Source organism: Halomonas sp. XH26 (assembly GCF_024138895.1).
Taxonomy (GTDB): domain Bacteria; phylum Pseudomonadota; class Gammaproteobacteria; order Pseudomonadales; family Halomonadaceae; genus Vreelandella; species Vreelandella alkaliphila.
Genome location: NZ_CP071889.1, coordinates 1,498,000 through 1,610,677 on the forward strand (window position 1 = coordinate 1,498,000; position 112,678 = coordinate 1,610,677).

113 protein-coding genes, 3 pseudogenes and 2 riboswitches (1 of these 118 cut by a window edge) are annotated in these 112,678 nt (G+C 52.2%); of the genes and pseudogenes, 80 read left to right on the top strand and 36 right to left on the bottom strand.

The window, feature by feature from the left end:
* Positions 1 to 51 precede the first annotated feature (51 nt).
* Genes J4377_RS06855 through edd form a run of 4 tightly spaced genes read right to left on the bottom strand, consistent with a single transcriptional unit; the run spans position 52 to position 4,792 of the window.
* Positions 52 to 1,011 carry a carbohydrate kinase gene (locus J4377_RS06855; RefSeq protein WP_253487583.1) on the bottom strand — a complete coding sequence of 320 codons (960 nt, stop codon included), beginning with the start codon at positions 1,009 to 1,011 and terminating at the stop codon, positions 52 to 54.
* A 40-nt stretch (positions 1,012 to 1,051) separates the two neighbouring features.
* Positions 1,052 to 1,921, bottom strand: coding sequence for an aldo/keto reductase family oxidoreductase (locus tag J4377_RS06860; protein WP_253487585.1), 870 nt, complete (start codon positions 1,919 to 1,921; stop codon positions 1,052 to 1,054).
* Between the two features lie 16 nt (positions 1,922 to 1,937).
* Positions 1,938 to 2,903, bottom strand: a complete 966-nt coding sequence (gene glk, locus J4377_RS06865) for a glucokinase (protein WP_253487587.1) — start codon at positions 2,901 to 2,903, stop codon at positions 1,938 to 1,940.
* Complete coding sequence (edd, locus tag J4377_RS06870; protein ID WP_253487589.1) at positions 2,903 to 4,792, bottom strand: phosphogluconate dehydratase; 1,890 nt, start codon at positions 4,790 to 4,792, stop codon at positions 2,903 to 2,905. The genes glk and edd overlap by 1 nt, the downstream gene beginning before the upstream one ends.
* A 293-nt stretch (positions 4,793 to 5,085) precedes the next feature.
* Between edd and cobT the strand changes: the two genes are divergently transcribed.
* The 11 genes from cobT (at position 5,086) to J4377_RS06925 (ending at position 15,454) form a co-directional block, all read left to right on the top strand.
* Positions 5,086 to 6,135: a nicotinate-nucleotide--dimethylbenzimidazole phosphoribosyltransferase gene (cobT, locus tag J4377_RS06875; RefSeq protein ID WP_253487591.1), complete on the top strand. Its 1,050-nt coding sequence runs from the start codon at positions 5,086 to 5,088 to the stop codon at positions 6,133 to 6,135.
* Positions 6,132 to 7,154, top strand: coding sequence for an adenosylcobinamide-phosphate synthase CbiB (cbiB, locus tag J4377_RS06880; protein WP_253487593.1), 1,023 nt, complete (start codon positions 6,132 to 6,134; stop codon positions 7,152 to 7,154). The genes cobT and cbiB overlap by 4 nt, the downstream gene beginning before the upstream one ends.
* Complete coding sequence (gene cobD / locus J4377_RS06885; RefSeq protein ID WP_231658443.1) at positions 7,151 to 8,266, top strand: threonine-phosphate decarboxylase CobD; 1,116 nt, start codon at positions 7,151 to 7,153, stop codon at positions 8,264 to 8,266. The genes cbiB and cobD overlap by 4 nt, the downstream gene beginning before the upstream one ends.
* Positions 8,250 to 8,783 carry a bifunctional adenosylcobinamide kinase/adenosylcobinamide-phosphate guanylyltransferase gene (locus J4377_RS06890; RefSeq protein ID WP_038483339.1) on the top strand — a complete coding sequence of 178 codons (534 nt, stop codon included), beginning with the start codon at positions 8,250 to 8,252 and terminating at the stop codon, positions 8,781 to 8,783. Before cobD ends, J4377_RS06890 begins: the two co-directional genes overlap by 17 nt.
* The gene (cobS, locus tag J4377_RS06895) at positions 8,780 to 9,556 is read left to right on the top strand and encodes an adenosylcobinamide-GDP ribazoletransferase (protein ID WP_038483342.1); all 777 of its coding nucleotides are present in this window, start codon (positions 8,780 to 8,782) and stop codon (positions 9,554 to 9,556) included. The genes J4377_RS06890 and cobS overlap by 4 nt, the downstream gene beginning before the upstream one ends.
* Positions 9,493 to 10,146, top strand: coding sequence for a histidine phosphatase family protein (locus J4377_RS06900; RefSeq protein ID WP_038483346.1), 654 nt, complete (start codon positions 9,493 to 9,495; stop codon positions 10,144 to 10,146). The genes cobS and J4377_RS06900 overlap by 64 nt, the downstream gene beginning before the upstream one ends.
* Positions 10,098 to 10,529, top strand: a complete 432-nt coding sequence (locus J4377_RS06905) for a bifunctional adenosylcobinamide kinase/adenosylcobinamide-phosphate guanylyltransferase (protein WP_253487599.1) — start codon at positions 10,098 to 10,100, stop codon at positions 10,527 to 10,529. The genes J4377_RS06900 and J4377_RS06905 overlap by 49 nt, the downstream gene beginning before the upstream one ends.
* 33 nt (positions 10,530 to 10,562) lie before the next feature.
* Positions 10,563 to 10,792, top strand: a riboswitch (cobalamin riboswitch).
* Between the two features lie 138 nt (positions 10,793 to 10,930).
* A complete protein-coding gene (locus J4377_RS06910) occupies positions 10,931 to 12,733 on the top strand; it encodes a TonB-dependent receptor domain-containing protein (protein WP_253487601.1) in 1,803 nt (600 codons plus the stop codon).
* Positions 12,734 to 12,815: 82 nt separating this feature from the next.
* Positions 12,816 to 13,688 carry a cobalamin-binding protein gene (locus tag J4377_RS06915; protein WP_253488117.1) on the top strand — a complete coding sequence of 291 codons (873 nt, stop codon included), beginning with the start codon at positions 12,816 to 12,818 and terminating at the stop codon, positions 13,686 to 13,688.
* Positions 13,689 to 14,684 carry an iron ABC transporter permease gene (locus J4377_RS06920; RefSeq protein WP_253487603.1) on the top strand — a complete coding sequence of 332 codons (996 nt, stop codon included), beginning with the start codon at positions 13,689 to 13,691 and terminating at the stop codon, positions 14,682 to 14,684.
* Positions 14,684 to 15,454 (top strand): ABC transporter ATP-binding protein, encoded by a 771-nt coding sequence (locus tag J4377_RS06925; RefSeq protein WP_253487605.1) that lies wholly within the window; start codon positions 14,684 to 14,686, stop codon positions 15,452 to 15,454. Before J4377_RS06920 ends, J4377_RS06925 begins: the two co-directional genes overlap by 1 nt.
* Positions 15,455 to 15,496: 42 nt before the next feature.
* Here J4377_RS06925 and J4377_RS06930 read toward each other — a convergent pair whose 3' ends face one another.
* The 6 genes from J4377_RS06930 to J4377_RS06955 all read right to left on the bottom strand — a co-directional run bounded on the left by J4377_RS06930 (position 15,497) and on the right by J4377_RS06955 (position 20,545).
* Positions 15,497 to 16,435, bottom strand: coding sequence for a DMT family transporter (locus tag J4377_RS06930; protein WP_253487607.1), 939 nt, complete (start codon positions 16,433 to 16,435; stop codon positions 15,497 to 15,499).
* Positions 16,436 to 16,491: 56 nt separating this feature from the next.
* Positions 16,492 to 17,316 (bottom strand): helix-turn-helix domain-containing protein, encoded by an 825-nt coding sequence (locus J4377_RS06935; RefSeq protein WP_253487609.1) that lies wholly within the window; start codon positions 17,314 to 17,316, stop codon positions 16,492 to 16,494.
* Positions 17,317 to 17,420: 104 nt separating this feature from the next.
* Complete coding sequence (locus J4377_RS06940) at positions 17,421 to 18,185, bottom strand: ABC transporter ATP-binding protein (protein WP_198349934.1); 765 nt, start codon at positions 18,183 to 18,185, stop codon at positions 17,421 to 17,423.
* On the bottom strand, positions 18,185 to 19,249 hold the full coding sequence (locus tag J4377_RS06945) for an iron ABC transporter permease (protein WP_253487611.1): 1,065 nt from the start codon (positions 19,247 to 19,249) through the stop codon (positions 18,185 to 18,187). Before J4377_RS06945 ends, J4377_RS06940 begins: the two co-directional genes overlap by 1 nt.
* A gap of 15 nt (positions 19,250 to 19,264) precedes the next feature.
* Positions 19,265 to 20,278 (bottom strand): ABC transporter substrate-binding protein, encoded by a 1,014-nt coding sequence (locus tag J4377_RS06950; RefSeq protein ID WP_253487613.1) that lies wholly within the window; start codon positions 20,276 to 20,278, stop codon positions 19,265 to 19,267.
* Between the two features lie 84 nt (positions 20,279 to 20,362).
* Positions 20,363 to 20,545, bottom strand: coding sequence for a hypothetical protein (locus J4377_RS06955; protein WP_095604257.1), 183 nt, complete (start codon positions 20,543 to 20,545; stop codon positions 20,363 to 20,365).
* A 66-nt stretch (positions 20,546 to 20,611) separates the two neighbouring features.
* Positions 20,612 to 20,804, bottom strand: a riboswitch (cobalamin riboswitch).
* Positions 20,805 to 21,145: 341 nt separating this feature from the next.
* On the opposite strand from J4377_RS06955, the gene J4377_RS06960 reads away from it, so the two are divergent.
* From J4377_RS06960 to cobJ, 9 genes are all read left to right on the top strand, one after another.
* On the top strand, positions 21,146 to 22,918 hold the full coding sequence (locus tag J4377_RS06960) for an AAA family ATPase (protein WP_253487615.1): 1,773 nt from the start codon (positions 21,146 to 21,148) through the stop codon (positions 22,916 to 22,918).
* Positions 22,915 to 23,508 carry a cob(I)yrinic acid a,c-diamide adenosyltransferase gene (cobO, locus tag J4377_RS06965; protein ID WP_038483381.1) on the top strand — a complete coding sequence of 198 codons (594 nt, stop codon included), beginning with the start codon at positions 22,915 to 22,917 and terminating at the stop codon, positions 23,506 to 23,508. Before J4377_RS06960 ends, cobO begins: the two co-directional genes overlap by 4 nt.
* A complete protein-coding gene (locus J4377_RS06970) occupies positions 23,508 to 24,878 on the top strand; it encodes a cobyrinate a,c-diamide synthase (RefSeq protein WP_253487617.1) in 1,371 nt (456 codons plus the stop codon). The genes cobO and J4377_RS06970 overlap by 1 nt, the downstream gene beginning before the upstream one ends.
* A gap of 1 nt (position 24,879) precedes the next feature.
* Positions 24,880 to 25,986: a cobalamin biosynthesis protein CobW gene (gene cobW, locus J4377_RS06975; protein WP_253488119.1), complete on the top strand. Its 1,107-nt coding sequence runs from the start codon at positions 24,880 to 24,882 to the stop codon at positions 25,984 to 25,986.
* The gene (gene cobN / locus J4377_RS06980) at positions 25,986 to 29,825 is read left to right on the top strand and encodes a cobaltochelatase subunit CobN (RefSeq protein WP_253487618.1); all 3,840 of its coding nucleotides are present in this window, start codon (positions 25,986 to 25,988) and stop codon (positions 29,823 to 29,825) included. The genes cobW and cobN overlap by 1 nt, the downstream gene beginning before the upstream one ends.
* Positions 29,803 to 30,969, top strand: a complete 1,167-nt coding sequence (locus tag J4377_RS06985; RefSeq protein ID WP_253487627.1) for a cobalamin biosynthesis protein CobG — start codon at positions 29,803 to 29,805, stop codon at positions 30,967 to 30,969. The genes cobN and J4377_RS06985 overlap by 23 nt, the downstream gene beginning before the upstream one ends.
* A gap of 195 nt (positions 30,970 to 31,164) precedes the next feature.
* Positions 31,165 to 31,794, top strand: a complete 630-nt coding sequence (locus J4377_RS06990; protein ID WP_095604251.1) for a precorrin-8X methylmutase — start codon at positions 31,165 to 31,167, stop codon at positions 31,792 to 31,794.
* A complete protein-coding gene (cobI, locus tag J4377_RS06995; RefSeq protein ID WP_095604250.1) occupies positions 31,791 to 32,516 on the top strand; it encodes a precorrin-2 C(20)-methyltransferase in 726 nt (241 codons plus the stop codon). The genes J4377_RS06990 and cobI overlap by 4 nt, the downstream gene beginning before the upstream one ends.
* Positions 32,513 to 33,259 carry a precorrin-3B C(17)-methyltransferase gene (gene cobJ, locus J4377_RS07000; protein WP_231658385.1) on the top strand — a complete coding sequence of 249 codons (747 nt, stop codon included), beginning with the start codon at positions 32,513 to 32,515 and terminating at the stop codon, positions 33,257 to 33,259. Before cobI ends, cobJ begins: the two co-directional genes overlap by 4 nt.
* A gap of 3 nt (positions 33,260 to 33,262) precedes the next feature.
* Here cobJ and J4377_RS07005 read toward each other — a convergent pair whose 3' ends face one another.
* A complete protein-coding gene (locus J4377_RS07005) occupies positions 33,263 to 34,000 on the bottom strand; it encodes a cobalt-precorrin-6A reductase (RefSeq protein ID WP_253487629.1) in 738 nt (245 codons plus the stop codon).
* Between J4377_RS07005 and cbiE the strand changes: the two genes are divergently transcribed.
* From cbiE to J4377_RS07050, 9 genes are all read left to right on the top strand, one after another.
* A complete protein-coding gene (cbiE, locus tag J4377_RS07010) occupies positions 33,999 to 35,207 on the top strand; it encodes a precorrin-6y C5,15-methyltransferase (decarboxylating) subunit CbiE (protein ID WP_253487631.1) in 1,209 nt (402 codons plus the stop codon). The two genes, J4377_RS07005 and cbiE, sit on opposite strands and share 2 nt — an antisense overlap.
* Positions 35,204 to 35,617 carry a cobalamin biosynthesis protein gene (locus tag J4377_RS07015; protein WP_253487633.1) on the top strand — a complete coding sequence of 138 codons (414 nt, stop codon included), beginning with the start codon at positions 35,204 to 35,206 and terminating at the stop codon, positions 35,615 to 35,617. Before cbiE ends, J4377_RS07015 begins: the two co-directional genes overlap by 4 nt.
* A complete protein-coding gene (gene cobM / locus J4377_RS07020; protein WP_253487642.1) occupies positions 35,614 to 36,417 on the top strand; it encodes a precorrin-4 C(11)-methyltransferase in 804 nt (267 codons plus the stop codon). The genes J4377_RS07015 and cobM overlap by 4 nt, the downstream gene beginning before the upstream one ends.
* Positions 36,414 to 37,193, top strand: coding sequence for a precorrin-6A synthase (deacetylating) (gene cobF, locus J4377_RS07025; RefSeq protein WP_253487644.1), 780 nt, complete (start codon positions 36,414 to 36,416; stop codon positions 37,191 to 37,193). The genes cobM and cobF overlap by 4 nt, the downstream gene beginning before the upstream one ends.
* 75 nt (positions 37,194 to 37,268) lie before the next feature.
* Entirely contained in the window at positions 37,269 to 37,709 is a 441-nt protein-coding gene (locus tag J4377_RS07030) for a YtoQ family protein (protein ID WP_009723617.1), read from the top strand.
* Positions 37,710 to 38,217: 508 nt separating this feature from the next.
* Positions 38,218 to 39,435: a hypothetical protein gene (locus tag J4377_RS07035; protein WP_253487646.1), complete on the top strand. Its 1,218-nt coding sequence runs from the start codon at positions 38,218 to 38,220 to the stop codon at positions 39,433 to 39,435.
* 88 nt (positions 39,436 to 39,523) lie between these two features.
* Positions 39,524 to 40,246 carry an HNH endonuclease signature motif containing protein gene (locus J4377_RS07040; RefSeq protein ID WP_253487648.1) on the top strand — a complete coding sequence of 241 codons (723 nt, stop codon included), beginning with the start codon at positions 39,524 to 39,526 and terminating at the stop codon, positions 40,244 to 40,246.
* A gap of 109 nt (positions 40,247 to 40,355) precedes the next feature.
* Entirely contained in the window at positions 40,356 to 41,054 is a 699-nt protein-coding gene (locus J4377_RS07045; RefSeq protein WP_253487656.1) for an SLATT domain-containing protein, read from the top strand.
* 96 nt (positions 41,055 to 41,150) lie between these two features.
* Positions 41,151 to 41,735, top strand: a complete 585-nt coding sequence (locus tag J4377_RS07050; RefSeq protein WP_253487658.1) for a hypothetical protein — start codon at positions 41,151 to 41,153, stop codon at positions 41,733 to 41,735.
* Between the two features lie 35 nt (positions 41,736 to 41,770).
* Here J4377_RS07050 and J4377_RS07055 read toward each other — a convergent pair.
* The 3 genes and pseudogenes from J4377_RS07055 to J4377_RS07065 all read right to left on the bottom strand — a co-directional run.
* Positions 41,771 to 41,917: pseudogene (locus J4377_RS07055) on the bottom strand (FAD-dependent oxidoreductase); the annotation flags it as partial.
* 15 nt (positions 41,918 to 41,932) lie between these two features.
* Complete coding sequence (locus J4377_RS07060) at positions 41,933 to 43,012, bottom strand: hypothetical protein (RefSeq protein ID WP_253487660.1); 1,080 nt, start codon at positions 43,010 to 43,012, stop codon at positions 41,933 to 41,935.
* 50 nt (positions 43,013 to 43,062) lie between these two features.
* Positions 43,063 to 43,440 (bottom strand): RidA family protein, encoded by a 378-nt coding sequence (locus J4377_RS07065; RefSeq protein ID WP_253487675.1) that lies wholly within the window; start codon positions 43,438 to 43,440, stop codon positions 43,063 to 43,065.
* Positions 43,441 to 43,625: 185 nt separating this feature from the next.
* Here J4377_RS07065 and J4377_RS07070 point away from each other — a divergent pair, with 185 nt between their 5' ends.
* Positions 43,626 to 44,252 carry a helix-turn-helix domain-containing protein gene (locus tag J4377_RS07070; RefSeq protein WP_253487677.1) on the top strand — a complete coding sequence of 209 codons (627 nt, stop codon included), beginning with the start codon at positions 43,626 to 43,628 and terminating at the stop codon, positions 44,250 to 44,252.
* Between the two features lie 858 nt (positions 44,253 to 45,110).
* Here the strand turns inward: J4377_RS07070 and J4377_RS07075 are convergent.
* Positions 45,111 to 46,127 carry an IS30 family transposase gene (locus J4377_RS07075; protein ID WP_253487679.1) on the bottom strand — a complete coding sequence of 339 codons (1,017 nt, stop codon included), beginning with the start codon at positions 46,125 to 46,127 and terminating at the stop codon, positions 45,111 to 45,113.
* Positions 46,128 to 46,262: 135 nt separating this feature from the next.
* Here J4377_RS07075 and J4377_RS07080 point away from each other — a divergent pair, with 135 nt between their 5' ends.
* Entirely contained in the window at positions 46,263 to 46,613 is a 351-nt protein-coding gene (locus J4377_RS07080) for a cupin domain-containing protein (RefSeq protein WP_038483440.1), read from the top strand.
* 359 nt (positions 46,614 to 46,972) lie between these two features.
* Here the strand turns inward: J4377_RS07080 and J4377_RS07085 are convergent, their stop codons facing one another.
* Entirely contained in the window at positions 46,973 to 47,950 is a 978-nt protein-coding gene (locus J4377_RS07085) for a LysR family transcriptional regulator (RefSeq protein WP_253487681.1), read from the bottom strand.
* 94 nt (positions 47,951 to 48,044) lie between these two features.
* Between J4377_RS07085 and J4377_RS07090 the strand changes: the two genes are divergently transcribed.
* From J4377_RS07090 to rho, 8 genes are all read left to right on the top strand, one after another.
* Positions 48,045 to 48,581 (top strand): DMT family transporter, encoded by a 537-nt coding sequence (locus J4377_RS07090; RefSeq protein ID WP_253487683.1) that lies wholly within the window; start codon positions 48,045 to 48,047, stop codon positions 48,579 to 48,581.
* Positions 48,582 to 49,635: 1,054 nt separating this feature from the next.
* Positions 49,636 to 50,697 (top strand): hypothetical protein, encoded by a 1,062-nt coding sequence (locus J4377_RS07095; protein ID WP_253487685.1) that lies wholly within the window; start codon positions 49,636 to 49,638, stop codon positions 50,695 to 50,697.
* Between the two features lie 78 nt (positions 50,698 to 50,775).
* On the top strand, positions 50,776 to 51,429 hold the full coding sequence (locus J4377_RS07100; protein WP_253487687.1) for a DUF6624 domain-containing protein: 654 nt from the start codon (positions 50,776 to 50,778) through the stop codon (positions 51,427 to 51,429).
* Between the two features lie 137 nt (positions 51,430 to 51,566).
* Positions 51,567 to 52,793, top strand: coding sequence for a hypothetical protein (locus tag J4377_RS07105; RefSeq protein WP_253487688.1), 1,227 nt, complete (start codon positions 51,567 to 51,569; stop codon positions 52,791 to 52,793).
* Between the two features lie 208 nt (positions 52,794 to 53,001).
* Positions 53,002 to 53,856, top strand: coding sequence for a glyoxalase III HchA (gene hchA / locus J4377_RS07110; protein WP_253487690.1), 855 nt, complete (start codon positions 53,002 to 53,004; stop codon positions 53,854 to 53,856).
* A gap of 6 nt (positions 53,857 to 53,862) precedes the next feature.
* Positions 53,863 to 54,573: a PA1136 family autoinducer-binding transcriptional regulator gene (locus J4377_RS07115; protein WP_253487692.1), complete on the top strand. Its 711-nt coding sequence runs from the start codon at positions 53,863 to 53,865 to the stop codon at positions 54,571 to 54,573.
* 723 nt (positions 54,574 to 55,296) lie between these two features.
* Entirely contained in the window at positions 55,297 to 55,443 is a 147-nt protein-coding gene (locus tag J4377_RS07120; protein ID WP_253487694.1) for a hypothetical protein, read from the top strand.
* Positions 55,444 to 55,545: 102 nt separating this feature from the next.
* Positions 55,546 to 56,502, top strand: coding sequence for a transcription termination factor Rho (rho, locus tag J4377_RS07125; protein WP_253487696.1), 957 nt, complete (start codon positions 55,546 to 55,548; stop codon positions 56,500 to 56,502).
* Between the two features lie 54 nt (positions 56,503 to 56,556).
* Here rho and J4377_RS07130 read toward each other — a convergent pair whose 3' ends face one another.
* Positions 56,557 to 57,753, bottom strand: a complete 1,197-nt coding sequence (locus J4377_RS07130) for a DEAD/DEAH box helicase (protein ID WP_253487698.1) — start codon at positions 57,751 to 57,753, stop codon at positions 56,557 to 56,559.
* A gap of 505 nt (positions 57,754 to 58,258) precedes the next feature.
* Here J4377_RS07130 and J4377_RS07135 point away from each other — a divergent pair.
* The 8 genes and pseudogenes from J4377_RS07135 to J4377_RS18895 all read left to right on the top strand — a co-directional run bounded on the left by J4377_RS07135 (position 58,259) and on the right by J4377_RS18895 (position 64,603).
* A complete protein-coding gene (locus J4377_RS07135) occupies positions 58,259 to 58,753 on the top strand; it encodes a nucleotidyltransferase (protein ID WP_253487700.1) in 495 nt (164 codons plus the stop codon).
* Positions 58,754 to 58,838: 85 nt separating this feature from the next.
* Complete coding sequence (locus J4377_RS07140) at positions 58,839 to 59,270, top strand: GNAT family N-acetyltransferase (RefSeq protein ID WP_253487702.1); 432 nt, start codon at positions 58,839 to 58,841, stop codon at positions 59,268 to 59,270.
* Positions 59,271 to 59,483: 213 nt separating this feature from the next.
* On the top strand, positions 59,484 to 59,993 hold the full coding sequence (locus J4377_RS07145) for a GNAT family N-acetyltransferase (RefSeq protein ID WP_253487704.1): 510 nt from the start codon (positions 59,484 to 59,486) through the stop codon (positions 59,991 to 59,993).
* Positions 59,994 to 60,198: 205 nt separating this feature from the next.
* On the top strand, positions 60,199 to 60,525 hold the full coding sequence (locus J4377_RS07150) for a hypothetical protein (RefSeq protein WP_253487706.1): 327 nt from the start codon (positions 60,199 to 60,201) through the stop codon (positions 60,523 to 60,525).
* Positions 60,526 to 60,622: 97 nt separating this feature from the next.
* Positions 60,623 to 61,198, top strand: a complete 576-nt coding sequence (locus J4377_RS07155) for a GNAT family N-acetyltransferase (RefSeq protein WP_253487708.1) — start codon at positions 60,623 to 60,625, stop codon at positions 61,196 to 61,198.
* Positions 61,199 to 61,403: 205 nt separating this feature from the next.
* The gene (locus J4377_RS07160) at positions 61,404 to 61,730 is read left to right on the top strand and encodes a hypothetical protein (protein WP_253487706.1); all 327 of its coding nucleotides are present in this window, start codon (positions 61,404 to 61,406) and stop codon (positions 61,728 to 61,730) included.
* Between the two features lie 97 nt (positions 61,731 to 61,827).
* Positions 61,828 to 62,070 (top strand): annotated as a pseudogene (locus tag J4377_RS07165) (transposase); the annotation flags it as partial.
* A gap of 247 nt (positions 62,071 to 62,317) precedes the next feature.
* Positions 62,318 to 64,603 (top strand): annotated as a pseudogene (locus J4377_RS18895) (IS3 family transposase).
* Here J4377_RS18895 and J4377_RS07180 read toward each other — a convergent pair.
* A complete protein-coding gene (locus J4377_RS07180) occupies positions 64,581 to 64,766 on the bottom strand; it encodes a hypothetical protein (protein WP_253487710.1) in 186 nt (61 codons plus the stop codon). The pseudogene J4377_RS18895 and the gene J4377_RS07180 overlap by 23 nt on opposite strands.
* Before the next feature lie 560 nt (positions 64,767 to 65,326).
* Here J4377_RS07180 and J4377_RS07185 point away from each other — a divergent pair.
* The 3 genes from J4377_RS07185 to J4377_RS07195 all read left to right on the top strand — a co-directional run bounded on the left by J4377_RS07185 (position 65,327) and on the right by J4377_RS07195 (position 67,314).
* A complete protein-coding gene (locus J4377_RS07185) occupies positions 65,327 to 65,764 on the top strand; it encodes a hypothetical protein (RefSeq protein WP_253487712.1) in 438 nt (145 codons plus the stop codon).
* On the top strand, positions 65,704 to 66,762 hold the full coding sequence (locus J4377_RS07190; protein ID WP_253487713.1) for an acyl-CoA thioester hydrolase/BAAT C-terminal domain-containing protein: 1,059 nt from the start codon (positions 65,704 to 65,706) through the stop codon (positions 66,760 to 66,762). Before J4377_RS07185 ends, J4377_RS07190 begins: the two co-directional genes overlap by 61 nt.
* A gap of 222 nt (positions 66,763 to 66,984) precedes the next feature.
* Complete coding sequence (locus tag J4377_RS07195; RefSeq protein ID WP_125747185.1) at positions 66,985 to 67,314, top strand: DHCW motif cupin fold protein; 330 nt, start codon at positions 66,985 to 66,987, stop codon at positions 67,312 to 67,314.
* A 224-nt stretch (positions 67,315 to 67,538) separates the two neighbouring features.
* Here J4377_RS07195 and rlmF read toward each other — a convergent pair whose 3' ends face one another.
* Together rlmF and soxR are read right to left on the bottom strand one after the other, a co-directional pair.
* Positions 67,539 to 68,483: a 23S rRNA (adenine(1618)-N(6))-methyltransferase RlmF gene (rlmF, locus tag J4377_RS07200; RefSeq protein WP_253487721.1), complete on the bottom strand. Its 945-nt coding sequence runs from the start codon at positions 68,481 to 68,483 to the stop codon at positions 67,539 to 67,541.
* A 123-nt stretch (positions 68,484 to 68,606) separates the two neighbouring features.
* Positions 68,607 to 69,083, bottom strand: a complete 477-nt coding sequence (gene soxR, locus J4377_RS07205) for a redox-sensitive transcriptional activator SoxR (protein ID WP_095604223.1) — start codon at positions 69,081 to 69,083, stop codon at positions 68,607 to 68,609.
* Positions 69,084 to 69,186: 103 nt separating this feature from the next.
* Here soxR and J4377_RS07210 point away from each other — a divergent pair, with 103 nt between their 5' ends.
* The 7 genes from J4377_RS07210 (at position 69,187) to J4377_RS07240 (ending at position 73,609) form a co-directional block, all read left to right on the top strand.
* Positions 69,187 to 69,630, top strand: coding sequence for a VOC family protein (locus J4377_RS07210; protein WP_253487722.1), 444 nt, complete (start codon positions 69,187 to 69,189; stop codon positions 69,628 to 69,630).
* Between the two features lie 159 nt (positions 69,631 to 69,789).
* The gene (locus J4377_RS07215) at positions 69,790 to 70,215 is read left to right on the top strand and encodes an N-acetyltransferase (protein ID WP_198349784.1); all 426 of its coding nucleotides are present in this window, start codon (positions 69,790 to 69,792) and stop codon (positions 70,213 to 70,215) included.
* Between the two features lie 46 nt (positions 70,216 to 70,261).
* Entirely contained in the window at positions 70,262 to 70,807 is a 546-nt protein-coding gene (locus J4377_RS07220) for a nucleotidyltransferase family protein (protein ID WP_253487724.1), read from the top strand.
* 115 nt (positions 70,808 to 70,922) lie between these two features.
* Positions 70,923 to 71,501, top strand: a complete 579-nt coding sequence (locus J4377_RS07225; RefSeq protein ID WP_253487726.1) for a DJ-1/PfpI family protein — start codon at positions 70,923 to 70,925, stop codon at positions 71,499 to 71,501.
* A 136-nt stretch (positions 71,502 to 71,637) separates the two neighbouring features.
* Positions 71,638 to 72,417, top strand: a complete 780-nt coding sequence (locus J4377_RS07230) for an alpha/beta fold hydrolase (protein WP_231658407.1) — start codon at positions 71,638 to 71,640, stop codon at positions 72,415 to 72,417.
* 15 nt (positions 72,418 to 72,432) lie between these two features.
* On the top strand, positions 72,433 to 72,990 hold the full coding sequence (locus J4377_RS07235; protein WP_253487728.1) for a dihydrofolate reductase family protein: 558 nt from the start codon (positions 72,433 to 72,435) through the stop codon (positions 72,988 to 72,990).
* A 64-nt stretch (positions 72,991 to 73,054) separates the two neighbouring features.
* On the top strand, positions 73,055 to 73,609 hold the full coding sequence (locus tag J4377_RS07240; protein WP_253487730.1) for a GNAT family N-acetyltransferase: 555 nt from the start codon (positions 73,055 to 73,057) through the stop codon (positions 73,607 to 73,609).
* Between the two features lie 125 nt (positions 73,610 to 73,734).
* Here the strand turns inward: J4377_RS07240 and J4377_RS07245 are convergent, their stop codons facing one another.
* From J4377_RS07245 to J4377_RS07265, 5 genes are read right to left on the bottom strand one after another with little or no spacing between them, the layout of a single operon-like run.
* Entirely contained in the window at positions 73,735 to 73,944 is a 210-nt protein-coding gene (locus tag J4377_RS07245) for a YrhK family protein (RefSeq protein ID WP_253487732.1), read from the bottom strand.
* Positions 73,945 to 73,989: 45 nt separating this feature from the next.
* Complete coding sequence (locus J4377_RS07250) at positions 73,990 to 74,448, bottom strand: carboxymuconolactone decarboxylase family protein (RefSeq protein WP_253487734.1); 459 nt, start codon at positions 74,446 to 74,448, stop codon at positions 73,990 to 73,992.
* Between the two features lie 52 nt (positions 74,449 to 74,500).
* Positions 74,501 to 75,304 carry a helix-turn-helix domain-containing protein gene (locus J4377_RS07255; protein ID WP_253487736.1) on the bottom strand — a complete coding sequence of 268 codons (804 nt, stop codon included), beginning with the start codon at positions 75,302 to 75,304 and terminating at the stop codon, positions 74,501 to 74,503.
* A 24-nt stretch (positions 75,305 to 75,328) separates the two neighbouring features.
* Positions 75,329 to 76,375 (bottom strand): GlxA family transcriptional regulator, encoded by a 1,047-nt coding sequence (locus J4377_RS07260; protein ID WP_253487738.1) that lies wholly within the window; start codon positions 76,373 to 76,375, stop codon positions 75,329 to 75,331.
* Complete coding sequence (locus tag J4377_RS07265) at positions 76,350 to 76,916, bottom strand: isochorismatase family protein (protein ID WP_253487740.1); 567 nt, start codon at positions 76,914 to 76,916, stop codon at positions 76,350 to 76,352. The genes J4377_RS07260 and J4377_RS07265 overlap by 26 nt, the downstream gene beginning before the upstream one ends.
* Positions 76,917 to 77,149: 233 nt before the next feature.
* Here J4377_RS07265 and J4377_RS07270 point away from each other — a divergent pair, with 233 nt between their 5' ends.
* From J4377_RS07270 to J4377_RS07295, 6 genes are all read left to right on the top strand, one after another.
* The gene (locus J4377_RS07270) at positions 77,150 to 77,821 is read left to right on the top strand and encodes a response regulator transcription factor (RefSeq protein WP_089038052.1); all 672 of its coding nucleotides are present in this window, start codon (positions 77,150 to 77,152) and stop codon (positions 77,819 to 77,821) included.
* Positions 77,821 to 79,104, top strand: a complete 1,284-nt coding sequence (locus tag J4377_RS07275; RefSeq protein ID WP_253487742.1) for a HAMP domain-containing sensor histidine kinase — start codon at positions 77,821 to 77,823, stop codon at positions 79,102 to 79,104. Before J4377_RS07270 ends, J4377_RS07275 begins: the two co-directional genes overlap by 1 nt.
* Before the next feature lie 122 nt (positions 79,105 to 79,226).
* Complete coding sequence (locus tag J4377_RS07280) at positions 79,227 to 79,985, top strand: MipA/OmpV family protein (RefSeq protein WP_253487744.1); 759 nt, start codon at positions 79,227 to 79,229, stop codon at positions 79,983 to 79,985.
* The gene (locus J4377_RS07285; protein WP_253487746.1) at positions 79,975 to 81,114 is read left to right on the top strand and encodes an efflux RND transporter periplasmic adaptor subunit; all 1,140 of its coding nucleotides are present in this window, start codon (positions 79,975 to 79,977) and stop codon (positions 81,112 to 81,114) included. The genes J4377_RS07280 and J4377_RS07285 overlap by 11 nt, the downstream gene beginning before the upstream one ends.
* A complete protein-coding gene (locus tag J4377_RS07290; protein ID WP_253487748.1) occupies positions 81,114 to 84,254 on the top strand; it encodes an efflux RND transporter permease subunit in 3,141 nt (1,046 codons plus the stop codon). The genes J4377_RS07285 and J4377_RS07290 overlap by 1 nt, the downstream gene beginning before the upstream one ends.
* On the top strand, positions 84,236 to 85,366 hold the full coding sequence (locus tag J4377_RS07295) for a S9 family peptidase (protein WP_253487749.1): 1,131 nt from the start codon (positions 84,236 to 84,238) through the stop codon (positions 85,364 to 85,366). Before J4377_RS07290 ends, J4377_RS07295 begins: the two co-directional genes overlap by 19 nt.
* Before the next feature lie 40 nt (positions 85,367 to 85,406).
* Here J4377_RS07295 and J4377_RS07300 read toward each other — a convergent pair whose 3' ends face one another.
* Positions 85,407 to 85,997, bottom strand: coding sequence for a GNAT family N-acetyltransferase (locus J4377_RS07300; protein ID WP_253487758.1), 591 nt, complete (start codon positions 85,995 to 85,997; stop codon positions 85,407 to 85,409).
* A gap of 306 nt (positions 85,998 to 86,303) precedes the next feature.
* On the opposite strand from J4377_RS07300, the gene J4377_RS07305 reads away from it, so the two are divergent.
* Together J4377_RS07305 and J4377_RS07310 are read left to right on the top strand one after the other, a co-directional pair.
* Positions 86,304 to 86,726, top strand: coding sequence for a tetratricopeptide repeat protein (locus tag J4377_RS07305; protein WP_253487759.1), 423 nt, complete (start codon positions 86,304 to 86,306; stop codon positions 86,724 to 86,726).
* A 10-nt stretch (positions 86,727 to 86,736) separates the two neighbouring features.
* A complete protein-coding gene (locus J4377_RS07310; RefSeq protein WP_253487761.1) occupies positions 86,737 to 87,222 on the top strand; it encodes a DUF1456 family protein in 486 nt (161 codons plus the stop codon).
* A gap of 79 nt (positions 87,223 to 87,301) precedes the next feature.
* On the opposite strand, the gene J4377_RS07315 is transcribed toward J4377_RS07310, so the two are convergent.
* Positions 87,302 to 88,045 (bottom strand): class I SAM-dependent methyltransferase, encoded by a 744-nt coding sequence (locus tag J4377_RS07315; RefSeq protein ID WP_253488121.1) that lies wholly within the window; start codon positions 88,043 to 88,045, stop codon positions 87,302 to 87,304.
* Between the two features lie 170 nt (positions 88,046 to 88,215).
* Between J4377_RS07315 and J4377_RS07320 the strand changes: the two genes are divergently transcribed.
* Both J4377_RS07320 and J4377_RS07325 read left to right on the top strand, forming a co-directional pair.
* Positions 88,216 to 88,623 (top strand): DUF4019 domain-containing protein, encoded by a 408-nt coding sequence (locus J4377_RS07320; protein WP_253487763.1) that lies wholly within the window; start codon positions 88,216 to 88,218, stop codon positions 88,621 to 88,623.
* Positions 88,624 to 88,727: 104 nt separating this feature from the next.
* Positions 88,728 to 89,045: an antibiotic biosynthesis monooxygenase gene (locus tag J4377_RS07325; RefSeq protein WP_038486692.1), complete on the top strand. Its 318-nt coding sequence runs from the start codon at positions 88,728 to 88,730 to the stop codon at positions 89,043 to 89,045.
* A 40-nt stretch (positions 89,046 to 89,085) separates the two neighbouring features.
* Here the strand turns inward: J4377_RS07325 and J4377_RS07330 are convergent, their stop codons facing one another.
* Complete coding sequence (locus J4377_RS07330; protein WP_009723577.1) at positions 89,086 to 89,697, bottom strand: LysE family translocator; 612 nt, start codon at positions 89,695 to 89,697, stop codon at positions 89,086 to 89,088.
* Between the two features lie 142 nt (positions 89,698 to 89,839).
* Between J4377_RS07330 and J4377_RS07335 the strand changes: the two genes are divergently transcribed.
* On the top strand, positions 89,840 to 90,325 hold the full coding sequence (locus J4377_RS07335; RefSeq protein WP_253487765.1) for an Lrp/AsnC family transcriptional regulator: 486 nt from the start codon (positions 89,840 to 89,842) through the stop codon (positions 90,323 to 90,325).
* A 40-nt stretch (positions 90,326 to 90,365) separates the two neighbouring features.
* Here the strand turns inward: J4377_RS07335 and J4377_RS07340 are convergent, their stop codons facing one another.
* Entirely contained in the window at positions 90,366 to 90,971 is a 606-nt protein-coding gene (locus J4377_RS07340; RefSeq protein WP_120387088.1) for a YqaA family protein, read from the bottom strand.
* 9 nt (positions 90,972 to 90,980) lie between these two features.
* Positions 90,981 to 91,799: a DUF1206 domain-containing protein gene (locus J4377_RS07345; RefSeq protein WP_051626452.1), complete on the bottom strand. Its 819-nt coding sequence runs from the start codon at positions 91,797 to 91,799 to the stop codon at positions 90,981 to 90,983.
* A 154-nt stretch (positions 91,800 to 91,953) separates the two neighbouring features.
* Between J4377_RS07345 and J4377_RS07350 the strand changes: the two genes are divergently transcribed.
* Positions 91,954 to 92,898, top strand: a complete 945-nt coding sequence (locus J4377_RS07350) for an AraC family transcriptional regulator (RefSeq protein ID WP_253487767.1) — start codon at positions 91,954 to 91,956, stop codon at positions 92,896 to 92,898.
* Here J4377_RS07350 and J4377_RS07355 read toward each other — a convergent pair.
* Positions 92,863 to 93,456, bottom strand: coding sequence for a LysE family translocator (locus tag J4377_RS07355; protein WP_253487769.1), 594 nt, complete (start codon positions 93,454 to 93,456; stop codon positions 92,863 to 92,865). The genes J4377_RS07350 and J4377_RS07355 overlap by 36 nt on opposite strands.
* Before the next feature lie 182 nt (positions 93,457 to 93,638).
* Here J4377_RS07355 and J4377_RS07360 point away from each other — a divergent pair, with 182 nt between their 5' ends.
* Positions 93,639 to 94,499 carry a bifunctional transcriptional activator/DNA repair enzyme AdaA gene (locus tag J4377_RS07360; RefSeq protein WP_253487771.1) on the top strand — a complete coding sequence of 287 codons (861 nt, stop codon included), beginning with the start codon at positions 93,639 to 93,641 and terminating at the stop codon, positions 94,497 to 94,499.
* A 7-nt stretch (positions 94,500 to 94,506) separates the two neighbouring features.
* Here J4377_RS07360 and J4377_RS07365 read toward each other — a convergent pair whose 3' ends face one another.
* Positions 94,507 to 95,427: a glutaminase gene (locus J4377_RS07365; protein ID WP_253487773.1), complete on the bottom strand. Its 921-nt coding sequence runs from the start codon at positions 95,425 to 95,427 to the stop codon at positions 94,507 to 94,509.
* A 182-nt stretch (positions 95,428 to 95,609) separates the two neighbouring features.
* Here J4377_RS07365 and J4377_RS07370 point away from each other — a divergent pair, with 182 nt between their 5' ends.
* Together J4377_RS07370 and J4377_RS07375 are read left to right on the top strand one after the other, a co-directional pair.
* Positions 95,610 to 97,781, top strand: a complete 2,172-nt coding sequence (locus J4377_RS07370) for a S8 family serine peptidase (RefSeq protein WP_253487775.1) — start codon at positions 95,610 to 95,612, stop codon at positions 97,779 to 97,781.
* 10 nt (positions 97,782 to 97,791) lie between these two features.
* Entirely contained in the window at positions 97,792 to 99,243 is a 1,452-nt protein-coding gene (locus J4377_RS07375) for a cobyric acid synthase (RefSeq protein WP_253487782.1), read from the top strand.
* A gap of 20 nt (positions 99,244 to 99,263) precedes the next feature.
* Here J4377_RS07375 and J4377_RS07380 read toward each other — a convergent pair whose 3' ends face one another.
* A complete protein-coding gene (locus J4377_RS07380) occupies positions 99,264 to 99,656 on the bottom strand; it encodes a RidA family protein (RefSeq protein WP_038483550.1) in 393 nt (130 codons plus the stop codon).
* A gap of 170 nt (positions 99,657 to 99,826) precedes the next feature.
* Between J4377_RS07380 and J4377_RS07385 the strand changes: the two genes are divergently transcribed.
* The 3 genes from J4377_RS07385 (at position 99,827) to J4377_RS07395 (ending at position 102,920) form a co-directional block, all read left to right on the top strand.
* Positions 99,827 to 100,387 (top strand): hypothetical protein, encoded by a 561-nt coding sequence (locus tag J4377_RS07385; protein ID WP_253487784.1) that lies wholly within the window; start codon positions 99,827 to 99,829, stop codon positions 100,385 to 100,387.
* Between the two features lie 386 nt (positions 100,388 to 100,773).
* Positions 100,774 to 102,192, top strand: coding sequence for a xanthine/uracil/vitamin C permease (locus tag J4377_RS07390; protein WP_120387084.1), 1,419 nt, complete (start codon positions 100,774 to 100,776; stop codon positions 102,190 to 102,192).
* A gap of 197 nt (positions 102,193 to 102,389) precedes the next feature.
* The gene (locus tag J4377_RS07395) at positions 102,390 to 102,920 is read left to right on the top strand and encodes a cytochrome b (RefSeq protein ID WP_095604203.1); all 531 of its coding nucleotides are present in this window, start codon (positions 102,390 to 102,392) and stop codon (positions 102,918 to 102,920) included.
* 112 nt (positions 102,921 to 103,032) lie between these two features.
* Here the strand turns inward: J4377_RS07395 and J4377_RS07400 are convergent, their stop codons facing one another.
* From J4377_RS07400 to J4377_RS07410, 3 genes are all read right to left on the bottom strand, one after another.
* Positions 103,033 to 104,211, bottom strand: coding sequence for a VWA domain-containing protein (locus J4377_RS07400; RefSeq protein WP_009723564.1), 1,179 nt, complete (start codon positions 104,209 to 104,211; stop codon positions 103,033 to 103,035).
* Between the two features lie 3 nt (positions 104,212 to 104,214).
* Entirely contained in the window at positions 104,215 to 105,069 is an 855-nt protein-coding gene (locus J4377_RS07405) for a MoxR family ATPase (protein WP_095604201.1), read from the bottom strand.
* A gap of 104 nt (positions 105,070 to 105,173) precedes the next feature.
* Positions 105,174 to 107,159: a sigma-54-dependent Fis family transcriptional regulator gene (locus J4377_RS07410; RefSeq protein ID WP_253487786.1), complete on the bottom strand. Its 1,986-nt coding sequence runs from the start codon at positions 107,157 to 107,159 to the stop codon at positions 105,174 to 105,176.
* A 395-nt stretch (positions 107,160 to 107,554) separates the two neighbouring features.
* On the opposite strand from J4377_RS07410, the gene J4377_RS07415 reads away from it, so the two are divergent.
* From J4377_RS07415 to J4377_RS07435, 5 genes are all read left to right on the top strand, one after another.
* Positions 107,555 to 109,369, top strand: coding sequence for an NAD(P)/FAD-dependent oxidoreductase (locus tag J4377_RS07415; RefSeq protein WP_253487787.1), 1,815 nt, complete (start codon positions 107,555 to 107,557; stop codon positions 109,367 to 109,369).
* A gap of 58 nt (positions 109,370 to 109,427) precedes the next feature.
* A complete protein-coding gene (locus J4377_RS07420; RefSeq protein WP_095604198.1) occupies positions 109,428 to 110,204 on the top strand; it encodes an SDR family NAD(P)-dependent oxidoreductase in 777 nt (258 codons plus the stop codon).
* 26 nt (positions 110,205 to 110,230) lie between these two features.
* Positions 110,231 to 111,280 carry a 2,3-butanediol dehydrogenase gene (locus J4377_RS07425; protein WP_038486701.1) on the top strand — a complete coding sequence of 350 codons (1,050 nt, stop codon included), beginning with the start codon at positions 110,231 to 110,233 and terminating at the stop codon, positions 111,278 to 111,280.
* A gap of 250 nt (positions 111,281 to 111,530) precedes the next feature.
* Positions 111,531 to 112,004, top strand: coding sequence for a GAF domain-containing protein (locus J4377_RS07430; protein WP_051626454.1), 474 nt, complete (start codon positions 111,531 to 111,533; stop codon positions 112,002 to 112,004).
* A 520-nt stretch (positions 112,005 to 112,524) separates the two neighbouring features.
* Positions 112,525 to 112,678, top strand: partial view of an OmpW family protein gene (locus J4377_RS07435; RefSeq protein WP_174412718.1) — the beginning only. The gene runs 455 nt beyond the window's last position; only the first 154 of its 609 coding nucleotides appear in the window; the start codon lies at positions 112,525 to 112,527; the stop codon falls past the right edge of the window.

Consider the following 112,678-nt stretch of genomic DNA (forward strand, 5'->3'; position numbering starts at 1 on the left):
AATTACATAGTTAAGGGGCGTGCTGTTGCACGCCCTTTTTTGCTACAGACGTTACGTATTTCTTAGCGCTTCAATATCACTATGGGTCGGCAGTGCGGCGTAGGCGCCTGGGCGTGTCACTGCGTGAGCACCACAGCGGCAGGCAATATCCACCGCGCGGGTTAGAAAGGCACCGTCCTGGTACCAGTTCTCATCAATGCCGTGCCGTGAAAGCTCAGCCAGCAGGCCGCCAATAAATGCATCACCGCCAGCCGTGGTGTCAACCGCGGTTACCTGGGGCGGTGTGATGGTGTGGTCAAGGCCAACACCTTTCAGCACCACCTTGTTAGGGCCGTCGGTGATTAAAATTACTTTTACCCCGGCGGCTAGTCGCTGAGATAGCCACGCTTCCTGAGAATGCCCGCCACGAAGATAATCAAGCTCCTCCAGTGAGACTTTAACGAGATCGGCGCTATCCAATAGCTCGGTTACCAGCCAGAGGTCGGCTGACCCTTCGGTCCACAGATTGTGGCGGAGGTTGGCATCCACGCTGACTAAACAGCCCGCGCGCTTTGCCATAGCGGCAATCGCTAAAGTGGTATCGGCAATCTCAGGGTCAGTCAAACTGTTGCTGCATAAGTGAACAATCGCTGGTTGTTCAAACACGCCGTGGGGCAGGTGCTCTAGGCGATAAAGCAGGTCGGCCGCCGGTGGGCGATAAAAATCAAACGTGCGCTCGCCGCTGCTGTCCCGGGAAACAAACGCCAGCGCAGTGCGTGCCTCTTTGGTCAATACTACACCCTGAGTATCCACGCCATGGCTTTTCAGCTCACGAATCAGGAAGTGGCCAAACGTATCGTCACCCACCATGCCTAAAAACTGGCTGGGTACGTTAAGTCGGGCACAGGCAACCGCGACGTTAGCAGGCGCGCCGCCCGCGTATGGCGTGAAGGTTTCTTGGCCAGTGTCATCGCCTAAGCGGCTGGACAACATATCAACCAAGGCTTCACCGAAAGCAATCACCGGCGTCATAAGTCATTCCTTGTCATTATATTATTAATTGATGAAGGGATTACGCGACGCAGTAGCCTCGCGCGGCCTCTAACAGCTCGTACCATGTCTCTCTTGAGAGCGTCTCAGGCCCGTCGAGCATGTCAACAATACGCTCAGGCTTCACACTGCCCACAACGGGAATCGGCCGACCAGGCAGTGACCGCAACCAAGCCAGCGCTAACGCGTTAGGGGTGCCGTTTTGTTCTCGAGCTACGCGGTTAAGAACGTTACCGACGTTGCCTTGCATTAGTGTGCCGCCCGCTAGCGGTGACCACGCCATCGGCCAATGGCCGTCGGCGCATAGATCATCAAAGCTGCCATCAAACAGGGGGGCGTTATGGCTAATGGAAAGTTCGATTTGGTTGGCACGTAAAGGGTGGTGCATGGCGTTTTGCAGCCTGCGCCACTGACTTGGCAAATGGTTAGAAATGCCCGCAGCGCCAATTTTGCCTGCATCGATAGCGTCATCAAGGGCACGGCCAGTTGCTTCTGCGTTCATTAATAAGTCAGGGCGATGAATTAAAAAGTGATCTAGCCGCTCGACGCTAAGGCGGTTAAGTGCATTGTCAATGGCGCGGCTTAGATAATCCGGGCTGGCGTTGTAGTGTTTCACCTTGCCAGAGCCGTGGGTTGGGTTATCGTTGGCGATGCTCGCTTTTGTCACCACCTTAAGCCGTTTTGATAGTCCGGGGCGCGTGTTTAGCGCGTGACCAAACAGCGTCTCACACGCACCGTTCCCGTAAATGTCGGCATGGTCGAACCAGTGCAACCCCTGCTCGATACGGGCTTCGATCCAGTCGGCGAGATAACTCGCCTGGTGCATCTCTGGTGCTTCATGCAGGCGCATCATGCCGAGAACAAAAGGCACATCGAAGGTGTGAGCAGGCATGGATATTCCTAATAAGTTAAAAGACTTCTTCGTTATGCAGTGCTTCGGCGGCGCCGAGCAGCCCTGTCCACGGGTGAGTCACAATCCACACGGGAATATCGGCGTTATACGCGCCCATCCGGCCCTTGTTCGCAAAGCTATCACGCAGTTCGGATTTGGGTAGCCACTCCAGTAGGCGCGGTAAAATCCCGCCGCATAGATAAACGCCGCCTCTAGCCCCCATTGTTAGGGTCGCGTCGCCGCATACATCGCCGAGGATTTTTAAAAAGCGCAGTAGGCTGGCGGTGGCGATAGGGTCACCTTGATTGGCGGCTTGGGTAACTTCGGCTGGCGTCGAGCAGCTAGGCGTTTGCTCGTTCAGAGCACAATGGGCCTGATACAGCTCCAGTAAGCCCTGGCCGCATAAAATACGTTCTACGCTGACCCGTTGGTAGCGCTGTAGAAAAACATCCAGCAGCGCTCGCTCGGTGCTGTCAGTGGGGGCGAACGTGACGTGGCCGCCCTCGGTGGGAAGCGGTATCCAGGCGTGTTGGCCGGGAAAAACGCCAGCAACGCCCAGGCCTGTGCCGGGGCCAATCACCAAGCGGGTAGAGTGAGACTGAGCCACACCTGCTTGCACTTCCACCAGGTTGTCGGTGTCCACATGGGGTACGCCCAGTGCCTGTGCGGTAAAGTCATTAATCACTTTAAACAGCGATAGGTTCAGCGTCTGCTGAACATCGCTTTTCATAAAATCCCAGTGATTATTGGTCATCTTGACCCGCTCGGCGTGAACCGGGCAGGCAAACGCCAAACAGGCTTCCAGCGGTGCATTTTCCCCAGTGGCGCCCACGCGCTCCAGGTAGTCCTGAATCGCGTCGATAATCCCAGGGTAGTCAGCGCAGGGAAGATTAATAATATCGTGGGGCGTCACCTCACCTGGCGTGACGAGCGCCAGGCGGGCATTGGTACCGCCAATATCACCAATTAAGGCCGGTCGCATTAGGCATCCTCTTGAAGAATCTGGCCCTGTTGGCGAGCGAGATCATCGGCTTCAAAGCCGCCCAGCGAGCCTGCGCCTTCTTCGCCACGCATGGCCAGGTGGCGGAAGCCGCTAAACAGTTCGCGGCCTAGGCCAACGTGGTAGTGGTCCAAATTCGCCACTACGCGCTCACGATCGGCCCAGGTAGTCGCCTCTACTTTGGCTTCCAGCGTACCTGCGTTGGCGTCCAGGCGCACAATGTCGCCGTCGCGCAGTTTCGATAGCGGGCCACCGTCCAGTGCTTCTGGGCTGATATGAATCGCTGCGGGCACTTTACCTGACGCGCCAGACATACGGCCATCAGTCACCAGTGCCACTTTGAAGCCACGGTCCTGCAGTACGCCCAGGAACGGCGTCAGTTTGTGAAGTTCCGGCATGCCATTGGCTTTTGGCCCCTGGAAGCGCACTACAACGATGACATCGCGATCTAAGTCGCCGGACTCAAACGCAGCCTTCATTTCGTTCTGGTCGGCGAAGATTTTTACCGGTGCTTCTACTACACGATGTTCGTCGGCAACGGCGGATACTTTGATCACGCCGCGTCCCAGGTTGCCTTTCATTACTGTTAGGCCGCCAGTCGCTGCGAAGGGGGTAGCGACTGGGCGTAAAACGTTTTCATCTAAGCTGCTTTCTGGGCCTTCGCGCCAAACCACTTTGCCATTTTCCAGGAAGGGCTCTTGTGTGTAGGCCGTCAGGTCGGTGCCGAACACCGTCGGGATATCGCCGTGCAGTAAGCCAGCGCCCAGCAGTTCGCGGAACAGGTAACTCATGCCGCCTGCCGCCTGGAAGTGGTTAATGTCTGCTTGGCCGTTAGGGTATACCTGCATCAGGCTAGGCGTTACGGCGGAGAGATCTGTGAAGTCGTCCCAGTTCAGCGTAATGCCCGACGCAGCGGCCATGGCAATCAAATGCATCGTATGGTTGGTTGAACCGCCAGATGCCAATAAACCCACCACCGCGTTGACGATGGCGCGTTCATCGATCTGCTTATAGAAAGGGCGGTAGTCGCCGCCAGGTTCAGTGTTGCGAATAGCCTGTTCGGTCGCGTAGCGGGTCAGGGCTTCGCGCATTTCCGTGCCTGGATTCACAAACGAGGTGCCTGGCAGGTGAAGCCCCATCACTTCCATCATCAGCTGGTTTGAGTTGGCAGTGCCGTAGAAGGTGCAGGTACCAGGGCTGTGATAGGAGTCAGACTCCGCTTGCAGCAGCTCTTCGCGGCCCACTTTGCCTTCTGCGTATAGCTGACGGATGCGCGCTTTCTCTTTGTTCGGTAGGCCGCTGGGCATTGGTCCGGCGGGTACGAACATGGCAGGCAGGTGACCAAAGCGTGCCGCTGCGATAAACAGACCAGGGATAATCTTGTCGCATACGCCCAGATAAAGGGCAGCATCAAACATGTTGTGTGAAAGCCCAACCGCAGCAGCCATCGCAATCACGTCGCGGGAAAACAGCGACAGTTCCATGCCCGGTTGCCCTTGGGTAACCCCATCACACATGGCAGGAACACCACCGGCAAACTGGGCGGTTGAGCCCATGGCGCTAGCAGCGGCTTTGATGGTTTCCGGAAAGGTTTCAAACGGCTGGTGGGCCGATAACATATCGTTGTAAGAAGAAATGATCCCCAAGTTGGCGCTGTTCATTAGCTTCAGGGAGTCTTTCTCTTGGGGGCTACAGGCGGCAAAGCCGTGGGCCAGGTTGCCGCAGGATAGCTCTGCACGGTGCACACCACGCTTATGCTGGTCCGCCATGCGTTGCTCATAGAGAGCACGCCGCTCAGCAGAGCGCTCACGAATGCGTTGGGTAACCTCAGCAACGGTAGGATTTAAAGTAGCGGGTGTTGAGCTCGGCATAGAGACCTCTGCATGGTAGAGACGGTGAGTCAAGTTTGTAGTTATTTTACATCTTTTTGTGTCGATATAAGAGACTTTACGGCAATAAAAACCATATTTGTAGTTTTATTACCCCTGGTTGATAGCAACTATCGTCGTAAATGATGATGCTTTTATGAACATTACCGCTAACAGGGCAATCCATCCCCGGAAGGGGTTGTTGCGTGTTGAAGCAGCTTAAAGCGCAAGTATAGCAGCCACGCTTTTGCTACCATCTGGCGCAAAATGAATTCGATTGCTGCCCTGGAGCTGCTATGCATCCCATCGTTAACCAAGTCACGCCACTTGATAGCCACACTGGCGCATTAACGCTTCGCTATATTGATACGCTCACCAAGCCGCCGGGCAGCCTCGGCCAGTTAGAGGCATTGGCCGTTACGCTTAGTGAGATCACTGGTGAATGTCAGCCAAGCATCACGCCACCGGCGATCATTGTCTTTGCTGCTGATCACGGGGTTGCTGAAGAGGGCGTGTCGGCCTTTCCACAAGAAGTGACGGCGCAAATGGTGGCTAACTTTGCCCATGGCGGGGCGGCGATCAACGTCTTTGCCAGACAAATTGGTGCCCAGATTGAGGTTGTGGATGTTGGTGTTGCGGCACCGCTGGCAATGCCTGGCGTGATTGATGCCAAAGTGCGCGCGGGCACCGCCAATATGGTGCTTGAAGATGCCATGAGCCGTGACGAAGCGCTGGCTGCGTTACAGGTAGGCTGCGAAGCCGTTGAGCGAGCCGTTCAGGCGGGCGCGAAATGTATTATTGCTGGTGAAATGGGTATTGCTAATACCACAGCAAGCAGCGCCATGCTGGCGGCGCTAACCGGTAAGCCAGTGGCCCAGTTAGTGGGCGCTGGCACCGGTATTAACAGCGCCCAGCAGGCCCATAAAGTAGCGGTGATCGAGCGGGCGCTAAAGGCACGCCAAGCCAATGCCGAAGACCCCATGGAGGTGCTAACCAAGCTCGGCGGGTTAGAGATCGCTGCCATGGCAGGGGCTTATTTGGCCTCGGCGGCCAACCGACTGCCGGCCATTGTGGATGGCTTTATCGCTACGGTAGCCGCCCTGACGGCCTGCCGTTTATGTCCGGCGGTGCGTGGTTATTTGATTTTTGGGCATCGCTCTGAAGAGCCCGGCCATGCCACGGCTCTTGAGGCACTTGATGCATCGCCGCTGTTAGCCTTGGGAATGCGCCTGGGAGAAGGCAGTGGCGCGGCATTGGCGTTTCCGTTATTGCAGGCCGCCGCCGCGATGCTCAGTGAGATGGCTACTTTTGCCGATGCGGGTATTCACGATAATAGTGCGCCATGACTGGGGACTTCATGTATGGCGGGGTCGTTATTGTTGCACTGGCGATTGTCATCGACTTAGTCGTTGGTGACCCGCGTTCGTTGCCGCACCCAGTGGTCATCATTGGGCGTGCCATCAGCGCACTTGAGCAGCGCTGGAACCAGGGAAGTGACAAGCGCCGTCGACTCCTGGGTTTTTTACTCACCGCCAGCATTGTGCTGGGCACGTTTAGCCTCGCTTGGCTGAGTTTGGAACTACTGACTTGGGTGCACCCTTGGCTTGGGCTAGCTGCTGAGCTTTGGTTGCTGGCGACAACGCTGGCCATAAAAGGCTTGGCGGAAGCGGGGCGCGCCATTGCCGTGCCGCTGGCTAACGGTGATTTAGTATCGGCGCGAAAGGCACTTTCTATGGTGGTGGGGCGTGATACCGAGCAACTGGATGAAGCGGAAATTACCCGAGGAGCGGTGGAAACCATTGCAGAAAATACGGTGGATGGCATCACCTCGCCGCTATTCTTCGCGTTTATCGGCGGTGCGCCGCTGGCGCTGGCTTATAAAGCGATCAACACGCTGGACTCCATGGTGGGCTATCAAAACGAACGCTATAGCGACTTTGGTTATGCCTCGGCGAAGCTTGATGATATAGCTAACTGGCTGCCCGCCAGGCTGACCGCGCTATGCTTGTGGGTTGCCGGGGGGCTGATCAGCTGGCAATCATCGGCGCACTATTGGCGTCGGGCCATGTTGGCTACCTGCCGCGAAGCGCCTCGCCACCCAAGCCCTAATGCAGGGTGGCCAGAAGCCATGGTCGCGAACCTGTTGGGTGTGCAGTTGGGCGGCACCAATGTTTATCAGGGTGCGGTTTCTCATCGAGCAACTCTTGGCTCGCCACTGGAAACGCTGACGTGTTCGCATATCAACGCCACAATTAAATTAATGCACGGTGCTTGCCTGCTGTTTTTCTTGTTAATGGCCGTGTTGATGAGTGTATTAACGGGCGTATTAATGGGGTCGGCAGGCGCGGGGATTTCATGGCTATGAGTTGTCAAACCAATGTTCACGGGGCGGCTGATTGGCCAAGCCATGGTGGCCAGGCCGCAGCGCTGCTGAAGCGTTTTGGGCTACCTGCCGATCATGTGATTGACGATGTAAGCGCTAACCTTAACCCGCTTGGGCCGCCCGAATGGCTGGCAAGCTGGTTGGTAACAAGGCTTGGTGGGCTTAGCCGCTATCCCTCGCCGGACTACGCTGCAGCTCGGCAGGCCATTGCGGCGCACAACGGTGTTCAACCAGCACAAGTACTGCTGAGCAATGGTGGGGCGGAGGCGATTTTTCTTGCCGCTGCGCTGCATGCCAGTGGGCGTGCCTTATTACTGGCTCCCAGCTTTGGTGAATATGCCAGAGCCTGTTCTGCCCACCGTATTGAAATGACCGAGCATGTATTGCGCGAGCCGCATTTCGCTTGTGATATGGCCGACTTGCTAAAGAACGCAGCAAACGCCGACGTGGTGTTTCTGTGTCGTCCGAATAACCCAACTGGCACACTGATACCCATCGATGCAGTAGAGATACTGCTAGCGCATACGCAGGCTACCGGAACCCAAGTGGTGGTCGACGAAGCATTTATCGATCTATCAATAGACGTCGAGGCGCTGACGCCGCTGCTTAAGCGTTACTGTCATTTAGTGCTGCTACGCTCAATGACTAAGTTTTATACCTTGCCTGGATTGCGCCTAGGCTACGTGCTGGCTTCGAAAAACATAGTAGCCACCATGAGCCACCATCAACCGCCTTGGAGTGTGAACCATCTTGCTGCTGAACTGGTGGCACCGCTGTTAGCGGATAGCGAGTTTGCACGGCTCACCCAGCAGTGGCTGGCCAGTGAGCAGCCACGTCTGGGCAAGGCGTTGCAGGCGCTAGGGCTTGAGGTGGTGCCCAGTCACAGCTGCTTTTTCCTTGTGCGGCCAGGTGTTTTACAGCGTGAACGCGGCGTGACCAGCGCAGACCTGTTTGAACGTATGCTTTATAAAGGGCTACTGGCGAGGCATACCCACAGCTTTAAAGGGCTTGAGGGCAGTTGGTTACGCTTGGCACTGCGTGATGAGTCGGCAAATAACCGCTTGCTAAAGGTGCTGCATGATTGTCTTTGTTAGTGGGGGCGCTCGCTCTGGAAAAAGCCAAGTAGCGGAGCAGCGTGTGCTCAGCGCGGCGGGTGACGCCAACTGCTATTACATTGCCACCGCTAAAGTTTACGACGCCGAAATGGCCGACCGGGTATCGCGCCACCAGGCACGCCGGGAAGGCCAATGGGTAACGCTAGAAGCGCCCCTGGCGATTGACCAAGCCATTGCCCAAGTGCCCGATCACCACGCGGTGCTGCTCGATTGTTTAACTCTCTGGGCAGGACAAGTGCTGTTTGGCGCTGAGCCAAATGAAGAATTCAGTGATGAGCAAGGTCTAGCGCTGCTGGCTCGCTGCCTGCGTGATGCACAAGCACGGGGGCTAACACTGGTGATTGTGTCGAACGATCTTAACGAAGAGCTGATTCCTGATCAGCCGACTACCTGGCGCTACGTTGAGTTTATCCAGTGCTTACACCGTTGGTTAGCGCTGGAAGCTGACTCAGTGCTTGAGGTCATCGCGGGCTGTGCTGTGGAGTGGAAACAATGAACAATGCGCTGTTCGGCCTAATACTCGCGCTGCAGTTTCTAACCCGAATTCCCCTTCCTGTTGCCTGCCCATGGACACCTGCCACCCGTCGCTGGGCAATTCGCGCCTATCCGTTGGTAGGGTTGTTAATTGGCAGCATGCTGGCGTTAAGCGCGCTGCTATTAAGTCTCATAGCGTCACCAGCGCCAATAACTGCGTTGCTACTGCTAAGCCTATGGGTAGCGCTTTCGGGCGGTTTACATCTTGATGGCGTAATGGACCTTGCCGATGCGTTAGGCAGTAACCAGCCCCTTGAGCGGCGTTGGGAAATCATGAAAGACGCTCAGATAGGCAGTTTCGGTATCCTGGCATTACTGTTTTTGCTGGCCTGGAAGGGCGTATTGCTTTGGGCACTGGTGGCTTATCAGGCGCCGCTGTGGTGGCTGGTAGCAGTGCCTGCATTAGGTCGATTTGCTGGGGTCGCACTGCTGATTTTTACTCCCTGCGCTCACTCGAAGGGGCTCGCGTGGAGCTGGCAGCAGTCGCTTAGCGCCCGTGATGCTGGTTATGCCTTGCTACCGTTGGCGCTGGTTGTTGCGGTTTCACCAGCATTGCTGGTCTGGGGGTTGGTCATCATCGTGTGGGTAGCAATCGCCAGAAGGGCAATGCTGCGGCTATTTAACGGCATCAATGGCGATATGGTAGGTGCCACCATTGAAGGAGGAGAGCTTTGGCTACTGGTCTTAATGTGGAGTTGGTGGCAGTTCGCCACGGTATCACCGCCTGGAATTTAGAGCGCCGCTACCAAGGGCAGCGCGATATTCCGCTGCTATTTCCTGATGCAGAAGCGGGGCTGCTGGCACTGCGTGACGCATTGGCAGAAGAGTGCTTTGACGCTGTTTATTCAAGCGATTTAAACCGCTGTCAGCAAACCCTCGAGTGGTCGCAGGCGGCAAAGCCGGGTGTGCCGCTGTATCTAGAACCACGATTACGGGAGCTGGATTTTGGTGACTATGAAGGCAAAGTTTACGATGAACTAAAAGACTTACCCCATTATCGCGCTTGGATTGACAGCGTGGGTGAGCTGCAAATTCCCGGCGGCGAATCTTCCGGCCAGCTACGTGAGCGTTTAAATGCTTGGCTTGAAGAGGTGGCGGCGCACGCCCGCGAACATCATTATCAGAAAGTGCTGGTTGTTACCCACGGCGGGGTAATACGCGAGTTGCGGCGTCGCTTCGAAACCATTGGTTTTTGGGAAGGCATCGTTCATCAAGCACAAGGACGACGTTGGCAACTGACGTATCTAAAACGTGAAGATGGCAAAGGAGAGTGGCAATGCAGCTGTTCATCGGCGGTGCCTGCGCAGGTAAGCGCGATGTTGTAAAAGCACGCTTTCCCAGCGCTGTTTGGTGGCGGCTTTCTCCAGGGCAGCGTTTACACGAAGCGACCCACATCATGCAGCCTAATGTGCCGCTCGTTCTGCACGGTGTGTTTGAATGGTTAGCGGCAGTGTTGCACTCGGATATGAGCAGCGATGCGTCGCGCGCGCAGTGGCGGGGAGATCTGGAAAGCTTGGCCACTGCCGCACAAACCCATGGCGTGACCCTGGTGGTCATTATGAATGAGTTAGGGCGGGGAATCGTCCCCATAGCCCGAGACCAGCGTCGCCTGCGCGATTTAAGCGGCTGGTTTAGCCAAGACGCTGCCGCCCAATCCGAGCAGGTCTGGCATGTACGACATGGGCTCGTGCAGGCGCTTAAAGCCTAGTCGGTTAAATTGACCAGCCCCTAACAAGTTGCTAGTTTACGCGCACTCTCAGGTGCTGATGGCCATTATCGCCATCAGTTAAACGGGAAGTTGGTGAACACTTACGTGAATCCAACGCTGCCCCCGCAACGGTGATCGAGATAAGAACGGCTAAAGACGCCACTGTGCTAACGCATGGGAAGGTGGTCGTTCGGAAAGGCATGATGCTGTTATCCGCTTTTCGCTCGTCAGCCCGGAGACCGGCCTAAGAGGCATGGTTCTACAGGACCACAACATGCCGAGGCGCGGAGGGCGTGCTCAGGGTGATATCGCTAGCTTAGGCTGCCGATCCCCCCATCATCCCTCTGCCCGGTCAAAAAAATACGCTGTGCGGGTGAGCACAGTGAGCAAGGGATCTCCTCATGTCTTACCGTTTTCATTCCACCGCCACGCTGGCGGCGTTTGCGATGGCCGCATTACCCATGGCCGTTCAAGCCCAATCTAACGCACAGCCTGCTGCGAATACATTAAACCCCGTTGTTGTTACCGCCGCACTTGCTCCACGTACTGCCAATGAAAGCCTGTCCTCGGTTACCGTGCTGGACGAAGCAACGCTACGCCGTCAAGATCCGGTAAGTATTACCGACCTGTTGCGCGGCCAGCCTGGGGTGGATGTTTCTACAAATGGCAGCTTTGGTAAAAACAGCAGCGTTTTTATTCGCGGCAGCGGTAGCGGCCAAAATGTCCTGTTGATTGACGGGATTCGTCTTCGTTCTGCCACCAGCGGTGGGGCTGCCTGGCAGCATCTGGAACCGCGCATGTTTGATCGTGCTGAAATTGTGCGTGGTCCGCGTGGCAGCCTATACGGTGCTGACGCAATTGGCGGCGTTATTCAGTTGTTTACCCCCCAAGGCGAAGAAGAGGGTCCGCAACCGCGTATTTCTGTCGGTGGTGGTTCGTTTAATACCCAGCGCCTGAGTGCCGGCATTAGCGGCAAAGAGGGCGGCACCCGCTATAGCTTTTCCGCTAGCCACTTCACCACGGATGGTCAACCGATTCGACGCGATGGCGACGATAAGGGCTATGACAACACCACGGCGTTAGTGCGGGTGTCTCACACCTTTGAAAGTGGTGCAGAAGCGGGCGTGTTGGCGCTTCGTGCCCGTGGTCATAACGAATACGATGGCGGTGAAAACGATTTCGTTCAGCAGGTGGCGGGTGTCTACGGTGAGCTGCCGATAACCGATAACTGGCGCAGCCGCTTAACACTCAGCGAATCTCGTGATGAAAGCGATAACATCGATAACTTTGGTGACTCCGTGTTTAACACCAAGGTGAGTACCGCGCGCTGGGAAAACACCTTCACAGCGGGTGCCCACGAGCTGATTGCAGGCGCTGAATACAGCGAAGATCGCGTTAATAGCACTACGGCGTACGATGAAACTAGCCGTAGCAACGCGGCGGTATTTACCCAAGCCTTGCTCGATTTTGCGCCGTTTACTCTGCAAGCCAGCTTGCGCTTCGATGACAATGAAGCTTACGGTGAAGAAGTCACCGGCAGCGTAGGCGTGGGCTATGACGTAGACGGCCACCACACCTTGCGTGCCAACTACGGTACAGCCTTTAACGCACCCACATACAACCAGCTCTACTTCCCAGGCTTTGGTAATCCCGACTTAGAGTCTGAAACTTCGCAAAGCATTGAGGTGGGCGTGCGCGGTCAGTACGCTCATTGGTTCTGGGATGCGGCACTCTATCAAACCGATATCGACAACTTGATTGCTGGTCAGGGGTTGCTGTTTAACGTACCCGAAACCCGTATTCGTGGGGCTGAGCTGTCTGCTGGCGTTGAACTTGACGATTGGACACTAGCCGCCGCGCTGACCTACACCGACCCTGAAAACCGCCTAACCGGTAAGCGCCTGCAAAACCGTGCCTCACAAAGCCTTCGCTTAGACGTAGACCGTGAGCTTGGCGACTGGTCGGTGGGTGGCTCCTGGATTGCTCAAAACCACCGTTATCGTGATGCGCAGAATCAAGACCGCTTAAGCGGTTACGGGCTGGTTAACCTGCGTGCAGGTTGGCAGTTTGCCCCACTGTGGAGTGCGCGAGTAACGCTGGAAAACGCGTTGGATCAAGATTACATTACAACGCGCTCGTTTGATGGTGCCGACTACATTAACGCAGGCCGCGCAGGGTTTTTAAGTGTTCACTTTGGCCAATAAAAAAGCGAATCAGAGATTGTTTAAACATCGCGGGGCCACTGGCCCCGCACTGTTATTAAATCGATTGATACTAAGCTTATCGATGCTCAGTGGTGTGGTTGCAAACGCCGTATTGGCAGATGACCACAGCCGCTGCGCGGTGGATGATCGTGAGCGTGAAGTGTGTCTATACACGTCAGCACAACGTATTGCCACGCTTTCGCCAGGGGCGACGGAGCTGACCTACGCTGCGGGCGCCGGGGATCAGGTGGTGGCGGTGGTTAGTTACAGTGATTATCCACCAGAGGCCAAAGACGTAGCGTCTGTTGGCAGCCACACGCGCATTGATTTAGAAGCCCTGGTAGGGCTGGCGCCTGATTTAGTGATCGGCTGGGTAACCGGGAACCCCGCTGAACAGTTGGAAACCCTTGAAGCGCTGGGTATGCCGGTGTTCTATATTGAGCCTAGGAATTTTGAGGGAGTGGCCAGCGCAATTGAGCGTTTGGCGAGGCTGGCTGGCACTGAAAGCGCCGGGCAGTCGGTCGCTGATAATTTCCGGTCGAGGATGGCTGAACTGGCAGTTCGCTACCGTGATCGAGAGCCAGTGCGCACCTTCTATCAAGTGTGGGATGAGCCGTTAATGAGTGTCAATGACGCACATCTTATCGGCCAGGTGATCGAGATCTGCGGCGGTGAAAATGTGTTTGGTGAGCAGGCGCGCCTAGTGCCTCGCATTGATGATGAGGCTGTCCTGGCGGCAAACCCTGAAGCGATTGTTGCCGGAGGGATGGGGGAAGAGAATCGCCATTGGTTGACCCACTGGGAGCAGTACTCAAACGTAACGGCGGTTGCCGATGATAATCTCTTTTTTGTCCCGCCTTCTCTGATTCAGCGGCCTACTCCACGCTTGATGGAAGGTAGCCAAATTCTCTGCGAAAAGCTTGATATCGCCCGACAAAAACGCGAGCGCCATTAAATGTTAGCACGTTTGGGCTTCCCGCTTGGCCTGCTGCTGCTAGCGGCACTTGCTTCGCTAATTATTGCCCTTGGCGTCGGCAGTGCGCAGCTTTCCCCTGGGCAAGTTTGGCAAGTGGTTCTCGGTCATCTTGGTTATATCGGCCAGGACGAGGGCAATGCGCTGGCGCGTACTATGGTGCTGGAGCTGCGCTTGCCAAGAGCACTTTCGGCTTTTGCTGTCGGTGGATTGTTGGCGGTGGCGGGTGCTCTGATGCAAGTGCTGTTGCGTAATCCTCTTGCAGACCCATATGTGCTTGGGCTTTCCGGCGGTGCCTCGATTGGTGCACTTGCTGCCATGCTAGGTGGTCTTGGTGGATTGGCAATTTCAGGTTCGGCATTTGGCGGTGCGCTATTTTCGACGTTCTTAGTCTTTGGCTTGGCCCACGGCAGCGGTAGTTGGACCCCTTCGCGGCTACTGCTTACCGGCGTAGTGGTTGCGGCAGGCTGGGGCGCGGTGATCACTTTGATGCTGGCACTGAGCCCTGCGGAGCGGTTGCCGGGCATGCTGTATTGGCTAATGGGCGATCTTTCTTACGCGCGTGCTCCCTGGCCGCCGCTGCTGCTGTTACTGGCTACTTGTGTGGTACTGATGCCCCTTGGACGCAGCTTAAATGTGCTGGCCCGTGGCCCGCAGCAAGCTGCTGCGCTGGGCGTTGCCGTCCGGCCACTTGAGTGGTGCATCTATATTGTCGCCAGTTTGTTAACCGCCGCGGCTGTTACTACGGCGGGCAGCATCGGCTTTGTCGGCTTGGTAGTGCCGCATATGCTGCGCCTATTGTTGGGTAACGATCAGCGGTTAATCTTACCGGCCTGTGCACTGGCTGGGGGGACCCTACTCATGCTGGCCGATACGCTGGCGCGCACGATGATTGCTCCGGAACAACTGCCAGTGGGAGTGATTACTGCGCTATTAGGTGTGCCGACGTTTCTCTTTCTGCTTTACCGGAGCCGCTGATGAGCCGTTTGGTTACCCAAGGCCTGATCATCAACGTGCCGGAAAGAGGTGATGGCACGGCGCTGAATATTGCCATCGAACCAGGGCAGGTATGGGGCGTGCTTGGCCCCAACGGAGCAGGTAAAACGACGCTGCTGCACACTTTGGCAGGGCTGAACTCGCCGCGCTCCGGGCAAGTGCTGCTGGGGGAACAGCCCCTTGAGACGCTGAGCAGGCGGCAAGTTGCGCAAATGTTGGGAATTGTCTTCCAAGAACGCTTGGATGGCTTTCCCGCGACCGTGCTGGAAACCGCGCTGATTGGTCGCCACCCCTACCTATCGCCATGGCAAATGGAAGGCGCCGCCGACTACGCCCAGGCCGAGGAAGCGCTTGAACGGTTAGACGTTGCGCACTTGCGCGACCGTTTGGTGAGTACGCTTTCTGGCGGCGAGCGCCAGCGCGTGGCGATGGCCACGGTACTGACTCAGGCCCCCAGCATCTGGCTAGCTGACGAACCCACCAATCACCTTGACCTACACCACCAAAGCGCAGTGATGGCACTGATGGCCCAGCAGGCAGTCCAGGGCAGTGCGGTGATGATGTGCCTGCACGATTTAAATCTAGCCGCCCGCTGGTGTGACCATCTTTTACTACTCTACCCAAATGGCGACGCCTGCTGGGGCACACGAGACAGCATGCTGGTGCCTAGCGCATTAGAACGCCTTTACCAGCAGCGACTGGCGGTGGTCGAGGTTGAAGGGGCACCGGTATTCGTGCCCATAAAAGAGTGATGACAAGCTTAGCTAGCTCAACAGTTAGCGCTCGCTGCTACGTTAGCGGACATCTAATAAGGGGGCTGGTTTTTGCTGTCGCTGGTTTGGTTGACGCTGGCGGGACATCAGAAACAGGCCTGCGCCCACCAAAACCCCGCCAATCACTTCATGCCATGCCGGGTGTTGTCCGATCAATATAAATGCAACCAGGGCGGCAAACAGTGGGCAGAGAAACAAGAAGCCGCTTGTATGTACGGAGCCGCCAATCTTTAACGCCGCAAACCAAAGCCCGATAGCTCCAGTCGATGCGGGAATTGCCAGCCACATAAACATTCCCCAATGGTAAGCATCCGTCGGCAGGGAAAAAGGTTGTTTGCTGAATGCAGCTATCACCATAAGCAGCAGAGAGCCAATCAGCATCTGCCAGAAAGTGACTATCCAAGGTGAGGGCGTCATGGCAAATTTCTTGCTTAACACGGTAGAACAGGCCCAGCAGGTAGATGCCAGCATAACAAATACTTCTCCACGCCCGACTCCGTGGTAGCCGTCAACGTCGATCCCAATACAAATAACCACTCCAATAAATGCAGAGGCTAAGCCGAATAAGGCAAGCGTCGAGGAGCGCTCGCCTAAAATAAACCATGCTAAGACAACCACCAGTAGAGGATTACTGGCCATAAGAATGGCAGCTATTGAAGAGCTAGTTGCCGTTAGTCCGATGTTGAGTAGCGACATGACGCCGGCTGTTTGAAACCCACCAATTATTAACAGTTTTACCCAAGGAAGGTCTTTAATCGCTATTTTATGCCTGCGCATTTGGATAAAAACAAAAGGCGACAAAGATACTGCTGCGACCAGGAAACGAGCAGACGCTGCCCATAACGGCGACATCTGTTCCATGACGAGCTTCGTGCTGACAAAAGAAGACCCTTGCAGGAATGTAGATGCGATTATCAGAACGCAATAGTGGTCAGTGAGTGACGTTAGTGAACGTTTCATATTCCTCTACCGATTATTTCAAGAAGTAGAGAAACAATATCAATCTCACTCGGATTCTATTCTTCCATGTGAGACAACTTTGTTTGAGAACAGGACAGATCGTTTAAATACTCTCGGGGAGATTTACCCGTGACACGTTTGAACATAACGGTAAACGCCCCTTGTGAAGCATATCCTAGATGCTCTGCAACTTGGCTAACGCGTTGCCCGGTGCTTAACCCCGACATGGCACTTACAATGCGTACCTGCTCTCGCCATTGAATAAAAGAAATACCTGTCTCAGTGCGAAATAGTCGGGATAGTGTCCGAGTCGTTGCTCCCACCTCATTCGCCCAATCTGCCAGTGAGCGCACATCTCCAGGGTTTTCCAGCAATGTATCGCAGATCTTTTTCAAACGCTTATCTCTGCCCATGGGCAGTTTTAATCCACACTCGAAGGCCTGCTTCATCTCTTCTAATGCTAGCCGTAGCAAGCGCTCTTCGAAGCTGTCTGGATGATAGGTGATTGAAAAAGAGGAGGCCCTGATCAGCAGCTCGCGTAAAAGGGCAGTGACGCCTATTCCTACTGGATGATTAGGCAAGTTTAAGGTGAACGATTCGACATTGACATATAAAGTCCGCAAACAGACCGGCGTGCTGGCGCGCATTTCATGTTCTACGTAAGGAGGCATCCAGACGCCACGAAACGGAGGTAATAACCAGTATTCATCGCGGGTACACAGTCTCATCGTACCTGTGCTGGCATAGATTAACTGTCCACGCTGGTGTTGATGGGGAGGGATGTGATGGTCCGCAGGGTACTCTTTAAACATCGACACCACAGGGTTTTTAGCATTTTCCCATTTAGCAAGATGCGTATTTGGTGGATGGTCAGTACTCATTTGGGCCCCAATATCTTAACCAAGAAAACGCCTCACTATACCCTGTGGTATCGCTGCCTTTTACTTGGCTTTTACCTCATGCCATTTATTCCTTTCCAACGTTTCTAAACAGCATTGCGAAAACGCATGACCTGCTTGCCATCGACAGGGTCATCGATCACATGGGCATGCACACCAAAGGTCTGTTGTAGCCTACTGGCGGTGAGCACGTCGTGGGGTGGGCCACTATCGATCAGGCGGCCGCTATCCATAACGCCGATTCGGTCGCACTCCATGGCTTGGTTAAGGTCGTGCAGGGAAATAATTACCGTAATCGGCAGTTGCCTGACCAGTTTAAGAATCGACAGCTGGTGGCGAATATCCAGATGGTTGGTGGGTTCATCCAGCAGCAGGATCTTAGGCTGTTGGGCCAATGCCCGAGCAATATGCACGCGCTGGCGCTCACCGCCAGAAAGTGTATGCCAAAGCCGATCTGCCATATGCGCCATATCAACATCTATCAGCGCTTTAACCACGATGGCATCATCTTCAATTGACCAGGCGCGTAAGGCGGAAAGAAAAGGCGTGCGACCTAGCGCGACCACTTGGCGCACGGTAATTCTATCGGTGGTGTCAGCCTGTTGCTCAACCAAGGCAATAGATTGAGCGATAGTGCGTTGTTTGAGGGCGTGCAAAGGCTGGTTATCAATCCGCACCAGGCCTGTCTTTGGTTTGTTCAAACCGGCCAGCAGACGCAGCAGGGACGTTTTTCCCGAGCCGTTGGGGCCCACCAAACCAAAGGTTTGACCGGGCTCGACGGTGAGATTGACGTCAACGACCAGTGGCGTGCCATGTACCGCCCAGGTGAGTTGTTCTGCGGATAATTGCATTAATGCCTCTTGCCGCGGACAAGAATAAGCGCAAAAGCGGGCGCGCCAATCAGTGATGTAATCACCCCGATGGGAAGCACCTGACCAGACACTAGAGTGCGCGAAAGAATGTCTGAACCGATTAAAAATACCGCGCCAGCAAGCGCGGTGGCGGGTATCAAACGCGTGTGTTGGCTGCCGACAATAAAGCGCATCGCATGGGGAATCACTAAGCCAACAAAGCCAATCGCTCCTACGATGGAAACCATTACCGCAGTGACCAGCGCCATCGCGATAATCAGCATGCCGCGCACCGGGCGCACAGCAATGCCCATAGACGCGGCGCTATCGGCCCCGAAGGTAAACGCATCCAAGGAACGGCGGTGCCATAGGCAAACCACTAGCCCGAACAGCGCGGCAGGCACCGCTAGGGTAGCATCAGCCCAGCGCACTCCGGAGAGATTGCCCATCAGCCAAAACATAATGCCCCGCGCTTGTTCAGCACTTGCTGACTTGGTAATGATAAATGCGGTTAGGGCATTAAACAGCTGCGAACCTGCAATCCCCGCCAGAATAATTGCTCCTGCTGCCTGAACACCACGCCCACCACCAACACCGCTGTTGGCCGCATGGGCGAGCATCACTACGATGCCAAAGGCGAGGAGGGCACCAGCGAAGGCACCCAACGATAACGACAGCATACCAGCGCCTAACCCAGCAACCGCCACCGCAACGGCACCCGTAGAGGCTCCAGCAGAAATGCCCATTAAATAGGGGTCTGCTAGGGGGTTACGCAGCAGGGCCTGTAATACCACTCCCGCCAGCGCCAAGCTGGTGCCGCAGCAAGCGGCAACGACGGCGCGACTGAGGCGGTAGTTCCAGATAATACCCTCGTCGATTCGATCAACCGGGTAATCCGCGCCAAGTAGTTGATTGGCGAGCACTTTGAGTATCGTATCAACGGGAATTGATGTCTCGCCGATGGCGGTGCCCGCGATGAGTGCGGCCACCAGCACAAGTGGCGTCACCCAAAGCCAGCGCAACCCGAAGCGCTTAGTTGTCGGCCGTGATAGCGCTATGCTCATTCGTAAAAAGCCATATCAGTTGAAAGACATCGTCGATAGCGCCTCGGCTAGTGACTCAAGGCCGTAAATACTGCGCATAGTGGCACTCATGGCATGGGCGTCCATCTCTACGATGCGGTTATTTCTAACCGCCGTCATTTCGCTGGTAACCGGGTCATTGTGCAGAAACTCACGCTTTGCTTCGATGTCGTCAGCAGGAAAACGGCGACGATCCATGGCGGCGATAACAATCACATCAGGGTCAGCCTTGGCGATGCTTTCCCAGCCAATGGTGGGCCACTCTTCATCAGACTCAATGACATTGCGAATGCCCAGTTTGTCCATCATATAGCCCGGTGCGCCCAGTTGGCCGGCAACGAAAGGGCTAACCCCCAGATCCGTTGATGAAAACCAAAATACTGCCGATAGGTCTTCCGGCAAATCAAGGCTGCTTGCTAGGTTGATAGCGTGTTCTTCACGGGCGTTCAGGTCTGTCACCAGAGCTTCACCAGCGTCTTGAACATCGTAAATTTCGGCTAGCTCGGTGATCCCTTTATAGATCGATTCCGTCGAGAAAGCGGCGGTGCGGGTACCATCGCCACCGGTAGAGTTATCCTTGGTGTCGCAATCGGCGGGCATGATGTAGGTGGCGATACCTAGTTCATGGAACTGATCTCGGCTGGCCACGCTCCCGGTAGGCCCCACGTGCCACTCGTACTGCACCGCAACCAAGTCAGGGCGCTTGTTGACCACGGCTTCGAAGCTGGGGTCGTCGTTGGCGATCCGCTCGATCTGTTCATTGACCTCAGTAAATTGCGGCAAGACCGGATTAAACCAGACTGAGGTGCCAACCACGCTATCAGCGAGCCCTAGTGAGTAAAGGATCTCTGTGGCCGATTGACCCACCGTTACCGTTTGCTCAGGGGCCGACTCTACACTTATTTCTACGCCGCAGTTGGTTAAGTTCACGGGGTAAGTAGTGTCACTGGCCAGTGCGAATGAGGCGGGCAGCAGCGATGCGGCTATTAGTGAGTAACATACATGCTTCATTGCGGATTCCTACAGAAGAGAGTTTTTAGATTATTTGTTATGTTATAACATTGTTCTTGCCTGAGCGAAGAACACTAGCATGTCTCAGCTGTTTGCAGACAAAATATCTAAAAATCGTTGCCGTGCGGCAGGCGGTAGGTTATCGGGTAGGTTGCTCTCAGAAGCGGGGGGATCGAACATCTGGGTTCGCATGACCAATCCCATGGTGTCGCTTGGTAAGCACTGAATGCCCCAGATGCTTTCTTCATGTCCTGTTACCTCAATCATGTACACTCCCGTGCATGACGAGCGATGCATACAGCCAGAAAAAATATCTGGCCGAACTGTCTCGCTCGATTAATTAACATGGTCGGCAGGTCTCCTGACTGACGGGTCATGGCTAGCTCGCCTTCCCAGACAATACGTCCAGTGGCTCATTGAGCATCGCTAACCGCCTACAGTTGCGGGGGCAGTTCCGTTTCGCGGCTAAGCCGCAGCGGATTCTCTATTAAGTTCCGTGAGGAACACCGACGGCAGCTATTCTAGGTGGCGGGTAAAGGTAGAACAACAAAAAGCCCGATCTTTCGGCTAAATTTGACATTAAATCCATTTTTTTCATTACGACAAGACAAACCAAATCTTCTGTGACTTGGTACTCTTAAATGTCATATCAATTTGGCCTAGTATCGAAATTAGGCCTGTCTTACCGTGTACTAATAGGGACTGTCTTCTAGGGTATGCTTGGCACTAAGCTGGCTTCAAAGCCGCGCCTTCCTCTATACTGTAACGCTTTATTTCATCGCTTCCTTATGAATGGTTTTATCATTACTTACCAAGTCATCATGAATCAAGTTCAAGCTTCGGGCATGCTCTACATGGGAGGTTCGGTTGAGTGACTTTCCCTTTGTAGGTGTTGTCGGCCAGGAAGCGGTGAAAACCGCCTTGCTGCTTAATGCGATTAATCCGCGCATTGGCGGTGTGCTGATCAGTGGCCCTCGGGGTAGTGCGAAATCCACCCTGGCGCGGGCACTGGCGGCGGTTTTGCCTAACGACACCAATGGCAAAAAGCCACCCTTTGTCACCTTACCCCTCGGTGCCAGCGAAGACCGGCTAGTGGGAAGTCTTGATTTGCAAAAGGTGCTAGCCGAGCAGCAAGCCACTTTTCATGAAGGGCTCCTCGCCAAAGCCCACGGCGGGGTGATGTATGTCGATGAAGTTAATCTGCTGCCGGATATGCTGGTTGACCTGCTGCTAGACGTGGCCGCTAGCGGGATCAATATCGTTGAGCGTGATGGTATCAGCCACTCACACTCGGCGCGTTTTAGTTTGATTGGCACCATGAACCCTGATGAGGGCGAGCTGCGCCCGCAGCTGCTCGACCGTTTTGGGCTCTGTATTGAACAGGCTGACCGCGTCAGCGTTAAACAGCGCATTGCTATTGTTCAGCAGCGCGAAGCCTTTGACCACGACCCCCAAGCTTATATACAACAGTTTGCGGTAGAGCAAGCAGCGCTGACTCAGCAGGTTCACCATGCCCAACAGGCACTAGCGTCAGTGACTTGCGAAGGCTGGGTGTACGAGACCATTGCTGCACGCTGCGAAGCCGCAGGTGTTGAAGGGCTACGGGCAGACGTTACCTGGCATCGAGCAGCTCAGGCTCATGCAGCCTGGCGGGGGGCGGAAAGCGTCAGCCAAGTAGATATCGATACGGTGGCGCCCTGGGTGCTGGCACATCGTCGAACCCAGCCGCCAGAGCAACATCCGCCGTCCTCCCCGCCTAATCAAACGCCTTCAAATGGGGAGGGCGGATCGTCGTCAGCTAATAACGCGCCCACCGGCGGATCATCCCACCAAAATGGTGAGCAGGGCCAGTGGGGCGCTATGCCGCCTGTAGCACAGGAATCCATTAACCAGTCAGCGGTTAACCTGCCCGAGAGCAATACCTTTTCCCCGCGTGCGCAACGCGCCGATACAGCGGCTAGCTCAGGCAAGGGAGGTGTCTCCGGTCGAGGGCGCTCTCAGGCGGAAACCCCGCGGCTAGACGGGTTCGCGACGCTGATCGCCAATCGTGGCCAGTGGCCTTGGCGGCAGTTAAAAATGCGCAAATCTCGCGCTGGGCAGGCGGTAGCCCATTTGGTGCTGCTGGATACCTCTGGTTCCACCTTGGGGCAGCGTCTGTTAGGCCAAGCCAAAGGGCTGGTTGAGTCACTGGTCACCCAAGCTTATGCTGCGCGGGAGCAGGTCGCGGTGCTGGGGTTTGGTAATGGTGGCGTGGTGTCGCTACTGTCACGTCGTCGAGCGCCCAAAAACGCGCGGGGCACGCTTGACAGTGCCAAGGGCGGCGGTGGCACCCCGCTGCGGGAAGCGATTGTTGAAGCCAAACGGCTAATTCAACAGTGGCAGCGCCGCGAGCCTGGCTTACAGGTACGTACTTATTTGATTACCGATGGCCGCACACGGGAATCTGTTGACGACCTCGCCCCGCTAGGTGACTGCCTGCTGATCGATACCGAGCAATCGAGAGTTAAACGCGGGCAGGGCGCACGCATCGCCCAGCAATTAGGCGCCCGTTATTGGCCAGCCTCGTTTGGTAAACCCTCTTTGGTACATCCTGTTTTCGCACATTCTGTTTTTGCACATCAACCTGGGGAAAGCCCATGAGTGACGCTAGCCATCTAAACCGCATGCAGCGCAAAAAAGACGTGGTCGATGAGCGCATTAGCCGCGCCACCGAAGAGCGCGGCGTGCTGATTCTGCTTAAAGGCAACGGCAAGGGCAAAAGCAGCTCGGCCTTTGGCACCATGGCGCGTTCATTAGGGCACGGTCAGCAGTGCGCGGTCATTCAGTTTATTAAAGGCCGCCGCGAAACCGGCGAATACCTGTTCTTTCGCGATCATCCCAAGCTTGATTGGCACATCATGGGCCATGGATTTACCTGGGAAACCCAGAATCGCGAGCGGGATATCGAAGCCGCCCAAGCCGCCTGGGCCGTCGCTAAAGGGCTGTTGGAGAACCCCGCTTATCATATGATCGTGCTGGATGAGATGAGCTACATGTTCAAGTACGGCTATCTCGATCCCGAACCGGTGGTGGAAGCCTTGCAGCGCCGCCCGGCGCACCAGAACGTGATCATTACCGGGCGTACCATGGCCACGCCGCTGCAGGAAATCGCCGATACCATCAGCGTTGTTCAAGATGAGCGCCACGCGTTTCGCGGCGGCGTCAAAGCCCAGGCGGGGATCGAATACTAATGAGCACGCCAACCGCTCGCTGCCCCGCGCTGTTTATCGCTGCCCCGGCTTCTGGCCAGGGTAAAACTACCGTCACAGCGGGCTTGGCGCGGCTGCTGCGTAATCAGGGCAAGGTGGTGCGGGTGTTTAAAACCGGGCCTGATTATCTGGACCCGCAGATACTGGCTCAGGCATCAGGTCAACCGGTAGATCAGTTGGATTTATGGATGGCAGGTGAGGCCTACTGCCGCCAGCGTTTTTATGATGCCGCCTGTGAAGCGGATTTGATTTTAGTGGAAGGTGCCATGGGGCTGTTTGATGGCGAGCCTTCTAGCGCTGATCTGGCGGCCTTGTTTGCTATTCCCATGGCAATTGTCATGGATGTAAAAGGCATGGCGCAGACCGCTGCCGCGCTGGTATCAGGGCTTGCCAGCTTTCGTGATGATATTCATATCGCCGGGCTTATCGCCAATGCCTGCGGCTCGCAGCGCCATCGCGAGCTGATCGAATCAGCGCTGCCAGCGACGATTCCTTTACTGGCCGCTGTGCCACGAGACCCTGATTTAGCGCTCCCCGAACGCCATCTTGGGCTGGTGCAAGCTGCGGAGATTCGCGAGGATTTAGAGGCACGCTTTGAAGCGGGCGCCCGAGCGCTGGAAGCGGCTGGGCTGCTGGAAGCGCTTGCAGCACTGCCTCCGGTGACCTTTGCCGCTCCGCAAGAGCAGCTTGCGGCCGTTAAGCCTGTACTTAAAGGCCGCACCATTGGTGTAGCCCGCGACGCCGCCTTTAGCTTTATCTATCAGGCCAATCTCGACCTGCTGGAGCAGATGGGCGCAACGCTGTGCTTCTTCTCGCCGCTGACGGATAGCCGCCTGCCGCAATGCGATGCGCTGTGGCTGCCGGGAGGCTACCCGGAACTTCACGCTCAAACCCTTGCGGATAACAGCGCCATGCGTTTGGCCATTGAGGCTTTCTATAGCACCGACAAGCCCATCTTGGCTGAGTGTGGCGGCCTGCTGTATTGCCTGGAAACCCTGACTGACTACGACGAAACCATTCACCCCATGCTCGGCTTGCTGCCTGGGCAGGGGGCGATGCGCGGTCGGCGTGGCTGCCAGGGGATGCAAACCGCCGAACTGCCGGAAGGCCCGGTTCGTGGCCATGCGCACCACCGTTCTATGGCCGAAGGCACCCCTGAGCCGATTGCTCATGGCCGTCGCCAGCGCCACCCCGCACCGGGAGAAGCGATTTACCGCGAAAAGCGCTTAACGGCGACCTATTTACATCTGTTTTTCCCCAACAATCCTGACGCTGTGGCGAGGCTTTTTTCCGCCAGCCCGGCGCACTGCGAACCGCAGCACAGCGAGGCATTTATCCATGCAACCCAGTAATGTGAAATTAAACAAGATTCCCGCCACGGTCGTCACCGGTTTTCTCGGCAGCGGCAAAACCACGCTGTTGGCCAATATTCTGCGCCAAGTCACCGGCAAGCGGATCGCCGTGATCGTTAATGAGTTCGGCGAGCAGGATATCGACTCTAGCCTGCTGCGCAGCTGTGCGCTGGGGTGTGAAGAGGGTAGCGAAGGCGGGCAGCTAGACGGGGAAGATGGCAGCATCTATGAGCTAGCCAATGGCTGTATCTGCTGCACGGTGGAAGAAGAGTTTCTGCCGGTGATGAAGAAGCTGGTTGCCCGCCGCAATGATATCGACCACATTCTGATCGAAACCAGCGGTCTGGCATTGCCTAAGCCGCTGGTGCAAGCGTTTAACTGGCCCGACGTGCGCCAGCACTGCACCGTCGATGCGATTATTACCGTGATTGATGGCCCCGCGGTAGCCGCTGGCCGTTATGCCAGCGATGTGGATAAGGTCGAAGCCCAACGCCGCGCTGATGAAAGCTTGGATCACGACCCCAGCCTGCGCGAGCTACTGGATGACCAGCTAAGCGCGGCAGATCTGGTGCTGGTCAGCAAGGCTGACCTGCTTAGCCCGGAAGAGCGCACGCAGGTGGAAGCGGTAATTCAGTCACGGGTGAGCGAATCTGTAAAAACGCTGTTTATCGATCAGACCCAGGCCACCGACACCGCCCAGTTGGAAGCGCTGATGGGCATTGGTGCGGCCAGCGAAGCGCATATTGATAGCATCACCAATCACCATGATAAGCACCACGCTGAAGGCGCTCATCACGACCACGCCCACGATAACTTTGATTCCTGCGTGATTACCCTGGGTGAAGTGGATGGCGACGCCCTGGCCAATAAGCTGCAGCAGTTGCTGAAAAGCCACGAGATTTACCGCGCCAAAGGCTTTGCGGCGATTCCCGGCAAACCCATGCGCCGGGTTATTCAAGCAGTGGGCGAGCGTTTGGAAGGCTACTTCGACCGGCTTTGGATCCAGGACGAGATGCGCCAGACCCAGCTGGTCATTATTGGCAAATCGCTGGATAGCGCCGCGCTACGTGAAGCGCTAACTGAGACAGAGGTTCAGACGGCTAGCTAATGCACTTATTTGCCGCCAAGCCCGGGGGCTTTATCGATGATGAAGGCATTATCGACCTGCAGCAGAGCCCCGCCGAGGTCGTGATACTGTCCGCCGCTGATAGCAATCTGTCGGCGCTGGCCCAGGCGGTTGACCGCCTGGGTGAAGCGTACCCCTCGGTACGGCTAGCCAACTGGATGAATTTGGTAAAACCGGCGGCCTATGATCTCTATGAAGATCGGGTGTTGGAAGATGCCCAATTGGTCGTCGTTTCGTTGCTGGGTGGTAAAGCCTACTGGCAGTACGGCCATGAACGCCTGCTGGCATGGGCGGCGGCTAGGCCCGAACGCCAGTTGATTTTGGTACCGGGATGCGACGCACCGGATGATGCCCTGTTAGAAGATTCCACCATCGCCTTTGATGGCGCTTACCGGGTGTGGCGCTATTTAAGAGAGGGCGGCGTGGATAACGCCGAGCAGTTGCTGCGCTTTATCGCCAGCGAATGTTTATCGCTTTCTCTGGCATGGCAGGAGCCGAAAGTTATTCCGGCCGCGGTGATTTATGCGTCGCAAGACCAGCAGGCGCTAAGCCTTAGCGAGTGGCGCGGTCGTCAGGTGCCCGGGCGGCCGGTGTGCCTGCTGCTGTTTTATCGCAGCCACTTGCAGGGGGCGAATACCGCTGTCCCAGACGGATTGTTGGCCGCGCTGATAGAAAAAGGTCTAGAGCCGCTAGCGGTGGCCGTGGCCTCCTTGAAAGAGGGGCCATGCATTGATTTTATCAACCACCTGATTGAGCAAACCGGCGCCATGTTGGTAATTAATACCACCAGCTTTGCGGTCAATCGCAACGCGGACGGCCTGGATGCTCTGGGTGAAAAGCTACCCGACAGCCTGTTTGTGGGGCGACCCGTGGTGCTCCAGGCGATTCTTGCCAGCAGCACCAGTGAAGACTGGCAGGACATGGCTGCCGGGCTGCATAGCCGCGATGTGGCCATGCAGGTGGTGCTCCCCGAGATGGATGGTCGCATTATCACCAGGGCGGTGGGGTTTAAAGCCGAAGCCCACTATAACCAGCGCTGCCAGCTGGCAGTGACCCACCACGTAATTCATCCTGAACGAGCCGCCTTTGTGGCCGAGCTGGCGCGGCGTATTTGTTCGCTGCGCTTAACCCCCAATGGGCAGAAGCGTATTGCGCTGATTATGGCTAACTACCCCAATCGAGATGGCCGGATCGGTAACGGGGTCGGGCTGGATACCCCAGCAACGACGCTGCAGATTCTCAGCGCTCTAAAAGGGGCGGGTTATCCGTTAAGCGAGCTGCCGGAAAATGGCGATGCGTTGATCCGCCAGCTTCAGGGCGCGGTGACCAACGATCACGGCAGCCTCGACCAGCGCGCCTGCTGGCAGAGTATCAGCGTTGATGATTACCTAGCCTGGTTTAAAACCTTGCCCAGCGAGCTGCAAGAAACCGTATGGACGCGCTGGGGTGCGCCTCATGAAGACCCCAAATGCCGCCAGGGGCGTTTGATGATCGCCGGTATTCGCTTAGGCGAAACCTTTGTGGGGATCCAGCCGGAACGCGACTTTATCGACGATCTCACCCAGTCCTATCACGATATGGAGCTGGTGCCGCCCCACAGCTATCTGGCGTTTTACTACTGGCTGCGCGAGCACTATCAAGTCGACGCGGTTATCCACGTGGGTAAGCACGGCAACTTAGAGTGGTTACCGGGTAAAAGTATCGCCTTGAGCGCGGACTGCTGGCCGGATATTGCCCTGGGGCCGCTGCCGCACTTTTATCCGTTTATTGTGAATGATCCCGGCGAGGGTGCCCAGGCCAAACGCCGCAGTCAGGCGGTGATTATCGACCACCTGATGCCGCCGCTAGCGCGGGCCGAACTCTACGGCGCTATGGCCGAGCTTGAAGCGCTATGTGATGAGTATTATCAAGCACTGGATATGGACCCGCGCCGTGAAGCGCTGATACGCAGCCAGATTCTCGCTCACCTGCGTGATACTGGCATCGATCAGGAGCTGGCACACGCCGTCGACGGTTGTGCAAACAGTGCTGATGACGCCGACATTCTCAACGAGCTGGATACCTTTCTGTGCGATATCAAAGAGTCCCAGATTCGCCATGGCCTGCACATACTCGGCACGCTGCCGCCTGAAGAGAAGCGGGCGGGGACATTGGTAGCGCTGCTACGGCTACCCCGTGGTGAAGCGGTGGCCAGCCGCGGCCTGCTGCACAATCTGGCTAGCGATTTAGGATTGGATTTTGATCCGTTGGCCGCTGGCAACGAACCTTGGCAGGAGCCTAAACCCGTTGTTCTAAGGGAGTTGCTGGATACCCCTTGGCGCACCGGCGCGGATACCCGCGAGCGCCTTGAACTGCTGGCCGAGCGCTGGGTGGCCGACTACGTATTAGCCCCTGGTTGCCTGGAGGAACTGGCCCAAGATTACCCCAATACGGCAGAGCAGCTGCGCTATGCCCGCGACCAGCTATGGGTCGCTATGCAGCGTGGCGTGAAAATGGAGATTCAGTCGCTGCTCGACGGCCTAGAAGGTATCTTCGTTCCCGCCGGGCCTAGCGGCGCGCCCAGCCGAGGGCGGCTGGATACGCTGCCCACCGGGCGTAACTTTTTTAGCGTCGATAACCGTTCAATTCCATCGCCTGCCGCCTGGACGCTGGGGGAAAAATCCGCCCAGGCGTTTGTCGAGCGCTACCTGCAGGATAACGGCGACTATCCGCGCCGTTTGGGGCTTTCGATTTGGGGTACCGCCACCATGCGCACTGGCGGTGATGATATCGCCCAGGCCTTCGCGCTGATGGGCGTGCGTCCCAAGTGGTCGCTGGGCTCCCAGCGTGTGACTGATTTCGAAGTGATCCCCTCGATGCTGCTCAATCGCCCAAGGGTTGATGTCACGCTGCGGGTCTCCGGGTTCTTCCGCGATGCTTTCCCTAATGTGATCCGCCTGTTTGACGCCGCCGTGCAAGCGGTGGCCAGTTATGAAGAGCCGGGTAACAGCAACACCATCCGCGAGGCGGTGCTTGCCCGCCAGCAAGCACTGGAAGACCAAGGGCTAAGCCCGGAAATGGCCGCCCAAGAGGCAAGCTACCGTATCTTCGGCAGCAAGCCCGGCGAATATGGTGCGGGCTTGAACCGGCTAATTGAAAATCGTTCTTGGGACAGCGCCGACGATTTAGCCGAGGCCTATATGGATACAGGTGCCTACGCCTACGGCCAGTTCAAGGCCTCCGGCACTGCTGCGCGGGCGGCGTTCGAGCAGCAACTCCAAGGCCTGGATGCGGTGATGCAAAACCAGGATAACCGCGAGCACGATATTCTTGATTCCAACAGCTATTACGCTTTTCAGGGAGGCATGGCCAACGCCACGCGCTCGCTAAGTGGAAAAGCACCGACCATTTATCACGCCGACCACGCCAATCCCGCGGTGCCCAAGATTCGTACCTTGAAAGAGGAGCTGGCGCGGGTGATTCGCTCGCGCGTGTTGAATCCCAAGTGGATCAATGCCATGCGCGAGCACGGCTATAAAGGCGCCTTTGAAATGGCTGCCACGGTGGACTATCTGTTTGCTTACGATGCCACCACCGATCTAGTCGCCGACTACCAGTACGCCCAGGTGAGTGATGCCTTGGTGCTCGACGCCGCTAATCAGCAGTTCCTGCGTGAGCACAACCCCGCAGCCTTAGAAGAGATGGCGGAACGCTTACTCGAAGCCGCCCAGCGAGGCATGTGGCAAGCCCCCGGCGAATACGGCCAGGCGCTACAAGACCTGCTGCTGGAAATGGATGAAGCCAAAGAGACGGGGCATTATGACCACCAGCCCGCGCATTAAAGGCTGGTGCCCCGGCGCGTGGCGGCCTATGGCCACCGGCGATGGCCTGTTGGTACGTGTACGCCCACCGCTGGGCCAGCTTTCACGGCAGCAGGTAGTGGCACTGTGCGAAGCCGCCGAGACTTTCGGTAGTGGTTTAATCGAGCTAACCAGCCGAGCCAATATTCAACTACGTGGTGTGAGCGAGGCCAGCTGGCCACCGCTGATGAGCTTTTTGGTTGAGCATCAGTTGGTGAACGACGACCCGCAAGCAGAACGCCAGCCACAGCTGATGCTGGCACCTGCTTGGCAAGAGGGCGATGACACTCATACTATTGCCCGCCTGTTGCAAACGCGGGGCAGCGAATTAGCGCCCATGCCCGGCAAAATCGGCATTGCGATTGATGCGGGAAAAGCCCCGGTGCTGTGCGATAGCGCCGCTGATTTTCGTATTGAGCGCTCGACAGAAAGCGGTTTGATTGTACGCGCCGATGGCTATGAGTGTGGCACGGCGGTGAACGAGCCCGAAGCCGCCGTTGAGCAGTTAATACGCCTGACCCACTGGTTTGTGGACAGTGGTGGCTGGGACTCTGGGCGCATGCGGCGGCACACGGCGCCGCTGCCCGATTGGGCAACCGCTGATACTGCCCCCGCATCCCCTGGCGAGAAGCTGGCGCTGGGCAAACATAGCAACGGTATGGTGGTGGGGCTGCCTTTTGGCCGGGTAGCGGCTAATACGCTGCGCGAGGCTGTCTCTCCGGCAAGTGGTTCTCTAACAAATATCAGCGCTGTGCAGGTCACGCCCTGGCGGCGCTTATTGTTGAAGGATTGCGATACACTACCCGCGGTTGATGGCTTAATCCGTCATAATAGCGACCCGCGGTTAGCGATGGACGCCTGCCCCGGTGCGCCATACTGCGAACAGGCGAGTGTTGCCACCCAGCCGCTTGCCGAACGGCTAAGTGGCTGGGTGGCAACAACCGTACATATATCTGGGTGCGCCAAAGGCTGCGCCCGCCAACGGCCAGCAGCGCTGTGCCTAACCGGCCGCGAAGGGCGCTTTGACGTGATTGTTAACGGTCGCGCCGATAGCGCACCGGTTAAGTCAGGCCTTACTGAGAGTGAGGCGTTGGATGTTATTAAAAAGCTCAGCGAAAGCCGTTAGGTTTATCGAGATTAAAAAAATAGTAGCTTATATGCTGGATAGCTGAGTGCCAGGGCAGGTTGTAGCGAGGGTCTTTCGACATGGATGTCGAAAGTAGCGCCCATGGATGGGTTCACAGCGCCCTCGCGGAAACCTGCCCTAGCACGGATGCCTTGCAGAACAGTAACTGCGAATTAGTTTATTTGGAGAGTTTGGGTGCCTCACGTTTATGAAACACACGGACCGGCGATTTACCGGCAGTCGTTTGCGATTATTCGCAATGAAGCTGAGCTTGATCGCTTTTCAGCGGAAGAAGAAACGGTTGCGGTACGCATGATTCACGCCGCTGGGCTGGTGGAGCTGGCGGCGCATATTCATTTTCAGAATGACGTGGTCAATCGAGCGCGTTCAGCGTTAGAGCAGGGTGCACCGATTCTTTGCGATGCTCGGATGGTCTCCGAAGGCATTACCCGCAAACGGCTGCCCGCTAATAACCAGATTATCTGTACTCTTAACGATGAGCGCACCCCTGGCCTTGCCCAGGAAATGGCCAATACCCGTTCAGCGGCAGCGCTGGAGCTGTGGCGGCCGCACCTGGAAGGCGCAGTCGTCGCCATTGGCAACGCGCCCACCGCGCTGTTTCATCTGCTTAATATGCTCGAAGACCCAAACTGCCCGCGCCCGGCGGCCATTATCGGCTGCCCGGTCGGCTTTGTTGGCGCGGCGGAATCCAAAGAAGCGCTGTTGGCTAACCCCGCGCTGCCCAGCTGTATCGTGCGTGGCCGCCTGGGTGGTAGCGCCGTCACGGTAGCGGCCATCAACGCCATGGCGGATCGTATCGAATGACCCAAGGAACCATTTACGGGGTTGGCTTAGGGCCCGGCAGCCAAGACCTAATGAGCGTGCGTGCCGACCGCTTGATCCGTGGTGCCAGCCATGTGGCCTATTTTCGCAAGCAGGGCCGCAGCGGGCATGCGCGTACCATTGTGGAAGGATTGATCGCCCCCGGCGCAACCGAGCTGCCCATGGAGTATCCGGTTACCACGGAAATTCCGTTTGACGACCCGCGCTACAATGAACTGCTGTCGGCCTTTTACGAACGCAGCGTGGCCCAACTGATCGAGATGGCTGAAGCGGGATGCGATGTAGTGGTGCTTTGCGAAGGCGACCCGTTTTTCTACGGCTCCTTTATGCACCTCTACACGCGGCTGCTGAATCGCGTGCCGGTCTCGGTGGTGCCGGGGATTACCGGCATGTCGGCGGCCTGGACGGCTACCGCGCAGCCAATTACCTGGGGCGATGACATCATGACGGTGCTGATGGCCACGCTGCCGGAAGAGACGCTGGCCGAGCGCATCGCCCAAACCGATGCACTGGTGGTGATGAAAATTGGCCGCAACCTGGCCAAACTGCGCCGAGCGCTGACGCATGCTGGCCGTGAAGGCGAGGCGTGGCTGATCGAATACGCCGCCATGACTCAGCAGCGTGTGCTGCCACTGAGTGAGGTTGGCGAAAGCGTGCCTTACTTCTCGATTGTGCTGATTCATGGCAACGGGAGGCGGCCATGAGCGGTTGGCTGAAAATCGTCGGCCTAGGGCCGGGTGCCGACGCCATGATTACCCCGGAGGTTTCGGCTGCGCTGCTCGAAGCCACCGATGTGGTGGGCTATGTGCCCTACGTTAATCGCGTGGCACCTAGGGCTGGATTAGTCCGCCATGGCTCTGATAATCGCGAAGAGATTCGCCGGGCGGAGCAGGCGCTACAGCTGGCGCTTGAGGGCCACCGGGTAGTGGTTGTCTCCTCTGGCGACCCTGGCGTATTCGCCATGGCCGCCGCGGTATTCGAAGCCTTGGAGGCGGGCGATGCCCAGTGGCGCACGCTGGATATTCAGGTTCTACCGGGCATTTCTGCCATGCTGGCCGCCAGCGCCAGCGTCGGCGCACCGCTGGGGCACGACTTCTGCTGCATCAATCTATCCGACAACCTCAAACCCTGGGCGCTGATTGAGAAGCGCCTGCGTCTGGCTGCTGAGGCCGACTTCGCCATGGCGTTTTACAACCCGCGCTCCAAGGCACGGCCGGCGGGTTTTGAACGAACGCTAGAGGTACTGCGGGAAGCCTGCGGGCCGGATCGATTGATAATCTTCGCCCGCGCGGTTTCGACCCCGGAAGAAGCAATTCGCGTCACCACACTAGAGCAAGCGACGCCGGATATGGCTGATATGCGCACGCTGGTCATCGTTGGTTCCCAGCAAACCCGCTTGATTGAACGTAGTGGCGTGCCGCTGGTTTATACGCCGCGTTCGGCGTGATGATCAATAGTGGTCACCAAGCCAGCTAAACATGTCATCGATACGATGAACTTCATGGCGTGGCGGCAGTGCTGGCCGCTCGATCATTACAATGGGTAGGCCGAGCCTTCTTGCCGCGGTGAGTTTGGACGACGCACCTTCGCCGCCAGCGTTTTTACACACAATGCGCTGGATCCGCTGATTCTCCAGCAGGGCGAGGTCGCCTTCCAGCGTAAACGGGCCTCTATCAATCACAGTGCTGACATCCGGCAGTGGCAACGGGCTGGTCGGCGGGTCAACTAAACGCAGCACATAATGGTGCTGAGGCTGAGCGGCAAAGGCGCTAAGGTGCATTCGTCCAATCGCAAGCAGCACTCGTTGGGGCGGGCCAGCCAAGGCGTTAACTGTCTCATCAATACTTGCCACGCTTTGCCATTGGTCGCCGGTAACAGGCTGCCAGGCAGGCCGGGTAAAAGCGGTGGCCTTTACACCGCACTGTGCCGCCGCGGCTAACACGTTGCTGCTCATTTGTGCGGCAAAGGGGTGGGTGGCATCAACAATATGGGTAATGCGCTCCTGGGCTAAAAAGGTGACCAGCCCATTAACGCCACCAAAGCCGCCAATACGGGTCGGCAGTGGCTGGGGTTTCGGCGTGTTAACGCGCCCTGCATAGCTAAAAATGGCGGGAATGCCACGCTTGGCAACAGCGCTGGCCAGGGCGCTGGCCTCGCTGGTTCCTCCGAGAATTAGGACTTTGATCATGGCTGAGGTTAACAACGCTCCCTGGCTTACCCTTTTAGGCTGGGGAGAGGGTGGCACACAGGGGCTGACAGCGGCAAGCCGACAGGCATTGGAAAGTGCCGAGGTAGTGTTCGGCGCACGCCGCCACCTGCGCCTTTTGCCGCCCCTGAACGCCGAGGTAATTGAGTGGCCAGTGCCCTTTGCCGATGGCATTGCAAAGCTGCTAAACCAGCGTGGCCGCCGAGTGGTGATGCTGGTCTCAAACGACCCGTTCTGGTTTGGGGCGGGTACCTCATTAGCGCAGCATCTCAGCGCAAACGAGTGGCAAGCACTGCCAGCCCCTTCCACCTTTAGCCTGGCGGCTGCGCGTTTGGGCTGGCCGTTGGAGCGTTGCACTTGCCTGGGTTTGCACGCCAAATCGCTAACGCGCGTTCGGCCTTACCTGCATGTTGGTAGGCAGTTGCTGGTGTTGGTAAAAGACGGTGCGGCGGTGACCGAGCTGGCGGCGCTGGTAACTAGCGTTGGCTTTGGAGACACCCAGCTAACGCTGCTGGAATCTTTGGGTGGTGATAACGAGCGCATTCGCCATTGTCGTGTCGACGCCAGCTTGCCCGACGATATCGCCCACCCGGTTGCGGTAGGGCTGGAAGTTGCCGGTAACGGCCCCGCCTTGCCGTTGACGCCCGGCCTGCCGGATCATTTTTTTGACCACGATGGCCAGATCACCAAACAGACCATTCGCGCCATCACCCTAGCGGCACTGGCCCCGATGCCCGGCGAGCGGCTGTGGGATATCGGCACCGGCTCAGGCTCCATCGCCATTGAGTGGCTGCTCGCCCATACGGATAATCAGGCAGTGGGCTTCGAGCAAAACGCTGAACGGGCAGCGCGAGCGCGCAGCAATGCAAACAACCTGGGCGTTGACTGGCTAGAAGTAAAACAGGGCCGCGCGCCTGAGGTACTCAACGATACGACGCTGCCCGATGCGGTATTTATCGGCGGTGGGTTATCCCAAGCGCTGTTAGACGACTTATGGCAGCGCCTGCCCATGGGCGTGCGTATCGTTGCCAATGCCGTCACTCTGGAGTCCGAAGCGCTGCTGGCGCACTGGCACCAGCAGGTAGGCGGCGAACTGCTGCGTTTAGAGCTTGCCAACGCCGCCCCCATCGGTACACGACGGGGCTGGAAAGCCAGCTATCCGATTGTTCAGTGGCGGGGCGTCCGATGAAGCCATCGACATTGAGAATTGCAGGGTTTGGTTTTCGCAGTGAAGCCACGCTTGAATCGCTCGTTCAAGCGTTGGATCAACTTATCGAGCAGTACGGTGCTGTCTACAAGTACGGCTCTATCAACCGGCTAGCGGCGGCTAGCTCGATGCTGCCGTTAGTCGAAGAACTAGGCCGACTGCGCAATATTGAAGTCATCGCCGTAGCGGATGCCGAGCTATCAACAGTGACAACGCTTACTCATTCAACACAAAGTTTGCAGGCACGCGGCACAGGCAGCGTTGCCGAAGCCGTGGCGCTGTTAGCGGCGGGCTCGAATGCTAGGTTAGTGGGGCCCAGAATTATCTCAACGGATAGACAGGCTACCGCCGCACTGGCGTTGTCAGAAGTACCAGAAGGAACCACAGAATGACCGTACACTTCATTGGCGCAGGCCCTGGCGCGCCGGATCTGCTTACCTTACGCGGGCGGGATTTAATCGCCGCGTGTCCGGTGTGCCTGTATGCGGGCTCTTTAGTGCCGGAGCAGATTCTGGAACACTGCCCGGCGGGGGCCAGAGTGATTAATACCGCGCCGCTCTCGCTGGATGACATTATGCAAGAGATCAGCCGCGCCCACGCCGAAGGCTTGGATGTGGCCAGGCTGCATTCGGGGGATCTCTCGGTATGGTCGGCCATGGGCGAGCAACTGCGTCGCCTGCGCGAGCTGAATATCCCCTACAGCATTACCCCAGGCGTGCCATCCTTTGCTGCAGCGGCGGCAACCCTAGGTCAGGAGTTAACGCTACCCGGCGTGGCTCAGTCGGTGGTGCTTACTCGCACGCCGGGGCGTGCCAGCGCCATGCCCAGTAACGAGACGCTTGCCAATTTCGCCCGCACTGGGGCAACGCTGGCTATCCATCTCTCCATCCATAACCTTTCCCAGGTAGTCGAAAGCCTGACGCCTTACTACGGCGCGCAGTGTCCGGTGGCGATTGTGTGGCGAGCAAGCTGGCCCGATGAGCGAGTGGTGCGGGGGCGGCTGGCGACTATAGAAGGGCTGATCGATGATTCCATGCAGCGCACTGCATTGATAGTGGTGGGGCCAGTGCTTGAAAGCGATGATTTCCAGGAGAGCAGCCTCTACGCCGTTGGTTACGACCGCCGCTTTCGCCCCCAATCAGCGGATTCGCCTTTTGCCACGGCAAGCCAGGACCAAGAGAGCGACTTATGATCACGCTATCGCTGATAGGCATCGGTACCGGCAACCTTGATCACGTCACCCTGGCCGCCGTGCGCGCCCTCAATAGCGCCGACCTGATCCTGCTGCCCCGCAAAGGCGAGGCCAAGTCGGATCTAATCGATCTACGTCGTTTACTCTGCGAACGGCTGCTGGAAGCGCCGGTGACCACCAAGATCGTCGAGTTCGATCTCCCCAGCCGTGATAGCCGTAATGATCAATTAAGTTATAACTACTTGGGCGCGGTAGACGACTGGCACGCTGCGATTGCCAGCGTTTGGGCGCAGTTGATGGATGAACATCTTCCCAATGGCGGGCGGGTCGGCATGCTGGTGTGGGGCGACCCCTCGCTTTACGACAGCAGCCTGCGCATTACCCAGCGCTTAAGCGCTGCGGGCAAGCAGGTTGATGTAGAGGTAGTGCCAGGCATTACCAGCCTGCAGGTGCTTACCGCTGAACATAAAATTCCCCTCAATGCGCTTGCCGAGCCAGTACAAATCACCACCGGCCGCCGCCTGCGCGAGCGCGGCTGGCCAAGCGACGCCGCCACGGTAGCCGTAATGCTGGATAGCGGCGGGGCGTTTACCACGCTGCCGTTTGAGGACACCTACATCTGGTGGGGCGCCTACCTAGGCATGGATAAACAGTGCTTAATCAAAGGCTGGCTAAGCGAGGTCAGCGACCAAATCATCCAACGCCGCGCGGAACTACGCGACACCCACGGCTGGATTATGGATATTTACCTGCTCGCCAAAAAGCCGGAAAAATAAACCCAGGTATCAATATGGAATATTTTTCCATAAAATACTCCTGCCTATTAAATAACCAAGTTATCAGGAGCGACTATGAGCTTTTACGTCTATCTTTCTGGCGAAATCCACACCGATTGGCGCGAAGAGATTCAGCGCGGCGCTGATGCAGCGGGCCTGGATATCGTGTTCACCGCACCGGTCACCGACCACGACGCCAGTGACGCCGCAGGCGATCACCTGGGCAAGCCGGAAAATGGCTTCTGGCGCGACCATCAGTCCTCCAAGGTCAACGCCATCCGCACTCGTACCATGATCGAGCAAGCGGATCTGGTAGTTGTGCGCTTCGGCGACAAATACAAACAGTGGAACGCCGCCTTTGATGCAGGCTACTGCGCCGCACTCGCCAAGCCCTACATCACCCTGCACAGCGAAGACATCGTCCACCCGCTGAAAGAAGTTGACGCCCAAGCCCAAGCCTGGTGCACCACCACCGATCAAGTGGTTGAAACCCTACGCTACGTCCTCAAAGCCTAAGTACACAGCGCCTCCCGCAACACCGTCACTGCATTAGCGGTGTTGTGGGAGGGCGCTTCAGCGCGCGATGATCCCGCCCCATAAACAACCTCCGCCTCTGAATCGATACTCTGCTTGGTGTTGTGGGAGGGAGCTTTAGCTCGCGAAGGCTCAGCCACATAAACAATCTAGCCACCCGTAGCGCGGCGTAACGCTTGGCGAGGAACGAGCCAAAAGGCACCCGCGATGGCAGCGTTAGCTGCCCAAAGCCTGCTCCAGCTCAATTTTTCTTCAAAGCCACGTGACCTAAGCCAAATTTATCAATAAAGTATGATTAAATCGTAAAAACGAGCCGACACGCGAATTTTGAATATGTTGCCATGCTGGGTAAATAAATCTATAAAAAAAACAGTGATTTATGATTTTTTAGATGGCTATATAACACCAATAAAACGTGCTGACATGTTCAAGAGTGTTATGCAGCAGGCTATATAATCACTGTTAAATTTCTTAGGAGAGCATGTCCATAATGGACGATTTCTTTAAAACAAAGGTCGGCTTTACCATAGGACTTCTGGCTGCAGTTTTTACTATTAAGCCATTAATCGACGCGAATGGAAGCTTTGGGTTTGCAGTGTTTGGTTTGAAGATTACTATCGAATATGCCTATCTGTTTCTCATGGCATGTCTCGGCTTGGCTGTGTATTTCATTTCCCTGCAGTTTGCTTCCAAGAGGCATGTTGGTGTCTTAGACAAGGCTAGCAACGCTTGCTATGCGGTTGCGCTTGCCACACCACCTGTATTTGTTGCTTTTTGGGCTCTTACGGTAATCATGAACCTAGTAGGAAGAGTGGTCGTTCAGATTCCTCAGAGCGTACTTACGGCGGTTGCTGGTGTTATCGCCGGCGCACTAGGCAATTACTTATATAAATTCCTCACGAACTCAATTCAATTTAAACTTTCGAGAGCAGAAAAAGAGCAAGAAAGGAAAAACGACCTTAGTGTTCTAGTCAGAGCATCAGATCTATTTAACTCAGGCATGTACGATTTATCAGTCCTTGAATCTAGTAAAGTGGTCGAGTCAATTATTAGGCGTATGTTGGATATGCGTGGCGTTTCGGTGGAAAACATAAATATGTATGAGTTAATTCGGTTAATTCAGAGTCAACGATTACTTAATAAGAACGACATAGAGCTTCTTCATGAAATCAGAAAATACAGAAATGAGTCAGTTCATACTGTGGGCAAGATTTCACGTTTAACCGCTGAACGAGTGTTAAACCTATCTCGAGAGCTAATCTTCAAGCTTGAACATAGTTCCGATTCAGTTGGGTATGCATGGCTAGAAAATAACAGAAAGAAAGTTATTGAATTATTCAAAGAGGGTGATTCCAGAAAGAGCAAAAAGGCACTGGAAATGCTCAAGATGGCTTGGAAAAACAGGGATGGAGCAATTTGGTTGGAAATTGCTGACTTCTTTGAGGCTGCACTTATTCATAACCCTAACCTCATCATAGATATGTTTGATAATGATGAAGAGCTTTTAGATAGTTGGTTAGAAAAGGCAGAAGTTCAGCTCTTTACTGATTTTGCTGGCGGACAGAAAGAGCGTTACAAAAAGGTCAAAAATGCGATTCTACAAAGCTTGTCAGAATACATAAATAATACGAAGTCTCCCGAAAAGTTAGAGGTCGCGAAGAAAATATATAGCACTCTAGAATCTGCCGAAGTTCGGGAAATCGACTAGAAAAAATTTAACAAACGCGTCAATCAGGACGCTCGCGAGCTCGCGCCTATTACGCGGGCGTTAGAACACACTAAGAATTGGAGGCGTAGTGGCATTTAAAGCAAAAATAGCTGAGATGATAGCTTATAGAGCTGCATACATATGCAGTAACCCAGAATGCAACACTTTGACGATAGGCGCTGCGATTAGCGACCCTCAGTTAAAAAATAAGAAGGGGGAAGCTGCTCATATTCTTGGTGAAAAAGCTACAGCAGCAAGATATGATCCAAACCCAAATATTGATGTCGATGGCGTCGAAAACGGACTTTGGTTATGCGCTAATTGCCACACGTTAGTAGATAAAAATAAAGGTGCTGATTATCCTTCAAGAGATCTATTAGAATGGAAAAAGGATCACGAAGAAACGATATCAATGTTGCTCAGAACCCATAAAAGTCCTCTCCCTCTCATTTCTCGACAATCAACAAACCGAAAAATAGCCCAAAATATTGTCGATTATATTTCAAGCAAAGGGGCTTATTTTCAACATTCATCAATAGAAAATCCTGCTCATGTTATTAGCTCTATCGACCAAGTAAGAAAAAGAATACAACGAGAAGTTCGTGATATTGATTCTGATAAGCGCTTGAAGGAAATATGCAGATCTATTCAAGACGCGAATAGAGAATTCATGAATGAACTGTCAAGGGACAGTAGTTTATTAGATTCTTATCTGACGATACTCAGAAATAGAGTTGGTATTCAGCTGAAAAGACTCAGAGATGAGATAGGATGTGATGTTTCGGGCCAAATCACATCTATCATCCCTTAAATGTTCTAACAAAGCGCTGTTGTCGGTCGGACTGTTTTTTCGCTGCGCTACAAACCAGCCGCAAAGCGCGGCGTTAGCTTGGAAGAGTCACACGAAATTTGGAGAGTGAATGAAGTATCTCATATCCCTATGGAATTGGCTGTTTTCTGTCAGCATAAATGAGCGGAAGAAAAAGAGTCCGACAGAGAAACTGCAAATGAGTATGAGGGTGACCGCCAAATGCCGCTACAATGCTGCTACGCGACTACAGCGTAGAGGAAGGTTTGAGTTTTTCACGACTACATCGCTTTCGCTAGGTCTGATCTTCATTCCGTTAATGCAGAATTCTGGTATACCGCTAGCTTTTGAGGCAAATGTCCTCAACATGATGCAGATATTCTTGGCTGTGGCAGTGCTCGTATACTCTGTTGTAATTGGAACCGCTCGATATGAACTGAGAGCTGAGAAGTTGACGGAATGTGGGGATAAGCTAAAGGATTTGATTCGCACGATTGAAAAAGAGAAGAATGGTGCTGATTTGGGTGCGGATCGTCTCTCGGCTTTTAATGAGCGCTATTCAGATATAGTCACAGATAGTGAGAATCATATCCGGTCAGATTACAAATTGGCGATGCATGAAATGGTTAATGACTATTACATGACTGGATTGCCAAAGTTTTGGAATTTACTATCGGCATATTCGAATCGTTCTTTTTCGTACATTATTCCAATGATAATGATAGCCTTTGAGTTGGTTTTTATTGCAGACATGATTGCAGTTACAGAAATACTTACTCCATACCTGAACGGCTATTATGTCTCAGGCTAAAGCTAACCATTACAGGCACGGCGACGGCTACTCCATTGCGGCTTCGCCTCCATTACGCAGCCGCACGTGCTGTTGGCGTTAGCTCTAGGAGAGTGCATGGGCTTCAAAGTTGTCGTAGATACACTTGCTTCGTTGGCTGCACTTGTAGCGATCCTGTCAGTTTTGGTTGGGTGGTATAGCAGTGCGCGGAAGCCTCTTAGTATTTCTAGGGTAGTAGTACATAAAAAGGATGACGGTTTAACCTATATCATTGTGACGAAGAATAGAAAGTCGTATCCAGTTGAAACAAAAAGAATTGATTGCTTTTCACGGAAAACTTTCGAGATAGAGCAGCGGGTAGGAGAAAAGCCAGAATACGTTGAGAAACTATCCAGCCGATACGCTGTGTTTTCGTCAAAAGCTTCATTCGAGGTGCCAGCCAAAGGAAATATCGATATCCGTATTGAGGTGGACGGACAGACCGACATCTCCGATCAACTTATATTTTCGATTGATACTACTCACGGATACCATGAGATTTCCTGTAACGATATCACCGTCGTCGAAATAGGAAAGACCGTGGTTTACTCGGTCGAATTTAAGAAGGAATATGGTTCCAAGAGTCGCGCGAAGATGGTGTACTTTTGGAGGCGAATTGTGGAGCTAACCAAGCGCTGCAGCCGACGGCTTCGCCGCGCCTGAGCTCAGCGTTAGGAGCAAGGAAAGATGGCTTCTCATTGAATCAGCCCGGCATTGCCAAAAGAGGTCTCGCACCCAGGTGCTTTGCGATCCACCAATGTGACCTTATGGCCTCTCTGCTGCAGGTGCTAGGCAACGGATACTCCGACCATGCCAGCACCCAGAACCAGAATCTCACGTGCCATAAATCCATGAATTTCTTATTGGGCTCGTGCAGTTTGTGCCTTGTGGCTGTGCTTCATGCGTTGGCGCACCCAGGCAACGGTTATTGCGGTAATCAGGATGAACCCGATGTAGCCGAACACGGGATACACCATACCGACCAGACTGACAAATCCAAACATGCTGCAGGCATAGGCAATGATGCCCGCTATTAAGGATCCAACGCGGAAAGACGTGGTATCGGCCGGCAAAAATCGGGATGAAAAAGAATAGAGGCAGCCCACTGCGGTATTGAAAATCATCAGCAGAATGACGACCGACACCAGCGAGGAAAGCGCAGGGGAAACCTCTAGTGCTAAAGCCAGCATCGGCATAGGCGTATCGACTAGGCTGTCCAGGCGCGACAGCATGGCCAGACTGATCGTCATCATCAGCGCACCCAGGGTAATGCCGCCAAGAATACCACCCCAGGTTGCTTTGCGGTGGTCTTTTGCAGCACCGCTGGAGATGGCAAGAATCGCGACGCAGCCGAAGATGTTATACGAAACGTACAGCATGGCGCCCAGTGCCCAATGGCTGGTGGCTGCGTTTTGGTCGAGTGCCAACTGGTTCAGTGTCGTCAGGTCGGTTTCTCGGGTTGCCAGTGCGTAGATGGCGATACCCAGTGCCACCAGAATCAGCAGAGGAGTGATGCTGCTGATCAGCGTGAGCACTTTTTTCAGTTTGAGACAGGTGGCTGCAATTACCAGCAGAGTCACCAGCGCGCTGCCCCAGGCTGCAGGCAGGCCCAGTTTTTGTTCCAGCAGTGCGCCGGCACCGGCTAGCATCACTACGGCGATGGCAAACATGAAAAATGTCATCAGCAAATCGATGGGCTTGCTAAGCCAGGGGCCACAGATAGCTCGCACAACTTCCTTGTGAGAAGTCGCTTGAAGCTCGCTACCCAGATTCGCCAGCGTCATGCCCAGGAAGATAAAAGCGGCAGTACTCAGCGCGATACCTGCCAGCCCCCAAACGCCGAAGCTAACGAAGAATTGAAGCAGCTCCTGGCCTGAAGCAAAGCCTGCTCCAACTAGAAATCCGACAAAAGCGCCTGCGATTTTCAATACATCTTTCATGATGCCAAACCCTCAGTTTCTTATTTTTCTGTGCCAGTTAGCTGGCTGAATCAGGCTTCACCGACCCAGGCTTGCACTTCTACTTCGACATCAACGCCCAGTGCTAGGCCTGCTGTCACGGTGGAACGAACCGGCAGACCTGCTTCGAAATAGCGTTTGTAGACTTCGTTGAAACCCGCAAAGTGCTTCATGTCCGATAGCCAGACGGTCGCTTTAACGACCTGCGCAAAACTCGCGCCACAGTGTTCAAGGGACTCGCCGATACGGGTCATGACCGCCTCGGTTTGCTCTTCGATACTGCCTTTGACGACTTCGCCTTCAGCAGTCATGGGAATCTGTCCTGAAAGCATCAGGAAACCTCCCACGCGAATGGCACGGGAGAATGGGAAGGGCAAGTCGCTGGGGATACGTTCGATTGAATTGGACATGGGGTTATATCTCGTTGATGGCTATTGAGTGATCGAGCCGCACGGGCAGCACGATAGAATCACAATTTCTCTTAAATGATAATTCTCGTAAAAGGGAATATCAAATGTGAGAACCTTAAAGTCAAGCTGTTTTCGGGATACACTAGGACTTCGTATTCATAGCCAGGTCGAGCCGCGAAGCTTTCATGCCAACAGACTCTCAATCCCAGCCGTCCGATACACTGATCGACCGAGTACTGGTCGGCTCTCGCCTAAGGGCTCACCGTAAACAGCAGAAATTCACCCTGAAACAGGTGTCTGAGAAAAGTGGTGTTGCGCTTTCAACGCTGTCGAAAATGGAGTTGGGTCAGGCAACTGTCAGCTATGACAAGCTTGCTGCTGCCGCACGTGTTCTGAATGTCAGCCTGTCCCAGCTGTTCAACCCTGAATCGGGTGCAGACAGTTCAGCTAAGCCAACGGTGGTCACCAGCAAAATTTCTGAGGCGACTGGGTATGCTACTGGCAGCTATGAATATCATCCTATTGCGGGTGAGTTTCCCGGTCGGAGCATGATGCCGGTTTATGCTCGGATTCAAGCGCGTGATCTGGGTGAGTTTGAAGACTTCATCCGCCACCCCGGAGAGGAGTTTGCCATGGTGCTATCGGGGCGCGTCTGCATTCACTTTGAAAATGGTGAAAGCATCAGCCTGGGTGAACGAGAAACGGCTTATTTCAACAGTTCCATCGGGCATATTTATCTGGCCGAGGGTGATGAAGATGCAGAAGTAATAGCTGTGATGTCGGAACCCAAAGAGGGCGATCTCCAAGGCTGAACCAGCTATCAGGCTTCGCCAATTTCGTGAAAACACAGAATGTAAAGTGGGAGACCCTGGCAGGCTCGTCCTCTTGTTTTGGCTGAAGCAGGTTACAGCGACTTGGCCAGTTCCAATGCTTCAGCAAAAGTGATCCGCTGACGGCTAAGTTTTGGTAGGATTGAGGAAAGAGGCGAGGAATGGTCGGGCACGTTCAATGAATTGGACGATAAGCGTGAGAAACTCAGAGGCCTGATTCGGCATCACCTACTGGCGCACCGCGCGAGATGAGGCCGAGACGGAAGCCAATCTGGATCGGGATATCCGACGGGCCAAGACGATTCTCTCGCTAGATGCAGCCATGAACAAAGTGGATCGTTTTCTAAAGATGCACAGCCCAAGCCTGGTGCATCACTACAGACCAAGTCGTTGAAACCCTGCGTTACGTCCTCAAAGCCTAAGCTCATGCGTCTCCCGCAACACCGTCACTGTATTAGCAGTGTTGTAGGAGGGCGGGCGCTTCAGCGCGCGATGATCACGCCACATAAGCAATCTAGCCACCCCGTAGCGCGGCGTAACGCTTGGCGAGGAACGAGCCAAAAGGCACCCGCACGGCGGCCCAGCGCGATGGCAGCACTGCTGCCCAAAGCCTGCTCCAGCTCAATTTTTCTTCAAAGCCACGTGACCTAAGCAAAATTTATCAATAAAGTATGATTAGATCGTAGAAACGAGCCGGCACGCGAATTTTGGATATGTTGCCATGCTGGGTAAATAAGATTATAAAACAGTGGTTTAAGATTTTTGGGGCGGCTAGATAACACCAATAAACGTGCTGGCATGTTCAAGGGTGGGCGGATGCAGACTCTGAGTGCAACACACTCATTGGATGGTTGATGGGCTTTCATGGTACTTGGCCATCAGCTCGCTCATCACTTCTATCGGACATTTAAAATCAAAGCGTTTTCGAGGCCGCATATTCAGCTCAAAGGCAATGGCATCCAGCTCTTCCTGGCTAAGTACTGAAAGGTCTGTTCCTTTCGGTAAATATTGACGGATAAGGCCATTGATATTCTCATTGGCTCCCCGTTGCCAGGGGCTATGGGGATCGCAAAAGTAAATCGCAACACCGGTTTCTTGAGTAATTTTTGCATGGTGTGTCATTTCACGTCCCTGATCATAGGTCATGCTTTTTCGAGCGGTGGTCGGCATTCGGTTCAGAGCAGCACTAAAGCCTGCTACGGCGGATGTGGCGGTGGCATCGTCCATTTTTGCGAGGATCAGATAGCCACTGCTAAGCTCTACCAAGGTGCCTACCGCGGACGCGTTATTCTTACCTTTGATCAGATCGCCTTCCCAGTGGCCGGGCATTTCACGCTTACTGACCTCGGGCGGACGTAAGTGAATGCTGACCATGTCAGGGATCTGACCACGTCGATCCACTTCGCCACGGCGAGGCTTGCGTGTGGTTTTACCTTGTCGCAAGCAGTGAATCAGTTCCTTGCGAAGGTGGCCAACGGGCAAGGCATAAATGGCCGTGTAGATGGTCTCTCGGCAGACGTAGGCATCGCGCAAATCAGGTAGTTTCATCGTCTTGAGCTTGCTGCTAATTTGTTCAGGAGACAAGCGTCGCCGCAACATATGCACGATGAGATCAAACCGCTCGGTGCCTGGCAAAAGCTTACGCGCAGGACGACAGACTACTCGACGCTTTTCTCGCTGACGTTGGGCGTGCCGGGCACAGTAACCGTTCTGGGCCATTTGGTTACGGCGTATTTCACGAGATATGGTTGAAGGAGCTCGCCCTAAGAGCTGGGCAATGTGCCGAAGGCTCATCCCTTGGGCTTGACCCACTTGGATGCTGGCACGTTCTTCAATGCTGAGTTCGAGGTAAGACATGGGACAACACCTTAGCGAAATGCTCAGGTGTTGCACTCAGTTTCTGCGGCCAAGGTGTTATGCAGCAGGCTATATAATTACTGTTATGGCGCTCAGTAGATCTGCGGAAAATAATCAGAAAGGAATTCGGAAAAGATGATACGTAATTTTTACACTTGTGATAAAGAAGTCGACGAAAATAGCCATGATGGAGAAGGTTCAATAGATATCTATCGTGCATTCAGACGTAAAGATTTCGATGGTGCTTGGGACTTTGCCATCCGTGTCGTTATGCCACCGGGAAGCTCTATGGGTGAGCATACTCACGGAGACGATGAAGAAATGTATATCATTTTGAAAGGTGAAGGCACTATGACCATTGAAGGTGAGGACAGAAAGGTGGCTTCAGGAGATATGATAGTTAATAAACGTTTTGGCACCCATGGTTTGGTTAATACATCGGACAATGAAATTGAGTTACTAATAATCCAAGCAAGTCTAAAGTAAATCGCCATAACAAAGCGTTTAAGGCAGATTCGCAACGCGTGGCATTTTCGGTTTGATTCAGCTTAAGTGTTTACAGCACAATAGTTTAGGTTGGGTGGTTAGCGTTGCTCACTACTTAACGCGGCGTTATATGCAAGGAGAGTATCGTGGTGCCACCAATCGTACAATCAGGTGAATGGCTTACAGCAAACACCTATTGAGGCTCTCTAACGTGGTAATTCACCGAGCCTTCTCCTGTTAGGTTTGGTCGCCTTTTTGCTTAGCCAAACGGGCTGAGCTGGGGGGAAGACTCAATAAGTATCAAGTTAAAACACTCGAACATCGCTACGCGCCGCCAGTGTTTGAGATGTTAGCCACTTTTATGGTGTTAATGTCGGGGGAATGGTCAAGGCCGGCACGGCAATTGCTGACTCATCCGGTTCTTTTGCCCCATCTTCTTGAAGCATCTCAATGATCGCCTGCTTCAGCCAGTTGTGCCCGGCATCGCTCTCCCGCCGTGAGTGCCATACCATGCTGAACTCAAAAGGATCAATGGGGTAAGGCGGTGTGAAGAGCTGCAGTGGTGAGTCCTTCAGAAATAGATCAAAGCTGCGCCGAGCGGCCGTTAAGATCAAATCCGTATTTGGCACCATATGGCTGGCCACTCCCCAGTGGGGTAGGGTCATCGCAACCCGACGGCTGACGCCCTCTCTATGCAATGCGTTTTCTATCTCATTGCCTTCACTACTTTGCATGGCGACTAAGACATGCGGTCGCGAGAGCCACTGTGTTTTATCAAGATCGCCCGTTTTGGGCAGCGTGTTTTTATCCGCAGCACAAACGAAGTGCTCAATGAATAGCTTATGAGTACGTAACTCATCCGAAAGAGGCGGCTGAAACACGCCAAAAGCCATATCGATCTCCCCATCATGGACACCTGCCAGCATCGCGACGCGGCTGCCCTGAGAAACTTGCAGATCAATCCCTGGAGCTTCTGAACGCAATCGCCTAACCAAACCAGGAAGCACTACGCGAGCTCCATAGTCTGACATGGCAAGCCGAAACACTCGTTTCTCATGGGCGGAGTCAAAGGCAGGCTGTTCAATCAGCGCGCCGAGCTGATGCAGTGCTTCTGTTAATTTCGGTAGCAATTCATTGGCACGTGAGGTGAGCTCCAGCTTGCCTGCTCGTCTCACCAGCAGCGGGTCGTCAAAGATGGCCCGCAGATTGGCGAGAGCATGGCTGACGGCCGGTTGGCTTTTATGTAAGCGCTGAGCCGCCCGCGACACGTGCTTTTCCACCAATAGCGCGTGCAGGGTAACCAGTAAGTTGAGATCAATGCGTCTTAAATTATTCATGAGGCGAATACCGTAAAATAAAAAAATGAATTTCAATTTATGGCGTGAATCATAAAAGATAAAAGACCTTTTGCAATGTCTCAGGAGTCTTGTCATGAATTCATCTTTCACTTTAGTGGCGCTTGCGGCTGTGGCGGTTATCGCGGGTGCCTTGGTGCCTTTTCAAGCTGGCAGCAACGCTGAATTGGGCCGAGCGCTAGGCCACCCCCTTTGGGCGACACTGGTCTCTCTAGTTGTCAGCATGCTCGTCGTAATACCCATCGTGATTGCCATGCAAGTGCCTCTTCCTACCCTGGGGGCCATCAGGCACATACCGGCTTGGGCCTGGCTGGGCGGTGTAGCAGGAGTCATCTATATTTCGTCAGCGTTGGTTCTAGTACCACGCGTCGGGGCGACCAACTTCATTGTGTGTGTTATTGCAGGGCAACTGATTACTTCACTGTTGTTGGATTATCATGGCTGGCTGAATCTGCCCGTGAGGGAGGTCAGCATTGGGCGTTTGGCAGGTGTCACGCTGGTGCTGGTGGGTATGGTGACTGTGCAGTGGTTTTCGCCGACCATTGCATCGCCTCACCAGAGCGCTACACAGGTAGCAACTGAAGTCTCTGGAGCCGCTGAGTCCAAGGGATGACACTTCCGAACACCTGTAGAGATGAGTGCCCTGTTTGTAACTGCCCGCTGTTAACACTGGGCTTTTAACGTTGGCTGATGAGGCACGGTGCCTAATAAGGCGACGGGAATGACTGCTTCTCTCTAGCTGTCATTCCCGCATGCTTTTAGCGGGAATCCATTTCGATTTAAGTACCTTAGCTTCGGCTGAAAAGGTCAACTTGGATTCCCGATAACCCCGCTCGGGAATGACGGAGCTGAGGTGGTTCTGGAATGACGGGGTTGAGGAGATTAATTCATACTCCTCTGCATTCGCCAAGCCCTACATCACCCGCTGAAAGAAGTCGATGCCCAAGCCCAAACACCTCCCGCAATGCAATCCGTTACTACATTAGTGATGTTGTGGGAGGGCGCTTTAGGGTGTGAGGATCACGTCACATAAGCAATCTAGCCACCCCGTAGCGCGGCGTAACGCTTGGCGAGGAACGAGCCAGGCACCCGCGATAGTTGCCCAAAATTTGCTCCAGCTCAATTTTTCTTCAAAGCCACGTGACCTAAGCAAAATTTATCAATAAAGTATGATTAAATCGTAAAAACGAGCCGGCACGCGAATTTTGGATATATTGCCTTATGAGATAAATAAAACTATAAAAACAGTGGTTTATGATTTTTGGGGGTGGCTAGATAACACCAATAAACGTGCTGGCAGTTCAAAGATGTTATGCAGCAGGCTACATAATCACTGTTAGGCAGTAATATCACATACAGTCAGTAAGTCTGCGAAAACTTGAATAAAACTGGGGTAAGTTAAGTATGCCGGAAAGTTTAGAGCTTCATAAAATCGTAGATGATTATCTTTATAAGCTGGTCGCGCTTCATGAGGTTTTTCCATATCAAATTACTATGGCGTCAGTAGTAGCCACCAGTCTGCAAAAAAACACAAAGCCTTCCTGGATGATAAAGCCGAAAAGCTCGAGGAAAGTGAAGGCACCACCTCTTACAAGTTGGATTTTAAAGACGTTAAGAGGTCTTCTAGGTTAGCGAATCGAAGCGACAGGGCGAAAGCAGTATTAGAGTTGCTGCCTAGAAATTTTGTGGTCTCCTATGTCTCGGAGTATGACTCTTTTTTAGGGAATTTAATTACTCAGATTTTGCGTTTTAAGCCCGAAATAATTGATTCAAAAGAAAAAAACATTTCACTCTCTGAGTTAGTATCCTTGGGCAGTGTAGAAGCTGCACGGGATAAAATATTTTCGAAAGAGGTCGAATCTATTCTTAGATCGAGTCATGCAGACCAATTTTCATGGATGGAAAAAGCGTTCTCAATTCCACTAACGAAAGACCTCGATTCGTGGCCTCTATTTATAGAGTTAACGGAAAGACGGAATTTATTTGTTCACTGCGATGGAGTTATTTCTGAGCAATATCTAAAGGTTTGCCAAAATAATAACGCATCTGTTGGCGATCAAGCCAATATTGGCGAAAAGCTAAAGGTTGATAAAAAATACCTCCGGCAATCATTTGAAGTTCTTTACGAGATCGGGCTTAAATTATCGCAGGTGCTTTGGAGAAAGCTAAGCCCAGCTGACATAGAAAAAGCAGAATCAAGCCTTTCTCATTTCACCTATGAGTTGCTAATCGAAGAAAACTATAAGCTTGCAAAGAATCTTCTTGATTTTGCTTGTTGCACGCTTAAGAAATGGGGTTCGGAAGGAGATCGGCTGATCTACGTGATTAACCGAGCGCTGGCATACAAGTTTTCGGGAAGTAATGATACTTGCCAATCCATACTTGATGCCGAAGATTGGTCCGCGTGCGGAGACAATTACAAGTTATGCGTGGCTGTGCTTAGAGAAGATTACGAAGGTGCAAAGGATATAATGCTCAGGATTGGAAGCTCAGGATGTGTTTCTGAAGTAGATTATGCTGAATGGCCGTGCTTTAAGGATTTCAGGTCAGCGCCTGAGTTTGTTTCTGGATTCACCGAGGTGTTTGGTTACCCACCGAAGTCAATAGAGCAGATAGATAGTGATGATATCTCTGACGAACAGGAAGAGGATGAATACCCCTTGTCGGAGACGGTTGGTGATAAAGCTTCTGAAGCCAAACTAAAGCCTGTTGTGAGTACGGATGCCTAACAATACGCGTCACACGGATGTCCTTTACGCCGCTTCGCTTTGTAAAGGCCACCGGTGCGCTCAGCGTTATGTGCTTTGATGGCAACAGGAGGAATGGTGAGAGGTTTCGTCATTGCGATTATTTCGATATTGCCTCTGGTAGCCTGTGCTTCTTCAGGTGGACTAACCGAAAGTATTCGTGACGAGCTTATCGAAATGGCTGCAGGAGACCAAGAATTCAGAAGCAGATTGGCACCAATGCTTTCGACGGTAGATTTTAGCGTCCCGCCCACAGGGGAGTTCCTGGCATTGGTTAGCGAGCAAAATGAAATTGACACAAGAAATACGCTTAGATTACGAGAAATAGTTGATGCTCATCGGTGGCCCCAAAAGAGCGAGGTTGGGGAAGAAGCAAGTAAAGCTGCGCAGTTGCTAGTTCAGCATTCCGCACTTGAACACCAGAAGTATCTACTTCCCAGTATCAAAGAGGCAGTTTTACAGGGTGAGGCAGATGCATCAAGCATGGCGATGTTAGAGGACGATATCCTTGTGGCGGAAGGTAACGATCAAATCTTTGGCACGGAAATAACGAATAGTCCTGACGGCGGCCTGATGCTATATCCAGTGCACGACTCTGAGAATATTAATGCTCGAAGACTTGCAGTGGGCCTTCCAACTATCGAAGAGTATATTGGCCATGCGGAGTTCGAGTTAGGAAGGAAAATTGATGTGAGCACACTAAATCAGGAGTAATTGTCATTTTTTCAGACGCACATAACAAGGTGCAGCAATTCGCGCCTGGCAGCGCCTGACACTCGCTTTGCTCGCGCCGTTAGCTGTTTTGGTGCATTCTTTGATCCGGGGAAAAAAACGATCTTTTAGGAGATAATTTGAAAGAAGATGGTGGTGTTAACGTGGCCGGAGATTTTGCTGATTTAAGGCGAAAAGTCGTTCGCGCTTTGGGCGAAATAGAACCGGCAGGTCCCCCTCAATCAGAAAATGAGCCAAAGGCCCTGTTACTGTCTTCTACCACACGAGGTAGTAAGTTACTTCCACCTTATTACCTTGTGTATTTTTTATTGGTTGATTTTCTTCAATACCAACGAATGGGCCTATGGGAGAAAAGTGCCTGGACTGTGCCAATTAGGTACGAAGGTAGGCTATACGCAATCGAGCATCAAAAAATGGGGCTTCGAATCAGCGCCCCAAATAGCGACCCAAACGCGCGAATGAGTGGTCGGCCAAGCGAACAACAAGAAATGGACTCTGAATTAATAGCCAAGAAAATTCAAAAAGCAGTGTCTTTTGCTACCCCGTATTTCAGTTATCGAGCGAAAAAAGAGGCGGAGGGTAATAGGCTCAATGTCTTAAACCATTGCGAATGGCTTTTCGAGCGCTTTCAATTTTTCAGGACAAGGTTTTTCGAAGAGAAGGATGAAGTTGAACGCCAGAACGAAAGCCTACGCCAAGATAAGGACTGTACTGATATTCAGTCGTTATTAGGAGTCTTAAATTCTGTTGTACTCGAATCATCTACAGAAGCGGACTGGATAGCTCAGGCGGCAGTCGACGCATTTTTTAGCTGGTCCGAGCATGCATTTATACATATAGCCATATTAAGAGGTCGCGTTCACAACGGTAGTCAGGTGGCTGAACTCGCAGCAGCTAGTTGGAAAGAAAAGTTTCGAGCTTCCTTAGGCCTCGAAAACCCTGTTTTCAAAAGGCATTACGATACGCTCTTGCATTTACGGGTGCAGATGCGAAATTTTATGGCTCATGGTGCTTTTGGTAAGCGCGGGGAGGCATTCTTGTTTCATTCTGGGGCCGGCGCGGTACCTGTCCTGCTTACTGAAGATACAACCAACCGATATTCGTTTTTTGGAGACCCCGACTTCGATGAAGTGGAGGCAATTAATGCAATTGACTCATTTTTGAGTGATCTTTGGTCAAGTGATGTCTCTCCAGCGGAACCTTACCTTTTTAGCAAAGTGCCCAGCATACTCACTTTCGCCTCTGACGGTTCATACTCGAAAGCTATGCGGTCAAAAAAGGCAATGTCACAGTTAGTGGAGTACCTGCAGAATCAGATGGATGCAGCTGCAAACATGGATTGGTAAACGCAGACATTAGCTACCCAAGCGGTCAACGGGACCGTGTTTCCGCGCCGCCTTCGGCTTTGCTCCAAAGCGACCCGTTACCTTCGGCGTTAGAGTGCATTGTGAGATGGCAGGTGACGGCGGCAAGAATGAGGGAAAACCCTCATTTCCATCGAGCGACTAGCTTGCCATCATATTGAGGCACATTACACCAGCCAGGAGCACAAACATGACTGACCACGACTTGAAGCCGACGCCCGACCTCGCCGAGGCAAATGCATTTTTCCCCTCGCCCGATTCACTTTCGAAATTCACCTCGCCGAAATCGGATTTGAGTGGTGCCGACTACCCAAATGCCTATACGGGTGGCCGCTGGAAGGTGCTGGTGATCGCCAGTGACGAACGTTACGTGCCCACTGAAAACGGCACGTTGTTTTCGTCAGGCAATCACCCTATTGAAACGCTTCTGCCGATGTATCACATGGATCAGGCCGGTTTCAGTTTCGACATCGCCACCCTGTCGGGCAACATGGTCAAATTTGAACACTGGGCGATGCCAGCCGAGGATGAAGCGGTCATGGGCTTCTATGCGAAGTACCTTGACCAGTTTAGAACCCCCATGAAACTTAGCGATGTTATCGAGCAGGCGTTAGGCGAAGATTCTGACTACATCGGCGTGTTCATACCCGGAGGTCATGCGCCTTTGGTACGGATACCGGAAAGTGAGGACGTAAAAACCGTTCTTGAATGGGCTGCCGACAACGACAAATTTATCATTTCCTTATGCCACGGCCCGGTAGCGCTGCTTGCGCTAGGCAAGAATCACCCTAAATTCACGGGCTACAAAATTTGTGCATTTCCTGACGCCATCGACGAACAGACGCCAGAAATGGGCTATATGCCAGGCAAGCTTACCTGGAAATTTGGCGAAAGTCTGAGGGCGGCGGGCTTCGATATTGTCAACTCGGACATGTCGGGCGCTGTTTATCAAGACCGTAAGCTTTTGACAGGGGATAGCCCGCTTGCAGCGAATCCATTGGGCAAGCTAGCGGCGACGGCCTTGCTAGAACATATCGGCAACTAAACTCTCATGCCTACTGACGCCGCACTGACAGCTGCGATTGCTATTGAGTCCAGTCAAAGTATGACAGCGATACAAACTGCAGTGCGGAGTTTTGCCGAGCCGCTGGGTTATGACCGGTTTGTTTTATTTTCTGCCAATGCGACGTTTGACGGTATCGTCGAGCGTATTTACTGGATTGAGGGCGACTGGTTTGATGATGGCAGAGAAGTGGATGCATTGACGTACGCCCGGCACTGCCCGGTCACTCACCACATTCTGAAGACCAGCGAACCCTTCTTTTGGACAAAAGTGTTGGGAGGCAAGGGTGAAAGCTATCGGATTGTGCGCACACCCCGAGGTGAAGGAAGCCATGGCCTGCAGGTTCCCATTTTTGGTCGCCTTGGTCTTGAGGGCGCCATGAGCGCGGGAGGCGATAGGATTAATGCCTCGCCTGCTGCTCGTTTGGGAATGAGCATTGTTTCTACCGCAGCTTTTTTTGCGGCACGAAAGCTGTTGGAAGCACCACAAGATGAAACAATCGGAAGCCTGACTGCACGTGAGCGAGAGGTCCTAGCCTGGACGGCTGTGGGTTGGCGTCAGGCGGAAATTGCCGATGGCTTGGGACTTTCCAAGCGTACCGTGGAGAATCACCTGCGTAATGTTCGTCGGCGTCTTGGTGTGGCCACAACTGCGGAGGCCATTAAAGCGGCCATTCGGAGTGGCGAGATTGAAGGGTAGGGTTGGTGCGCTCTAACAAATCTCTGCAGCGTTTGACCCGCCACCCACTTTTGCTGTCGCAAAAGCGGGCATCGCCTCAAACACACCTGAACTCAGGCGTTGTGGCTGTAGTAAAAGCCGCTGATGCCTAGTTTTGGCATAGTCAGAAAACAGACAGAAAATAGTCATTAATCGGCGGCTACAACCTATATCCTGATGTAAGTATCGCGTCTGCCGCACACACTCAGCTACTGAGAGGAATCATGGAAGATTTAAAAGGCAACGAGCAGATAGGGCCAGTAACTGCCCGCTGCTAACACTGGGCTTTCTAGGTTGCCCGATGAGGCACGGTGCCTAATAAGGCGGCGAATGACTGATTCTCTCTAGTTGTCATTCCCGCATGCTTTTAGCGGGAATCCATTTCTATTTAAGTACCTTGGCTTCGGCTGAAAAGGTCAAATTGGATTCCCGATAACCCCACTCGGGAATGACGGGACTGAGGTGGCTCTGGAATGACGGGGCTGAGGCGATTAGGGAATGATGGGATTGAGGTGGCTTTGGAGTGACGGGGCTGAGTGGTTCTGGAATTGCGGGGCTGAGGTGAGGCGGAAATAATAGGGCTGAGGGGGATCGGTTCATACTCCTCGGAGCGAGCACTCTAGCGCGAAAATCTCTCAAAAGTAGATTGAGATGCGTTTTCCAAGTTGGTCAATATGCTTGTTAATGCCGCATTGGAGAAGCATCATGGCTAGTTCCTATAAAGTATTGCCTAGAACTTGCAAGAAGCCATCGACCTTAATCACGGGTGCAACGTTGCAGCTAAATTTTGTATTAGCGGCGCATTGGGCACGCGGTGATGATGTCGTCGCCAAAGAGCTACAAGCCGTCTAAGAGCCTTATCGTAACCCACCATCCAATGCGCCATTCAGTGAAAAAGCTCTTAGATGCAGTTATTCTATTAATCCAGGCTATTCAAGGCGATCCATCAATATTATGGCGAGAAAAACACTCAGTTTGAAAACGAAAAGGCAGCTAGATGCCAAGCCCGCCGATGAAGTTGAAAGTCCATCTCCTGATGATCCCGAAAAACGTTTTTTGAATGGCGTGGCGATTCATCCTAGCCCTCGCATTGTTTTAGAGCTTGGCTCTTCGCAGCGTAGTGTACGGGCGATGGATTTGATTACACCTATTGGGATGGGGCAGCGCGGGTTGATTGTTGCGCCGCCGGGCTCTGGCAAAACGACGCTGTTAAAACATATCTGTCAGGCCGTGGCAGAAGCTCATCCTGACATAAAGCTGTATGCCTTGCTGATTGATGAACGCCCTGAAGAAGTGACCGATTTTAAGCGCAGTGTGTCGGCAGACGTGCATGCATCGTCTTCAGACGAAAGCTACTCACACCACGTGCATTTGGCAAATAAGCTCCTTGAGACGGCGCGTAAGCAAGCAGGCGAGGGGCATGATGTGATGATTGTGATCGATTCGCTTACCAGACTCTCACGTGTGCATAATGCCGAGCAGCGCGGCAATGGTCGTACGATGTCGGGTGGGCTGGATAGCCGTGCGATGGAAATACCACGCAAACTGTTTGGTGCTGCGAGAAAGATCGAAAACGGTGGATCGCTCACCATTCTGGCCACCGTGCTGGTGGATACGGGAAGCCGTATGGATCAGGTGATTTTCGAGGAGTTCAAGGGCACGGGCAATATGGAAATCGTGCTATCACGGGAAGTGGCTAGTCAACGAATTTTCCCTGCGATAGATATTGCCAAAAGCAGCACTCGCCGAGAAGAGCTGTTGATTGATGCTAAAGACATTGAAAAAGTAAGGACATTACGTCGAGCGTTGACACATCTTAAGCCAGTAGAAGGCGCGCAGAAGTTGCTTGAGTTATTGGATAAATATCCAACCAATGCCGAGCTGTTAGATGCGTTTTCACCCGCCTGGTGAATGCATGTGATCAAGAAGCTCACTTTTGTAAGAGGTGAGCTTCTTTGTTAAAGCTTAACGACTGCTTTTTTTAACATGGTTCAAGTTGGAATCGGGTACTGCTTTTTTAACCGGGAAGCCCTCAACTTCTTTGCGCTCAATCGTATTTTTCAAACGCTTTTCAATCGCACAAAGATTTTTAAAGTCACTGATGTCGACAAGAGAGATGGCTTCACCTGAGGCGCCTGCACGGCCGGTTCGGCCAATACGGTGGATGTACTCTTCTGGCTGAAAAGGTAAATCGTAATTCACCACACGGCTCAGTTCACCGATATCCAACCCCCGAGCGGCTACACCCGTGGCAACTAGGTACTTCAGTTCGCCAGTTTTGAACTGATCTAACACCTTCTCGCGCATGGCCTGGCTTCTGCCGCCATGGATGGAGTCTGCTTGAATGCCGCGCTTTTCCAGCTGAGCCACCAGTTTGGCTGCACTGTGTTTTTTCTCGACAAAAATAAGCGCCTGATCCCACGCTTGCTCGTTGATCAAGTGGCTCAACAGGGCGGACTTGGTGTCCTTGTCTACCGTGATTAGCCACTGTTTGATATTGGCGGCGGCGCGAATGTTGGGAGAGATGGAGATGTCCGCCGCTAGGTCGGTCATCTTACTATCTGAAAAACCGTAGGCGAGGGCGCGAACGTCGCCGGTCATGGTGGCTGAAAACAGTAGGTTCTGACGGTTTTCAGGCAGGCGTACTAAGATTTTGTGGATATCATCGACAAAACCCATATCGACCATTCTGTCCGCTTCGTCCAACACCATGACTTGAAGTTCATCAAAGTGCAGCGCACGCTGATGCGCCAGATCCAGCAATCTACCCGGCGTGGCGACCAGAATATCCACTCCTTCGATTAGCCGCTCTTTTTGAGGCGCGGTATCCACACCGCCATACACCGCCATAGAGGTTAATTGCGTGTGTTTAGCGTATTGAGCCACATTGGCTTCGACCTGAACCGCTAACTCACGGGTCGGCACCAGAATCAGCGCACGTATGCGTTTGCCGCGTAATGCTTCCGCTTTGCTGAATCGCTCTAACAGAGGCAGAACAAAGGCCGCGGTTTTGCCTGTGCCTGTTTGTGCGGTGGCGATTAAGTCTTTGCCCGAAAGAATGGTAGGAATCGCTTGTTCCTGAATGGGCGTTGGCGTTTTGTAACCTAGTTCGGTAATCGCTTGAACAAGAGGACGGGATAAGCCTAGTTTTGAAAATGGCATGAGGTGCTCAGACAGATGGTCGTCAGGTGTGTCGAAAATAAAAGATGATGCAGTATAGCGTAAAAGCAGCCGTTCATTACTCGAATAGAACAATTAGCGTAATTGTTCGGAATGGCGCAGTTTATGACCAAAGGGCAGAGATTAACTGAATGAATAGTAGGTGATTTTTTGCAGTATGTTTTGTTTTTTATGATCTTTTAAAATTCCGAACACGGTGCGTTTGAATTATTATTAGTGTTTATTAAGTAGATTAGCTTTTACTAAGCAGCCGACCATAGCAGCGGAGTCGCTTTAAGCCACGCATATTTTCGAGCCACAATTGCGGGTGCGCTGCGCTTACCACGCACTACAAAATCAAACGATGGCACGTTTGTGCGCGGCGTAACGCTTGGCGAGAAGCGAGCCATAAGGCACCCGCGATGGCAGCGCTGCGCATTCAATTAATATCTGATCGTGTGGTCTATTCAGTTAAGGTTGAAGGAGGGTATGTGAAAAAGGAGGAGACGTGCATCATTTAGCAGCTCAATGGATTGTGGGGTTACTGAGAGAAAGGAGTATTCCTTTTCTGATCTGCGGGGGGCTCGCAGCAAAGGGGTATGGCTCTGAGCGTGACCTTAATGACATCGACCTATTTGTCCCCGGCGAGCACTTTGCGTCAGTGGTTCAGGCCGGTCAGCAGTTTATATCCAAAGCTGCCGCTCACCGCCAGGAGGAAGGCTGGGATCTAACCTACGTTCAGTTCAAGTATGAAGGTATTAAAGTGGAGGTAGGTAACGCTGACGGCTCGCAAATTTTCGATGCAAGTCACGGAATCTGGGTGCCGCTCAACATAGATTTTTCTCGCTATCTGACCGTACATTTACTGGGTCTTGAGCTTCCTCTTATGCTTAAGGACGATCTGGTGCGGTATAAATCTACACTCGCACGGCCGGTGGATATCGAAGATATCTGCGCCATCCGGGAGAACGAGGAGCCAGGCAATTCACCGAGTGACGGGTGAGGGTGTTCGAGGGGAGAGAGGGATAAAAATAGTCACTAGAGAAATGCGTCTGCACATGAATTTAAGTCAATAGTAGAGAAATACGATGATTGTAGAAAGTGTGCTTCCTGAAAATTATGCAGAAATGCTTAATGTTTGGGAAGAGTCAGTCCGAGCAACGCATGACTTCATATCAGAAGAAGATATTGAGTTTTTTAAACCAATTATCATTGAGCAGGCTTTTCCCGCTGTTACATTGAAGTGCGTTAAAGGTGAAAGTGGTTCAATTCTAGGTTTTTTGGGTGCCCAAAATTCAAAGGTTGAAATGCTATTCATCTTGAATGAAGCGCGAGGGAAAGGCATTGGTAAGGCACTACTGAAATATGCAATTGATCAGTTAGGTGCAACCAACGTGGACGTCAATGAACAAAATCCACAGGCTGTTGGTTTTTACGAGCATATGGGGTTCAAGGTAGTTTCACGCTCACCCCTTGATGATATGGGAAAACCCTTTCCAATTCTGCATATGACACTTTAAGGCTCGATTTGTGGTAACCAAGCTTGCTAGAAGAAACGCCCGAGGCTAATAACTTTGGGCGTTTCCGTATGGGGTAAGAAAACCTCAGAACAGCGTGTTCGAGGTAGATTCGCAACGCTTGGCGGTTTTTTGGTTTCAGTCAGCTGTATAATGGTGGTCGTGTTGCTCACTGCTTGAAGCGGCATTAGGGCGCACTTATAACTTGAGGATTGTATGAATATTGAAACTCAGAACCTTATCATACGGCCATTCTTGTTTAGTGACGTGGAAGATGTTTTTGAATATATGTCTGACGCCGAAGCTACTCATTATTTGGCTGAAGGTGTAATGTCAAAAGAGGCGGTTAAATCATTTGTTAATGAAACTGAAAAGGCCTTCGCGATATACCATAAACAGGAAAAAAGGTTGGTTGGTCATATTGAGTTTTATGCTTGGTTTGGAGATCATACCTATGAAGTCGGCTGGATCGTTAATCCCAAGTACCAAAAGCAAGGCATTGCTTATGAAGCGGCTTGTTGTGTGCTAAACCATGGTTTCACTAAACTTGGCCTTCACCGTGTGGTGGCGACTGCCCAGCCAGAAAATCCGGCTTCATATCTTTTGATGGAAAAACTGGGCATGGTTAGGGAAGGTTATTTTAGGCAATGCATTCCGAAAGGTGAGGGAGTATGGTGGGATGAATATTTCTATTCTATGCTCGATTCAGATTATAGATATTCCTAATCTCCTTGCTCTAATAAGGCGTTTAGAAGTTCATTATCAATGCTTGGCGTTTTAGTTTTGAATTGGCTTAAGTGGTTACGGCACAATGATCTAGCTAAAATGGTAGGTTGTTCACATCTTAACGTGGCCTTAGCTACTTGAGAGAAGAGCTGTTTGAAAGTAGAGCTGCTTAAAAGAAGATCTGTTTGAAAGAAGGAGAGTGCTAATGAAAAACAGTGTCGAAAATACGGAACAGTTGGCCGCTGTAAATCAGAAAGTCGTTAGCGGTGGGGAAGTGCTTCCTTCCGTTCATCTCAAAGATGGCAGTAAGGTTCAGACGGGAACGGTTGCAACGATGCTATATAACATTAATCTTTATAACGCTGGCGAGCGAGGCCAAGTAGAAAAAGAGCTTGAACTTGCCGTTCCAACGCTTGTGAAGGTTGGCCTGTTTGATCTTTTTCCTGTTGAGAACTGGATAGCGGGTGATAATCCCGGTCGACGCTTTGTAGGTGAATGCGCAAAAGCGTATTTAGCACGTGCTGGCAGCTAATATGGGCGTTTGCCGTAAGCTGCAGGTTTGAGGGGTGAATCGCCCCAGGTTTCATAGACACCTCCAGGCCCTATACTAAAGGTATCTAGGAGGAACCATGAGCCATCCCCGCTACACTGAAGAATTCAAAATCGAAGCCGTCAAACAAGTGGTAGAGCGCGGCCATCGCGTGGCCGAGGTCGCTGAGCGGCTAGGCGTGTCAGGTCACAGCCTGTACAACTGGATTAAGCGATACGATAAGCCGGTAGAACAACGGCAAGAGGATGATGATCTCCAAGCTGAAAACCGTCGTTTGAAGGCCGAACTCAAACGCGTATTAGAAGAGCGAGACATATTAAAAAAACAGGAAAAAAGGTTGGTTGGTCATATTGAGTTTTATGCTTGGTTTGGAGATCATACCTATGAAATCGGCTGGATCGTTAATCCCAAGTACCAAAAGCAAGGCATTGCTTATGAAGCGGCTTCTTGTGTGCTAAACCATGGTTTCACTAAACTTGGCCTTCACCGTGTAGTGGCGACTGCCCAACCAGAAAATCCGGCTTCATATCTTTTGATGGAAAAACTGGGCATGGTTAGGGAAGGTTATTTTAGGCAATGCATTCCGAAAGGTGAGGGAGTATGGTGGGATGAATATTTCTATTCTATGCTCGATTCAGATTATAGAGATTCCTAATCTCCTTGCTCTAATAAGGCGTTTAGAAGTTCATTATCAATGCTTGGCGTTTTAGTTTTGAATTGGCTTAAGTGGTTACGGCACAATGATCTAGCTAAAATGGTAGGTTGTTCACATCTTAACGTGGCCTTAGCTACTTGAGAGAAGAGCTGTTTGAAAGTAGAGCTGCTTAAAAGAAGATCTGTTTGAAAGAAGGAGAGTGCTAATGAAAAACAGTGTCGAAAATACGGAACAGTTGGCCGCTGTAAATCAGAAAGTCGTTAGCGGTGGGGAAGTGCTTCCTTCCGTTCATCTCAAAGATGGCAGTAAGGTTCAGACGGGAACGGTTGCAACGATGCTATATAACATTAATCTTTATAACGCTGGCGAGCGAGGCCAAGTAGAAAAAGAGCTTGAACTTGCCGTTCCAACGCTTGTGAAGGTTGGCCTGTTTGATCTTTTTCCTGTTGAGAACTGGATAGCGGGTGATAATCCCGGTCGACGCTTTGTAGGTGAATGCGCAAAAGCGTATTTAGCACGTGCTGGCAGCTAATATGGGCGTTTGCCGTAAGCTGCAGGTTTGAGGGGTGAATCGCCCCAGGTTTCATAGACACCTCCAGGCCCTATACTAAAGGTATCTAGGAGGAACCATGAGCCATCCCCGCTACACTGAAGAATTCAAAATCGAAGCCGTCAAACAAGTGGTAGAGCGCGGCCATCGCGTGGCCGAGGTCGCTGAGCGGCTAGGCGTGTCAGGTCACAGCCTGTACAACTGGATTAAGCGATACGATAAGCCGGTAGAACAACGGCAAGAGGATGATGATCTCCAAGCTGAAAACCGTCGTTTGAAGGCCGAACTCAAACGCGTATTAGAAGAGCGAGACATATTAAAAAACCGTTATGGGTTGGCACCCGCTTGTAGGTACAGAAACCCGACGGCGCACTATACTCAGCTTGGGTGCCAGGGGCGCAGCCGTTGGCTTTTTGGTGGTCGACCCCGTTAAAAAACGTGGCTCGGGTGGCGTTCTGGACTTGAAAGTGGCGACACCGTTTGAGGTGATCCCGGTTAGGAAGGTAGATGTTATCAACGCCACCTCCTCTGGTCCTTCCGTCATTTACGGTTGCTGAGGAGATGCTGTCATGGCTCGTCAATCCTCCCGTTCCACGCATCAACGGGACAAGCTACAAGTCGTCCACCCTAATGCCGCAGCGATAGATATTGGTTCACGTTTTCATGTTGTAGCGATCCCCCCTGATCGGGATCCGCAACCGGTACGACGTTTTGATACCTTTACGGGCGATTTGCGTCGCCTAGCTGATTGGTTAGCGGAAAAGAACATCGTGACCATCGCAATGGAATCGACAGGGGTGTATTGGATCCCCGTTTACGAACTCTTGGAAGAACGCGGTTTTGACGTGATTTTGGTCAATGCCCGTGAGGCCAAGAATGTCCCAGGGCGTAAGACAGATATCAACGATGCTCAGTGGCTGCAACGCTTGCATTCCTATGGCCTGCTACGTGGCAGCTTTCGTCCGACTCAAGAGCTTGCCAGTCTACGAGCGTTACTACGCCAGCGGGAACGGTTACTGGAATATTGTGCCTCTCATATTCAGCATATGCAGAAAGCATTGATGGAGATGAACTTGCAACTTCATCATGTTGTGTCCGATATCACCGGTAAAACAGGGATGCGGATTCTGCGCGCTATTGCCCAGGGGCAGCATGACTCCGTTGTACTAGCCTCCTTTCGTGATCCGCGCTGTAAAGCCAGCGAGGAAACAATTCGTCAAAGCTTGGAGGGCCACTACCGCGAGGAACATCTACTCGCACTGCGTCAGTCGCTCTCCTTGTACGACACCTACCATGAGCATGTCGCCGAATGCGATCAGTTTATTGAAGCGACTCTCAAACGGCTTTCACTTGCAACGCCAATGCCGGAAAGCTCGCTGCCTGCTGCTCGGCATCGGGATGCCAACCCTAATGCACCGGCATTCGATGTACGCAGTGCTCTATTTCAGGTGCTGGGCATTGACCTAACCCAGATTCATGGCCTTGGACCCTACTTGGTACTCAAGCTAATTAGCGAGTGTGGCACCGATATGAGTCGCTGGCCCACGGTCAAGCACTTTACCTCTTGGCTAGCGTTGTCACCGGGAAGCAAGATTTCTGGTGGCAAAGTGCTATCGTCAAGAACCCGACGAACCAAGAATCGAGCAGCTGCCTTGCTGCGTCTGGCGGCTACCACGATTGGGCGCTCTCAAACAGGCCTTGGTGCTTTTTACCGCCGATTGGCGAGTCGCCTAGGCAAGGCCAAAGCTGTCACTGCGACAGCAAGGAAAATTGCCGTTTTATTCTACAACGTCCTGCGCTACGGCTGGGTTTATCAAGACCCTGGTGCTGACTACTATGAGGAACGTTACCATCAACGTATTGTTCGCAACTTACAACGCCGTGCGCAATCATTAGGCTTTGAATTGGCCCCCATAGCAGACCCCAGACAGCGGGTTTCTTAGGAAGGCCACCGCGTACTTCGCCAGGGAGTCCGACTGAGGTACGCGTTTATTCAAAATTATTCGAGCCAATATTCGGTACGTCGCTTGTGTCAGATGATGGCAGTGCACCCCAGCGGTTACTACGCATGGTGTAAAAAAGCGCTCTCTAATCGAGCGCGGGAAGATGAGCGCTTGCTGGGATTGATCAAGCACTCCTGGCTTGAAAGCGGCGGTGTATATGGCTATCGCAAGGTCTACCAGGACTTGCGTGAAGCTGGCGAAGCTTGTGGGAAGCACCGTGTGGCGCGTCTTATGAATAGGGAAGGTTTACGCTCTCAGACGGGCTATCGACGACGCCCTGGCGGCTATGGCGATGGGAAACCGGCTGCCGTATCCCCTAACCATTTAGACCGTCAGTTTGAAGTAACAGCGCCAAATATTGCTTGGGTGACGGACATCACGTACATCCGCACTTACGAAGGCTGGCTTTACCTATCGGTAGTTATCGACCTGTTTTCCCGTCAAGTGATTGGCTGGTCGATGAAGTCACGCATGACTACGGAGTTGGCACTGGATGCTTTGTTATCAGCAGTCTGGCGACGCAAGCCACAAGGAACGGTGATGGTGCATTCGGATCAAGGGAGCCAGTTTAGCAGTGGAGACTGGCAAAGCTTTCTGAAAGCGAATTGCTTGGTAGGCAGTATGAGCCGACGTGGTAACTGTCATGACAACGCCGTTGCTGAAAGCTTCTTTCAACTTCTCAAGCGGGAGCGAATCAAGCGACAGATTTATTCAACACGCGAAGCGGCTAGACGTGACGTGTTCAATTACATTGAAATGTTTTACAACCCAAAGCGCCGACACGGCACAAGTGATAACTTGTCACCGGTTGATTATGAAAGGCGTTACTTTAAGAGCCTAACGGGTGTCTAAAATATCCGGGGCGATTCACACTACCACAGCCGAAATCAAGAATAGAGAGCCCGCTAATATCTCCTAGAGCTTCAATAGTGGAGGGTATCTCGCAGTACTTTCGAAATGGCCATTCGGCCATTTTTTCATATAAGGCGGCAAGCTCATCAAATTGTTGTGACATTTATCTACTCCCTACGCATGGACACCTGAAGGTTCACTTTATTTAACATAGCAATAACCTTAAAATTTGATGTTTTTTTTCTTTGCGTATTGTAATTTTTTAATTCGATTGACTAATAATTCTTAAGTGAGACTCTTAACTTACTAATAGTTGTTTGGGTCAACCGCGACGTCGGCTCGTAGTGGCACTTATCAGTTTAGGCTTTAATTCGTACTATGAAGGGGTTAGCTTGGCTAGAGACAACTGTAGGGAGTCCTTGCGCTGTTCTCTGGCTAGCTAGAAAAGCCGATGAGGGTTAGCAGTGCAGTGTTATGAGTCAACTAATATCGAGTGTATAGACAAAATCGAGTGTGCAGCGAGGGAATAGAATTAAAAACTAATTATTCTGGAAATGTGCGCAAAATTTACCATAAACTGTATTGCTAATGGTCGATAAGAGCTGGCTTGGGAGGCAGTGTCGCGCGTTGTTCAGCTTAGAGAAAGTATGTGCAGTGCAGAGTCTAACGGAACATGGGGCTAGGGTGTAAAGGCAGTAGTCATGAACAATGGAGACATATTTTGTGAGTTTTGAACTATTAATCGTTGCTGGCTCATTGAGCTTTTTAGCAGCGGCGCTGCATGTCGGTGTCGTCATTGGTGGCCCAGACTGGTATCGTTTTTTTGGTGCAGGGGAAGCAATGGCACTAATGGCTGAGAAGCGCTCTTTGCGGCCAACAGTCATAACACTTGGGATTGCCTCAGTTTTAATTATTTGGGGCTGTTATGCGTGGTCTGGCGCGGGACTGTTACCTAGCATGCCTTTTTTAAAATTAGCCTTGTGCGCAATAACAACTATTTATTTACTTCGAGGCTTAGGCGGCTTAATTGCTCCATTTATCACTAATCACCCTCAGATAAAGCAAAATAGCACCGCTTTTTGGCTATGGAGCTCGGTTATTTGCTTAGTTTTTGGTTCAATTCACTTAGTTGGCGTGGTTTTAAAATGGTCAATCTTATAAAAATACATAACCAGCGGATGCATCGGGTATTAGCAAAAAGAAAGAAGTATTTTACGGCTACATTTGTCGTAGGTTGTTTCTTCTTCGGGCTTACAAGTGCTGTGGCAAATGAAAACGATGCTGTCTCATCACTTAAAAGAGCGGATGGCAGCGTCATTGACTATTATCTAGAAGTTGCATCCGATAACCTTTCATCAGATACGCTTCTAGTATCTTTCCAAGGGTCTGACTGTAATAGTGTCAAGCATAACAATCTTATCAGAGAGCTGTCTCACGCTGCTTGGCCAGCGGCGGATTTATTGCTGATTGAAAAGCCGGGAATCACATCTGATTTGCCTCGCGATACAAATGCAGAGAGACCCGATTGTCCCGCTTATTACCTAGAGAACGATAGGCCAGAGCAACGAGTTCAGGATGCCAATACGGTAGTATCTGACATGGTAAGCGATGGCAGCTACAAAAATGTCATTGCTCTGGGAGGAAGCGAAGGAGCCGTGGTTGCCGCTTTGTATGCAGCCGAGTACGACACGGCAGACGCGGTCATTATGATTAATGGGGGCGGTCGATGGTTTATTGATGATGTGAACCATAACATTAAGTTGACCGAGCCAGAAAGCGCGGTGGTATCCGCAATAGAGGGGTTCAACGGCTTTGCAGAGCATATCCTAAGCAGCAACGAAAGGTTGGATATAGACGTCAGTAACCATGGATACGCATGGTGGCGAAGCATGCTTTCGATTGATCAAGAATCTGTTTTGAGCCGTGTAGAGATACCCGCATTAATTGTGCAGGGCGGGAGCGATGAGTCTGTTTCACCTGAGGCAGTCGCTGAGTTAGTCGAAAATCTTCACGACTTAGGTAAATTCAATATCGAGCTGATGGCCTACCCCGAGATGGATCATAGTTTATCTGACCAAGATGGCCGACCCATGACCCAAGACGTCGCTGAGTCCATACGTGGATGGCTGATCAATACATCTGACCGCTGGCGCGACTGATGATTCGTAGGCAATGCATAAAATTGGAAATCACAAATGTGTATCTATAGCCGGAGCTGACAAAGTTCATCAATAGTGAGGCACCGAAGGATTGGCTAAGAAAAATTCCTTGGCTGATAGAGCGGTGATCTGAGTTAATCGCAGAGAGCCGCTTTGCTTTAGTTCGATACCAACTAGGCCCACGCTGGAATAATTGCTGTTATCTACTTATGGAGATGCCGTTTGAACATTACAGATTTACCTTTTGGGGTCACAGATTGGTCTGAAGTTAAGCCGACGGAGCATTCCGGAGAAAGTGGCGTTGCTTATTGGAAGACCCAAAATTTTGGGGATATTCGGGTGCGTATGGTTGAATATAGCCCTGGCTATCTGGCGGATCATTGGTGTGCTAAAGGCCACATATTGCTCTGCCTTGAAGGTGAACTTCATACTGAACTCGACGATGGACGCTGCTTTGTTCTCACGCCTGGTTCGAGCTACCAAGTTGCCGATAATGCCGAACTTCATCGCTCTTCGACAAAGCAAGGGGCTAAATTGTTTGTCGTTGATTAGTAGCATAGGCCTGAGGAAGCACGGCGATTGCGGCTTAATTGTCGTGCACCTTCAAGGAGATTTGCCAGGATGTGTTCGAGGCGCTAAGTCATACTGTCTTCAGGTGTCGCTAACGCATCCTAACTTGAATCGCCCATACGACACCAAACCATCAAATTCGTATTGGTTTGGTGTTTAGTACCGACTACCGCAGGCTGCCTACAAACATAAATCGCCTGGGCGGCTTAGATGAATGTCCAGGCCAATACTCTCGTAATCTTGCTTCCCTGCTTCATCTCTATTTCCCGTATATCAACTGCACCGAGCTTACCAATCAACTTCTTGGCAGGCTTAACATTGTCAGTTTTTGAAACTAGGCTAGTAAACCAGCGGCATTGAGTTGAATACACCTTGCTTTCTTTTATTAGCTTTTTAAGAAACAGCTGTTCGCCCCCCTTACACCAAAGCTCAGCTCCTAACCCGCCAAAATTCAAAGTGGGAGATTGGTTTTTTGCCTTTTGTTCACCGCGACTACGAGCGAGGTTATTGAGTTTAAGCCGGCTACCTTTAAGTGCTTCATCAAGTGAAGCATGGAAAGGTGGGTTGCATACGCTGACATCAAAGAACTCCCCAGTTTGAATGATCCCTTCAAAAATGTGGTTTTTATCGTGCTGCGTGCGCAGCGTGAAGCGTTCTTTGAGTGTGGGGTTGTTGGCGATAATCGTGACTACGTTCTCAAGCGACTGCGGGTTAATATCGCTACCGACACACTGCCAACCATAAATTTGGCAGGCCAGTATTGGGTAGATTCCATTTGCTCCCGTGCCGATATCGAGCAGCTTGATACTGCGCTGTTCTAGCCCAGGCCCAATCTCCAGCAAGTCAGCCATGTAATGGATATAGTCAGCTCTGCCTGGGATTGGCGGGCAAAGCGCGCCCTCTGGAATATCCCAATCGACAATGTTGTAGTGCCGGTTTAATAGCGCAGCGTTGAGCGTTTTTACTGCCAATGGATCTGCGAAATCGATGGAAAGGTCGCCATGCGCGTTCGGTTTTACATGGGAGGCTAGTGCTGGGTGGCTTGTTACGAGAGCCGGGAAGTCATAGCCTTGGTTGTGTCGATTCCTCGGGTGCAGGCCTTTGCGAACAGGCCTAGCTTGGCTTTTTTCACTTCGATGGGGGATGCTCACAGTAATAGGCCCGAGGCTTGTAGTTCGATAGTAAAGTGGGTCTGGCTTAGCCAGTGATTATAATCTTAATGGTTATGATGTGCATGCTTGGCAGTTCGAGGGTAGCGAGAGGCCTCCGGTTCATTACACGTTTGGTTCTTGTCGGGTTCTGGCTTTCTGCTCTGCCTGATCCAGGAGTACAGGGCCGCTACCTGATTTAGCCAGTTTGTCGTCGGGGTTATAGAGCGGGCAACTAGTCATGCTTAGGCAGCCACAGCCGATACATCCCGCTAGGTTATCGCGCAGTTTTTGCAGGTAAGCAATTCGGCCATCAAGCATCTGCTGCCAGTTTTTCGAAAGCTGCTGCCAGTCTTCAACTGTTGGCGTGCGGTTATTCGGTAATGATTCAAAGGCCTGCTTTATTTCCTCCAGGCTGACGCCAACTCTCTGTGCTGCTTTTATCACCGAAATTCGCCTTAGCACTTCTGGTTTATAACGCCGCTGATTGCCTGCATTACGCCAGCTGTGGATCAGCCCTTGCTGCTCGTAAAAGTGCAGGGTGCTTACTTTAATGCCGCAGCGCTTGGCAACCTTGCCAACACTCCAAATTGCTTCTGCCATTACTCACCTCATATTTTTTTTGCCATTTTTTTCTACAAACCACTTTACCTCAACTTAAGTTGAGGTTTTACCCTGGCATCTCACTTAACGCAAGGAGTCTCTTATGTACTTAGAACACGTTAATCTGGTGGTTACTGATATGGATGCCATGTTGGATTTTTATCGGGCAGTTTTTCCACACTGGCGGGTGCGGGACGAAGGTCATGGCGAGTGGTATGGCAAACCGCGTAAATGGGTGAACTTTGGTGACGATGAAAATTACTTGGCGTTAAGCGATCACGGCGAAGGGGAGAACCGCGATTTGAAAGGTCACTCCGTTGGGCTGGCTCATTTTGCATATGTGGTCGATAACCTTGATGCCGTTGTCGCCAGGCTCAATAAAGTGGGCTATGCCATCGCCAAACCTGGCGCTATAGAGCCGTTTCGGAAAAATGTCTATTTTGTTGATCCGGCGGGTTTTGAAGTGGAGTTTGTCGAGTACCTGAGCGACATCCCAGCCGAGCGAAATTTAAACCGCGATGCTCAGCCAGACCGCCCTTGCGGATGAGTTACGCTTACCACGCAATAAAACACTGGCTAATTCAATCAATAGCTAAATCGTAGCGCGGGGTAGCGCAGGAGGAGGAATAAGTCAGAAGGAACCCAAGAATAGCGAATAAAAACAAGCTATTGTATGCTCATCTGACCATCAATAAGGAACATTTAGATGATTCGTAAATGCCGAGAGACGGATATTGACCAGATTTTGGAGATCTGGCTTTCAGCATCGATTAAAGCGCACGCTTTTGTTGAAGCGGAGTTTTGGGCGTCAAAGGTTAACGAAATGCGCGATGTTTATATCCCTGCCTCGGAAACTTTTGTGTTTGAGTCTGACAATCAGATTGCTGGCTTCTACAGTTTATACGGAAATACACTGGCTGCCGTTTTTGTGTCGCCAAGCTTGCAGGGGCGAGGTGTGGGAGCAGCTATGCTTGATGATGCCAAGAGTAGAAGGGAGTGCTTGCAACTATCGGTCTACCAGGAAAATACTCCAAGTATCAACTTTTATAAAAAGCAGGGGTTTATTTCATTAGGTGAGCAAGTTGATAAACAAACAGGCCATCCTGAGTTAGTCATGGAGTGTTATTGTTAAGTGGTCGCCTGCGGCTGCTTAAACAGGTCATAAGTAAGGTATAGAGATGGATCATGAAGCGCTGATCAAGCAATGGATAATGAGTGATCCTGATCGCATGGAGGCGCTGACTATAGCGGCTGCACAGAAGTTGCCGGGTTGGTGTCTCGCTGCTGGGTTCGTTAGAAATTTGGTGTGGGACAAGCTGCATGGCTTTGCAGCGAGTACGCCATTGAACGACATTGATTTAATTTACTTCGATGCGAACGACGTAAGTGATTTTCGTGATCGTGAGATTCAGCAAAGGTTAATGGGTGTCTCAACCTTTCCCTGGTCAGTAAAGAACCAAGCAAGAATGCACGCGCGCAATGGCGATTATCCGTATACGTCAACCGAAGATGCCATGAGTTTCTGGGTAGAAGTAGAAACTGCTGTAGGCGCTGCGTTGGATGATAGCGGAGAGGTAATAATTGTGGCTCCTTTTGGCGTTGAGCCACTGTTTGGCTACACCATTACATTAAATTCAAAACGGCCAAAACGAACGGATTTTGAAGCTCGGGTATACAACAAGCGGTGGCTTCAAACTTGGCCAAAGTTGGTAGTAAATGTTTAACACCAGCTAATTTAATGAGTGTTGAACTGTGCGCGTTGTAACGCATGGTGAGCAGTGGTGGCTTTACTCTTAACTGTTGGCAAATAGCAGACTTAGATTCTAAGGACGTCCTCAAATGAACATTGGCATCTATATCTATGACCAGGCAGAAGTACTCGATTTCTCGGGCCCTTTTGAAGTTTTTACCACGGCCAGCCGCGTCAGTGATGAAGACGCGCCGTTTTCAGTGTTTTTAATTGCTGAAAAAGACGGCCCAGTAACTGCCCGGGCGGGATACCAGGTGTTGCCAAATGCCACCATCGATAATCACCCGCCTATCGATGTATTGATTATTGTCGGTGGTGTGCACACGGGTGAAATGGCAAACGAAAAGGTAAAGGCCTGGATTGCACATCAAGCAGCCATAGTGCAGCAGGTGGCCACAGTGTGTACCGGCATCTTCTTAGTTGCTAATGCTCAGCCTAGCCTGAAAGGCAGAGTAACTACTCACTGGGACGACCAACGTGATTTACAAGCTCAGTTTCCGCAGCTTGATGTGGTGGAGGACGTGCGCTGGGTAGACGATGGCGGTGTCATTAGTTCAGGTGGCATCTCTGCGGGGATCGATATGTGCTTACACTTGGTCGCCAAGTTACGCAGCCCCGAGCTTGCGGAGAAAACAGCGCGACAAATGGAATATCGCTGGAATCGCTAGGATTACGCTTTCTGCATGCAGGTCACAGTGATTGCCACCCGAATGTTATTGCAATCTGTGGTGGTGCTGTTTTGTTCTCAATCCCGTGCTAGTTGGAGTACAGGGGAAGCTTGCTACCGAATTAGGAATGACTGTAATGGACTATTTTCAAGAGGGAACCGGTGAATACTTAGTACTGGTTCATGGGGCGCTCACCGATGGTGCTATGTGGCTTCCTCATATTGAATACCTGAAAGGTGACTATGAGGTGGTTTCTGTTACTTTGAGGCACTTTGGTAAACCTTGCTCAGGTGGTTTTGGCCTCAACACGCATGCCAATGATTTAGCTGAACTACTGTCGAGCTTGGCGAAAGATAAACCCATTAATATTGTTGGTTGGTCTTACGGGGCGGATGTCATCATTAATATGCTGGTGACACATGACTTAGCGTTGTCCAACGTGTTCCTGTACGAGCCTGGTTATCCAGGCTGTTTACAAGGAGAGAAAATGGATGCTTGGCAGTCGGATGCCAACGCCATGTTTAGTCCGGTTTTTGAAAATTTTCATGCTGGAAATATGCAATTAGCGGTTGAGCACCTAATTGACGGTTCAGGCAATAGAAAAGGTTATTTTTCTACTCAGGACGAAAGTATCCAAGCGTTGCAGATATCTAAAGCGTACACGTTAACCCATCAACTGAATCAACAAGAGCAGCCAGCCATAAACGCTGAGTTGGTCTCCAAAATCAGTGCTCCAATCGTTATAGGTTATGGGGCGGAAACGCGTGATATGTTTAGGCTTGTTGCCCAACAAACCGCTCATTTATTAGCCAACTCTGTGATTAACGAAGTTGCTGGCGAGGGGCATATGTTGCCCCAAGAAAGTCCCGAAAAGTTCTCTACACACATTAAGTTGGCACTTGGTCATGGTTTGTAAATTACGGGGATGTTTATGAAGTGTTCTGTCTATATAGCAACAAGTGCTGACGGATATATTGCGACCCCAGACGGGGGCGTTGACTGGCTTCATACCGCTGGCAACTTAGAGGCAGATATGCGTGAGAACCCAGACATGGGCTTTCAGAGATTTATTGACTCCGTTGATTGTATGGTGATGGGGCGTAAGTGCATGGACGTTATTTCGAGTATGAATTTAGCGCCTGACCAATGGCCCTATGGTGGCCTTCATATTGTCGTGCTTAGCCATTCAATCAGCGAGCCTCCTGAAAACCTGCAAGGCAAGCTAGAAATGTACGCTGGTGAGGTTCAGGACTTAATGTCTGACCTAGAAAGTAAAGGGTTTGAACATGCCTATATAGATGGTGGTTCAACCATAACCTCGTTTCTCAATCTTGGGCTTATTGATGAAATGACCATTACAAAAGCACCTATTCTTTTAGGTGGCGGTATAGCTCTTTTTGGAAGCCTTAACCAACAGATTAGGCTTGAAGAGGCCGAAGCGATCGCATTTCCAAACAATTTTATTCAAACGAAATACAAGGTAAGTTGATTTTCAAGGCTGCCTAAGCAGTACCTCAGCAACAGCGGCTTTGGGCATCGTGCACAAGGAGAAAATGGTGCAAATTTGTGAAACGGAGCGTCTGGTTATACGAACGTTGTCCTTAAACGATGTTCCCGAATTGACCAAGATCCTCAGTGATCCTGACGTCATGAAGCACTCGATCCGAGGCGTTTGTGATGAAGCCGCAACGCGGCGATTTATCGACTGGTGTTTGGAGTGCTATATATCTCACAGTGTTGGGCCGTGGGCTTTGATTGAGAAGGGAACAGATAAGCTTGTTGGCTTTTGCGGTGTTAGCCCCGAAGAGGTTAATAGTGTAGAAGAAATCGGGCTGGGTTATCGACTGGCTAAACAATACTGGGGCATGGGCTTGGCGACTGAAGCAGTGCAAGCGGTACTCAGTGTGGCATTTAGTCAAAAGCAACTCGCTTCCGTGGTGGTTATTATCGAGCCTGACAATGGTGCGTCGCTTAAGGTCGCAGAGAAGGCAGGGTTTAGTCAGTTTGACACTATCGAATTCCACGGTCGCCCAGTGAGGTTGTACCGGTTAGCGCCGCAGCAATGGTATGCATTACAAAGCAATGCTGTGAACGCGGCGAGCGTTTGATGGTTATGCCGAATACTGAGAACTGGAAGTGCTAGCGAGCATGCATAAGGAGGCTGGCCACATGGCCATTTATAAGCCGCTAGGTAGCTAAAACCCTAGCGGCTATAGAAGCGTCGGGTGTTGGCTCAACTAGACGTGCTTTTGCCCGTATTTTTAATACTCATTGCGTAAATAATAAACATGATGAGTGAACCCATCACAAAACACCATACGCCTACGGTTGCATAGAAAGCGCTGTCGGGTAGGAATAAAAGACTGCCAAAGAAAAAACATAAGCTGGATAAGAGACCCAGAATATTAGGTAGCTGTTGACGCTGTTTCGTCACACTGTTCATTTTATTTACCCATCTGAAATTTTATTGTCAAGTATCTAAGGTGGCTTAGATACGGATGTCCGGTGCAAACTGAAAGCCCACCGATATCCGATTCCAGCTGTTGATTTGAACAATAATGGCAGTTAGGTCAATTAGCCCCTGCTCACCAAAGGCAGTTAACGCGTTTTGATAGGTGTCGTCGCTGATGGAGGGCTGTTGGCTGATGAGTGTGAGTGCTTCGGCCCAGGCGAGTGCGGCGCGTTCTTGTGTGCTAAAGCAGGATGCTTCCCGCCAGGCAGGTAATACGTCTAGGCGAACCTGATGCTCGCCATCGTCTCTGGCCTCTTGGGAATGCATGTGTTGGCAAAAGCAGCAGTGATTAATTTGCGAAACACGCAGGTTGACTAAGTGAACGATGGTGCGATTAAGCGTTGAATCTACAGCAACATTGCCTAATGCAGTTAGGTGCTTAGCTAGGCGTGGGACAAGGCGATACACTGACTGCTGAGATAGACGAGTAGACATGTGAGTGACCTCGGTGAGTAAGTTGAGAGCTCAGCTTAACGTCGAGGTTTTTTTACGCCTTGTAAATTTGCGACAGTTTACGCTTGCGATAGGCGGCGGGCGTTTCATAGGCGAGTGATTGAAAGGCATGAGTGAAGTGAGCTTGGTCATAGTAGCCGCATTGTAGGGCTATTTCCGCTAGGGGAAGCGCGGTTTCAAGTAGCCTATGACGGGCACGGTCTAGCCGGGCATAGGCGACTAATTGGCCTGGCGTAACGCCCACCTCGCGCTTTAATTTGCGTTCCAGGGTGCGCCTAGTCACCCCTAGTGTGGCGCCTAACTGTTGAGGGGGATGCTTTAGTTCCCCAATCGCTTGAACAATCCTGAGGGTGCGGCTATTGACGAGTGACTGGCTCTTTAGCCGGTGTAACAACCATGTTTCTAACAGGCGTAAACCCTGCTGTGCGTCCAGGCGGTAGAGGTGCTCCGCTACGGGCATTAACCCTTGTAACGCCGGTGTTTCAAGTTCGTTATCTAAGCGCTGCGGTTTATCTGCGAATGCTTCGGGTAGTAAGCCTAACAGGCAGTGAACGCCTGTTGCTTTAAAGCGAATCCCCAGACAGGGAGTGTGGGCGTCGAGTGTTTCTATTAGCGTTCGCCTGTTAAAACAGAGCGTAATGATGGGGTGAGAACTAGCTAGCTTGATACTGAGACTAGCGCCAGCATCGGGATAGAATTTTTCGGTTCTGGGTTCAGTAACATCCCCTGAGCCACCCATTGACCAAAGGCACTGTACCCACGGGGCTAACCGCTGATCAGGTAGGCGATGCCGAAAATTGAGGTAGTTAGCGTGGCTTGGCAGGATAAGATCGGTCATGGGGGCAACCAGCGATATGTTTTCCTAATGGTAGCTTGTATTGCCTAAATCCAGCAGCTTTTGAGAACTAGCCCGGCGCCATACACTTGGTGATACTTTCTCGTGGCGAGCCCAGATACGCCTTAGTTGCCGTTCATCACCGAATCCGGATGCTTCGGCAACCCTTGCTAGCGTCCATGGCGTCTCGGTCATTAATGTTTTAGCGCGTTGCAAGCGCAATCCCATAATGTATTCACCCACCAGCATGCCGGTGAGGCTTTTGAACCGACGTCGAAAATGGCGCTCACTCATGGCTGCTTGAGTCGCTAATGTTTCAATACGCCAGGTTTGCGAGGGGGCGGCACATATTGCATCTTGAACGCGATGCAGCCGTTCATCCACATGATTGCGGCCCTCAAGCCAGGCTCCCAACTGGGGTTCCTGTCCACTGCGGCGAAGATATAGCACCATCTCTCGCGCCACCGCTAGCGCTAATGAATGACCGCAAGCGCGGGTAAGCCAGTAGAGCATGGTATCTATACCGGTTGAAATCCCAGCGCTGGTTAAATAGCGGCCATCTTCAATAAAAATACAATCGCTTTGCACCTTGGCCTTTGGCGCTTTGGTCTGTAACTGCTCGATTAATGTGTGATGCGTGGTGCAGCGTCGCCCCTCCAGCAAGCCTGCGTCAGCTAGTAACAGCGTTCCGGAGCAAACCGTCATCAGCGTTTCCGCATAGCATGCGTTTGCCTTAAGCCAACTAACACACTCTTGCTGAGCCAATGGCTCAACGCTATTGCGATACTGTCCTGGAATTAGCAGTAGCTGTTGAGGGAGCAGCTGTTCGGGTAACGGGTCAATGCCACTAAGCGTCAGCGGTCCTAACCACGGCATAGCGGTCTTTGGGCCGACATAGCAAACCTCAACATCGATTGAAAGCCGGTCGGCACACTGCAAGACTTGAAGAGGCCCGACCAAGTCAAGCGGCACTTGGCCAGGCATCATCAATACCGCAATCCGCAGGGTGTTGGCTCTTTGGGAGAGCGGTTGACTGTTTTGTTGCTCTTCACTCACGCGTGTTTTGCCACTCATTGATCAAGTCTTGTGTGCTGATAATACGCGCAAAACGGTCTTCAAGTACCAGTTCAGTACGTGCCTTAATATCATCGGCTGACCATGTAATGCCGTTACGCGTCATAGGAAACGTTAGCGTTGCATCGCTGACAAAATCAACGCTGAAGCCTAAATCTGACGCTACCCGGGTGGTTGTCTCGCAGCACTGTTCTGTGCGAATACCGCTAATCGCAAGTTGCGTAATGTCGCGTTCGCGTAACCAATTTTCAAGCTCAGTATCGCTGAATGCATTATGAACACGCTTATGGAAGGTCACCGCCGCTTCATCGTCAAAACCATCAAGCGGGCGAATTAGGCCATTAGCGGGGTCAAAAGCGCCTTGGCTACCAGGTTCTTCATGAAAAATGCGCACAACAGGTATGTTATTTGCCTGCGCCGCGTCTAGCATCGCCCGTTGCTTGGGGCGCCATGCTTGCGCTAGTGATTCTACCCAATAATCGCGGGCGGGGAAGGAGGCTTGAACGTCAATTAATAGCAGAGCGGTTTTAGACTGGGTCATGGCTAATCTCATTGTGTTGAAGTGAGGTTATAGATTAGCTATTCCCATTTCAGCCAACGATACCTTGCGCGGTCTAAAAGCGGTCAATTTCGGCCACATAGCATTAATGGTGGCGGCAAACTAAGGCGGGGAAGCGACAATTTATGCACACGCCTCAAAAACGGCAGGCTTAATGTAATATTAAGGCATTTCCATTTAAGCTAATTATTCTTTTTTTCGCGTAGTCGGCCGCCATGAAAATATTAATCATTGAAGATGACCGAGACTTGGCACTGGCTATTTCCGAGTACCTGGAATTGCACCGTGTCGAATGCGACTTTGCCTATACTGGGGCCAGCGGTATCACCCTGGCATCCCAGCAGCATTATGACGGTTTGATCCTGGATAACATGCTGCCGAAGGTGCAGGGCATCGATGTTTGTCGGCAACTGAGGGCTAACGGTGTTGATACGCCGATACTAATGCTGACCGCTTGCGATATGGAAGGCGATCAAATGGAGGGGTTTAATGCCGGTGTCGATGACTATGTCATCAAGCCTTGCACGATGCCGCTACTCTTGGCCCGACTGAATGCGCTGTATCGCCGTCGTCACCCCGAGCGTGAATGTATACGGATTGCTGATCTCAGGATCTACCCAAAAGAGCACCGGGCCATTCGTGCTGAGCAGGAGCTGAAACTGACGCCGACCAGCTGGAAAATTCTGTTATTGCTTGCCCGTCGATCGCCGGCTGTGGTGTCGAGAAACGAAATTGTGGAGCATGTCTGGCCAGGCGAGGAAGTGGAAGAGGGAACTGTCAACGTACACTTACACCAACTGCGTAAAGTGGTTGATAAACCTTTTGAACAGCTCCTCATTCATACCCATGTCGGGGTTGGGCTGTCGCTGTTTGTGGAGACGCGCTGATGTCTTCCAATCCGGTTCGTAGTTTAGCCGCCCAGTCTCGACAGCACTTGCTGTATTTGGCCATTGCCATCTTTATTGGGCAGATTGCGCTGGTCACTATTTTCAGCTTTTATCAGGTGGGTCAGGCGGCTAAGTATTATATGCATCTTGATGCGATTAAGCTGCAGCAGGCGGCCAATAACAACCCCGACTATGTACTGCCGCAGCGAGGTGACGTGAGCGCCTACCGGGAGTGGGATGACATTCCCCTAGAGATCCGGCAGCTATTTTCTAGCAGTCAAATTCAACCCCTGGAGCCGCTGGAAATAGAGCGAGTTAATGAGCAGGGTATTCGTGAATACGGTTATTTGCTCTATTCGCAAGTTCAGTCACAGGAGCGGTCTCAAGAGCAGCAGACCAGTGGCCTTTATCTGTTGGAGTTTGAAGAGGCTGACAAGATTGATGCCTTGGCCGAAGCTATTTTCAAGCAGGCATTGATCGAGGCTAGCCTGGTGACTGGGATATTTAGCCTGGTGCTATTTTTGGTTATCTCCTGGCTGTTTAAGAGCGCTGTGAAGCCTCTATCGCTACTCGTGGAGTGGTCAAGCCGGGTCAAGCAGCACCCAGGCAGCGAGATTGATGTTCAGTTCTCAATCAGTGAGCTCAACCAAATTGCCAATCAGCTGCTGTCGACACTACAACAGGTAAGAGAATACAACGAACGTGAGCAGCAGTTTTTGCGCCATGCTAGCCACGAGTTGAGAACTCCCCTCGCGATTATTCAGGCCTCCCTGGATACGTTAGGAGTGAGAACTGCCCCTGAGGATCCTAATTTCCCTTCTCTGTTACGCGCTAGTCGAGCCTGCGCCAATATGATCTTGTTGTCGGAAGCCCTTTTGTGGCTGGCCCGCCCATCCTCTAGGCCTATTGGAAAGTCCATCGTCTGGCCAGGCGCATTGTGTAGCGAACTGTTGGTGGATATGCAGTATCTGGTTGAGAATAAAAATATTCAGGTGTCACTTAACGATCAGGCCAGCAGTATCAACATTGAACATGATCTGTTTCGCATTGTACTAGCCAACTTGATCCGTAATGCTTTCCAGCACACCAGTAGTGGGACGATTACCCTAGTGATCACAGATAACTCGTTGGTTATTTCAAACCCCGTTGACGCTGCTGGCAAATCTGAAACGGTCAGCTTCGGATTAGGTCTGCAGTTGGTCGAGCGTATAGCCAACCGGCTTGATTGGCAGTTTGAGTTTGTCCTTGACTACCCGAGGGCTTGCGTAACCCTACGCTGGTAATTATCGCCATTCCCACCTAACTATCTTAAGACCCGCTTAATACCCTCTGTCTGACAATCGACTCCGCAAACATCAGCCTCTCACTTCACCTTGAGTTACTGATTCAAAACGGAGTCAACCCAATGAAGATTTGTGCTCTTATTCCCCTGGCGACGGCTATTCTGGCCACTTATTCACCCTGGTCCTTCAGCCAGGATCAAGAAAGCGCCGACACCTTTGCTATCGGGCTTATTGCCTACACGGAACCGTCCCTTTACGTAGGCGGTAAGGACAATGCAGGTCTGCTGCCCTATATCGAGTGGGAGTCGGACAACTGGTTCTTTCGTGACTATTCACTGGGTAGCTATCTAGTGGGAGGAGACAATTGGGCCTTGTCCGCGGCGATTAGTTATGACGCCTTCGGCGATGTTGAACGGGGTAACAGTCCTGAGCTCAAGGACATGAAGGAACTCGACGACATCTACACTGCCGCAGTGAGTGTCGACTGGTTTGGTTCACTGGGTTACCTGACATTAGGCTACCGGCAGGATATCTCCGGCAACCATAATGGAGGCTCGGCCGTAATTGGCTACGGTTATCCCCTTGAGTTTCAGAAGTGGCGCATTGAACCGCATATTTCACTGACCTACGCGGGTAGTCAGGTGGCACGCTACTACGTTGGAGTCGATGCCGATGATGCGAAGGTAGGGCGTCCTGCATACCGTCCTGAAGGTGCCTATCAATATCAGGCCGGTATTAGCCTATCCCGTTCGTTTGGCGAATCCCACCGGCTGTTGATTGACTTTAGCCAGCGCCGTTTTTCCGACGAGGTTCACGATAGTCCTATCGTCGATAATGATCATCTGTGGTCTATCAGCGCAGGCTATCTCTATGCGTTTTAGAAGGCTGCTCAACAGCCGCGTTCTGGCCTTGCTTTTGGCAATTGGCATCCTGTTAGCCGTTACTGGGCTGCTTGCTGAAGTTGAGAGCCCTAGCGAGGTTGAACAACGCAACCAGGCACCGCTTCCGCCCCTTGTCAGCGTAGAGCAAGTCAGCCGTGGTGAGCAGCCTGTATCGATTGAAGCCTATGCCGAGGTGACGTCACGTTGGGCAGTCGAACTGAAAGCGCAAGTCAGTGGTGCTGTTGTTAGGGTGCATGACCGCGCCCTGGCTGGCAGTCGCGTTAGTGAGGGAGAACCACTGATGGTCATTGACGATACCCGCTATCGGGCAGAACGGGCTGATGCCGAGCGCTTGCTCCGTGAGGCGGAGCTGGAGCAGGAGCGGGCGGGATACGCTACTCAGGTGGCCAGGCGGCAGTTTGCAAGCGCCAGAGAACAACCGCCCAATGATTTGGCTCTGCACCTTCCTCAACTGCATATTGCCGATGCTGCGGTTGAAGCTGCCAGAGCCCGTGTTGATATGGCGCAGCGGGAACTCGACCAAACGGTGATAAGAGCGCCCTATAGTGGCTTTATTGTCGAGCGCTATGTCAGCCCGGGGCAAATGCTAATGGCGGGTGACCCGGTCGCTCGGCTGATAGGTGATGCTCACTATGAGCTGGCTGCCAGTATCAGTAAGAGCGACTGGCAACGGCTTGATCATCCTATCCAGGGACAAAAGGTAGTGCTCTACAACGACCTGGGCCATCCGATTGGCGAGGCAGACATACGTCAGGGCGGTGGCTATCTTGATGCCACAACACGCCATTATATCGTGCATCTCGATCTCCAAAGTGCCGAAACTGCTGTTCTGGCAGGCGACTTCGTTAAAGCTAGCTTTCAAGGTCGCATAGAGGAAAACACCCTCAGCATCCCTGCACCGGCACTGACGGTCGATGGCTCGATCTGGTGGGTTGAAGAGGGCAGCAGTACCCTGGCTCGCAGCGTGGCCGATGTGTTGTCCCACCGCGATGACCGCGTGCTGGTAAGAGCGCCGTCCGATAACGATCAATGGCAAATCGTTGCTGTCCCACTGTCCTCCTATCTACCGGGGCAGCGTGTACGGACAACCATCGGTGAGGCTTGGTGATGCACGTACTGACCGCTTGGTTTATCCGTAATCCGGTTGCCGCTAATCTACTGATGGCCTTTATCCTGTTAGTGGGCCTAGTCACACTGAACAACATGCGTATAGAAGGCTTTCCCCGCGTCGAGCCGGATAGCATTACTATTACCACCGTGTTTCCAGGCGCACCTCCCAACAAGGTCGATGCTCTGGTCAGCCAGAAAATTGAAACGGCTTTAGAGGGCTTGGAAGGGGTTCGCAGCCTTTCAGCGGTCTCCAGCGATGGCCTTTCTACCATTACACTTAGACGGGCCAGTGGGCAAAACCTTGATAGGCTGCTGGATAAGGTACGATTGCGGATGGATAGCGGGATCGAGTTACCCGCCAGGGCCGAAAGGCCGCAAATCGACGCCAGCGCCTTTGACTATCCGGCGCTCTATATCAACATTTACGGTGATGCTGAGCAGGCTACCCTACATGAGCTTGCCAAGCGGTTAAGGTGGGCGCTGCTAGCCCAGCCTGAACTATCGAGATTGAATGTCTGGGGGCTGCATAAACAAGAGCTGCGCATTGAAGTCGACAGTCAGAAGCTACGCCAGCTAAACCTGACCGTGCCCGATGTGATGGAACGTATTGGTGCGAGTTCACTGGAATTTCAGGCCGGCTCCCTGAGAACCCGCGCGGGTCGAATCTATATCAGGACCGATGGTGAAGCCGAGTATGCGCCCGAGTTCGGGGCCATTTCCATCGTCAAGGAGCATAACGGCGATCAAGTATTGCTACGGGACATTGCCGCTATCCAGGATACGACAGTCGAGGGTGACTATCGGTTTCGCTTTAATGGTCAGCCCACTTCGGGCATGGAAATATTAGTGGGTCAGCGTGAAAACCTGCTGCGTATTTCCGAAGTTACTCATGATGTGCTGCATGACTTTCGCCGCCAATTGCCTCAGGGAGTTGAGGTGGTCGCCTGGGGCGATAGCGCTGACTACATCGCCGACCGTCTGGTCCTGCTAACCAAAAATGGTCTGCAAGGTTTAGTGCTGGTTGTGCTAATCCTAGCCCTGTTTCTTGATGTGAAGCTCGCCTTTTGGGTGGCCATGGGCATCCCTGTATCGGTATTGGGCGCTATCGCCGTGTCTGGCACTGGTTGGATGGATTACTCGCTGAATGATATCACCACGTTCGGTTTTATTCTGGCGTTGGGTATCCTAGTTGATGACGCCGTGGTCGTCGGGGAAAGCGTGTTCGAGCAACGCCGTCTCAATAATAATCCCATCGCCGCCACTGAGGCTGGAGTGGCCAGGGTTTCGGTGGCCACCGTTTTCGGCGTGCTAACCACCATTGCCGCTTTTTTCCCACTGCTGATCCTCGATAATCCCTTAGGTAAAGTGCTAGCGAGCTTTTCGGGGGTGGTCATTCTCGCGCTGCTGTTTTCACTGTTGGAAAGTAAGTTCATTTTACCTGTTCATCTTGCCGGTATTGATATTGGCAAGCCCCCGCGGTGGATACTGGCTCGTCTCTGGCTGCCGGTGCAACTGGGCGCCCAAGCTGTGTTGTTTTTCCTGCGCGACCGTTGCTACGTGCCTCTGCTCACGTTGGCTGTCCGTCACCGCTATGCCGTGCTCATCCTTTTTATCAGCGTCGCGATATTCGTCTTGGGACTAACCATGAAAGGCCTGGTGAAAAGCGTGTTCTTCCCAGAGGTGCCCGGCCAGGTTGTCAGCATAACGCTGGAGATGGACCCTGGAGCACCGTTTGAGCTGACTCGCGCCAATGTTGAGCGTATCCGCCGCGAGGGGGACGCTATCAATGCGCTATTGCAACAGCAATATGGTCTGGATCAAGCCCCAGTGCGGACTATTTTTGAAGCGATTAGCAGTGCTGAATCCGCCAGTATTTATGCGGAGCTAACGCCGGTGGCGGAGCGTCCAGGCATCGATGTCCAAGAGGTTATTCAGCGCTGGCGCCAGCAGGTTGGTCTGCTTGAAGGAAGCCTTGAATTACACTTTACGGGCTCTGAAGAGGTGGGTGGCGGTTTTCAGATCAAATTGACCAGCGGCGATCAGGCGACGTTGGTTGCGGCTGGCAACGTGCTCAAGGATTACCTGGGTAGTATTGATGGGGTGCATAACCCTCGTGACTCGATGGCTGGGGCTCAGAGCGAACTTATGGTCACGCTTAAACCCACTGCCGAGAGCCTGGGATTTGATCAACAGACCCTAGCGATGCAGGTGGGGGCTGCTTTTGGCGGCGCTGAGGTGCAGAAAGTTCAGCGTGATAACACTGAACTAACGGTACTTGTGCAATATGTTATCGAGCAACGCAATACGATGGATGACCTATTGCAGTCCCACGTCCGCAACCACAAGGGCCAGTGGTTTTTACTCGCTGACATTGCCGACGTTGAGCGTGTTCTCAAGCCCAAGGCGCTGTACAGGGAAAACAACAACTGGGTCAATCTGGTCTCGGCAACCATTGACCGTAACGTGGTTGCCCCTGAGGAGGTGGCACGGGCCGTATTGAGCCAACTTGTGCCACAGCTCCAGCAGCAGTATCCGGACTTGGGGGTTCGTCCTGGAGGCGAGCTGGAAGAAATGGGTGAACTACAGGGTGGTCTAAAGAAAGCGCTATTAATCGCTATGGTACTGATCTACGTGCTCATGGCGGTGCCGTTAAAATCCTACTGGCAACCCTTTATTATCCTGGCAATTATCCCGTTCGGTTTTGTTGGCGCCATCCTCGGCCACCTGTATCTCGACCTAGCTCTGTCGCTGCTATCGATGTTCGGCATGTTAGCCCTGGCCGGCGTGGTCGTGAACGATAGTCTGGTGATGCTGAGCCGCCACAACGAGCTTGTGGCTGACGGCATGGCCCCCTATGACGCTATTCAGGCTGCAGCCGCGAGCCGGTTTCGGGCGATTTTTCTCACCACGACCACTACGGTGATTGGTTTGCTGCCGCTGCTCTCAGAAAGCTCCGAACAAGCTCAATACCTGAAGCCTGCTGCGGCCTCGCTAGCCTTTGGAGAGCTATTCTCCACCGTTCTAATGCTGTTCCTGGTACCTGTGCTAATGGCTATTACCCAGGATCTGAAACGATCTCGCCAGGTCGCTCCGTCAATCAAACCGCCCAAGGAACACCCATGCAACTCTTCTCAGTAAGTACCAAGAACACAAGTACCAAGAACACAAGTACTAAGAACACAAGTGCTAGGCGTATTGCTGTTGTCTTGCTGCTGCTATGCCTGGGCTTAGGGGCAATTCTTATTATCGCTGATGATGATTCCTTGGTGCGTAGGGAGATCAGCTTCGTTCACGCTGGTAACACCCTGAAAGGCGTATTGGTACTGCCAAGCTCGGCGGCTATGCCTGATGCATGCGTGGTTTTTGTTCACGGCTCCGGCGATATGACTCGCGATGCTTATGGCTACTACGAACCCCTGTGGCGCCTGTTTGCGGAGCAAGGATGGTGCTCGCTGTCCTGGGATAAACCCGGCGTGGGTGAGTCCGAGGGCGATTGGCGACTGCAATCAATGGAGGATCGGGCCGATGAAGTTGCAGAGGCTATTGAGTTTCTGCATACAAACGTTGGCTTGGGGGAGAGGCAAACTGGCCTGATTGGGTTTAGTCAGGCAGGCTGGGTGCTGCCCAAGGTCGCTAACTTGCGCGATGATATTACCTTCCTGATCTCGCTGTCGGGCGCGGTCAATTGGATGGATCAATCGCGTTATTCTGGACGTCAACGTATGATCGCAGAAGGCCTGACAGAGCAAGAGATCAAGGCGGAAGAGTATGCCGCTGAACAGGTCAACGCATTAATACAGCGCAATGCACCTTATGCAACCTATCTGGAGCATATCGAAGGTGAGGTAGACGTTGAGCCAATGAGCGAAGCTTTCTGGGGCTTCGCGAAACGCAACTGGCAAGCCGATGTGCGTAGCGACCTGCAGGCTATCAAGGTACCTATGTTGGCGCTCTTTGGTTCCCATGATGCCTATGTCGATCCGATTTCCAGCGCGACTGCCTATCGTCAACTGCTTGAGCGTTCAGCCGCACCGTTTTTCGAAGTTCACCGCATCGACGGCGCCGACCATAGCCTGATGAAGTCAGATCAGGTAAAACCTGACCATCAAGGCACGGATGCTTGGCTGAAACTATTCAAAATCTGGTTTCTTGGCGACGCTATTTTTGCCGACGGTGTGCTCGACAGCCTAGCCAACTGGCTGAATAGGTTCCCCAAGGCGGAGACCCAACCCACATCCGAAGGTAGCTAGCCGAATGCAGCCGAAGGGTATCGTAAATCGCTGGCTAGGCTTAATCTGCTAACGTCAACACCATGGTGGTTGACCCGCTAAAGCCGATTAGCCATTTCAAGTAGCGAAAGTCGTCGTGTTTTGTGGCCACAAACCCCTTGGATTCGTACAGTTTCTTTGCTCTAGGATTGCTATCGATTACGTCTAAACGCACTGTCTTGAAACCGTTATCCATCGCGTGTGCAATAATGCTATCCAGGAGTCTGGAACCTATGCCTTGCCCTCGGAACCGGCTATCGACAGCAATCCCATCCATCACCAATTCTTGAGATTTTGGCTTGCGCTCGAACAGGCTGAATACTAGGCATGCCCAAAGCCCTTTTATTAAGCCAAGCTCGTCTATCAGCTGTTGCATACCGATGCCGCCCGTTAGCGAACCATTGGCCTGCTGAAACCCGGCTAGCCCAATGACCTCATCTTCAAATATGGCAGTAAAAGAGAACTCAGGGACAAAACAGTGGGAGAGCAACTTGATGCGTTGTGCCTTGTCAGGTATTGCGCTAGCAAATTTAGCGCCGAACGCTTCCTCGTAAAGCCTCGCGACAAAGCCTGCTTTCTCAAGATTAAAGCCTTTCTGTATCAGAAAGTTCATTGGCGGAATCCTGGGTTTAAAGAGCTTTTGTTGAGTGAAGATCCGCAGTAGATAGCAACTAGAGGTGTGTACCTCTCGGAAAACGCCACAGGGAAGTGAAAAGCCACCTTACTGATATCGAAAGCGGTAAAATGATCACCCGGTGGTGCGCTATCAAAGGCTATAATAGCGTGATTATGGTGGAATACCGCTACCGTGACTTTTAACTATCGAGCTGGCGTCCATAGTTTTTATCGAAGATACCTAGATAAGCCGGCTTGTTGGTTGATTTTGATGTTTGTTTTAATGAAAGGAAGGTGGTTGGTAATGATTAACACCAAAATATATAAAGCGGTTTATGAGCTAGCTGAGCGGTTAATGAAAGCCGCGGCTAAAGATGACAGAGAGGCATTTGATTCGCTCTATGCCGAGTTGCAGGCGATTTGTACCGACAACGAAAACACCGATAAAGACCACCCAGAGCAGTGGGAAACCTTGGCCGACTTTACCGAAGAGTTAGAGGATGCACTGCCGATTTACCAAAAGGCGCTTGAGAAAGCCGTTGCTAAGAACTCGAAAGACCATATGGCCTCTATCGGTTTTTCCATGGCAACGTTGCAAGTACAGTTAGGTCAAACGGATGACGCCATCGAAAGGTTGCAACATGCCAAAGCCAGCGCCGATGGCATTGAAGATGACGAGCTGAAAGCGGAAATCGATCAGCTGCTTGAAACGCTAACGACCCACTAGGAAGCCTATTTTGACCAATAATGATATTTTTCGCCGCATCCGCTACACCTTTGATTTAAAAGACGGCACCATCGTGGATATCTTCTCACTGGCTGACGTCAGTGTGAGTCAAGCGCAGGTGACTGCTTGGCTGAAAAAAGACGAAGATGATGCTTTTGTCACGATGAAAAATAGAGAGTTGGCGGCGTTTCTGAATGGCTTTATCAGCTTTAAACGTGGCAAGCGTGAAGGCCCGCAGCCGGTGCCTGAAGCACAACTAAACAATAATATGGTGTTCCAGAAGCTGCGCATTGCACTGAATTTAAAAGCAGACGATATCTTGGCAGTGTTTGAACAGGTGGGCTTACCGCTGAGCCAGCATGAACTTAGCGCCTTTTTCCGTAAGCCAAGCCATAAAAATTACCGTGAGTGTAAAGATCAAATGCTGCGTAATTTCTTACTCGGTATTCAGCGCCAGCTACGGCCTGGTTCGGCCGATGCAGACGCAACACCTTAAGCCCTGGGCTTCTGCGCACTATCTGCTGTGAGGTAAAAGCAAGAGGGGCAACCTTGGCAGCCTCTCTGCTTTACCGATGCTAATGCTTCACGCAGACGAAAAGCGCATTGCCTGAAAGGTTATCCCAGGGGGTAATAGTCTGGTAGTTGTGCTCAAATACATGCACTTCAAAATAAGGCGCCAGTAGGGCGGTTAATTCCGTAAAGCTGACCGCTACCATCGGATGTTCGTCGTTCCAGACCTGCGTGGCGCCTGCGCTGGTTTTTTCAATACTCAGCCTAAGCGATTGCTTTTCGCCGTGCCCGCCGTAGTGCCAACCCGAGCGGAACGTGAAGACATTGTCATCTTGTCTGGCACTGTGTTTAACGCATAAGTCGTTATTGATTTTGTTTTTATCGACCACGTTAAAATAGAAAACGCCGCCTGGTGTTAGCGCGCGATGGGCGCTGGAAATGCACCCTTTTAGCTTTTCAATCCCATCGTTGTAGTGAATCGAGTACAAAAAGCAGGTGATCAAATCGAGGGGGTCGCTGGCTTCGAACGCACTCATATCTTGCCGTGAAAAAAGCGCTTCTGGGCAACGCTTGGCGGCAATATCCAGCATGGGTTGGTTAATATCAAGACCACTGCTGAGATAACCAAAATCAATAAAATGGCGGACATGGGGCCCCGTGCCACAGGCTAAATCAAGGTGCGTGAGCCCGCCATTGCCGAAAATCTGATGGAGTCGACGAATGGCGTTGCTTTGCGCTTGGTAGTCAATATCGACGCACATCAAATCGTAGTAACCAGATAGGTCGGTATAGAGTGCGTTGGCGGACAGGTTGGCGGACATAGTAGCCTAATGGTGGGCGCTAAAATATTGGGGTGGCGCATAGTAAACGAGCGAGCAAGGTTTTAGAAGCGAGGGGAATATTGTTGTTAAAGAAATTCGGTCATTGTCCGATAATCACTTAAGATTTAAAAGCCAACACGCCGCCACAAGAGTCAGCCATGCCCAAATCACCTGCTTACCTTCTCGCTGCGATACTGCTTAGCCTAGTCACCTATGCTCAGGCGTCTGCTAATACGGCAGAAGCAGCGGCGCTAGCGTGGTTAGAATCAATTGATAATGGTGAGGTTGAACAAGCTTGGGAGAGTTCATCGCCGCTACTAAAAACGCCGCTATCGCCTAGCATGCTTAGACGCATTATTGAGTTAGCACGTAATGAGCTTGGGCCGGTAGAATCACGTCGACAAGTGCAAGCCTCTCACTATCGATCTATGCCGGGTGCGCCAGATGGCGACTACATGGTTTTTATCTTCCATACTCGGTTTGAAAATAAAGCGAGAGGAATAGAAACCGTAACACCTCATCTTGAAAATGGTGAGTGGCGAGTCAGTGGTTATTATGTGCAATAGCCCTGTGTAATAGTCCTGTGTAATAGCTCTGTGTAGTGCTTCTTTGTAATAGGTTTTTGTAAATGACTGATGCCGTAACCAATACGAATCAAGGTGGTGCTGCTATGCCTAGTATTGCTAATACGCCCGAGCCGCCTTACTACGCGGTTATTTTTACCTCACAACGCACCGAGATCGATAATGGCTATGACGCAATGGCGACAAGAATGGTTGAACTTGCAGCACAGCAGCCGGGATTCTTGGGGGTAGAGTCTGCCCGAAATGAGGTGGGAGTGACGGTGTCATACTGGGCTGATTTGGCCTCAATAAAAGCGTGGAAAGCCCACGCTGAGCATCAGGAAGCTCAGCGACTAGGCCATCAGCAGTGGTACCAGCATTTTAAGGCGCGCATTGCCAAAGTCGAACGAGATTATGGTATTTAAACTATCAACGCAGCCTAGGCAGGCTTTTTGCTGATTAAGTTTAAGAGGCTAACCTTAGGGCAAAGCCAATAATGAGTGTTCCAAATACCCAGCGTTGCAGGGTTTGCCTTTTTTGATGGCTGGCAAACCAGCGTTGCATCCGCGCTCCCAAGCAGGCATATAGCGCATCGTACACAAGCCCCACGCCCACTAGCACAGCCCCCAATAGAGTAAATTGGAGCGCAACGTCACCCTGTTGGGTGTGAACGAACTGGGGTAATAACACCGAACAAAACAGCAGCGATTTTGGGTTCAGTAGGTTCGTTAAAAGACCCCGTCTCCAGGCTAGGTAATAGCTACCGGTGAGCGATGCTTGCGGGTGGTTAGTATCGGTGCTCCGTTTAGTACGAATCAGCTGTACGCCCACCCAAATCAAGTAGGCAGCACCGAGATAACGAACAGCATCAAAAAGCCACGGAGCGGCGACAAATAGGGCGGCCAGGCCCAAACCGGCTAACGCCACATGCAGCCCTCGGGCGATGGCTAACCCTAGCGCTGTGGCTAATCCATGCCCACGGCCCAGCGTACTGCTGGTATGTAGCACCAACAGCATATCTGGGCCTGGAATCAGGTAAACAATGGCTAATGCACTAATAAAAAGACCGATTTCCATGGCCGCTCCCTCAAAATTGCACGTAGTGACTTCATAAAGGGCATGGTACCGTTAAACTGATGAGTGATTTCTTGCCATTTGCGCTCATGGAACATCAGTTATTGGTATTTTGTGCCAACTAAGAGTGGAGAAATGCTTACTTATGCCAAGTGGTCCGTTAGATGCTACCGACCGGCGCATTCTTGCGTTGCTACAGGGGGATGCTCGCTTAACCAATGTGGAGCTCGCAGAGAAAGTAAATTTGTCGCCGTCTCCCTGTTTACGCCGGGTGCGACGCTTGGAAGCAAGCGGCATTATTCGTGGCTATCACGCGGAGCTTGATCGTCGAAGCGTCGGGCTGGAGTTAACGGTGTTTGTGGGCATTAAGGTAGAACGCCACCATGAAGAGCAAGCTAATGCCTTTCGAGAAGCCGTGGTTAAACTGCCGGAAGTGGTCACTGCGCATTTGGTGTCTGGTGAATCGGATTTTCTGCTACAGGTGGTAGTGCCTAGCTTGGCTGCGTACGAGGCGTTTTTAACGGGGACGTTGCTGCGCTTACCTGGAGTGAGCGATATTCGCAGCAACTTTGCTATTCAGCCGGTGAAAGAGTACGGCACATTACCGCTGGATAATAGCGATAAGGCCTAGTCTGGCAGTTGAGGAATGAAGAAGGCCTACGGTTTAGCGATTAATGCGATATTACTAACCCAGCCAGCGACTGTAATCCGACGACCACCACCAGAACCACCATGCCTAGCGCTAGGCTGGTTTTAAGCGCGTGACGCTTCCACATAAGTTCTACGCGGTTGCCAAAGCGGTGTACCAGCCAAGCAAGGCCGAAATAGCGAAGCCCACGGGCTAGCAGGGCAGCCAGCACAAATAACATAATCGGATAGCCGGAAAGCCCGGCGGTAATCATTGCCACCTGAAACGGGATCGGCAGTATGCCAATAGCCAAAATCGCTGCAAAACCGTACTGCTCGAAGAATGTTTGGAACGACTGATAACTCTGCTCCATACCCATAAATTCGATAAACCATGTGCCTATGGATTGGTACAGCACCATGCCGACGGCATAGCCCACAATGGAAGCTATCAGGCAGCCAAGGGTCGTCGCGGTGGCCATTGCCCAAATGCGCTGCTGGTTAATCGCCATGAGCGGGATCAAGACCAGCTCAATGGGAATTGGCAAAATAATGGTTTCTAAAAAAGACAGGGTGCCGAGTAACCACAGCATGTTTTTCGAGCCATTGATGCGCTCAAACCACTGTTTAGTCCGTGTTGTTGAAAGCATCTTATGTCTCTACATTTCAGTATTAATGCGACGATAGACGGCCGCTAAAAGGCTGTAGAGACCAAACGCAAAGAGTCCAAGTGCGACAAAGGCAAGCAACCACTGACCGAAAGGTTGGCTTCGCAGCGTGCTGAACACTTCTCCCATACCACCTGCTTGATTAGGGTTAATTTGGTAGGCTGCGATGATAAAAAAGCTGCCCACGATCACGAAGACGAGACCGCGAATCACTAAGCCGAATCGACAGATGGGGTAGGCCCATTGTTGAGTTTGTGGTGGCATCGCAAAGTGTTTATCGAATTTTGCTTTGTAGCCTTTGATTGCATGGGCAATACCAACACCTATCAAAATTAAACCAACCCCGCCAACTAACCATCGCCCGAAAGGCTGCTGCATCAGCCAACCTGCTACGCCTTGCGAGCCGCCGCTGGAATCCCCAGAAGAGCCTGCAAATTGGAAGATGAGCATTGCGGCAAAAAATGCCAGAAGAATATGCGTAATGGCACTCGCTAATAAACCCGCGCGAATAGTTAAGCCTTTAGCGCTATTACCATGATGGTCGGCGTCTTTGACAGCTTGGATTGTGCGCCACATAGCGTAGCCGACCAAACCGACAGCAATAAGACCTAGCATGATTTTACCAAAGGGGGCAGTTAGCACTCTTTCTAGAGCACCGCGGCTGCCTTCCGTTTGGCCGCCTTGTCCAAAGGCTGCCAGGGTGGCTAGGCCTCCCACTAATACATAAACGATGCCGCGAGAAGCGTAGCCCATTCGGGCGAAAAGGGTAATCGCATCACGATGATCTGGGTTATTCATTCGATTAGCCATGGTGTCCTCCTGACATTTATGGCATTGCGAATTCCTATGCAATCTGGCTTATATAGAGCTTGTCTGGCGACCATACTGTGCGTGCGCTGTGCTATTGTCTAGCGTAGGCCAAGCTATCAGGCTATTCGCTATTTTTTGATGATGCGAGCAGAAGATGAGCCATAAGTCTCCAAGTGCTAAGTCTTTACATGCTAAGTCTCTACAGGCTGGGTCTCTACAGGCTGGGTCTCTACAGGCTGGGTCTCCGCGTACTGGGTCGCCGCCTGTTTTTTGGCGCGACTCACGTCTGCCTTATGTCGAACTGCGTAAAATCAGTGATGCGAGGCAAGTGTGCTACGCCCCTCATAGCCATGTTCACTGGTCGGTAGGGGCTATTACCTCAGGCAGCAGTACGTTTTTCTATCGGGAATCGACTTACCCGATTAGCGCCGGTGACTTGGTTATGATGAACCCCGACTGGGTGCATGCCTGTAACCCCATCGAGAACGAACCTTGGGCATATTTGATGCTCTATGTGGATGCGCAATGGCTAGCGGATTTACGCTATCAAATAGGCACGCTTGGTTCCCCAACCTGGAGTGATATCGATACGGCAGTGGTCTCACAGCCAGCGCTGTATGCCCACTATTGTGAAATGGCGGCTTGTTTATTAGATAAGCAATGCGCTCTCTCTATGAAGCACGCGTCGGTTACCGGGTTTCTTACCGCATTGATGCTGGCATTAGCGCACGAGACAACCGTCTCTAGGCCGCAGCCGCCGGATGGCTTGCAGGCTGCGGCTGCCTATTGTGACGTGAATGCGGCTTTTGATGTGTCATTGGAAACGCTATGTCAGTTAACCGGCTATAGCGCTGGTCATCTTATCCGTGCGTTTAAGCAGCACTATGGGCTTACCCCTCATGCTTATCTGATTAATCGCCGTGTTCAGCTTGGCCAGCGTGCGCTTAGGCAGGGGGAGTCGATCGTTAATGCGGCTTTATTAGCCGGCTTTAACGACCAACCCCACTTCCAGAGAACATTTAAGCGGTTAGTGGCGGCAACACCCAACCAGTATCGCTATCCGCTACTCAAACAGCAGGAAAATAGCGCTGGCAGCTAGGCCAGCAGCCAGCGTGCGGTTAATGGTAATCAGAACGAACGGACGGTGAATATAGCGTCTAAGAAAAGCGCCTGCATAAACCCAGCTGGCCAATGACAACCAACAAATGGGTAGGTAGAGAGCAGCGAACAGCCATAACTGGTAGGGGTCATTACTGCTGGTGTAGGCCCCAATGCCGGCGGCAGACGCCAGCCACGCCTTTGGGTTTAACCACTGCATCAGCGCACCGGTCATAAAGCCCGGTGGCTTATCTGTACTCTGGCCGCGCACAGAGCCATCATGTTGGCAAAGCTGATAGCTTAAGTAAAGTAAGAAAAGTAGCCCCGCCCAGCGTAATATTTCCTCCAGCAGTGGCACTACGTTTAGCAGTGAGTAGAGCCCCGCGCCAATCGCCAGGAAAAGCACTAGAAACCCCAGGGTCGCCCCCGTGACAAAAATAAGCCCTTTGGCAATAGGGTAGTGGGTGCCGCTACTTAGGCAAACAAGGTTGACGGGACCTGGTGAAATAGACGCGGCAAGGGCAAATGCTGACATCGGTAACAGTAGTGAAACGCTCATGGTTGTCCTCCTAAACAGAATCAAGAGCTTGCAAGAGCGCGAGAAAAGAGTATTGAACAAAATTGAGATGCCGCAATATTGCGCAAGATTCGGGTAGGCCGGATGACACGGTCTGGTTAAGCTTGTCCTATGTTCAGAGAGCCCTGTGCTTTTCCTCGTTTAGCTTCGCTGAGAACGTCTTTATGAATGACTATGCCCGTATCGAAAAAGCGATGTCCTACATGGTGGCCAATGCCGCTAGCCAGCCAAGTTTGGAAACGGTGGCGGCTCAGGTGCATTTGAGTGCTTACCATTTCCAGCGGCTGTTTTGTCGTTATGCGGGTATCAGTCCTAAGCGTTTTTTACAGGCGTTGACCTTGGAGCGGGGCAAACAACTGATCGCATCGTCTGAAAGTCTTACCAACACCGTGCATGCGCTAGGACTAAGCGGTGGCTCGCGGCTTTATGATCACTTTGTGCAGCTAGAAGCGGTCACGCCGGGTGAATTTAAGCGCCAAGGGGAGGGGGTTGATATTGCCTATGGCGTGCACCCTACACCTTTCGGCGAGATATTGGTGGCGATGACGCCGAGAGGAATTTGTCGGATGGCCTTTGTGGCATCTACCAGCCAGGAAGCGTTGCTGGCAGAACTCGTAAAACAGTGGCCACGCAGTACGCTATGCCATCGCCCTGATGCCACCCGTTATGCGGTAGAGGCACTGTTTACAACATCTGCAGAAACGACTACAAAAGCGACACCTGCCACGCTATCGCTCCACGTGAGCGGTACTAATTTCCAGATTGCTGTATGGCGCGCGCTGCTCACTATTCCTGAAGGGCAGTTGGCGAGCTACTCGCAAATTGCCCAGGCACTTGGCATGCCGAAATCATCTCGAGCCGTCGGAAATGCGGTGGGTGCTAACCCTATTGCACTGTTGATTCCTTGCCATCGAGTGATTCAGCAAAGTGGTGCGCTAGGCGGCTATCGCTGGGGGATTGAAACCAAGCAACAGCTCCAGGCCTGGGAAGCGGCGCAGCATTCTCCTCAGCTTGAGCCGCATTAGCCCTGACTTAGTGTCCAAATACCGACCAGCCGGTCTCTTGAACAAACATTTCCAAGGCGCGTGTACCCAGTAGGCTATTGCCGTATTTATCCAACCCCGGTGACCATACGGCAAGCGAACCACGCCCAGGTGCAATAGCCAAAATTCCACCGCCAACGCCACTTTTGCCGGGCAGGCCAACGCGGAACGCAAACTCACCCGACGCATCGTAGTGGCCGCACATCATCATCAATGAATTAATCCGTCGCGCTCGTTGGGGCGATACCACGCGTAAATCACTTGGCTGATTGACACCGTCCGATGCCAAAAACAGCCCGGCGTGAGCAAGTTGTTCACAGCTCATGGCAATTGCGCACTGGTGAAAGTAGGTGCCGAGTACTTTATCGACATCATGGCGTAGGCGACCAAAGGCTTTCATAAAATGAGCCAGAGAAGCGTTGCGGTCTTTGTGCTGCATTTCGGAAGCCGCTACCTGATGGTCAAAACAGATACTGTTATCGTCGGCGATATAGCGCACAAAGCTAAGAATTTCCGCCAGTGTCTCTTTAGGCTCGTGACCCATCATGATGGCATCAACAACCGCAATCGCCCCGGCATTTATAAACGGATTACGTGGTTTACCGCTTTCATGCTCAAGCTGCACGATAGAGTTGAATGGGTCGCCAGAAGGCTCACGCCCGACCCGCGACCACAATCCATCCCCCCATTTGCCCAACGCAATGGTTAGCGTAAAAACTTTGGAAATGCTCTGGATTGAGAACGGTATGGTGGCGCAGCCCGCAGAAAAGCGTTGGCCGTCTACCGTAGCTAAGCTGATAGCGAATTGGCTGGGGTCCACATGGGCAAGCTGGGGAATATAGTCAGCGACATTTCCGCGCTCGGTTTCAAGGGCAAGCTCGGCGGCAATTTTATTGAGTAACTCTTGCATGTAATACGAATTCGTTTGGCAGCATGAGGCGCTACCCTAGCGGAAATTAGCAGGCTTGTCTGCTGGAACCCCCATCCCTTGCGTACGAGGTTCTCTCAGTATTAAATGCCTACGCATTTTCTCTTCGTGTACCGCCTGTAGGTGCATGTACGTAAAGCCTCATATTGATATAAAAGGTAGCCATGATGCCTATACAGCGGCCTCTCTTCCTGACAGCGGGAATAGCGATTGGGCTGTCTTTATCAGGGTGTAGCTCAAGCGGTGGCGGTGGCCAGCACGCTTCAGGCGGTTCGCCATCTCGTCCAAGTCCTGCCTCTCTCGAGCCTGGACTGGTTCGTGTTGCAGTGGCTGACAGTGCTTTTGATATCGCCACTATTACCAACGCTGAGCGAGTAATAAATAGCCTAGATATCTATACCAGCACGACAAATGTCAGCGGCGTTGATGAATGGCACGGTAATGCGGTGGCATCGACGATTACTGGGGGCTCGTTGGGAAACTCTCGCCTTGATCTGCTCAAAGTAGAAGATAGCCAGGGTGCTACCTTAAACAACGCTCTTGATTATGCCATTGGTGAAGCTGCAGCAAGGGGCGCGCGAGTTATAAATGCAAGTTTTTCCCGTCGCCTGGAAGCCAGCGACCCTAGGCTTTCATTTAATGACGTGTCATCTGCCGCGTCTTTGCAACGCGTGGTAAATGCCAACGATGGTAAAGGGGCTGTTTACGTGGTTAGCGCTGGCAACAGTGGAAGCGCTATCGATACCAAGGGCAACGCTATTTATGATCGGCACCCCGATTTGTATCGCATGATGCTCATTGCGGTAGGTACGACAGAAGATGGCTCGATTCATCCACTTAGTAGCTATCCCGGTGACGATAATCGCCTACAAGAGCGCACCTTAGGCGCTGACTATGCCAATCGCCAGAAAGGTGCTCAAGGTACTTCTATTTCTGCAGCGCGTGTCTCCGAGTACGCGGCGGGAATTATTGCTCAATGGCCTCACCTGACGGCACGAGAAGCAAGCCAGCGACTGTTGGATACCGCTCGACAGGATAATGAGCTATTCCAGCATAATAGTTGTGGCGAAACAGGCACCTTGAATTGCGGTGCTTTTTATCTAGGCCAGGGCGAAGTAGATATCGATGCGGCACTAGCACCAGAAGGTGAATTGGTGGTAAGCCAAAGCCAGCGTATATCTGAAGGGGGTGAGTCGGCGGATAGTTCGTATATGCAGCTGTCCGGTGCTTATGGCAATGCGGTTGCGGCATCCGGTGTGCTTGATAATGTAGCGGTATTCGATACGCTCGGGCGTGATTATCAACTCAACCTTGGTTTGCATGCTCAGCCGCGCACACGGCGTGCTATACAACTTCGTGATCAAATGGAGCAGCTGTCTCAGGCATCTGCATATGTGAAACAGACGCAATCCATCGAGCAGGGAAGTTACCGTTTTACGTCTAGCAATAACAGTATGGGTGATGTCTTGAGTAGTCGTTTCGACGGTACTTTTGGTGACGTACAGTTGAGCGCATTTAGCTTTGCTGGTGACCAGCCTGATCCCATGAGTAGCTATATGGAGTCGGCCATGATACCGATGATCTCCTTTCAAGCAGGGTCTGAATTGACCCAGGCTTTTGAGTCAGTCAATGGTGTAAAAACCCGCTATCCGCTGGGCGAGCAGCTAAGCTTGACGGCCTCTCACTGGGTCGGTGGTGTAAGCAGCGCGGAAAGTCACAGCGACTACAGTGCAAACCGTTCAGACGTAGGACTGTCACTTCAGGTGTCACCTGCCCTTAGTGTTAGTGGTTATGTAGGCCAATTAGATGAGCAGCAAGGCCTGTTGGGGGCCAGTGGCAGCGGGGCCCTGGGGTTGGGCAAGCAAAACCAAATGGCGTTTGCAGGCATTGGCTTACAGGCAGCATTTAATAATGGTTTTAGCGGTTTTGCAGAGTTTGAGCAGGGGCGAGGCAACGCTGTCGGCAGCGGTCTATTGACCCGTATAGATGATATAAGTGCACAGCAAATGGCGTTGGGCGTACAGTGGTCTGGGAGCGGTCAGCGTGCTGATGAACGCGCTGCATTTACCCTTCGTCAGCCTCTGCGGATCACTAGCGCAAATGCACTTTTCGATGTACCAGTAGGGCGTCGTTTAGACGGTAGCGTCGTACGTGAGACTCGCAGTGCCTCGCTTGAGCCTTCAGGACGTCAACTGGATATCGAACTGGGGTACACATTCCCTACTAGCGACAGCAGCTTGTGGCAATTTAATCTCTTGCATACGCTTGAACCAGGCCATGATGCTAATGCTCCAAGCGATTCCGCTGCGATGGTAAATTACACTTACGCTTGGTGATTGGCAGACTATGACCACATTGATGATTCAGGGCACCACCTCGGATGCGGGCAAAAGCACGGTGGTTGCTGGGCTTTGTCGCGTGTTAAAGCGCCGTGGTATCTCAGTCGCGCCATTTAAACCGCAAAACATGGCACTCAATAGTGCGGTCACTAGCGACGGCGGTGAAATTGGCCGCTCCACTGCGTTACAAGCGCAGGCGGCGGGTGTGGTTCCCCATAGTGATATGAATCCGGTGCTATTAAAGCCGGAAACCGATCGCGGAGCCCAAGTGATTTTACGCGGTAAAGTGCATGGCCACATGGATGCACTGGATTACCACGCGTTTAAGCGCACGGCGAAAGAGAGCGTCATGGCGGCATGGCAGGCCCTGGAAAGCCGCTTTGATATGATCATTGCCGAAGGCGCGGGCAGTCCGGCGGAAATCAATCTGCGTAAAGGCGATATCGCTAATATGGGCTTTGCCGAAGCTGCCGACTGTCCGGTTTTGTTAGTAGGCGATATTGACCGCGGCGGTGTGTTTGCTCAGCTAGTAGGAACGCTGGCGCTATTAAGCGACAGTGAGCAGGCACGCACGAAAGGATTTATTATTAACCGTTTTCGGGGCGATATTGGCCTTTTAGAACCGGGGCTTGAGTGGTTAGAAGCGCGTACTGGCAAGCCAGTTCTGGGCACCTTGCCTTACTTGCAGGGCCTACTGCTGGATGCTGAAGATAGCATTGGTCGGGTTCACGCTGAGAAAGCCAATCACACCCTTAAGGTGATTGTTCCCGCGCTGCCGCGTATCAGCAATCATACGGATTTTGATCCGCTGCGCTTACACCCTCAGGTATCGCTTACCTTTGTAGGGCCAGACCAACCGATTCCACCTGCTGATGTAATGATACTGCCGGGGAGCAAAAGCACCGCCAGTGATTTAGCCTGGCTAACACGCCAGGGCTGGAGAGACGCGATTGCTCGCCATTTGCGCTACGGTGGCAAGGTGCTGGGGATTTGCGGTGGTTTTCAAATGCTGGGTGAGTGGATAGATGACCCGCACGGCTTGGAAGGCGCGCCCGGGAAGGTAGCAGGTTTGGGGTTGTTGCAGGTATCCACGAGAATGGTCGCGGGCAAGCAGCTGCGCAATGTCAGCGGCGTTATGGTCGGGCAAGAAGCGGCTGTAACGGGCTACGAAATCCACAATGGTGTGAGCAACGGGGATGCACTCAATCGGCCGCTTTTTGATTTAGGTAGCCACGTGGATGGCGCTATCAGTATCGATGGCCAAGTGATGGGCACTTACTTGCATGGGTTGTTTGACCACCCTGAAGCCTGCCAAGCGTTGCTTACTACGTTAGGGCTAGCAAGTGCGGCACCCGTCGATTATCGCGCCCACCGCGAGCAAGCGCTTGATCGACTGGCTGATACGCTGGAAGCGCACTTGGATATTGATGCGGTGTTGGCGATGGTAGGGGCGCATTAAGCGCCCAGAATGCTGAGTGTTTATTCTTGCGGTGGGCGCTTTGCCATCAAAGTAATCTCGACGGTGCTGCCCCCGCAAATATTTGGTGACTCGGTGCAGGTGCGTGCTGGGTAGCGGCCCGGTTCAAAAAACTCCGCGTAGATACTGTCTAATGCATTGATCTGCCTTAAGTCTGCGAGATGAATGTCGACTCTAACAATATCCGCCAAGCTGCCTCCCTCTTGTTTTAACATGCGTTCAAGTTCGCGCATGACGAGGCGTGTTTCTTCTTTGACATCTCCACGAGTGGCTTTGCCGTTAGAAAGATCCATAACCGTCAGCCCTGAAATAAACACATAATGATCATCGATAACCATGTGACTACCAGGGAAACTCGGTTTGGGTAACGTGGGATCGTCGATATACTGTGGCATTGGCTCTCCTTAGCGACAAATAAGCGAGTCGCGCTTAGTGCGACTCTGCTACTAGAGTGTAGTTCCTTTGGGAGCAGAGGGTGGTGCTATCGATAGCTTTGCTCTAGGCTGGCCAACTTTTAAGGTTTCCCCGTTGTTGATGTGATTTTAAATTCTCATGAGAGAGCGTAATGAAGGTAGTTCATATTAGTCAGAGCGCCCCGCGTAATGCGTGTTTGGCAACCTTGTGTGCCAAGGTATACGGTCAGCAAGCTGGGTTAACGCCGCTGGTAATTTTTACCGGCACGAAAAACGTGCTGTTTGACCAAGAGGCAGCCCGTCTTTTGGCGGGTGTCGATGGCGATGGTAAACCCCTGGCGCTAGCATTGCTGGTGTTGGATGAGGCTGGCGAGGGGATGACGGTAACCCACGCTTGCGAGTTTGTTGATGGTGCTAAAGCGCGTCTAATCAGCGAGTTAAGCCTCAAAGCCCCGCTGCGCGTTGAGGTAAGTGATGCCACCCAAGAAGCGTTCTATCAGCAGTGCGGGTTTAAGCGTTGGTTTGATGGGGAAAATGGGCAACGTGTTGGTTTAGGCGCACGTCATCCTGCTAAGCATAGCGATGAACTGACGCCCACGTTGAGCCTGGATGAGGCGCTAATACTGCGCCGATTTAAGCATGACCCCACTGCATTTGCTGAGGCTAAAGACGCTTTTTTGTCAGGTTTAAACAGCTTCCCAGCTACCCTGTAAGGCGATAGAACACTCAGTGAGTGGATGGATAACGGTACGGTGACTACCCCTTAGCACCTGCTGCTCCTGATCTTTAGGTGTTATTACGCTACTTCTTATATAGCTAAGACTAAAAGACGACGTTTACGTAAGCGTCGTTTTTTCATTGCTGTGTTGTCGACAGTTTGAATGATTTTTTCGGTTTTTAAGCGTATTTTGCATCCATTTAACCCATAGGGGATTATTTTCCAGTCGGCGTGTCGACAATATTTGGGTCAGCCATAAAGGGGTATGCACGAAAAGTCGAATATTAACTTGGTGGATAGCTGAGTAAAAAGCACGTACCTAACAAAAACAATACTCACAAGGATTCAATAATGAACAATCAGACACCGTGAGGAATCGTCGTGCTGCTCAAAAGAAAGTATGGGGAAGAACATCCCTACTGGCCGGTTGGCCCATTCAAAGTTCGCCTACCTTTTATTCATTTCCGTTGGGAAATACCTGAGACCATCCAAGCGCTGGTAATGTTTGTTATCGGGCTAGGGATGATTCCTCTATTAGAACAATATCTAGGGCTTCCTTATGAAGTGGCGTTGGCCTACGTCGTCGTGTGCGGCATTGGTTTTATTCTTCCCCCGTTGTTGGGTGTTCCGTTTGTGGCCGGTTGGATCACGCCCGCGATACCTGTGGTACTGCTGTTTATTGGCCAGTTTGAACCGGGACCAGAAGCAATCCGCGCGATGGTAGCGCTGCAGCTCATGGTCACCGCGATTTTTCTATTTATGGCGGTAACTCGGTTAGGAACAACGCTGGTTAATAGCGTGCCGGATTCAATTAAAGCAGGCATTTTACTCGGCGCAGGCATTGCGGCAATTAGCGGCGAGATTAGCGTTGGGGGCAGGCTGTACGAAACGCCTATTTCGCTGGGGATTGGCGGTTTAATTACGCTTTATGTGCTGTTTTCACTGTCATTTCGTGACTTGACTGAAAAGTTTCGCTGGGCACGCAATATCGCCGCCTACGGCATGGTGCCGGGGATGCTAATCACCATGGCGATTGGCTGGGGAGTTGCCGAATACCCGATGCCTTCGGTTGAGTGGGGCATTGCGATACCCGATTTTGCCGGTATCTGGGCGTATCTACCGTTTACCATTGGTGCGCCGGGTATCGATCTACTGGTTGCGGCAATCCCAACGGCTATCATCGCGTATATCATCGCATTTGGTGACATTATTGTTGGTCAAAGCCTGATCAAGCGTGTCGACCACTTACGCCCGGATGAAAAAATTGAGGTGAATGTCGATCGCGTTCATCTAATTACCGGTTTGCGTAACCTGATGCACTCCATGTTTGCCCCTTACCCTGGGCTGGCCGGGCCGCTCTTTACCGGGGCGATGGCAACCATTGCAGAACGCTACCGCTATGGCCGCGGGGCGATGGATACCATCTACTCAGGAGCATCAGTGTTTTGGATTGTCGGGTTCCTGGCACTGTTCTTATTGCCGTTGGTAACGCTTTTCCGCCCGGTGTTGCCAATTGCGCTGTCGATTACGTTGCTGATTACCGGTTACCTATGCATTGCAGTAGCGGTTGAGCAGATTAAGAACGCCACCGCCATGGGCGTTGCCGGGATTATGGGTGTAGTGTTGGCCACCCACGGCGCAGCCTGGGGGCTCGGTGTTGGGGTGATTCTGTACTTCATGATTGAACACCGTTCGCGGAGCCACGCCAATGACAAGGCTGAAGAGCCTATCCATGTAGAAGAAGATATGGCGGTCGAAAAGGAGTTGGTGAGTGAAGCAGAAGAAAAACCAGCCCGTTAGTTAACCAGCAGTTAACACAACGCTTGCGTAACTATTGGGCGGTTTGAAAACCGGTGGGTCTTAACAGGCCTGTCGGTTTTTCGTTGGAACAGCGCGTTCCGCTATTGGCAACAAAAATCCATGCTCTTGTCATGATGTTGTTCGCTAAGCTCGCTAAAATAGCCTTATTGTTGATGACTTAGGCTGAGGAGCGGTGTATGGCGCTAGCAATGATGGATACTAATAAACGCTATGGGATAGTCAGTCGCCTGCTTCACTGGGGGATGGCACTATTATTTGTATGGCAATTCAGCAGTGCTGCGGCGCGGGTGTTTTTCGAAGACACTCCGCTCGAATCTTTTTTATGGGGCACTCACAGCCAAGTGGGCGTGGTGCTCCTGGCGCTTGTGGTCGTGCGAGGCGTCTGGGCGTTAATCAACGCACCTCGCCGCCCGACCTCGGTTAGTGTGATGGCAACGTTGGGGCACTTGGCACTGTATGGTTTGATGATCGCAGTGCCTACGATTGCACTAATTCGCCAGTACGGTTCAGGTCGTGCGCTGGATGTATTTGGGTTTAACCTAATGCCAGGCTTTGATGGTGAAAAAATTGCCTGGATGACCGAGCTTGGCGGTTTGCTGCATGGCGAACTTGGTTGGACACTGCTGGCGCTGATTGTAGGCCATGTGGTGATGGCAATTTTGCACCGCAAATTGACCAACCATGATGTGCTTTCACGCATGACTTAGTGGGAAGCGTTAGTCGATTAGGTTTGCAAAAACAGCGCGTTCTATCGAACGCGCTGTTTTTTTTGATTAAAATTTCAGATGAGATAGTAATACTGTCCTTTTCGACGAATTGCTACTTAGCTAACTCGCGCATCGCTGTTTCCAGTCCTTCCATGGTCATGGGATACATGCGGTCATCGATAACGTCACGAATTAACTGGGTCGAGTAGGTGTACTCCCAGGCACGGGGTGGCATGGGGTTTAACCACGCCAAGCGTGGAAACGTATCAGCCAAGCGTTTTAGCCACACGCCGCCAGGTTCATCATTGAAGTGTTCCACGCTGCCACCCGAGTGAGTGACTTCGTAAGGCGACATGGCGGCATCACCGACAATCACCACCTGATAGTCCGCGCCGTAAGTGTGCAACACATCCATGGTCGGGATGCGCTCGTTACGGCGCCGCATATTGTTACGCCAAACCCCTTCGTAGAGGCAGTTGTGGAAGTAATAATGTTCCAAGTGTTTGAATTCGGAACGTGCCGCTGAGAATAACTCTTCGCAGACGCGAATATGATCATCCATCGATCCGCCGACATCTAAAAACAGCAGCACTTTAACCGCATTATGACGTTCGGGGCGCATTTGAATGTTGAGTAACCCTGCATCCCGTGCGGTTTCGCGGATAGTGCTGTCTACATCAAATTCGTCCAGCGCTCCTTGGCGGGCAAACTTGCGTAGCCGCCGTAAGGCCATTTTGATATTGCGGGTGCCCAGTTCAAGCGAGTCATCGTAATCGCGAAAACGTCGCTCGTCCCAAACTTTGGTAGCGCGACGGTGGCGCGAACCATCTTGGCCAATGCGTATGCCTTCGGGGTTGTAACCATACGCTCCAAAAGGGCTGGTGCCACCCGTGCCAATCCACTTGTTGCCGCCCGCGTGGCGCTCTTTTTGCTCTTCCAGGCGCTTTTTAAAGGTCTCAATCAGCTCTTCAAGACCACCCAGCGACTCAATTTTGGCTTTCTCTTCGTCGCTGAGCTGCTTTTCAAATTCGCGTCGCAGCCACTCATCGGGAATGAGCGCCTCGATTGCCGAATCCATGTCTTCAAGGCCTTTAAACCAGGCGGCAAAGGCACGATCAAAGCGGTCAAAGTAGCGCTCGTCTTTGACCATGACAGTACGCGCCACTTGATAAAACGCTTCCATATCGGCAAACACGACGCCACGTTCGACCACCGCGTGCAGGTCGAGCAATTCGCGCAGAGAAACGGGCACACCGGCACGTTTGAGGGCATCAAACAGACCAATAAACATGGCTTAGCGCCCCGTACTCTTTTGGCGACGCATCATAAACGCCAGGCGCTCTAGCAGGTGAGTGTCCTGCTCGTTTTTAACCAGCGCGCCCGCCATCGGCGGTAGGGCTTTGGCCGGATCGCGGTTATACAGCGCTTCCTGGGCCAGCTCGTCAGCCATTAGCAGCTTGAGCCAATCCACCAGCTCTGAGGTAGAGGGCTTTTTCTTGAGCCCTGGGGCGTTGCGCAGATCGAAGAACACTTCCAAGGCTTCGCCGACCAGCTTGGGGGCGATATCCGGAAAGTGTACATCCACAATCGCCTGCATGGTTTCGCGGTCGGGGAATTCGATGTAATGGAAAAAGCAGCGACGTAGGAAAGCGTCGGGTAGCTCTTTTTCGTTATTCGAAGTGATCACGATAATTGGGCGCTGTTCGGCGCGAATGGTTTCGCCGGTTTCATAAACATGAAACTCCATACGATCCAGCTCTTGCAGCAGGTCGTTGGGAAACTCGATATCCGCTTTGTCGATTTCATCAATTAGCAGCACCACGCGCTCGCCCGCGGTGAAAGCTTCCCACAGCTTGCCGGGCTTGATGTAGTTACCGACATTTTCCACCCCTTCAACGCCCAGCTGGGAATCGCGCAGGCGGCTGACCGCATCGTACTCATAAAGCCCTTGAGCGGCTTTGGTGCTGGACTTGATATGCCAAGTAATCAGCTTAGTGCCCAGGGATTCAGCGAGTTCCTCGGCTAGCAGTGTTTTACCGGTACCGGGTTCACCTTTGATGAGAAGTGGACGCTGTAGCACAACCGCGGCATTGACTGCCTGTTTGAGTGCATCAGTTGCGATGTAAGAAGAGGTTGAATCAAACGCCATGGGGAGTGCCTCGGCTTGTCGAAACGAGTTGTTTAAAAATAGATTCAAACAAGTGTACGTGAGGGTAAACCCCATAGCCAACTAGTGGATAGAGCAATTGGCTATCAGCCCTGCCAGTTGGGGGGCACAATCCCTTGGCGCTGCATTTGCCGATACACCGTGGGACGCGAAACGCCTAGCTCACGGGCAACCGCGCTGATATTCCAGTGATGTTGCTTGAGCAGATCGATAAGTGAACCTGAAAGGGCTTCGCTGGCGTTCGTTTCAAGTTGGGCCGACGCGTTGCGGGTAATTCGCTGGCTAAGGCACTGTTCTGGCAGATCGTGAACGGTGATTTCGTCACTTTCCGAAGTGGCCAGGGCAAAAGCAAGAGCGTTTTTAAGTTGACGGATATTGCCGGGCCAGGAATACGCGAGCAGCGCACTGATAGCATCTGCGCGTAGACGCGGCGATATTTGCGTGGCGCGTTCGGCGGCGACATCTTCAAACACGCGGCGAATAACAAATAGCTTATCGGCGCGTTCGCGTAGCGCGGGTAGTCGCAGCTGAGCACCGTTTAGCCGGTAATAGAGGTCTTCGCGGAATTCTCCTTGCTGGATCATTTCTTCGATATGGCGATGGGTGGCCGTAATAACACGAATATCGATTTTAACTGGCGTGTTAGCCCCCAGCGGCATGACTTCCCGTTCGGCCAGCACGCGCAACAGCCGGGTTTGTAGCGCTAACGGCATATCTCCGATTTCGTCTAAAAACAGCGTGCCTCCATGAGCCTGTGGAATAAGCCCGCGCATCCCTTTGGAGCGGCCGCCGGTAAAGGCGCCAGGTTCGTAGCCAAACAGTTCGCTTTCAATCAGTGACTCGGGAATGGCCGCACAGTTGACGGCAATAAACGGTTGTTTGGCGCGGTTGCCGCTTTCGTGCAGCGCCCGTGCAACCACCTCTTTACCGGTGCCGGTTTCGCCGCTAATCAGCACGTTCACGTTAGCTTCATTACGCAAGCGGTCGGCCAGTTTTTGTACTTTGCGCATCGCAGGGTCGTCGGCACCCAGCCGAGCTAAGGGTTCCGGCAGTTCAGAAGTAAGCGGTGTTGCCCGTTGCGCCATGCGGGGGCGGCGGGGCTCCAGCAGGCTTATAAAGTGGATGGTGTTGCTGGCGCGAGCGCGGAAGGCACGCAATTGATCATCAGTACCGCTATTAATACTGAGTATATCGGCGATCTCACACTCGAATAGTTCACCCAGCATTGGGGTGTAATTCGTGGACCAAGGTGGCCAGCGGTGCTGGTGTTCAGCGATTAGCTCGCGGCCTACGGCGTTGGCAGCGATGACCTGTCCATTCTCTTCAATGGCGATTAAACCACGCCCGTTGACGTGCACAAATTCCCGCGAAGTATCTAGACGCACCATCAGGCAGTCGCGGTAGCGCTGCAGAAAATAGGCATCCTCAATCATGCGCGCATAAAGCGTTACCAACGATAGGCTGAAATTCTGGCTTTCGTGCTGGGTAGGCGACTGCAGCGCGGAGATATCTAACACGGCCATCACATTACCCTGAGGGTCAGCAATAGGAGCGGCGGTGCAGGTCAGCGAGATATGGGATGCATCGAAGTGTTCTTGGCGGTGGCAGATAATCGCCTGGCGATCATGCAAGCAGGTACCGACAGCGCAGGTGCCTGCAAAGCGTTCATCCCAGTCAGCCCCCAGGTAGAGGCCTGCTTTGCGTAATTGCTGGTCTTGGTTGGGGTCGCCGCGAAACTCAACGGTAATGCCGCGGTGGTCGGTGACGAGTAGTACGTAGCCAAGCTGCGCTATTTGCCCATAAAGCTGATCGACCCCGGCGCGGGCGACATGCAGTAATTCATCAACAGACTCGCGGTGCTCAATCAATGTTTGCTGCGGCACCACCCGCGCTGGGCGTGGATGAGTGGGGTCTAGCTGATACTCATTTAGGCAGCGCAGCCAGGAACGACGAATGGTGGCTTGGGCAGGCAAGCTGGGGGTATCTAGCCCTTCACCGAGCTGAAAAATATGCTCGATATGTCGACGTTGTTCAGATTGAAGCCGTGTAGGTGCAAGCGTGGAATGCAGCATGGCGTTACTCGTTGGGCGCTGTCGTTATTGTTCTTTCAGCCTATGCGCTTTACCTCCAGAGTCAACGTGGTCTGCTTACGCCGTTAGTCGTGCGTTACACCTGTAACGTCAAGCTGTAAACGGCGTGACAGGTGTACATGGCTCTCTATTGGTTACTCAGTAGGTGATAAGGCTCGGCGAGGGCGCTGTAAACCCTTCCCTGGGCGCTACTTTTGCCATCCATGGCAAAAGACCCTCGCTACGCCTTATCACTGTCTTGTATCTCGTTAAGGCTGTATTTTTGTTTATTTTTCAGCTTGTTGATGTGCTTTTCAGGCTGTTTGGCACGGTAGCTGCTTAGGGTTGTGTGCATCACAGTTAACTCAACAATAACAAATGCACATGGAGTACCCGCTATGTCAAAGATAACGGCACAAGTCCAGCAAACCCCCACGGATACTGTTCAAGCGTGGCTGCACGATTTTGATACTGCCCTTCAAACCCAGGATATTGAGCGAGTGCTGTCTCTGTTTGGAGACGAGTGCTACTGGCGTGACTTTCTTACGTTTACCTGGAATTTAAAAACCTGCGAAGGCAAAGATGAAATTCAGGCCATGCTCAATGCCACGCTCAATAACGCACAGCCTACGGACTGGCAGTTAGAAGGCGAGGCCACTGAAAACGGCGACGTCTACGATGCGTGGTTTACTTTCAATACCGCGGTTGCCCGTGGTAAAGGCTATTTGCGCCTTAAAGGAGGCAAGTGCTGGACGTTGTTAACCACCATGCAAGCACTGAACGACTACCCCGAGCAGTGCAATCACCATCGTCCCAAAGGGGCTGAGCACGGTGCCAATAAGCAGCGTGAAACGTGGTTGGAGTCACGGCAGCGTGAAGAAGCGGAGCTGGGCTATACCCGGCAGCCTTACTGCGTGATTATTGGCGGTGGCCAGGGCGGTATTGGTTTAGGCGCACGGTTAAGGCAACTGGGTGTGCCAACGATCATCATTGAGCGAAACGAGCGCGCGGGAGACTCCTGGCGTAAGCGCTATAAGTCGCTCTGCTTGCACGATCCAGTGTGGTACGACCACCTTCCCTATATCCCTTTCCCAGATAACTGGCCGGTATTCGCCCCGAAAGACAAAGTGGGCGATTGGCTGGAAATGTACACAAAAGTGATGGAGCTCAATTATTGGAGTTCCACCGAGTGTCAGAATGCTAGCTATGACGAAGCCGCAGGCGAGTGGGTGGTTAAGGTTAAGCGCAACGGCGAAGAGATCACGCTACGGCCCAAGCAGTTGGTAATGGCTACCGGTATGTCTGGGATGCCGAATGTGCCTAAATTCCCAGGGGCAGAAAACTTTGCAGGTGAGCAGCAGCACTCTAGCCAGCACCCGGGGCCGGATGCCTATAAAGGTAAGAAATGCGTCATCGTGGGCTCTAATAACTCGGCCCATGACATTGCCGCCGCGTTATGGGAGCACGATGCCGATGTCACCATGCTGCAGCGTTCATCTACTCATATTGTGAAGTCAGACTCACTGATGGAAGAGGTGTTAGGACCACTTTATTCGGAAGAGGCTGTGGCGAATGGGTTAACCCATGAAAAAGCCGATCTAGTGTTTGCCTCGATTCCGTACAAAGTATTACCGGATTTTCAGCGCCCCGCCTTTGAGGCGATTAAAAAGCGCGATGCTGAGTTTTACCAAAAGCTTGAGAAAGCAGGCTTTATGCTCGATTTCGGTGACGATGAATCAGGGCTGTTTTTGAAGTATTTACGTCGCGGTTCGGGCTATTACATCGATGTAGGTGCATGCGACTTGGTGGCCAGTGGCGATATCAAACTGCGCAGTGGCGTAGGCATTGAGCACATTAATCCGCACTCCATCACGCTGACTGATGGCAGCGAGCTTGATGCTGACTTGATCATCTATGCCACCGGCTATGGCTCGATGAATGGCTGGGCGGCGCGGCTTATTTCTCAAGAAGTGGCCGATAAAGTCGGCAAGTGTTGGGGGCTAGGTTCCGACACCACCAAAGACCCCGGCCCATGGGAAGGAGAGCTGCGCAATATGTGGAAGCCCACTCAGCAAGAGGCACTGTGGTTCCATGGTGGCAACCTACACCAGTCGCGGCATTACTCACGCTATTTAGCGCTGCAGTTAAAAGCACGCATGGAAGGGCTAGATACCCCTGTCTATGGCCTGCAGCCAGTTCATCATTTGGGCTGAGCGTTTATACGAGTCGGTATACCGGCTCGGTTCAATTAATTAAAGAGGAGAGACGCTCATGCAATTGAATGGAAAGACTGCATTAGTCACTGGCGGAGGGCGTGGCATAGGCCAGGGTATTGCTATGGCATTGGCAAAAGCTGGTGCGGATGTGGCCGTCGCCGACTTGGATATCGAAATTGCAGAAGAAACGGCTGCTAAGGTCGAAGCGCTTGGCCGTCGTAGTATTGCGCTACAGGTCGATGTTTCGTCCTCCGAATCGGTGCATATGCTGATACAGGCGGTGCAAGAATATTTCGGGCAACTAGATATTGCTGTCAATAACGCAGGAATTATCAGTATTCATTCGGTTGAGGAGCTGTCTGCGCAGGAGTGGGACCGTGTCATGGCGGTCAATGCTAAAGGTACATTTCTGTGTACACAGGCTGAGTTAGAAGTCATGCGGCCACGCCGATATGGGCGGATAGTTAACGTCTCTTCCATCGCTGGCAAGGTTGGGTTTCCTAATCTTTCCCATTATTCCGCTTCTAAGTTTGCGGTCATTGGCTTTACCAATGCTGTCGCTAAGGAAGTCGCATCCGATGGCGTGACAGTGAATGCGCTATGCCCTGGGGTCGTCGGCACTGGTATGTGGCGGGGAGAAGATGGTCTTGCTGGGAGGTGGCGCGAAGAGGGGGAAACTGAGCAGGCCTCCTGGGAGAGGCATCAAAAAACCTTACTGCCTCAGGGCGAAGCACAAACTCCTGAGGATATGGGGCAACTGGTGGTCTATCTGGCTTGCGCCGAACACGTAACTGGTCAAGCCATTGCAGTAGATGGGGGATTTTCTCTGTGACCTATAGCAAAGATGAAAAGAGCACTATGCAGGCAGCGGTTTGGTATGCAGCGAAAGATCTGCGTGTTGAGCAAATGCCGATACCGACGATTAACGACCCTCATGAGGTAAAAGTTAAGGTGGCGGCGTGTGGTATTTGTGGTAGCGATTTGCACGAATACGCCGCTGGGCCGATTTTTATTCCGGTCGATAAGCCGCACCCCATTAGCGGTGAGCAAGCACCAATTATCATGGGGCACGAATTCGCTGGTGAAGTGGTAGAGGTAGGCGACAAAGTAACTCGGGTGAAAGTGGGGGATCGCGTCGCTATCGAGCCGATTCTTTCACCTAACCAGAACGGTGCTTATCAGATGGAGCGCTACAACCTCACGCCACTATTGGGTTTCCATGGCCTTTCTGGCGGCGGCGGTGGCTTCTCGGAGTTCACCGTGATGGGGGAGCACATGGTGCATAAGCTGCCGGATGACCTCAGCTTCGAGCAAGGGGCACTGGTAGAGCCAGCGGCGGTTGCTTTGCATGCCGTTCGTCAAAGTAGTTTGAAGGCAGGGGATAGCGCAGCGGTATTTGGCGCGGGCCCGATTGGCTTAATGACCATCGAGGCACTAAAAGCAGCAGGCGCCGCTCAAATTTACGCCGTCGAGGTAGCTCCTTCACGTAAAGCTAAGGCCGAAGCGCTTGGTGCTATCGTAGTGGACCCGCAGCAAGAAGATGCAGTGGCGAAGCTACAAATGTTGAGCAACGGTGGCGTTGACGTAGCGTTCGAAGTGACCGGGATTCCGGCCGTACTGAATCAGTCTTTGCACAGCACTCACGAAGGCGGTGAAGTAATCGTGGTCAGTATTTGGGAAGGAGAGGCCAGTTTCCATCCCAACGATTTGGTCATTAAAGAGCGTACCATGAAGGGCATTATTGCCTATCGCCATGTTTATCCGGCGGTAATGGCACTAATGCAGCGAGGCTACTTCCGCGCTGAAGATATGGTAACCCAACGCATCCCGCTAGCAGATATTGTTGAAGAGGGATTCGAGGCACTGTTGAGTGATAAAGCGCAGGTGAAAATAATCGTCACGCCCTAGCGCCGTTGCAGGAAACGACCAAAGGCCATCCTATGATGGCCTTTTTTGATTGTAAATTTTGATTTAATAATAAGATTTTTAACTAATTGATAACAAAAAGATAATTTTTATAATTCATGAAACGTAAATGTAAAAATAGTGTAACCGGCGACAAAAGCTGAATTAATGCATACATTTTACTAATCAAAACGATCTAAGCAGCATTGCTGCATGAATGACGCTATCCATTACCTAAGAAGAGGGTGTCGCCATGGTAAAGGGTGAGCAAGCAAGGCTACAGGCACTGCGCCAACTAGCGCTTTTGGATACCCCGCCAGAAGAGCGTTTCGATAGGATTGTTCGGCTGGCAATCCAGTTTTTTGGTGTAGAGGCTGCGCTGGTAACGTTAGTCGATGAAGATCGCCAATGGTTTAAATCCCGACAAGGGATCGCGCTTACCCAAACGTGTCGAGAAGAGTCGTTTTGTGCCCATGCCATTCAGGAAGAAGGAATTTTTGAGATTGAAGATGCCAGCCAAGACAGCCGTTTTAAAGACTTTGTTTTGGTAAAAGTACATAGAGGCATACGCTTCTACGCGGGCATACCAATGACAACGGTGGATGGCTTCAGGATAGGAACGCTTTGTATTATTGACTCCGTGCCACGGCGTTTAAATGAGCAGCAGCGTCAGGTGTTAAAAGATTTAGCAGCATGTGCTGAAGACGAGATCAACCGATCACGCTAGAAGCCCTTCTCTGCTCAACGTTAAACGGAGTTTCCAATAGAGCGATTCGTTATGAGGCAAAATCAGCCTGTCATGCTCATAGATGGTGCGCTTTGGCATTGGCAACAACGCCTTGCGATAAGTATTTAGTTTTTATTTTTTATAAGATTTTGTTTTAATTCATTAAAAATTAAATTGGCACGCAGTTCGCTATGTATTAGGTAAGAAGCAAATGAACAGAGTTCCCAGCGTTAAATAGGCGTCTCTTCCTTCTTTGCTAAATCGCCCCGACAGAGATTGGTAAGCGATACACTGAGTGAGCTGGCGTGCTCCACCTGGGTCCCCTTCGGGGGACTTTTTTTATATCTGCCCTTTGTGCTTGATTTTTATAACCGATGCTGTCCGCCGACAGAGCTTGATATGTAAAACTTATATTAAAATAACACAACAAGTTTGGAAACGCTGTTCGATTAGTATATATTGTATAGGTAGCTGGAGTTACCGGCACCAATCCCGAGTAAGATGTAAGAGGATGACCCTGATGAGTAAATTAAAATTAGTTTCTGCTGCTGTTCTTACCGCTAGCGCATTGATCGCCAGCCAAGCAGCACTCGCTTACGAAGCAGGTGACGTTTTCGTACGTGGTGGTGTCGCCCAAACGGATACGGGTTCTGGAAATGGCAATGTTGGCGCGG

Excerpts from the sequence above, each read along its gene's own strand:
- J4377_RS07090 (WP_253487683.1), top strand. The coding sequence starts at position 48,045 with ATGAATTCATCTTTCACTTTAGTGGCGCTTGCGGCTGTGGCGGTTATC.
- J4377_RS07035 (WP_253487646.1), top strand. The coding sequence starts at position 38,218 with ATGGACGATTTCTTTAAAACAAAGGTCGGCTTTACCATAGGACTTCTG.
- J4377_RS07180 (WP_253487710.1), bottom strand. The coding sequence starts at position 64,766 with ATGTCACAACAATTTGATGAGCTTGCCGCCTTATATGAAAAAATGGCC.
- J4377_RS07265 (WP_253487740.1), bottom strand. The coding sequence starts at position 76,916 with ATGACCCAGTCTAAAACCGCTCTGCTATTAATTGACGTTCAAGCCTCC.
- J4377_RS07325 (WP_038486692.1), top strand. The coding sequence starts at position 88,728 with ATGCCTAGTATTGCTAATACGCCCGAGCCGCCTTACTACGCGGTTATT.
- J4377_RS07060 (WP_253487660.1), bottom strand. The coding sequence starts at position 43,012 with ATGAAAGATGTATTGAAAATCGCAGGCGCTTTTGTCGGATTTCTAGTT.
- J4377_RS07075 (WP_253487679.1), bottom strand. The coding sequence starts at position 46,127 with ATGTCTTACCTCGAACTCAGCATTGAAGAACGTGCCAGCATCCAAGTG.
- J4377_RS07295 (WP_253487749.1), top strand. The coding sequence starts at position 84,236 with ATGCAACTCTTCTCAGTAAGTACCAAGAACACAAGTACCAAGAACACA.
- J4377_RS06940 (WP_198349934.1), bottom strand. The coding sequence starts at position 18,185 with ATGCAATTATCCGCAGAACAACTCACCTGGGCGGTACATGGCACGCCA.
- cbiB (WP_253487593.1), top strand. The coding sequence starts at position 6,132 with ATGACTGGGGACTTCATGTATGGCGGGGTCGTTATTGTTGCACTGGCG.
- J4377_RS07220 (WP_253487724.1), top strand. The coding sequence starts at position 70,262 with ATGGATCATGAAGCGCTGATCAAGCAATGGATAATGAGTGATCCTGAT.
- J4377_RS07030 (WP_009723617.1), top strand. The coding sequence starts at position 37,269 with ATGAGCTTTTACGTCTATCTTTCTGGCGAAATCCACACCGATTGGCGC.
- J4377_RS06855 (WP_253487583.1), bottom strand. The coding sequence starts at position 1,011 with ATGACGCCGGTGATTGCTTTCGGTGAAGCCTTGGTTGATATGTTGTCC.
- J4377_RS07335 (WP_253487765.1), top strand. The coding sequence starts at position 89,840 with ATGCCAAGTGGTCCGTTAGATGCTACCGACCGGCGCATTCTTGCGTTG.
- J4377_RS07005 (WP_253487629.1), bottom strand. The coding sequence starts at position 34,000 with ATGATCAAAGTCCTAATTCTCGGAGGAACCAGCGAGGCCAGCGCCCTG.
- J4377_RS07380 (WP_038483550.1), bottom strand. The coding sequence starts at position 99,656 with ATGCCACAGTATATCGACGATCCCACGTTACCCAAACCGAGTTTCCCT.
- J4377_RS07400 (WP_009723564.1), bottom strand. The coding sequence starts at position 104,211 with ATGTTTATTGGTCTGTTTGATGCCCTCAAACGTGCCGGTGTGCCCGTT.
- glk (WP_253487587.1), bottom strand. The coding sequence starts at position 2,903 with ATGCGACCGGCCTTAATTGGTGATATTGGCGGTACCAATGCCCGCCTG.
- J4377_RS07085 (WP_253487681.1), bottom strand. The coding sequence starts at position 47,950 with ATGAATAATTTAAGACGCATTGATCTCAACTTACTGGTTACCCTGCAC.
- J4377_RS07430 (WP_051626454.1), top strand. The coding sequence starts at position 111,531 with ATGGTAAAGGGTGAGCAAGCAAGGCTACAGGCACTGCGCCAACTAGCG.
- J4377_RS06890 (WP_038483339.1), top strand. The coding sequence starts at position 8,250 with ATGATTGTCTTTGTTAGTGGGGGCGCTCGCTCTGGAAAAAGCCAAGTA.
- cobM (WP_253487642.1), top strand. The coding sequence starts at position 35,614 with ATGACCGTACACTTCATTGGCGCAGGCCCTGGCGCGCCGGATCTGCTT.
- J4377_RS07120 (WP_253487694.1), top strand. The coding sequence starts at position 55,297 with ATGGCTAGTTCCTATAAAGTATTGCCTAGAACTTGCAAGAAGCCATCG.
- J4377_RS07410 (WP_253487786.1), bottom strand. The coding sequence starts at position 107,159 with ATGCTGCATTCCACGCTTGCACCTACACGGCTTCAATCTGAACAACGT.
- J4377_RS07155 (WP_253487708.1), top strand. The coding sequence starts at position 60,623 with ATGAGCCATCCCCGCTACACTGAAGAATTCAAAATCGAAGCCGTCAAA.
- soxR (WP_095604223.1), bottom strand. The coding sequence starts at position 69,083 with ATGGCAGAAGCAATTTGGAGTGTTGGCAAGGTTGCCAAGCGCTGCGGC.
- cobF (WP_253487644.1), top strand. The coding sequence starts at position 36,414 with ATGATCACGCTATCGCTGATAGGCATCGGTACCGGCAACCTTGATCAC.
- J4377_RS07235 (WP_253487728.1), top strand. The coding sequence starts at position 72,433 with ATGAAGTGTTCTGTCTATATAGCAACAAGTGCTGACGGATATATTGCG.
- J4377_RS07305 (WP_253487759.1), top strand. The coding sequence starts at position 86,304 with ATGATTAACACCAAAATATATAAAGCGGTTTATGAGCTAGCTGAGCGG.
- J4377_RS06945 (WP_253487611.1), bottom strand. The coding sequence starts at position 19,249 with ATGAGCATAGCGCTATCACGGCCGACAACTAAGCGCTTCGGGTTGCGC.
- J4377_RS07100 (WP_253487687.1), top strand. The coding sequence starts at position 50,776 with ATGGCAACAGGAGGAATGGTGAGAGGTTTCGTCATTGCGATTATTTCG.
- J4377_RS07150 (WP_253487706.1), top strand. The coding sequence starts at position 60,199 with ATGAAAAACAGTGTCGAAAATACGGAACAGTTGGCCGCTGTAAATCAG.
- J4377_RS06970 (WP_253487617.1), top strand. The coding sequence starts at position 23,508 with ATGAGCACGCCAACCGCTCGCTGCCCCGCGCTGTTTATCGCTGCCCCG.
- cobI (WP_095604250.1), top strand. The coding sequence starts at position 31,791 with ATGACCCAAGGAACCATTTACGGGGTTGGCTTAGGGCCCGGCAGCCAA.
- rho (WP_253487696.1), top strand. The coding sequence starts at position 55,546 with ATGGCGAGAAAAACACTCAGTTTGAAAACGAAAAGGCAGCTAGATGCC.
- J4377_RS07230 (WP_231658407.1), top strand. The coding sequence starts at position 71,638 with ATGGACTATTTTCAAGAGGGAACCGGTGAATACTTAGTACTGGTTCAT.
- J4377_RS07340 (WP_120387088.1), bottom strand. The coding sequence starts at position 90,971 with ATGCTTTCAACAACACGGACTAAACAGTGGTTTGAGCGCATCAATGGC.
- J4377_RS07360 (WP_253487771.1), top strand. The coding sequence starts at position 93,639 with ATGAATGACTATGCCCGTATCGAAAAAGCGATGTCCTACATGGTGGCC.
- J4377_RS07015 (WP_253487633.1), top strand. The coding sequence starts at position 35,204 with ATGAAGCCATCGACATTGAGAATTGCAGGGTTTGGTTTTCGCAGTGAA.
- J4377_RS07255 (WP_253487736.1), bottom strand. The coding sequence starts at position 75,304 with ATGACCGATCTTATCCTGCCAAGCCACGCTAACTACCTCAATTTTCGG.
- J4377_RS07395 (WP_095604203.1), top strand. The coding sequence starts at position 102,390 with ATGGCGCTAGCAATGATGGATACTAATAAACGCTATGGGATAGTCAGT.
- J4377_RS06985 (WP_253487627.1), top strand. The coding sequence starts at position 29,803 with ATGACCACCAGCCCGCGCATTAAAGGCTGGTGCCCCGGCGCGTGGCGG.
- J4377_RS07045 (WP_253487656.1), top strand. The coding sequence starts at position 40,356 with ATGAAGTATCTCATATCCCTATGGAATTGGCTGTTTTCTGTCAGCATA.
- cbiE (WP_253487631.1), top strand. The coding sequence starts at position 33,999 with ATGGCTGAGGTTAACAACGCTCCCTGGCTTACCCTTTTAGGCTGGGGA.
- J4377_RS07415 (WP_253487787.1), top strand. The coding sequence starts at position 107,555 with ATGTCAAAGATAACGGCACAAGTCCAGCAAACCCCCACGGATACTGTT.
- J4377_RS07080 (WP_038483440.1), top strand. The coding sequence starts at position 46,263 with ATGATACGTAATTTTTACACTTGTGATAAAGAAGTCGACGAAAATAGC.
- J4377_RS07350 (WP_253487767.1), top strand. The coding sequence starts at position 91,954 with ATGAGCCATAAGTCTCCAAGTGCTAAGTCTTTACATGCTAAGTCTCTA.
- J4377_RS07225 (WP_253487726.1), top strand. The coding sequence starts at position 70,923 with ATGAACATTGGCATCTATATCTATGACCAGGCAGAAGTACTCGATTTC.
- J4377_RS07355 (WP_253487769.1), bottom strand. The coding sequence starts at position 93,456 with ATGAGCGTTTCACTACTGTTACCGATGTCAGCATTTGCCCTTGCCGCG.
- J4377_RS07245 (WP_253487732.1), bottom strand. The coding sequence starts at position 73,944 with ATGAACAGTGTGACGAAACAGCGTCAACAGCTACCTAATATTCTGGGT.
- J4377_RS07250 (WP_253487734.1), bottom strand. The coding sequence starts at position 74,448 with ATGTCTACTCGTCTATCTCAGCAGTCAGTGTATCGCCTTGTCCCACGC.
- J4377_RS06930 (WP_253487607.1), bottom strand. The coding sequence starts at position 16,435 with ATGAAACGTTCACTAACGTCACTCACTGACCACTATTGCGTTCTGATA.
- J4377_RS06915 (WP_253488117.1), top strand. The coding sequence starts at position 12,816 with ATGCTCAGTGGTGTGGTTGCAAACGCCGTATTGGCAGATGACCACAGC.
- J4377_RS07370 (WP_253487775.1), top strand. The coding sequence starts at position 95,610 with ATGATGCCTATACAGCGGCCTCTCTTCCTGACAGCGGGAATAGCGATT.
- J4377_RS07280 (WP_253487744.1), top strand. The coding sequence starts at position 79,227 with ATGAAGATTTGTGCTCTTATTCCCCTGGCGACGGCTATTCTGGCCACT.
- edd (WP_253487589.1), bottom strand. The coding sequence starts at position 4,792 with ATGCCGAGCTCAACACCCGCTACTTTAAATCCTACCGTTGCTGAGGTT.
- J4377_RS06920 (WP_253487603.1), top strand. The coding sequence starts at position 13,689 with ATGTTAGCACGTTTGGGCTTCCCGCTTGGCCTGCTGCTGCTAGCGGCA.
- J4377_RS06955 (WP_095604257.1), bottom strand. The coding sequence starts at position 20,545 with ATGATTGAGGTAACAGGACATGAAGAAAGCATCTGGGGCATTCAGTGC.
- cobS (WP_038483342.1), top strand. The coding sequence starts at position 8,780 with ATGAACAATGCGCTGTTCGGCCTAATACTCGCGCTGCAGTTTCTAACC.
- J4377_RS07385 (WP_253487784.1), top strand. The coding sequence starts at position 99,827 with ATGAAGGTAGTTCATATTAGTCAGAGCGCCCCGCGTAATGCGTGTTTG.
- J4377_RS07240 (WP_253487730.1), top strand. The coding sequence starts at position 73,055 with ATGGTGCAAATTTGTGAAACGGAGCGTCTGGTTATACGAACGTTGTCC.
- J4377_RS07130 (WP_253487698.1), bottom strand. The coding sequence starts at position 57,753 with ATGCCATTTTCAAAACTAGGCTTATCCCGTCCTCTTGTTCAAGCGATT.
- J4377_RS07300 (WP_253487758.1), bottom strand. The coding sequence starts at position 85,997 with ATGAACTTTCTGATACAGAAAGGCTTTAATCTTGAGAAAGCAGGCTTT.
- J4377_RS06910 (WP_253487601.1), top strand. The coding sequence starts at position 10,931 with ATGTCTTACCGTTTTCATTCCACCGCCACGCTGGCGGCGTTTGCGATG.
- J4377_RS07290 (WP_253487748.1), top strand. The coding sequence starts at position 81,114 with ATGCACGTACTGACCGCTTGGTTTATCCGTAATCCGGTTGCCGCTAAT.
- J4377_RS06905 (WP_253487599.1), top strand. The coding sequence starts at position 10,098 with ATGCAGCTGTTCATCGGCGGTGCCTGCGCAGGTAAGCGCGATGTTGTA.
- J4377_RS07270 (WP_089038052.1), top strand. The coding sequence starts at position 77,150 with ATGAAAATATTAATCATTGAAGATGACCGAGACTTGGCACTGGCTATT.
- cobN (WP_253487618.1), top strand. The coding sequence starts at position 25,986 with ATGCACTTATTTGCCGCCAAGCCCGGGGGCTTTATCGATGATGAAGGC.
- J4377_RS06950 (WP_253487613.1), bottom strand. The coding sequence starts at position 20,278 with ATGAAGCATGTATGTTACTCACTAATAGCCGCATCGCTGCTGCCCGCC.
- J4377_RS07365 (WP_253487773.1), bottom strand. The coding sequence starts at position 95,427 with ATGCAAGAGTTACTCAATAAAATTGCCGCCGAGCTTGCCCTTGAAACC.
- J4377_RS07260 (WP_253487738.1), bottom strand. The coding sequence starts at position 76,375 with ATGAGTGGCAAAACACGCGTGAGTGAAGAGCAACAAAACAGTCAACCG.
- J4377_RS06925 (WP_253487605.1), top strand. The coding sequence starts at position 14,684 with ATGAGCCGTTTGGTTACCCAAGGCCTGATCATCAACGTGCCGGAAAGA.
- J4377_RS06935 (WP_253487609.1), bottom strand. The coding sequence starts at position 17,316 with ATGAGTACTGACCATCCACCAAATACGCATCTTGCTAAATGGGAAAAT.
- cobT (WP_253487591.1), top strand. The coding sequence starts at position 5,086 with ATGCATCCCATCGTTAACCAAGTCACGCCACTTGATAGCCACACTGGC.
- J4377_RS07405 (WP_095604201.1), bottom strand. The coding sequence starts at position 105,069 with ATGGCGTTTGATTCAACCTCTTCTTACATCGCAACTGATGCACTCAAA.
- hchA (WP_253487690.1), top strand. The coding sequence starts at position 53,002 with ATGACTGACCACGACTTGAAGCCGACGCCCGACCTCGCCGAGGCAAAT.
- J4377_RS07070 (WP_253487677.1), top strand. The coding sequence starts at position 43,626 with ATGCCAACAGACTCTCAATCCCAGCCGTCCGATACACTGATCGACCGA.
- J4377_RS07160 (WP_253487706.1), top strand. The coding sequence starts at position 61,404 with ATGAAAAACAGTGTCGAAAATACGGAACAGTTGGCCGCTGTAAATCAG.
- J4377_RS07275 (WP_253487742.1), top strand. The coding sequence starts at position 77,821 with ATGTCTTCCAATCCGGTTCGTAGTTTAGCCGCCCAGTCTCGACAGCAC.
- J4377_RS07115 (WP_253487692.1), top strand. The coding sequence starts at position 53,863 with ATGCCTACTGACGCCGCACTGACAGCTGCGATTGCTATTGAGTCCAGT.
- J4377_RS07330 (WP_009723577.1), bottom strand. The coding sequence starts at position 89,697 with ATGGAAATCGGTCTTTTTATTAGTGCATTAGCCATTGTTTACCTGATT.
- J4377_RS07065 (WP_253487675.1), bottom strand. The coding sequence starts at position 43,440 with ATGTCCAATTCAATCGAACGTATCCCCAGCGACTTGCCCTTCCCATTC.
- J4377_RS07210 (WP_253487722.1), top strand. The coding sequence starts at position 69,187 with ATGTACTTAGAACACGTTAATCTGGTGGTTACTGATATGGATGCCATG.
- cobJ (WP_231658385.1), top strand. The coding sequence starts at position 32,513 with ATGAGCGGTTGGCTGAAAATCGTCGGCCTAGGGCCGGGTGCCGACGCC.
- J4377_RS07215 (WP_198349784.1), top strand. The coding sequence starts at position 69,790 with ATGATTCGTAAATGCCGAGAGACGGATATTGACCAGATTTTGGAGATC.
- cobD (WP_231658443.1), top strand. The coding sequence starts at position 7,151 with ATGAGTTGTCAAACCAATGTTCACGGGGCGGCTGATTGGCCAAGCCAT.
- J4377_RS07285 (WP_253487746.1), top strand. The coding sequence starts at position 79,975 with ATGCGTTTTAGAAGGCTGCTCAACAGCCGCGTTCTGGCCTTGCTTTTG.
- cobO (WP_038483381.1), top strand. The coding sequence starts at position 22,915 with ATGAGTGACGCTAGCCATCTAAACCGCATGCAGCGCAAAAAAGACGTG.
- J4377_RS07420 (WP_095604198.1), top strand. The coding sequence starts at position 109,428 with ATGCAATTGAATGGAAAGACTGCATTAGTCACTGGCGGAGGGCGTGGC.
- J4377_RS07375 (WP_253487782.1), top strand. The coding sequence starts at position 97,792 with ATGACCACATTGATGATTCAGGGCACCACCTCGGATGCGGGCAAAAGC.
- J4377_RS07140 (WP_253487702.1), top strand. The coding sequence starts at position 58,839 with ATGATTGTAGAAAGTGTGCTTCCTGAAAATTATGCAGAAATGCTTAAT.
- J4377_RS07345 (WP_051626452.1), bottom strand. The coding sequence starts at position 91,799 with ATGGCTAATCGAATGAATAACCCAGATCATCGTGATGCGATTACCCTT.
- J4377_RS07145 (WP_253487704.1), top strand. The coding sequence starts at position 59,484 with ATGAATATTGAAACTCAGAACCTTATCATACGGCCATTCTTGTTTAGT.
- J4377_RS07050 (WP_253487658.1), top strand. The coding sequence starts at position 41,151 with ATGGGCTTCAAAGTTGTCGTAGATACACTTGCTTCGTTGGCTGCACTT.
- J4377_RS06860 (WP_253487585.1), bottom strand. The coding sequence starts at position 1,921 with ATGCCTGCTCACACCTTCGATGTGCCTTTTGTTCTCGGCATGATGCGC.
- J4377_RS07320 (WP_253487763.1), top strand. The coding sequence starts at position 88,216 with ATGCCCAAATCACCTGCTTACCTTCTCGCTGCGATACTGCTTAGCCTA.
- J4377_RS07425 (WP_038486701.1), top strand. The coding sequence starts at position 110,231 with ATGCAGGCAGCGGTTTGGTATGCAGCGAAAGATCTGCGTGTTGAGCAA.